Source organism: Actinomycetospora sp. CA-084318, assembly GCF_050955885.1.
Lineage (GTDB): Bacteria > Actinomycetota > Actinomycetes > Mycobacteriales > Pseudonocardiaceae > Actinomycetospora.
The window spans coordinates 1406922-1516396 of sequence record NZ_CP192098.1 but is presented as its reverse complement, the minus strand read 5'-3'; the positions used below and the strand labels follow the sequence as shown (position 1 = coordinate 1516396).

118 protein-coding genes and 3 pseudogenes (2 of these 121 cut by a window edge) are annotated in these 109475 nt (G+C 73.9%); 69 read left to right on the top strand and 52 right to left on the bottom strand.

Annotated features, from left to right (window positions below):
- From ACQPYX_RS07505 to ACQPYX_RS07420, 18 genes and pseudogenes are all read left to right on the top strand, one after another.
- A protein-coding gene (locus ACQPYX_RS07505; protein WP_433803687.1) for a xanthine dehydrogenase family protein molybdopterin-binding subunit crosses the window boundary here: on the top strand, positions 1 to 1794 show its 3' portion. Its footprint begins 627 nt before the window's first position; only the last 1794 of its 2421 coding nucleotides appear in the window; the start codon falls outside the window, past its left edge; its stop codon occupies positions 1792 to 1794.
- 1 nt (position 1795) lies between these two features.
- Entirely contained in the window at positions 1796 to 2572 is a 777-nt protein-coding gene (locus ACQPYX_RS07500) for an enoyl-CoA hydratase/isomerase family protein (protein ID WP_433802278.1), read from the top strand.
- Between the two features lie 4 nt (positions 2573 to 2576).
- On the top strand, positions 2577 to 3452 hold the full coding sequence (locus ACQPYX_RS07495) for an FAD binding domain-containing protein (RefSeq protein WP_433802277.1): 876 nt from the start codon (positions 2577 to 2579) through the stop codon (positions 3450 to 3452).
- A complete protein-coding gene (locus ACQPYX_RS07490; RefSeq protein WP_433802276.1) occupies positions 3449 to 4705 on the top strand; it encodes a 2Fe-2S iron-sulfur cluster-binding protein in 1257 nt (418 codons plus the stop codon). Before ACQPYX_RS07495 ends, ACQPYX_RS07490 begins: the two co-directional genes overlap by 4 nt.
- A 129-nt stretch (positions 4706 to 4834) precedes the next feature.
- Entirely contained in the window at positions 4835 to 5269 is a 435-nt protein-coding gene (locus ACQPYX_RS07485; protein ID WP_433802275.1) for a PPOX class F420-dependent oxidoreductase, read from the top strand.
- A 32-nt stretch (positions 5270 to 5301) separates the two neighbouring features.
- The gene (locus ACQPYX_RS07480; protein ID WP_433802274.1) at positions 5302 to 6681 is read left to right on the top strand and encodes an NAD-dependent succinate-semialdehyde dehydrogenase; all 1380 of its coding nucleotides are present in this window, start codon (positions 5302 to 5304) and stop codon (positions 6679 to 6681) included.
- A complete protein-coding gene (locus ACQPYX_RS07475) occupies positions 6678 to 7094 on the top strand; it encodes a VOC family protein (protein WP_433802273.1) in 417 nt (138 codons plus the stop codon). Before ACQPYX_RS07480 ends, ACQPYX_RS07475 begins: the two co-directional genes overlap by 4 nt.
- A gap of 104 nt (positions 7095 to 7198) precedes the next feature.
- Positions 7199 to 7519, top strand: a pseudogene (locus ACQPYX_RS07470) (SDR family NAD(P)-dependent oxidoreductase); the annotation flags it as partial.
- A 127-nt stretch (positions 7520 to 7646) separates the two neighbouring features.
- On the top strand, positions 7647 to 8054 hold the full coding sequence (locus ACQPYX_RS07465; RefSeq protein ID WP_433802272.1) for an SDR family NAD(P)-dependent oxidoreductase: 408 nt from the start codon (positions 7647 to 7649) through the stop codon (positions 8052 to 8054).
- A gap of 450 nt (positions 8055 to 8504) precedes the next feature.
- Positions 8505 to 9851, top strand: coding sequence for an NADP-specific glutamate dehydrogenase (gdhA, locus tag ACQPYX_RS07460; protein ID WP_433802271.1), 1347 nt, complete (start codon positions 8505 to 8507; stop codon positions 9849 to 9851).
- Between the two features lie 77 nt (positions 9852 to 9928).
- Positions 9929 to 10591 (top strand): GntR family transcriptional regulator, encoded by a 663-nt coding sequence (locus tag ACQPYX_RS07455; protein WP_433802270.1) that lies wholly within the window; start codon positions 9929 to 9931, stop codon positions 10589 to 10591.
- Between the two features lie 159 nt (positions 10592 to 10750).
- Entirely contained in the window at positions 10751 to 12109 is a 1359-nt protein-coding gene (locus tag ACQPYX_RS07450; RefSeq protein WP_433802269.1) for an MFS transporter, read from the top strand.
- Between the two features lie 27 nt (positions 12110 to 12136).
- The gene (locus tag ACQPYX_RS07445; RefSeq protein ID WP_433802268.1) at positions 12137 to 13009 is read left to right on the top strand and encodes a transketolase; all 873 of its coding nucleotides are present in this window, start codon (positions 12137 to 12139) and stop codon (positions 13007 to 13009) included.
- Positions 13006 to 14010 carry a transketolase family protein gene (locus ACQPYX_RS07440; protein ID WP_433802267.1) on the top strand — a complete coding sequence of 335 codons (1005 nt, stop codon included), beginning with the start codon at positions 13006 to 13008 and terminating at the stop codon, positions 14008 to 14010. The genes ACQPYX_RS07445 and ACQPYX_RS07440 overlap by 4 nt, the downstream gene beginning before the upstream one ends.
- Positions 14007 to 14768: an SDR family NAD(P)-dependent oxidoreductase gene (locus tag ACQPYX_RS07435; RefSeq protein ID WP_433802266.1), complete on the top strand. Its 762-nt coding sequence runs from the start codon at positions 14007 to 14009 to the stop codon at positions 14766 to 14768. The genes ACQPYX_RS07440 and ACQPYX_RS07435 overlap by 4 nt, the downstream gene beginning before the upstream one ends.
- 70 nt (positions 14769 to 14838) lie before the next feature.
- Positions 14839 to 15198, top strand: a complete 360-nt coding sequence (locus tag ACQPYX_RS07430) for a DMT family transporter (RefSeq protein ID WP_433802265.1) — start codon at positions 14839 to 14841, stop codon at positions 15196 to 15198.
- Positions 15195 to 15518, top strand: a complete 324-nt coding sequence (locus ACQPYX_RS07425; protein ID WP_433802264.1) for a DMT family transporter — start codon at positions 15195 to 15197, stop codon at positions 15516 to 15518. Before ACQPYX_RS07430 ends, ACQPYX_RS07425 begins: the two co-directional genes overlap by 4 nt.
- Positions 15515 to 16123, top strand: coding sequence for a TetR/AcrR family transcriptional regulator (locus tag ACQPYX_RS07420; protein WP_433802263.1), 609 nt, complete (start codon positions 15515 to 15517; stop codon positions 16121 to 16123). The genes ACQPYX_RS07425 and ACQPYX_RS07420 overlap by 4 nt, the downstream gene beginning before the upstream one ends.
- Positions 16124 to 16138: 15 nt before the next feature.
- Here the strand turns inward: ACQPYX_RS07420 and ACQPYX_RS07415 are convergent, their stop codons facing one another.
- The 6 genes from ACQPYX_RS07415 to ACQPYX_RS07390 all read right to left on the bottom strand — a co-directional run bounded on the left by ACQPYX_RS07415 (position 16139) and on the right by ACQPYX_RS07390 (position 25536).
- Entirely contained in the window at positions 16139 to 16849 is a 711-nt protein-coding gene (locus ACQPYX_RS07415) for a maleylpyruvate isomerase family mycothiol-dependent enzyme (RefSeq protein WP_433802262.1), read from the bottom strand.
- 6 nt (positions 16850 to 16855) lie between these two features.
- Positions 16856 to 19540 carry a LuxR C-terminal-related transcriptional regulator gene (locus ACQPYX_RS07410; RefSeq protein WP_433802261.1) on the bottom strand — a complete coding sequence of 895 codons (2685 nt, stop codon included), beginning with the start codon at positions 19538 to 19540 and terminating at the stop codon, positions 16856 to 16858.
- A 7-nt stretch (positions 19541 to 19547) separates the two neighbouring features.
- Complete coding sequence (gene benC / locus ACQPYX_RS07405; protein ID WP_433802260.1) at positions 19548 to 22367, bottom strand: benzoate 1,2-dioxygenase electron transfer component BenC; 2820 nt, start codon at positions 22365 to 22367, stop codon at positions 19548 to 19550.
- Positions 22368 to 22376: 9 nt separating this feature from the next.
- A complete protein-coding gene (gene benB, locus ACQPYX_RS07400) occupies positions 22377 to 22931 on the bottom strand; it encodes a benzoate 1,2-dioxygenase small subunit (RefSeq protein ID WP_433802259.1) in 555 nt (184 codons plus the stop codon).
- Between the two features lie 2 nt (positions 22932 to 22933).
- Positions 22934 to 24292 (bottom strand): benzoate 1,2-dioxygenase large subunit, encoded by a 1359-nt coding sequence (gene benA / locus ACQPYX_RS07395; RefSeq protein WP_433802258.1) that lies wholly within the window; start codon positions 24290 to 24292, stop codon positions 22934 to 22936.
- A 125-nt stretch (positions 24293 to 24417) separates the two neighbouring features.
- Positions 24418 to 25536 (bottom strand): NDMA-dependent alcohol dehydrogenase, encoded by a 1119-nt coding sequence (locus tag ACQPYX_RS07390; protein ID WP_433802257.1) that lies wholly within the window; start codon positions 25534 to 25536, stop codon positions 24418 to 24420.
- A gap of 163 nt (positions 25537 to 25699) precedes the next feature.
- Here ACQPYX_RS07390 and ACQPYX_RS07385 point away from each other — a divergent pair, with 163 nt between their 5' ends.
- Positions 25700 to 27280, top strand: coding sequence for a fatty acyl-CoA synthetase (locus ACQPYX_RS07385; protein WP_433802256.1), 1581 nt, complete (start codon positions 25700 to 25702; stop codon positions 27278 to 27280).
- Between the two features lie 24 nt (positions 27281 to 27304).
- Here the strand turns inward: ACQPYX_RS07385 and ACQPYX_RS07380 are convergent, their stop codons facing one another.
- On the bottom strand, positions 27305 to 28234 hold the full coding sequence (locus ACQPYX_RS07380; protein ID WP_433802255.1) for a LysR family transcriptional regulator: 930 nt from the start codon (positions 28232 to 28234) through the stop codon (positions 27305 to 27307).
- Between the two features lie 129 nt (positions 28235 to 28363).
- On the opposite strand from ACQPYX_RS07380, the gene solA reads away from it, so the two are divergent.
- The 10 genes from solA (at position 28364) to ACQPYX_RS07330 (ending at position 38371) form a co-directional block, all read left to right on the top strand.
- Complete coding sequence (gene solA, locus ACQPYX_RS07375) at positions 28364 to 29548, top strand: N-methyl-L-tryptophan oxidase (RefSeq protein ID WP_433802254.1); 1185 nt, start codon at positions 28364 to 28366, stop codon at positions 29546 to 29548.
- Between the two features lie 29 nt (positions 29549 to 29577).
- Positions 29578 to 30864, top strand: coding sequence for an aromatic ring-hydroxylating oxygenase subunit alpha (locus tag ACQPYX_RS07370; RefSeq protein ID WP_433802253.1), 1287 nt, complete (start codon positions 29578 to 29580; stop codon positions 30862 to 30864).
- The gene (locus ACQPYX_RS07365; RefSeq protein WP_433802252.1) at positions 30861 to 32288 is read left to right on the top strand and encodes an aldehyde dehydrogenase family protein; all 1428 of its coding nucleotides are present in this window, start codon (positions 30861 to 30863) and stop codon (positions 32286 to 32288) included. The genes ACQPYX_RS07370 and ACQPYX_RS07365 overlap by 4 nt, the downstream gene beginning before the upstream one ends.
- Positions 32279 to 33211, top strand: coding sequence for a PDR/VanB family oxidoreductase (locus tag ACQPYX_RS07360; protein WP_433802251.1), 933 nt, complete (start codon positions 32279 to 32281; stop codon positions 33209 to 33211). The genes ACQPYX_RS07365 and ACQPYX_RS07360 overlap by 10 nt, the downstream gene beginning before the upstream one ends.
- Positions 33212 to 34315: a mandelate racemase/muconate lactonizing enzyme family protein gene (locus ACQPYX_RS07355; RefSeq protein WP_433802250.1), complete on the top strand. Its 1104-nt coding sequence runs from the start codon at positions 33212 to 33214 to the stop codon at positions 34313 to 34315.
- Between the two features lie 63 nt (positions 34316 to 34378).
- Positions 34379 to 34693 (top strand): carboxymuconolactone decarboxylase family protein, encoded by a 315-nt coding sequence (locus ACQPYX_RS07350; RefSeq protein ID WP_433802249.1) that lies wholly within the window; start codon positions 34379 to 34381, stop codon positions 34691 to 34693.
- Between the two features lie 97 nt (positions 34694 to 34790).
- A complete protein-coding gene (locus ACQPYX_RS07345; protein ID WP_433802248.1) occupies positions 34791 to 35555 on the top strand; it encodes an alpha/beta fold hydrolase in 765 nt (254 codons plus the stop codon).
- 49 nt (positions 35556 to 35604) lie between these two features.
- Positions 35605 to 36594, top strand: a complete 990-nt coding sequence (gene glsA / locus ACQPYX_RS07340; RefSeq protein WP_433802247.1) for a glutaminase A — start codon at positions 35605 to 35607, stop codon at positions 36592 to 36594.
- Positions 36595 to 36674: 80 nt separating this feature from the next.
- The gene (locus tag ACQPYX_RS07335; RefSeq protein ID WP_433802246.1) at positions 36675 to 37181 is read left to right on the top strand and encodes a hypothetical protein; all 507 of its coding nucleotides are present in this window, start codon (positions 36675 to 36677) and stop codon (positions 37179 to 37181) included.
- Between the two features lie 203 nt (positions 37182 to 37384).
- Positions 37385 to 38371 carry a TIGR03617 family F420-dependent LLM class oxidoreductase gene (locus ACQPYX_RS07330; RefSeq protein ID WP_433802245.1) on the top strand — a complete coding sequence of 329 codons (987 nt, stop codon included), beginning with the start codon at positions 37385 to 37387 and terminating at the stop codon, positions 38369 to 38371.
- On the opposite strand, the gene ACQPYX_RS07325 is transcribed toward ACQPYX_RS07330, so the two are convergent.
- The 4 genes from ACQPYX_RS07325 to ACQPYX_RS07310 form a co-directional block, all read right to left on the bottom strand.
- Positions 38372 to 39118, bottom strand: coding sequence for an SDR family NAD(P)-dependent oxidoreductase (locus ACQPYX_RS07325; protein WP_433802244.1), 747 nt, complete (start codon positions 39116 to 39118; stop codon positions 38372 to 38374).
- 82 nt (positions 39119 to 39200) lie between these two features.
- Positions 39201 to 39968 carry a GAF and ANTAR domain-containing protein gene (locus tag ACQPYX_RS07320; protein ID WP_433802243.1) on the bottom strand — a complete coding sequence of 256 codons (768 nt, stop codon included), beginning with the start codon at positions 39966 to 39968 and terminating at the stop codon, positions 39201 to 39203.
- A gap of 46 nt (positions 39969 to 40014) precedes the next feature.
- Complete coding sequence (locus ACQPYX_RS07315; protein ID WP_433802242.1) at positions 40015 to 40176, bottom strand: hypothetical protein; 162 nt, start codon at positions 40174 to 40176, stop codon at positions 40015 to 40017.
- 163 nt (positions 40177 to 40339) lie between these two features.
- The gene (locus ACQPYX_RS07310; protein WP_433802241.1) at positions 40340 to 41695 is read right to left on the bottom strand and encodes an MFS transporter; all 1356 of its coding nucleotides are present in this window, start codon (positions 41693 to 41695) and stop codon (positions 40340 to 40342) included.
- A gap of 140 nt (positions 41696 to 41835) precedes the next feature.
- On the opposite strand from ACQPYX_RS07310, the gene ACQPYX_RS07305 reads away from it, so the two are divergent.
- Positions 41836 to 42315: a cupin domain-containing protein gene (locus ACQPYX_RS07305; protein ID WP_433802240.1), complete on the top strand. Its 480-nt coding sequence runs from the start codon at positions 41836 to 41838 to the stop codon at positions 42313 to 42315.
- Positions 42316 to 42369: 54 nt separating this feature from the next.
- Here the strand turns inward: ACQPYX_RS07305 and ACQPYX_RS07300 are convergent, their stop codons facing one another.
- Both ACQPYX_RS07300 and ACQPYX_RS07295 read right to left on the bottom strand, forming a co-directional pair.
- Positions 42370 to 43125 (bottom strand): SDR family NAD(P)-dependent oxidoreductase, encoded by a 756-nt coding sequence (locus ACQPYX_RS07300; protein ID WP_433802239.1) that lies wholly within the window; start codon positions 43123 to 43125, stop codon positions 42370 to 42372.
- Between the two features lie 51 nt (positions 43126 to 43176).
- Entirely contained in the window at positions 43177 to 44712 is a 1536-nt protein-coding gene (locus tag ACQPYX_RS07295) for an acyl-CoA synthetase (RefSeq protein WP_433802238.1), read from the bottom strand.
- A 143-nt stretch (positions 44713 to 44855) separates the two neighbouring features.
- Between ACQPYX_RS07295 and ACQPYX_RS07290 the strand changes: the two genes are divergently transcribed.
- Complete coding sequence (locus tag ACQPYX_RS07290) at positions 44856 to 45473, top strand: TetR/AcrR family transcriptional regulator (RefSeq protein ID WP_433802237.1); 618 nt, start codon at positions 44856 to 44858, stop codon at positions 45471 to 45473.
- A 34-nt stretch (positions 45474 to 45507) separates the two neighbouring features.
- Here ACQPYX_RS07290 and ACQPYX_RS07285 read toward each other — a convergent pair whose 3' ends face one another.
- Complete coding sequence (locus ACQPYX_RS07285) at positions 45508 to 46356, bottom strand: helix-turn-helix transcriptional regulator (protein ID WP_433802236.1); 849 nt, start codon at positions 46354 to 46356, stop codon at positions 45508 to 45510.
- Between the two features lie 182 nt (positions 46357 to 46538).
- Here ACQPYX_RS07285 and ACQPYX_RS07280 point away from each other — a divergent pair.
- A pseudogene (locus ACQPYX_RS07280) lies at positions 46539 to 47132 on the top strand (DUF3159 domain-containing protein); the annotation flags it as partial.
- On the opposite strand, the gene ACQPYX_RS07275 reads toward ACQPYX_RS07280, so the two are convergent.
- Complete coding sequence (locus ACQPYX_RS07275) at positions 47087 to 48466, bottom strand: PucR family transcriptional regulator (protein ID WP_433802235.1); 1380 nt, start codon at positions 48464 to 48466, stop codon at positions 47087 to 47089. The pseudogene ACQPYX_RS07280 and the gene ACQPYX_RS07275 sit on opposite strands and share 46 nt — an antisense overlap.
- A 131-nt stretch (positions 48467 to 48597) precedes the next feature.
- Here ACQPYX_RS07275 and ACQPYX_RS07270 point away from each other — a divergent pair, with 131 nt between their 5' ends.
- Positions 48598 to 50460, top strand: coding sequence for a DUF3556 domain-containing protein (locus tag ACQPYX_RS07270; protein ID WP_433802234.1), 1863 nt, complete (start codon positions 48598 to 48600; stop codon positions 50458 to 50460).
- The gene (locus tag ACQPYX_RS07265) at positions 50457 to 51878 is read left to right on the top strand and encodes a phytoene desaturase family protein (RefSeq protein ID WP_433802233.1); all 1422 of its coding nucleotides are present in this window, start codon (positions 50457 to 50459) and stop codon (positions 51876 to 51878) included. Before ACQPYX_RS07270 ends, ACQPYX_RS07265 begins: the two co-directional genes overlap by 4 nt.
- A gap of 79 nt (positions 51879 to 51957) precedes the next feature.
- Here ACQPYX_RS07265 and ACQPYX_RS07260 read toward each other — a convergent pair whose 3' ends face one another.
- Positions 51958 to 53133 carry a hypothetical protein gene (locus ACQPYX_RS07260; RefSeq protein WP_433802232.1) on the bottom strand — a complete coding sequence of 392 codons (1176 nt, stop codon included), beginning with the start codon at positions 53131 to 53133 and terminating at the stop codon, positions 51958 to 51960.
- Between the two features lie 157 nt (positions 53134 to 53290).
- Between ACQPYX_RS07260 and ACQPYX_RS07255 the strand changes: the two genes are divergently transcribed.
- Positions 53291 to 53560 carry a DUF2277 domain-containing protein gene (locus tag ACQPYX_RS07255; RefSeq protein WP_433802231.1) on the top strand — a complete coding sequence of 90 codons (270 nt, stop codon included), beginning with the start codon at positions 53291 to 53293 and terminating at the stop codon, positions 53558 to 53560.
- Between the two features lie 64 nt (positions 53561 to 53624).
- The gene (locus tag ACQPYX_RS07250; protein ID WP_433802230.1) at positions 53625 to 54344 is read left to right on the top strand and encodes an SGNH/GDSL hydrolase family protein; all 720 of its coding nucleotides are present in this window, start codon (positions 53625 to 53627) and stop codon (positions 54342 to 54344) included.
- 13 nt (positions 54345 to 54357) lie between these two features.
- Here the strand turns inward: ACQPYX_RS07250 and eutC are convergent, their stop codons facing one another.
- Genes eutC through eat form a run of 3 tightly spaced genes read right to left on the bottom strand, consistent with a single transcriptional unit; the run spans position 54358 to position 57883 of the window.
- Positions 54358 to 55098: an ethanolamine ammonia-lyase subunit EutC gene (eutC, locus tag ACQPYX_RS07245; protein WP_433802229.1), complete on the bottom strand. Its 741-nt coding sequence runs from the start codon at positions 55096 to 55098 to the stop codon at positions 54358 to 54360.
- A complete protein-coding gene (locus tag ACQPYX_RS07240; RefSeq protein WP_433802228.1) occupies positions 55095 to 56474 on the bottom strand; it encodes an ethanolamine ammonia-lyase subunit EutB in 1380 nt (459 codons plus the stop codon). The genes eutC and ACQPYX_RS07240 overlap by 4 nt, the downstream gene beginning before the upstream one ends.
- Positions 56471 to 57883 (bottom strand): ethanolamine permease, encoded by a 1413-nt coding sequence (gene eat / locus ACQPYX_RS07235; protein WP_433802227.1) that lies wholly within the window; start codon positions 57881 to 57883, stop codon positions 56471 to 56473. The genes ACQPYX_RS07240 and eat overlap by 4 nt, the downstream gene beginning before the upstream one ends.
- A 199-nt stretch (positions 57884 to 58082) precedes the next feature.
- Between eat and ACQPYX_RS07230 the strand changes: the two genes are divergently transcribed.
- The 4 genes from ACQPYX_RS07230 to ACQPYX_RS07215 all read left to right on the top strand — a co-directional run bounded on the left by ACQPYX_RS07230 (position 58083) and on the right by ACQPYX_RS07215 (position 62472).
- Positions 58083 to 59834, top strand: coding sequence for an ATP-binding protein (locus tag ACQPYX_RS07230; RefSeq protein WP_433802226.1), 1752 nt, complete (start codon positions 58083 to 58085; stop codon positions 59832 to 59834).
- Positions 59822 to 60460: a response regulator gene (locus ACQPYX_RS07225; RefSeq protein ID WP_433802225.1), complete on the top strand. Its 639-nt coding sequence runs from the start codon at positions 59822 to 59824 to the stop codon at positions 60458 to 60460. Before ACQPYX_RS07230 ends, ACQPYX_RS07225 begins: the two co-directional genes overlap by 13 nt.
- Positions 60461 to 60575: 115 nt before the next feature.
- Positions 60576 to 61829, top strand: a complete 1254-nt coding sequence (locus tag ACQPYX_RS07220) for a M23 family metallopeptidase (protein WP_433802224.1) — start codon at positions 60576 to 60578, stop codon at positions 61827 to 61829.
- A gap of 85 nt (positions 61830 to 61914) precedes the next feature.
- On the top strand, positions 61915 to 62472 hold the full coding sequence (locus ACQPYX_RS07215; protein ID WP_433802223.1) for a GNAT family N-acetyltransferase: 558 nt from the start codon (positions 61915 to 61917) through the stop codon (positions 62470 to 62472).
- Positions 62473 to 62707: 235 nt separating this feature from the next.
- Here the strand turns inward: ACQPYX_RS07215 and ACQPYX_RS07210 are convergent, their stop codons facing one another.
- The 6 genes from ACQPYX_RS07210 to ACQPYX_RS07185 form a co-directional block, all read right to left on the bottom strand.
- Positions 62708 to 62866 (bottom strand): DUF6131 family protein, encoded by a 159-nt coding sequence (locus ACQPYX_RS07210; RefSeq protein WP_433802222.1) that lies wholly within the window; start codon positions 62864 to 62866, stop codon positions 62708 to 62710.
- Between the two features lie 221 nt (positions 62867 to 63087).
- Positions 63088 to 63540 carry a MaoC family dehydratase gene (locus tag ACQPYX_RS07205; RefSeq protein WP_433802221.1) on the bottom strand — a complete coding sequence of 151 codons (453 nt, stop codon included), beginning with the start codon at positions 63538 to 63540 and terminating at the stop codon, positions 63088 to 63090.
- 50 nt (positions 63541 to 63590) lie between these two features.
- Positions 63591 to 65294: a class I adenylate-forming enzyme family protein gene (locus ACQPYX_RS07200; protein WP_433802220.1), complete on the bottom strand. Its 1704-nt coding sequence runs from the start codon at positions 65292 to 65294 to the stop codon at positions 63591 to 63593.
- A gap of 156 nt (positions 65295 to 65450) precedes the next feature.
- Positions 65451 to 65777 carry a hypothetical protein gene (locus ACQPYX_RS07195; protein WP_433802219.1) on the bottom strand — a complete coding sequence of 109 codons (327 nt, stop codon included), beginning with the start codon at positions 65775 to 65777 and terminating at the stop codon, positions 65451 to 65453.
- Between the two features lie 287 nt (positions 65778 to 66064).
- Positions 66065 to 66634 (bottom strand): hypothetical protein, encoded by a 570-nt coding sequence (locus ACQPYX_RS07190; RefSeq protein ID WP_433802218.1) that lies wholly within the window; start codon positions 66632 to 66634, stop codon positions 66065 to 66067.
- A 121-nt stretch (positions 66635 to 66755) separates the two neighbouring features.
- Positions 66756 to 67289, bottom strand: a complete 534-nt coding sequence (locus ACQPYX_RS07185) for an ANTAR domain-containing protein (RefSeq protein ID WP_433802217.1) — start codon at positions 67287 to 67289, stop codon at positions 66756 to 66758.
- 539 nt (positions 67290 to 67828) lie between these two features.
- On the opposite strand from ACQPYX_RS07185, the gene ACQPYX_RS07180 reads away from it, so the two are divergent.
- Positions 67829 to 68833, top strand: a complete 1005-nt coding sequence (locus ACQPYX_RS07180) for a manganese catalase family protein (protein ID WP_433802216.1) — start codon at positions 67829 to 67831, stop codon at positions 68831 to 68833.
- A 39-nt stretch (positions 68834 to 68872) separates the two neighbouring features.
- Here ACQPYX_RS07180 and ACQPYX_RS07175 read toward each other — a convergent pair whose 3' ends face one another.
- Positions 68873 to 69811 carry an NADP-dependent oxidoreductase gene (locus tag ACQPYX_RS07175; protein WP_433802215.1) on the bottom strand — a complete coding sequence of 313 codons (939 nt, stop codon included), beginning with the start codon at positions 69809 to 69811 and terminating at the stop codon, positions 68873 to 68875.
- A 91-nt stretch (positions 69812 to 69902) separates the two neighbouring features.
- Here ACQPYX_RS07175 and ACQPYX_RS07170 point away from each other — a divergent pair, with 91 nt between their 5' ends.
- From ACQPYX_RS07170 to ACQPYX_RS07155, 4 genes are all read left to right on the top strand, one after another.
- Positions 69903 to 70406, top strand: coding sequence for a MarR family winged helix-turn-helix transcriptional regulator (locus ACQPYX_RS07170; RefSeq protein ID WP_433802214.1), 504 nt, complete (start codon positions 69903 to 69905; stop codon positions 70404 to 70406).
- A gap of 63 nt (positions 70407 to 70469) precedes the next feature.
- Complete coding sequence (locus ACQPYX_RS07165; RefSeq protein WP_433802213.1) at positions 70470 to 71069, top strand: hypothetical protein; 600 nt, start codon at positions 70470 to 70472, stop codon at positions 71067 to 71069.
- Positions 71066 to 71488: a hypothetical protein gene (locus tag ACQPYX_RS07160; protein ID WP_433802212.1), complete on the top strand. Its 423-nt coding sequence runs from the start codon at positions 71066 to 71068 to the stop codon at positions 71486 to 71488. Before ACQPYX_RS07165 ends, ACQPYX_RS07160 begins: the two co-directional genes overlap by 4 nt.
- Before the next feature lie 168 nt (positions 71489 to 71656).
- Positions 71657 to 73990, top strand: coding sequence for an arylsulfatase (locus ACQPYX_RS07155; protein WP_433802211.1), 2334 nt, complete (start codon positions 71657 to 71659; stop codon positions 73988 to 73990).
- Here the strand turns inward: ACQPYX_RS07155 and ACQPYX_RS07150 are convergent.
- On the bottom strand, positions 73974 to 74870 hold the full coding sequence (locus ACQPYX_RS07150; protein WP_433802210.1) for a formylglycine-generating enzyme family protein: 897 nt from the start codon (positions 74868 to 74870) through the stop codon (positions 73974 to 73976). The genes ACQPYX_RS07155 and ACQPYX_RS07150 overlap by 17 nt on opposite strands.
- 74 nt (positions 74871 to 74944) lie before the next feature.
- Between ACQPYX_RS07150 and ACQPYX_RS07145 the strand changes: the two genes are divergently transcribed.
- From ACQPYX_RS07145 to ACQPYX_RS07130, 4 genes are all read left to right on the top strand, one after another.
- Entirely contained in the window at positions 74945 to 75862 is a 918-nt protein-coding gene (locus ACQPYX_RS07145; RefSeq protein WP_433802209.1) for a LysR family transcriptional regulator, read from the top strand.
- Positions 75863 to 75920: 58 nt separating this feature from the next.
- Positions 75921 to 76505: an NADPH-dependent FMN reductase gene (locus tag ACQPYX_RS07140; protein ID WP_433802208.1), complete on the top strand. Its 585-nt coding sequence runs from the start codon at positions 75921 to 75923 to the stop codon at positions 76503 to 76505.
- A gap of 61 nt (positions 76506 to 76566) precedes the next feature.
- A complete protein-coding gene (locus tag ACQPYX_RS07135; RefSeq protein WP_433802207.1) occupies positions 76567 to 77655 on the top strand; it encodes an NAD(P)-dependent alcohol dehydrogenase in 1089 nt (362 codons plus the stop codon).
- A gap of 37 nt (positions 77656 to 77692) precedes the next feature.
- Positions 77693 to 79066, top strand: coding sequence for a mycothione reductase (locus ACQPYX_RS07130; RefSeq protein WP_433802206.1), 1374 nt, complete (start codon positions 77693 to 77695; stop codon positions 79064 to 79066).
- A 33-nt stretch (positions 79067 to 79099) separates the two neighbouring features.
- Here ACQPYX_RS07130 and ACQPYX_RS07125 read toward each other — a convergent pair whose 3' ends face one another.
- Both ACQPYX_RS07125 and ACQPYX_RS07120 read right to left on the bottom strand, forming a co-directional pair.
- The gene (locus tag ACQPYX_RS07125; RefSeq protein WP_433802205.1) at positions 79100 to 79939 is read right to left on the bottom strand and encodes a CHASE3 domain-containing protein; all 840 of its coding nucleotides are present in this window, start codon (positions 79937 to 79939) and stop codon (positions 79100 to 79102) included.
- A gap of 73 nt (positions 79940 to 80012) precedes the next feature.
- Positions 80013 to 80366 carry a hypothetical protein gene (locus ACQPYX_RS07120; protein WP_433802204.1) on the bottom strand — a complete coding sequence of 118 codons (354 nt, stop codon included), beginning with the start codon at positions 80364 to 80366 and terminating at the stop codon, positions 80013 to 80015.
- Between the two features lie 140 nt (positions 80367 to 80506).
- On the opposite strand from ACQPYX_RS07120, the gene ACQPYX_RS07115 reads away from it, so the two are divergent.
- The gene (locus ACQPYX_RS07115; protein WP_433802203.1) at positions 80507 to 80953 is read left to right on the top strand and encodes a cupin domain-containing protein; all 447 of its coding nucleotides are present in this window, start codon (positions 80507 to 80509) and stop codon (positions 80951 to 80953) included.
- 53 nt (positions 80954 to 81006) lie between these two features.
- On the opposite strand, the gene ACQPYX_RS07110 is transcribed toward ACQPYX_RS07115, so the two are convergent.
- Together ACQPYX_RS07110 and ACQPYX_RS07105 are read right to left on the bottom strand one after the other, a co-directional pair.
- A complete protein-coding gene (locus tag ACQPYX_RS07110) occupies positions 81007 to 81213 on the bottom strand; it encodes a hypothetical protein (RefSeq protein ID WP_433802202.1) in 207 nt (68 codons plus the stop codon).
- Between the two features lie 62 nt (positions 81214 to 81275).
- Positions 81276 to 81857 (bottom strand): TetR/AcrR family transcriptional regulator, encoded by a 582-nt coding sequence (locus ACQPYX_RS07105; protein ID WP_433802201.1) that lies wholly within the window; start codon positions 81855 to 81857, stop codon positions 81276 to 81278.
- Between the two features lie 246 nt (positions 81858 to 82103).
- Here ACQPYX_RS07105 and ACQPYX_RS07100 point away from each other — a divergent pair, with 246 nt between their 5' ends.
- Entirely contained in the window at positions 82104 to 82571 is a 468-nt protein-coding gene (locus ACQPYX_RS07100) for an NADAR family protein (protein ID WP_433802200.1), read from the top strand.
- 4 nt (positions 82572 to 82575) lie between these two features.
- Here the strand turns inward: ACQPYX_RS07100 and ACQPYX_RS07095 are convergent, their stop codons facing one another.
- The 5 genes from ACQPYX_RS07095 to ACQPYX_RS07075 form a co-directional block, all read right to left on the bottom strand.
- Entirely contained in the window at positions 82576 to 83196 is a 621-nt protein-coding gene (locus ACQPYX_RS07095; RefSeq protein WP_433802199.1) for a trimeric intracellular cation channel family protein, read from the bottom strand.
- Positions 83193 to 84431 carry an amidohydrolase gene (locus ACQPYX_RS07090; RefSeq protein ID WP_433802198.1) on the bottom strand — a complete coding sequence of 413 codons (1239 nt, stop codon included), beginning with the start codon at positions 84429 to 84431 and terminating at the stop codon, positions 83193 to 83195. Before ACQPYX_RS07090 ends, ACQPYX_RS07095 begins: the two co-directional genes overlap by 4 nt.
- 128 nt (positions 84432 to 84559) lie before the next feature.
- Positions 84560 to 85378, bottom strand: coding sequence for an LLM class F420-dependent oxidoreductase (locus ACQPYX_RS07085; protein WP_433802197.1), 819 nt, complete (start codon positions 85376 to 85378; stop codon positions 84560 to 84562).
- Positions 85379 to 85442: 64 nt separating this feature from the next.
- Positions 85443 to 85619: a hypothetical protein gene (locus tag ACQPYX_RS07080; protein ID WP_433802196.1), complete on the bottom strand. Its 177-nt coding sequence runs from the start codon at positions 85617 to 85619 to the stop codon at positions 85443 to 85445.
- A 70-nt stretch (positions 85620 to 85689) separates the two neighbouring features.
- The gene (locus ACQPYX_RS07075) at positions 85690 to 86181 is read right to left on the bottom strand and encodes a VOC family protein (RefSeq protein ID WP_433802195.1); all 492 of its coding nucleotides are present in this window, start codon (positions 86179 to 86181) and stop codon (positions 85690 to 85692) included.
- A 131-nt stretch (positions 86182 to 86312) separates the two neighbouring features.
- Here ACQPYX_RS07075 and ACQPYX_RS07070 point away from each other — a divergent pair, with 131 nt between their 5' ends.
- Positions 86313 to 86540: a hypothetical protein gene (locus ACQPYX_RS07070; protein ID WP_433802194.1), complete on the top strand. Its 228-nt coding sequence runs from the start codon at positions 86313 to 86315 to the stop codon at positions 86538 to 86540.
- Here ACQPYX_RS07070 and ACQPYX_RS07065 read toward each other — a convergent pair.
- Genes ACQPYX_RS07065 through ACQPYX_RS07050 form a run of 4 tightly spaced genes read right to left on the bottom strand, consistent with a single transcriptional unit; the run spans position 86501 to position 89360 of the window.
- Complete coding sequence (locus ACQPYX_RS07065) at positions 86501 to 87262, bottom strand: hypothetical protein (RefSeq protein ID WP_433802193.1); 762 nt, start codon at positions 87260 to 87262, stop codon at positions 86501 to 86503. The genes ACQPYX_RS07070 and ACQPYX_RS07065 overlap by 40 nt on opposite strands.
- A gap of 37 nt (positions 87263 to 87299) precedes the next feature.
- Positions 87300 to 88361: a glycosyltransferase gene (locus ACQPYX_RS07060; RefSeq protein WP_433802192.1), complete on the bottom strand. Its 1062-nt coding sequence runs from the start codon at positions 88359 to 88361 to the stop codon at positions 87300 to 87302.
- Positions 88362 to 88365: 4 nt separating this feature from the next.
- Positions 88366 to 88665, bottom strand: a complete 300-nt coding sequence (locus ACQPYX_RS07055) for a YrhK family protein (RefSeq protein ID WP_433802191.1) — start codon at positions 88663 to 88665, stop codon at positions 88366 to 88368.
- 29 nt (positions 88666 to 88694) lie between these two features.
- Positions 88695 to 89360, bottom strand: coding sequence for a hypothetical protein (locus ACQPYX_RS07050; RefSeq protein ID WP_433802190.1), 666 nt, complete (start codon positions 89358 to 89360; stop codon positions 88695 to 88697).
- 85 nt (positions 89361 to 89445) lie between these two features.
- Here ACQPYX_RS07050 and ACQPYX_RS07045 point away from each other — a divergent pair, with 85 nt between their 5' ends.
- Complete coding sequence (locus ACQPYX_RS07045) at positions 89446 to 90435, top strand: alpha/beta fold hydrolase (protein WP_433802189.1); 990 nt, start codon at positions 89446 to 89448, stop codon at positions 90433 to 90435.
- A gap of 150 nt (positions 90436 to 90585) precedes the next feature.
- Positions 90586 to 91476 carry a DUF2188 domain-containing protein gene (locus tag ACQPYX_RS07040; protein WP_433802188.1) on the top strand — a complete coding sequence of 297 codons (891 nt, stop codon included), beginning with the start codon at positions 90586 to 90588 and terminating at the stop codon, positions 91474 to 91476.
- A 70-nt stretch (positions 91477 to 91546) separates the two neighbouring features.
- Here ACQPYX_RS07040 and ACQPYX_RS07035 read toward each other — a convergent pair whose 3' ends face one another.
- Entirely contained in the window at positions 91547 to 91810 is a 264-nt protein-coding gene (locus ACQPYX_RS07035) for a hypothetical protein (protein ID WP_433802187.1), read from the bottom strand.
- A 257-nt stretch (positions 91811 to 92067) separates the two neighbouring features.
- Between ACQPYX_RS07035 and ACQPYX_RS07030 the strand changes: the two genes are divergently transcribed.
- From ACQPYX_RS07030 to ACQPYX_RS06985, 10 genes are all read left to right on the top strand, one after another.
- Positions 92068 to 92706 (top strand): RNA polymerase sigma factor, encoded by a 639-nt coding sequence (locus ACQPYX_RS07030; protein ID WP_433802186.1) that lies wholly within the window; start codon positions 92068 to 92070, stop codon positions 92704 to 92706.
- On the top strand, positions 92703 to 93431 hold the full coding sequence (locus ACQPYX_RS07025) for a hypothetical protein (RefSeq protein WP_433802185.1): 729 nt from the start codon (positions 92703 to 92705) through the stop codon (positions 93429 to 93431). The genes ACQPYX_RS07030 and ACQPYX_RS07025 overlap by 4 nt, the downstream gene beginning before the upstream one ends.
- 96 nt (positions 93432 to 93527) lie before the next feature.
- Positions 93528 to 93971 carry an Asp23/Gls24 family envelope stress response protein gene (locus ACQPYX_RS07020; protein ID WP_433802184.1) on the top strand — a complete coding sequence of 148 codons (444 nt, stop codon included), beginning with the start codon at positions 93528 to 93530 and terminating at the stop codon, positions 93969 to 93971.
- Entirely contained in the window at positions 93968 to 94288 is a 321-nt protein-coding gene (locus ACQPYX_RS07015) for a hypothetical protein (RefSeq protein ID WP_433802183.1), read from the top strand. The genes ACQPYX_RS07020 and ACQPYX_RS07015 overlap by 4 nt, the downstream gene beginning before the upstream one ends.
- 36 nt (positions 94289 to 94324) lie before the next feature.
- Positions 94325 to 94537 (top strand): DUF2273 domain-containing protein, encoded by a 213-nt coding sequence (locus ACQPYX_RS07010; RefSeq protein ID WP_433802182.1) that lies wholly within the window; start codon positions 94325 to 94327, stop codon positions 94535 to 94537.
- Positions 94534 to 94932, top strand: coding sequence for an Asp23/Gls24 family envelope stress response protein (locus tag ACQPYX_RS07005; protein ID WP_433802181.1), 399 nt, complete (start codon positions 94534 to 94536; stop codon positions 94930 to 94932). Before ACQPYX_RS07010 ends, ACQPYX_RS07005 begins: the two co-directional genes overlap by 4 nt.
- Complete coding sequence (locus ACQPYX_RS07000) at positions 94929 to 95510, top strand: DUF6286 domain-containing protein (RefSeq protein WP_433802180.1); 582 nt, start codon at positions 94929 to 94931, stop codon at positions 95508 to 95510. The genes ACQPYX_RS07005 and ACQPYX_RS07000 overlap by 4 nt, the downstream gene beginning before the upstream one ends.
- Positions 95511 to 95515: 5 nt before the next feature.
- A complete protein-coding gene (locus tag ACQPYX_RS06995) occupies positions 95516 to 96103 on the top strand; it encodes a hypothetical protein (RefSeq protein WP_433802179.1) in 588 nt (195 codons plus the stop codon).
- Positions 96100 to 97248: a YncE family protein gene (locus ACQPYX_RS06990; protein ID WP_433802178.1), complete on the top strand. Its 1149-nt coding sequence runs from the start codon at positions 96100 to 96102 to the stop codon at positions 97246 to 97248. Before ACQPYX_RS06995 ends, ACQPYX_RS06990 begins: the two co-directional genes overlap by 4 nt.
- Positions 97249 to 97325: 77 nt before the next feature.
- Positions 97326 to 97499, top strand: coding sequence for a CsbD family protein (locus ACQPYX_RS06985; RefSeq protein WP_230751177.1), 174 nt, complete (start codon positions 97326 to 97328; stop codon positions 97497 to 97499).
- Positions 97500 to 97576: 77 nt separating this feature from the next.
- Here the strand turns inward: ACQPYX_RS06985 and ACQPYX_RS06980 are convergent, their stop codons facing one another.
- The 4 genes from ACQPYX_RS06980 to ACQPYX_RS06965 form a co-directional block, all read right to left on the bottom strand.
- On the bottom strand, positions 97577 to 97720 hold the full coding sequence (locus ACQPYX_RS06980; protein ID WP_433802177.1) for a hypothetical protein: 144 nt from the start codon (positions 97718 to 97720) through the stop codon (positions 97577 to 97579).
- 2 nt (positions 97721 to 97722) lie between these two features.
- Positions 97723 to 98202 carry a hypothetical protein gene (locus ACQPYX_RS06975; RefSeq protein WP_433802176.1) on the bottom strand — a complete coding sequence of 160 codons (480 nt, stop codon included), beginning with the start codon at positions 98200 to 98202 and terminating at the stop codon, positions 97723 to 97725.
- A 170-nt stretch (positions 98203 to 98372) separates the two neighbouring features.
- Positions 98373 to 99329, bottom strand: coding sequence for a manganese catalase family protein (locus ACQPYX_RS06970; protein WP_433802175.1), 957 nt, complete (start codon positions 99327 to 99329; stop codon positions 98373 to 98375).
- A gap of 127 nt (positions 99330 to 99456) precedes the next feature.
- Positions 99457 to 99603, bottom strand: a complete 147-nt coding sequence (locus ACQPYX_RS06965; protein ID WP_433802174.1) for a hypothetical protein — start codon at positions 99601 to 99603, stop codon at positions 99457 to 99459.
- Between the two features lie 227 nt (positions 99604 to 99830).
- Between ACQPYX_RS06965 and ACQPYX_RS06960 the strand changes: the two genes are divergently transcribed.
- Positions 99831 to 100820, top strand: coding sequence for a GAF and ANTAR domain-containing protein (locus tag ACQPYX_RS06960; protein WP_433802173.1), 990 nt, complete (start codon positions 99831 to 99833; stop codon positions 100818 to 100820).
- Positions 100821 to 100863: 43 nt separating this feature from the next.
- A complete protein-coding gene (locus tag ACQPYX_RS06955; RefSeq protein WP_433802172.1) occupies positions 100864 to 101658 on the top strand; it encodes an SDR family NAD(P)-dependent oxidoreductase in 795 nt (264 codons plus the stop codon).
- Positions 101659 to 101680: 22 nt separating this feature from the next.
- On the opposite strand, the gene ACQPYX_RS06950 is transcribed toward ACQPYX_RS06955, so the two are convergent.
- The 6 genes and pseudogenes from ACQPYX_RS06950 to ACQPYX_RS06925 all read right to left on the bottom strand — a co-directional run bounded on the left by ACQPYX_RS06950 (position 101681) and on the right by ACQPYX_RS06925 (position 107629).
- Positions 101681 to 102922: a helix-turn-helix transcriptional regulator gene (locus tag ACQPYX_RS06950; protein ID WP_433802171.1), complete on the bottom strand. Its 1242-nt coding sequence runs from the start codon at positions 102920 to 102922 to the stop codon at positions 101681 to 101683.
- Positions 102923 to 102973: 51 nt separating this feature from the next.
- Positions 102974 to 104842, bottom strand: a pseudogene (locus ACQPYX_RS06945) (CheR family methyltransferase).
- 20 nt (positions 104843 to 104862) lie between these two features.
- Positions 104863 to 105858 carry a chemotaxis protein CheB gene (locus ACQPYX_RS06940; RefSeq protein WP_433802170.1) on the bottom strand — a complete coding sequence of 332 codons (996 nt, stop codon included), beginning with the start codon at positions 105856 to 105858 and terminating at the stop codon, positions 104863 to 104865.
- A gap of 94 nt (positions 105859 to 105952) precedes the next feature.
- A complete protein-coding gene (locus ACQPYX_RS06935) occupies positions 105953 to 106294 on the bottom strand; it encodes a YrhK family protein (RefSeq protein ID WP_433802169.1) in 342 nt (113 codons plus the stop codon).
- Positions 106295 to 106374: 80 nt separating this feature from the next.
- A complete protein-coding gene (locus tag ACQPYX_RS06930; RefSeq protein WP_433802168.1) occupies positions 106375 to 106680 on the bottom strand; it encodes a hypothetical protein in 306 nt (101 codons plus the stop codon).
- Between the two features lie 112 nt (positions 106681 to 106792).
- Positions 106793 to 107629 carry an endonuclease/exonuclease/phosphatase family protein gene (locus ACQPYX_RS06925; RefSeq protein WP_433802167.1) on the bottom strand — a complete coding sequence of 279 codons (837 nt, stop codon included), beginning with the start codon at positions 107627 to 107629 and terminating at the stop codon, positions 106793 to 106795.
- 141 nt (positions 107630 to 107770) lie between these two features.
- On the opposite strand from ACQPYX_RS06925, the gene ACQPYX_RS06920 reads away from it, so the two are divergent.
- The 3 genes from ACQPYX_RS06920 (at position 107771) to ACQPYX_RS06910 (ending at position 109085) form a co-directional block, all read left to right on the top strand.
- Positions 107771 to 107926: a hypothetical protein gene (locus ACQPYX_RS06920; protein ID WP_433802166.1), complete on the top strand. Its 156-nt coding sequence runs from the start codon at positions 107771 to 107773 to the stop codon at positions 107924 to 107926.
- Between the two features lie 128 nt (positions 107927 to 108054).
- On the top strand, positions 108055 to 108501 hold the full coding sequence (locus ACQPYX_RS06915; RefSeq protein WP_433802165.1) for an ANTAR domain-containing protein: 447 nt from the start codon (positions 108055 to 108057) through the stop codon (positions 108499 to 108501).
- 71 nt (positions 108502 to 108572) lie between these two features.
- The gene (locus ACQPYX_RS06910; RefSeq protein WP_433802164.1) at positions 108573 to 109085 is read left to right on the top strand and encodes a hypothetical protein; all 513 of its coding nucleotides are present in this window, start codon (positions 108573 to 108575) and stop codon (positions 109083 to 109085) included.
- Here the strand turns inward: ACQPYX_RS06910 and ACQPYX_RS06905 are convergent.
- Positions 109079 to 109475, bottom strand: partial view of a 3-keto-5-aminohexanoate cleavage protein gene (locus ACQPYX_RS06905; RefSeq protein ID WP_433802163.1) — the 3' portion only. 386 nt of this gene lie beyond the right edge of the window; 397 of the gene's 783 nt are visible here — the last part of the coding sequence; its start codon lies off the right edge, out of view; it ends in the stop codon at positions 109079 to 109081. The two genes, ACQPYX_RS06910 and ACQPYX_RS06905, sit on opposite strands and share 7 nt — an antisense overlap.

The window sequence follows — 109475 nt, the reverse complement described above, 5'->3', positions numbered from 1 at the left end:
TTCGTCGAGGCCTGGGCGAACTTCCACGGGCCGTTCTCGATGGTGCCGGTGATGGCGGGCGCGCTGCGGATCCCGACCTCGCGGCTGCGCCTGCACGTCCCGGCCGACATCGGCGGCAGCTTCGGGATCAAGGCCGGCATCTACCCCTACGTGGTGCTGCTCGCGCTCGCGTCGAAGCACGCCGGGACCCCGGTGCGCTGGACCGAGGACCGCGTCGAGCACCTCACGGCGAGCTCGTCGGGCGCCGACCGGTCGATGGAGTTCTCGGCGGCGCTCGACGGCGAGGGCACGATCACCGCGCTGCGCGTCGACCTCGTCGACAACGTCGGCGCCTACCTGCGGCCCCCGGAGCCGTCGACGCTGTACCGCTGCTTCGGCAACATCACCGGGCCCTACCGGATCGACGCCGTCGGCATCCGGGCCCGGGCCGTCGTCACCAACACCATGCCGACCGGGCTGAACCGCGGCTTCGGCGGCCAGCAGCTCTACTTCGGGCTCGAACGGCTCCTCGATGACATCGCCGTCGAACTCGGCCTCGACGCCCTCGAGCTGCGTCGCCGCAACCTCATCACGGCGTTCCCGCACGAGACCGCCACCGGCGGGGTGTACGACTCCGGGGACTACCTCGCCGCACTCGACCTCGCGACGAAGAACGCCGACCTGCCCGAACTGCAGCGCCGGCGCGACGAGGCCCGGGCCGCCGGCGCCCACTACGGCATCGGGACCGCGCTCGTCGTCGACCCCTCCGGGACCAACATCGGCTACGTCGGGCTCGCCACCCCGGCCGAGCAGCGGACCCCGGGCCGGGACAAGTCGGGGTCCACCGAGCACGTGCGGATGTCGGTCGACCCCCAGGGCGTCGTCACCGTGATGCTCGGCTCCGTCCCCCAGGGCCAGGGACACGCCACGGTCGCCCGCAAGGTCGCCGCGCAGCGCCTCGGGCTGCCGCTCGAGCAGGTCCGCTGCGTCATCGACATGGACACCGCGACCACCCCCTGGACGGTGACCTCGGGCAGCTACTCCTCCCGGTTCGCCCCGCTCGTGACCAGCGCGGTCGTCGCGGCCGCCGACACCATCGCGTCGACCGTCCGGGCCGCCGCGTCGACGCTGCTCGACGGGGCCGACCCGACGACGCTCGTCCTGGCCGACGGCCAGGTCGCCGCCCCGGACGGCCGCGGGGTCCTGTTCCGGCACGCGGCCGGCGTCGTGCACTGGGACCCCGCCGCGCTCCCCCCGGGGGTCCCGGCCCGGCTCTACGCCGAGGCCGAGTTCTCCCCGCGCGAGACCCGCGCCGCCACGGCGGACGACCGCATCAACTCCTCGCTCTGCTACGGCTTCGTCGCCGAGATCGTCGCGGTCCGGATCGACCCGGACACCCTCGAGATCGAGGTCGACCGGGTGTCGTCGGTCCACGACGCCGGCACCGTCCTCGACCAGACCCTGCTCGACGGGCAGGTGTACGGCGCCCTCGTGCACGGGCTCGGCGGCGCCGCCTACGAGGAGTTCACCCACGCCCCGTCGGGCCAGCCGACCGCGGCCACGTTCCTCGACTACCTGTGCCCCACCGCGGCCGAGGCGGGCTTCGACCTGCTCACCGACCACGTCGTGTCCCCGTCGCCGCTCACCCCGCTCGGGGCCAAGGGCTGCGGCGAGGGCTCCTCGATGAGCTTCCCCGTGGCCTACGCCAACGCCGTCGCCGACGCCCTCGCGCCGCTCGGCATCGACGTCACCTCCCTGCCCCTGCACGGCGAGGTGCTCCACCAGCTGCTCGACACCGATCGGAAGGACGCCTGACATGCCACTGACCGGCGGCGACGTCACCCTCGAGCGCGACGGCCACGTCGCCTACGTGACGCTCTCCCACGGCAGGTACACCGTCGTCACGATGGCGATGCGCCGGCTCGTGGCCGAGCGGTTCGCCGAGATCGACGCCGACCCCGAGGTGCGGGTCGTGGTCGTGCGCAGCGACGGCGAGCACTTCACCTCCGGCGGCGATATCGCCGGGTTCATGGAGGTCGACCCGATCGACCTCACCGACCTCGGGCACGACGTCACCGCCGCCGCCCGCAGCCCCAAGCCGGTCATCGCGGCGATCGACGGGTACTGCTTCGGCGTCGGGCTGGAGATGGTGCTCTCCTGCGACATCCGGCTCGGCACCGGGCGCACCCAGCTGGCGCTGCCCGAGATGAACCTCGGCATGATCCCCGGCTCCGGCGGCACCCAGCGCCTCGCCCGGCTCATCGGCCTCTCCCGGGCGAAGTTCCACATCCTCTCCGCCACCCGGATCCAGGCCCAGCAGGCACTGGACTGGGGCATCCTCTCCGGCGAACTCCATGCCGACCGCGACGCCCTGAACTCCGCCGCGGACGCCCTGGCGCAGAAGATGGCGAGCCTCTCCCCCGCCGCGCTGCGCACGGCGAAGGAGGTCCTCGACCGCGGCGTCGACGGGCCCCTCTACACCGGCATCGAGCTGGAGCGCAAGGCCTACTCGATGCTGCGCGCCACCCAGGACTTCGCCGAGGGCGTGAAGGCGTTCGGCGAGAAGCGCGCCCCCGTCTTCACCGGGCGGTGACCCGGTGAAAGCAGCACCCTTCGCCTACGTCCGGCCCCCGACCCTCGACGACGTGCTCACCGAGCTCGCCGGCGGGGACGGCAAGGTCCTGGCCGGCGGCCAGTCCCTCGTCCCCGTGCTCGCGATGCGGCTGGGCCGCCCCGCCACCCTCGTCGACGTCACCGCCGTTCCCGAGCTCACCGAGTACGGGCCGGACGCGCGCTCCGGCTACCGGGTCGCCGCGGCCGTCCGGCAGCGGGTCGTGGAGCACGATCCGGCCGCGCGGGACGTGCCCCTGATCGCGATGGCCATGCCCTTCGTCGGGCACCGGGAACTGCGGAGCCGCGGCACCGTGTGCGGCAGCCTCGCCCACGCCGACCCGGCCGCGGAGCTGCCCGCCGTGGCCTGCTGCCTCGACGCGCAGGTCGAGGTGGCCGGGCCCAGTGGGGCCCGCACCGTTCCGGCGAAGGAGTTCGTCACCGGCGCCATGACGACGGCGGCCGGGCCCGAGGACGTCGTCACCGCGGTCACGTTCCCGGCCGCCCGTCCCGGGGACGGGTTCGGGTTCGCCGAGATCGCCCGCCGGCACGGCGACTTCGCCCTCGCCGGCGTGGTGTGCCGGGTGCAGGTCGCCGACTCGGGGGCGGTGCGCTCCGCCGTCCTCACGGGGTTCGGCATCTCCGACCGGGCGGTCACCCGCGACGTCACCGCGTTGCTCGCCACCGGCGAGAGCGAGGAGGACCTCCGGCCCGCCACCACCGAGCTGGCCGCCGCGCTCGTCGACACCGGCGGGGACACGCACGGCTCCACCGGCTACCGGCGGCGGCTGTTCGCCGTCCTCGCCGCCCGCGAGCTGTCCCGGGCGCTGCGCCGTGCCCGCGAGGGAAGGACCATCGCATGACCGCCGCACCTGAGCGCCATGACACCGGCTCGCGCCGCGTGCCCGCGCCCGTTGCCCGGGTCGCAGCACACGAGACCGCCGAGGTGACCTTCGTCGTCAACGGCACCGAGACCACCGTCGAGGTGCCGCCCCGGGCCCACCTCGGGGACGTCCTGCGCGAGCGCCTCGGCCTCACCGGCACGCACCTCGGCTGCGAGCACGGGGTCTGCGGCATGTGCACCGTGCTCCTCGACGGCGAGGCCGCCCGGGCCTGCCTGCTGTTCGCCGTGCAGTGCGAGGGCGCGGAGATCGTCACCGTGGAGGGCCTCGGCTCCCCCGACGACCAGCACCCGCTGCAGCAGGCGTTCTCCGCCCACCACGCCCTGCAGTGCGGGTTCTGCACCCCCGGCATGCTGATGAGCAGCTACGACCTGCTGACCAACACCCCGGAGGCCGCCGAGGAGAACCTGCCCGAGGCGATGTCGGGCGTCCTGTGCCGCTGCACCGGGTACCGCGGCATCCTCGCCGCGGTCGCCGACGTCGCCGAGTCCTACCCCGACGGCGTCCCGGAACCCCGCGCGTGCGCGCCGCGCACGCTGGTCGGTCGGACGTCGGCCGGCGCCGGCCAGGCGCCCGAGGACACCGCGGCGGCGGCTCCGCAGCTCAGTGAGGTGCGGCTGCCCTCCGGCCCGCCGTCGGCGGTCGTCGACGTGACCTCGCAGCTGACCTCCCCGGTGGACCGCGTCTGGGCCGTGCTCACCGATTTCGACCTGCTGGCGCGCTGCCTGCCCGGGGCCCAGCTCGTCGAGTCCTACGACGAGGACCGCCACCGCGGGCGGGCCACCGTCGCGCTCGGCCCCGTGAAGCTGTCGTTCGAGGGACTCGCCCAGGTCGTCGAGCGGGACCCGGACGCCCACCGGCTCCGCTTCCACGGCCAGGGGAAGGACACCGGCGGCAGCGCGACCTCCGCCGACGTCGTCCTGGCCGCGACGCCGACCGCCGACGGCGGCACCGAGCTCACCGCGCACGCCGACGTGCACCTGTCCGGACGGGTCGCCCAGTTCGGCCGGGCCCTGGCCGGGGACGTGTCCCGCCGGCTGTTCGAGCAGTTCGCTGCGGGTGTGGACGAGGCCGCCCAGACCGGTTCGGTCTCCGAGGTCTCCCTCGCGCGCAGGCTACGACTCGCGGCCGGGGCGGCCCGGGACGCCGCTGTCGGCGCCCTGCGCCGAACTGCACACCGCGTCCGTGACCGCATCCGGCACGGGAACGCTTGACCATCGGCGCACGTCGGCGCTGGTCGCGTTCCGGGTCCACGACGACGCCAGCTGGAGCACCGGGGCGACGCCGATTTCATGCGCATGCCGCATCGGTCATCCGGCCGCCCCACGACGAGAGGACCGCTGATGGCGGACACGAAGAACGGCCCGGAACTGCACCCGGTCACCGAGGAACTCGCGAGCGGGAAGAACTTCGCGGCGGTGACCACCGTGCTGCCCAGCGGGCGGTTGCAGACTCAGATCCTCTGGGTGGCGGTCAAGGACGGGCAGGTGGTGCTCAACACCGAGACCCACCGCAAGCGCTACCGCAACCTGCAGTCCGATCCGCGGATCACCGTCCTGATCCGCGACGAGCAGGACCCCTACCGCTACGCCGAGGTGCGGGGCCGGGTCGAGCGGACCACCACCGGCGACGAGGCCCGCGCCCACATCGACGAGGTCGCCCACCAGTACCTGGGCACCGACTATCCGCCCGAGGGCATCAAGTCCGAGCGCGTGATCCTCTGGGTCACCCCCGAGCGCCAGACGATCATCGACCAGAACAAGGACACCAGCGACTGACCTCGCTCCGTCCTGTCGAAGGGATCACCACTATGGCCATCGCGACCATCAACCCCGCCACCGGGGAGACCGTCCGCGAGTTCGACGCGCTGACCGACGCGCAGCTGGAGGAGAAGCTCCAGCGCTCGTGGGAGACCTTCCTGACCTACCGGGACACGACCTTCTCCGAGCGCGCCGCCTGGCTGCGACGCGCGGCGGACATCTTCGACGAGGACAACGAGCGGCTCGCGCAGCTCGCCACCCTCGAGATGGGCAAGACCCTCGTCGCCGCCCGCTCCGAGGTCAGCAAGTGCGCCTACGGCTGCCGCTGGTACGCCGACCACGCCGCCGAGGCCCTGGCCGACGTCGAGTGGCCGCACCCGTCGAACGCCCCCGAGCACGCGAAGATCCTGACGCGCTACCAGCCGCTGGGTCCGGTCCTCGCGGTCATGCCGTGGAACTTCCCCTACTGGCAGGTGCTGCGCTTCGCCGCGCCGGCGCTGATGACGGGCAACACCGGCCTGCTCAAGCACGCCTCGAACGTCCCCCAGGTGGCGATGGCCATCGAGGACGTGCTGACCCGGGCCGGCTTCCCCGCGGGCGCCTTTCAGACCCTGCTGGTGTCGAGCTCGCAGATCGAGGGAATCATCGACGACGACCGCGTCCGTGCCGTCACCCTCACCGGCAGCGAGCCCGCCGGGCGCGAGGTCGGCGCCCGCGCCGGGCAGAACGTGAAGACCAGCGTGCTCGAGCTCGGCGGCAGTGACCCGTTCATCGTCATGCCCTCGGTCGACCTCGACGCCACCGCAGCCGCGGCGGTCTCGAGCCGGACTCTCAACAACGGGCAGTCCTGCATCAACGCCAAGCGCTTCATCGTCCACGAGCAGATCGCCGACGAGTTCCAGCGGCTGCTGGTCGAGAAGATGGACGCGCTGGTCGTCGGCGACCCGATGGACGAGAACACCGAGCTCGGCCCGATGTCCGGCCCGCAGGGACTCGAGGAGCTCGACCAGCAGGTCCAGGACTCCGTGGCCAGGGGCGCCACGCTCCTCACCGGCGGCAAGCCCCTGGGCGGGCCCGGCAACTACTACCCCGCGACGGTGCTGGCCGACATCCCGAAGGACGCCCCCGCGTACTACGAGGAGCTCTTCGGACCGGTCGCACTCGTCTTCCGCGCCCGGGACATCGACGATGCCATCGCCATCGCGAACGACTCGTCGTTCGGCCTCGGCGGCAGTGCCTGGACCGAGGACGAGGACGAGAAGATGCGCTTCGCCAACGAGGTCGAGAGCGGCATGGTCTACATCAACAAGATCACCGAATCGACGCCCGAAGTGCCGTTCGGCGGGGCGAAGAACTCCGGCTACGGCCGCGAGCTCGCCACCTTCGGGCCGCAGTCCTTCGTCAACGCCAAGACGATCTGGATCCAGTGAGCACCGCGACCTTCTCCGGCATCGCCCACGTCGCGCTGGTCGTGCGGGACATGACGACCAGCGTGCACTTCTACGAGGACGTACTCGGTTTCGAGCGCGTCGGCGAGGTCACCGAGGGGCCGCCTTCCGAGGGTCACCCCCGGCGGTTGATGCGTCATCCCGGAAGCGGGATGACGCTGGGCATCCACGAGCCCCACCGGCGCAGCGGGGACCGGTTCGACCCGCAGCGGACGGGGCTCGACCACCTCGCGGTGACCGTCCCGGACCGGGCCACGCTGGACGCCTGGTCGAGGCGATTGGACGAGCACGACGTCGAGCACTCCCCGACCCGCGACGCGGGCTACGCCGAGTTCGTGTCGTTCTGCGACCCGGACGGCATCGCCTGGGAGATCTGGCTGCCAACAGGGGACTGACGGCGGCGACAGCATCCGGGCACGCGCGGGACGACCGCTCCCGCGTCGCTCACCCGAGGTGGCGCCACCCGTCGGAGGCGAGGTGGCGCCGCCAGACCGCTGCGATGTGCGAGTCCCCGCATTGTCACCCGGCATACGCGATGACCAGCAGTGGGACGAGTCAGCCGAGCGCGATGCCCGTCTCGGACGAGGATCGATGGCCAGGAGTGCAGTTGAGCGAGCGGGTGTGTCTGATCACCGGAGCCAGCCGGGGCATCGGGGCGGCGACGGCGCGCGAACTCGCGGCGCGCGGTCACGCCGTGGTGGTCAACCACCGCGACAGCGAGACCGTGGCCGACGCCGTCGCCCACGACGTGCGGGCGGCCGGTGGGGACGCCCTGGTGGTGCAGGGCGACGTGACCGACCCGGCCGATGTGACACGCCTGGTCGACACGGTCGTCGAACGCTGGGGACGGCTCGACGTGCTGGTGCACAACGCCATGACCCCGTTCCCGGTCACCTCGTTCGCCGACCTCCGACTGGGAGCAGCTCTCGGCGAAACTCGACCAGGAGATGCACGCGGCGTACCTGCTCACCAAGGCCGTACTGCCCGGGATGATCGACCGCCGCCGGGGACGGCTGATCTACCTGTCGACCGGCCTGTCCCGACGTCCCCGGGACGGGATGATCGCCCTGGGCGTCGCCAAGGCCGCCCTGGACTCCTTCGTGCGCTACGTCGCCGCTGAGGTGGCACCGCACGACATCACGGCCAACGTCGTCGCCCCGTCCACGGTGGAGGACACCGCCGTGAGCGACCGACTCCCCGAGGAGCTCAGGTCACAGCTTGCTGATGCGACCCCGATGCGCCGGCTCGCCCGACCCGAGGACGTCGCCCGCACGGTGGCCTACTTCGCCGGCGACGACGCCGCGTTCACCACCGGCAGCTGGGCGCCGGTCAACGGCGGCCAGCTCATGCTCTGAAGCCGCAGGCAGTCCGGACAGCCGCTCCTCACGCCGTGAGGTGGGTGCCGTCGTGCCCGCCCGCCATCGGCTGGCCGGAGAGGACCGCTTTCGGGACCGCTTACGTCACACCACGGCGGCCGACGAGCACCCACAGCACAAGATCGATAATACTCGATCATGTCGCTGAGCAGCACAGATGCCGAAGGTGACCCACCACAGCGGACGTGAACCTTGTCCACTGGGTTCGGGGTTCGAGTCCCTGACGGCGCACCCCACATGAAGGCCCTGACCGCATCGGTCGGGGCCTTCGTCGTGTCTGGACCTCGAGGGCACGCGGACCCTCGACGTCAGAGCGGTGTCGCGGCCAGGCCGTGCTCGGCAGACCCGGCGACGCCGTGTACCGGTTCGACCGAATGGGCATCGCCCGTGGCGGATGCCCTCGGAGTTCAGCGCTGAACGGAGGCCGGTGTGGCGACGTCGGACGGCAGGTTGACGGCGGTCTACGACGAGGTCGTGGCACGCAATCCCGGCGAGGACGAGTTCCATCAGGCGGTCCGCGAGGTCCTCGAGGACCTCGGACCCGTCGTCGGCCGGCACGCCGCCGCCGACGTCGAGGTCATCCGGCGGCTGTGCGAACCCGAGCGGCAGGTGCTCTTCCGGGTGCCGTGGGCCGACGACGAGGGACGTCCTCAGCTCAACCGCGGGTTCCGCGTGGAGTTCAACTCGGCGCTGGGCCCCTACAAGGGCGGCCTGCGCTTCCACCCGAGCGTGTACCTCGGGATCGTCAAGTTCCTCGGCTTCGAGCAGATCTTCAAGAACTCGCTGACCGGGCTGCCGATCGGCGGAGCCAAGGGCGGGAGCGACTTCGACCCGAAGGGCCGCTCCGACGCCGAGGTCATGCGGTTCTGCCAGTCGTTCATGACCGAGCTGTACCGGCACCTGGGCGAACACACCGACGTGCCGGCCGGTGACACGGGCGTCGGACAGCGCGAGATCGGCTACCTGTTCGGGCAGTACAAGCGCATCACCAACCGCTACGAGGCCGGCGTCCTGACCGGGAAGGGTCTGGACTGGGGCGGGTCCCGCGTGCGGACGGAGGCGACGGGCTACGGGCTCGTGTTCTTCGTCGAGGAGGTCCTCCGGGCCTCGAGCGGATCGCTCGACGGCACGAAGGTCGTGGTGTCCGGATCGGGCAACGTCGCGGTGCACGCCATCGAGAAGGTCCATCAGCTGGGTGGCCGGGTGATCGCCTGCTCCGACTCGGCCGGCTACGTCGTCGACGAGGACGGCATCGATCTCGACCTGCTCCGCGAGATCAAGGAGCAGCGCCGGGGCCGGATGTCGGACTACGCCGAGGCGCGGGGGCGCAGCGCGCAGCACGTCGGGGACGGCTCGATCTGGTCGGTGCCGTGCGACGTGGCACTGCCCTGCGCGACGCAGAACGAGCTCGACGAGGCCGGCGCCAAGCAGCTCGTCGAGAACGGGTGCCGCGTCGTCGCCGAGGGCGCCAACATGCCCACGACGCCCGACGCGATCCGCCTCCTGCGCGACGCCGGGGTCTCCTTCGCGCCGGGCAAGGCGGCCAACGCCGGCGGGGTGGCCACCAGCGCCCTCGAGATGCAGCAGAACGCCACGCGCGACACCTGGACCTTCGAGCACACCGAGCAGCGGTTGGCCGAGATCATGCACTCGGTCCACGACCGCTGCCTCGAGACCGCCGAGGAGTACGGCAGGCCGGGCGACTACGTCGCCGGAGCCAACATCGCGGGCTTCCTCCGCGTGGCCGAGGCGATGCTCGCGCTCGGCCTCGTCTGACGGGGCGCCGTGTTGACAGTCCGACACCGAGAGGGCGAGATCACCGGGTAGCCTCGTGCGCGACGAGGAGGACCGAGGTGTCTGTGGAGCCGTTGGCGAGCCTGGACCGGACGACGCTGCGCGAGCGGGCGCTCGACGCCCTGCGGACGGCGATCACGACGGGCGGGTACAGCCCCGGCGACCACCTCGGTGAGGTCGAACTCGCGAACCGCCTCGGCGTCAGCCGCGGCACCGTCCGCGAAGCGCTCCGACACCTGCAGCAGGAGGGGCTCGTCACCGCCGGCGCCCGCGGGATGCTGCGGGTCAACCAGCTCACCGCCGCCGAGGTGCGGGACCTGTTCCGCGTCCGGGCGGCCCTCGAGGGGCTCGCCGTCACCGAGATCCTCGCCTCCGACCACCGCGACCGGACGGCGGCCGCCCTCCGGCGTTCGGTGGCGGCCCTGCAGGGCACCGAGAGCGACTTCGCCGCCCGCGTCGAGGCCGACCTCGCCTTCCACCTGCTGCTGTGCCGCGAGTCCGGCAACTCGATGCTGGTCGACTCGTGGCGCCACCTCGAGGGCCGCATCCGGGTCACGATCATGAACGGCGATCCCGACGACTCCCCGGTGATGATGGCGGGCGACCGGCACGCCCCGATCGTCGACGCCATCGAGGCCGGCGACGCCGCCACGGCGATCGCGATCGTCGAGGCGCACATGGCCTCGGCCGCCGATCACTTCGTGGGTCAGCTCAGCGCCTGACTCCGCTCGGCCGCTCCGGTGACGGCCGATGCTGACTGTTGACAGAGACACGGGCCACCCGCACTCTTGTGGCACGGCCGACTGTTAACAGTCGACTGTTGAGGAGTTAGGACGCGCGGCCGCTCCTCCCCCGAGTCCTCACGATCAGCGGAGATCACCATGACCGAACGGCACGCGCCTCCTCCGAGCCCGACCCGCCACCCCGTGGAGGGCACCGAGGCCCGCAAGCGGGTCGCGATCGGCTCGTCCATCGGGGCGACGATCGAGACCTACGACTTCATCGGCTTCGGCGTCGCCGCCGCGCTGTACTTCAACACCGTCTTCTTCCCCGCCGACGACCCGCTCTCGGGCACCCTGCTCTCGTTCGCCACGCTGGGCATCGGGTTCGCGGTCCGCCCGCTCGGCGGCATCATCGGCGGCTACCTGGGCGACCGCATCGGCCGCAAGCCCGTCCTCGTCGGCTCGCTGCTGCTCATGGGCATCGCGACCGTGCTCATCGGGCTGCTGCCGACCTACGCCCAGGTCGGCGTGTGGGCCGGCATCCTGCTCGTCGTCGTCCGCGTCATCCAGGGTCTCGCCTTCGGGGCCGAGTGGGGCGGCGCGATCCTCATGACCTTCGAACACGCCCCCTGGCGCAAACGGGGGCTCTACACCGGGATCACCCAAGCCGGCTTCCCGGTCGGCCTGCTGCTCGCCAACATCGCCTTCCTCATCAGCGTCCCGCTCGGCGACCAGTGGGCGTGGCGCGTGCCGTTCCTGCTCTCCGCGGTCCTGATCGCCGTCGGCATCGTCATCCGGCTCAAGGTCGAGGAGTCCCCCGAGTTCGAGGACCTCAAGGCCGAGGGCGAGGTCTCGAAGAACCCGCTGCTCGAGGTCGTCCGCGACGACTGGCGCAACATCGTCCGCGCCTTCTTCCTGCGCATGACCGAGACCGCCGGCTACGCCGTCACCATCACCTTCGTCGTCTCCTACCTGACCTCGGAGAAGCTCTCCGACCGCACGACGACGCTCACGGCCACGATGATCGCCGCCGCGATCGGCGTCGCCGCGACCGTGTTCTGGGGAGCCCTCACCGACCGCTTCGGCCGCCGACCGGTCTACCTCGCGGGCACCATCATCACCGCGCTCTGGGGCGTCCCGCTGTTCCTGCTGGTCAACACCGGCACCGCGCTCGCGATCGTCGCCGCCTTCGTCGTCAGCTATGCCATCTGTCAGAACATGCTGGCCGGCGTCCAGGGCGCCTGGTTCTCCGAGCTGTTCGCCGCCCGCACCCGCACCACCGGCGCCTCCCTGGCCTACCAGCTCTCCGCCGTCGTCTCCGGCTTCACACCGCTCGTCGCCACGGCCCTGTTCGCGGGCTTCGGCTGGATCGGCCCGGCCCTGCTCATCACCTTCTACGGCGTCTGCGGCGTGATCGCGACGCTGCTCACCCGCGAGACCTGGGGTCCCGCCGAGAAGGCCGCCGTCGACGAACTCGCCGCCACGACCCCGAGGCCCGTCCCGGCCGCCGCCTCCTGAACCCGTCCGAGAGACCGGAGTCCACACATGACCTCCACGATCCCCGCCCCGGGGACCATCGAGACCCGCGCGCAGCGCGTGCGCGACGCCGCGTACCGCATCCGCCGCCACGCGCTCGACATGGGCGAGGTGCAGGGCCAGGGCTACATCGGCCAGGCCCTCGGCGTCGCCGACGTCCTCGCCGCCCTGTTCACCGACCACCTGCGTTTCCGGCCCGACGACCCCGAATGGGCCGACCGCGACCGGTTCCTGCTCTCCATCGGGCACTACGCGATCGCCGCGTACGCCGCGTTCGCCGAGGCCGGCATCCTCGACGTCGCCGAGCTGGAGACCTACGGCTCCGACGAGTCGCGCCTGCCGATGTCGGCCATGGCCTCCTACACGCCCGGCATGGAGATCTCGGGCGGGTCGCTCGGCCACGGCCTCGGCGTGGCCACCGGCCTCGGGCTCGGTCTGCGCCTGCGTGGCGTCGGCGCCCGCGTCGTCAATCTGCTCTCCGACGGCGAGCTCGACGAGGGCTCGACGTGGGAGGCCGCCATGGCCTGCGCCCACCACGGCCTCGACAACGTCCTCGCCGTCGTCGACGTCAACGCCCTGCAGGCCGACGGCCCCACCGTCGGCGTGCTGAAGACCGAGCCCCTCGTCGAGAAGTGGCAGGCCTTCGGCTGGAACGTGCGCCGCGTCGACGGCAACGACGTCGACGCCCTGCTCGGCGCCCTCGACGACCTGCCCGCCGGCACCGGACGCCCCTCGGTGCTGATCTGCGACACCCGGATCGGACGCGGCGTCCCACTGCTCGAGACGCGCGAGAAGGCGCACTTCATGCGGGTCGAGGCCCACGAGTGGCAGATCGCCCGCGACCAGCTCGACGAGACCTACCGCACCGGAGCCCACGCATGAGCACCACGACCACGGCGACCACGAAGCCGCGCCTGACCACCTCGGCGATGATCGCCTCGTTCGCCGACCCGGACCAGCGCACGAGCCCGGCCCCGTTCGGCCACGCGCTCGCCGCGCTCGCCGCCGAGCGACCGGAGATCGTCGGGCTCTCCGCCGACCTCGCCAAGTACACCGACATGCACGTCTTCCGTGAGGCCCACCCCGAGCGCTTCTTCCAGATGGGCATGGCCGAGCAGGTCATGCTCGGGGCCGCCGCCGGGATGGCCGAGGCCGGTCTCGTGCCGTTCGCCTCCACCTACTCGGTCTTCGCGACGAGGCGCGCCTACGACTTCCTCTGCCTCGACATCGCCGAGCCCGGCCTGAACGTCAACGTCGTCGGCGCCCTCCCCGGCCTGACGACCGGGTACGGCCCGAGCCACCAGGCCACCGAGGACCTCGCGATCCTGCGCGGCTGCCCGAACCTCACGATCGTCGACCCCTGCGACTCCGTCGACATCGCCGCCGCCGTCCCGGCTCTCGCCGACCACGACGGAGCGACCTACCTGCGGCTGCTGCGCGGCCAGGTGCCCACCGTGCTCGACGAGTACGACTACCGCTTCGAGCTCGGCCGCGCGGCGGAGCTGCGCACCGGCCGCGACGTCGTCCTCATCTCCACCGGGCTCATGACGATGCGCGCGTTGCAGGCCGCGCAGCGCCTCGAAGCCGACCACGTCGACGTCGCCGTGCTGCACGTCCCCACGATCAAGCCGCTCGACCGCGCGGCGGTCGTGCGCGCCGCGAGCAGTGACCGGCTCGTCCTGACCTGCGAGAACCACACCGTCGTCGGTGGCCTCGGCGAGGCCGTGGCGACCGAGATCGCCCTCGCCGGCATCGGCACCCGCTTCGGGCGCATCGGCCTGCCCGACGAGTTCCTCGCCGCCGGCGCCCTGCCGACCCTGCACGACCGCTACGGCCTGTCCACCGACGCCATCGTCACCCGCATCAAGGAGCAGCTCGCATGAGCACCGACCCCCGCACCGCCGTCGTCACCGGGGCCGGCTCGCGGCGCGGCATCGGCCGCGCCACCGCGCACGCCCTCGCCGCCGCCGGCTGGCACGTCGCCGTCCTGGACCTCGACGAGGCCGGCGCCAAGGAGACCGCCGACGACGTCGCCGGCGCCCACGGCGTCCGCACCGCCGGGATCGCCTGCGACGTCACCGACGAGCTCTCCGTCGAGACCGCCCTCGCGACCCTCGACGCCGCCCTGCCCCCGGTCGGCGCGCTGGTGAACAACGCCGGGATCACCTCGCCGGTCCCGTTCCTCGAGGTCACCGACGCCGAGTGGGACACGGTCTTCGCGGTGAACGTCCGCGGCGCCTACAACATCACCCGCCGCGTCGCGCCCGGGATGGCCGAGCGCGGCTTCGGCCGGATCGTGTTCCTGTCGTCGGTGTCGGCCGAGCGCGGCGGCGGCGTGTTCGGCGGGGTCGCCTACTCCGCGGCCAAGGCCGGCCAGCTCGGGTTCGCCCGCGCCCTGGCCCGCGAGCTCGGCCCGTCCGGGATCACCGTCAACTCCGTCGCCCCCGGCCTGATCGACACCGACATCACGGGCGGGGCGCTCGAGGGCGAGCGCAAGGAGGCCCTCCTGGCCGGCATCCCGGTCGGGCGCAACGGACGGGTCGACGACGTCGCCGACCTCATCACCTTCCTGTGCCGCCCGGAGTCGGGCTACATCACCGGCGCCACCTACGACGTCAACGGCGGCTCGCACATCCACTAGGGGCACGACGGAGCCGGGCGCGCGAGGGGAGCGCCCGGCTCCCGGGCACCCACTGTGCTACTAGTGGGACATGCGTCCCGGAACTCTCGTCGGCACGGTCCTGTTGGGGGCCTCGATCGTCTGCGAGGTCGCGGGGACGATGCTCCTGCATGCCTCGCAGGGGTTCTCGAGTCCGGTGGCCTCGCTCGGGGTCCTCGCGGGCTACGGGATCTCGATCCTGTTGTTCTCCCGGGCCCTGCAGTACGGGCTGACCCTCGGCATCGCCTACGGGACGCTGACCGGCTGCGGGCTGGTGGCGGCGACCGTCGCGAGCACGGTGGTCTTCGGCGACCCGATCGCGCCGCTGCAGATCGCGGGCCTCGCGCTGATCCTGCTCGGGGCCCTCACCCTGCAGACGACGCCGCGTGCCGCGGGCGGGACGGCGGAGTGATCGAGACACTGCTGCTCTCGGCGTCGGTCGCGGCCCAGGGGGTCGGGATCGCCGCGACCCGCGCCTCGGACGGGCTGCGCCGCCGCCGGTGGGTGGTCGCGGCGTTCGTCGGGATGGCCGTGTCGGTCGCGCTGATGTCGCAGGCGCTCGCGCGGGGCCTGTCCCTCGCGGTCGGCTACGGCATCTGGAGCGGGTCCGGCATCGTGCTCGCCGCGGCCGCGGGGGTCGTCCTGTTCGGCGACCGGCTGCCCGCCCGGCACACGCTCGGGCTGGCGCTGGTGATCGCCGGCGTCGTCGTGGTCTACGGCGGCGCCCGATGACCGGGCCGGACGTCGACGGCATCCACGGCATGCACGGCATCGATGACGAGGCCGACGGCCGCCGACGCCGTGGGCGGCGCCGACGGGCGACCCTCATCGAGGCCGTCCTCGTCGTCGTCGCGAGGGACGGCGTCGCCGGGGTGTCGCACGGCTCGGTCGCCGCCGCGGCCGGCCTGCCCCGCAGCGCCGTCTCGCACCACTTCGCCTCCCTCGACGACCTGCTCGACGCCGCCCTCCGCTCGGGCACCGAACAGCTGATCGCCGCGGTCCCCCAGGTGCCTCCCGGGAGCGACCTGTCCTGGTTCGCCCACCAGTTGGTGTCCCTGTTCGAGGAGAACCGCGACCGCGTCGCCGCCGGCTACGAGCTCTACACCCTCGCCGCCCGCCGGCCCGCCCTGCGCAGCGCCGTCGGGCTGTGGCTCGACCTCCTCCACGACCTCGCCCGCCACCACACCGACGACCCCGCTCGGGTGCGCGGCTTCGCCGTCGCCGTCGACGGCTACTTCCTCCAGGCCCTCGCCGCCGGGACCAGCCCTCGGGCTGACGAACTCGTGTCGCTGCTCGCGGCAGCGCTCACGGACCACGCCCATGCCCCCGGCCCGTGATCGCCGGGTCACGGATCACCACCGCGGCAGCGCCGGCAGGTCCCCGTCGTGGCGCAGGCCGGACTCCACCTCCTCGCGCGCGAGGAACGGCAGCAGCTCCTCGTAGTACCCCTCGATCCGGGTCGCACCGTCGCCGACGGTCCACTCCTCGCCCTCGCGGGCGACGACGTGCAGCCCGGGGCTGTCCGGGTTCGCCCGGAGCCGGAGCACGCAGATGTCGATGGCGTCCACGATCGCGTCGGTCCCGGCCTCGTGCCACTGCCAGGTCGTGTCCAGGTCGTGGTGGTGGACGATCAGCTCGGTGGTGCGCAGCGCCGGCAGCGCGAAGACGTCGATCTCCCCGGCGAACGGGGTCGGCACCGTCTCCACCGCCACGCCGGAGCGCAGCCGCGCCAACGCCTCCGCCAGCTGCCGGTCGGCCCGGTCCAGCGCGGCGGCCAGCTGCCGGGCGGAGAGTTCCGCGGCCGTCCGCTCGATGTCGGCCGCCCGCTCCTCCGCGGACGCGTACGCGGGGGTCTCCTCGCCGGTCACGGCCCAGGTGGCGAGGTGGGTGAGGGCCTCCGCGTCCCGGACGAGGTGCGCGACGACGTGCGCCCGGGTCCACCCCTCGCACCGGGTCGGCTTCCCGAGCTCGTCGTCGACGAGGCTCGCGATCGTGGCCATGGCCATCCCCGCCTCGCGCTCCAGCACTCCGAGGTCGCTCGCGACGGACCGGACGCTCTTCATGTCGGGCTACTCCTCCTCGTGGTGCAGGCGGGCCAGCTCGGTGCGCGACCGCACGCCGACCTTCGTGTAGATGCGGGTGAGGTGGTACTGGACGGTCTTGGGCGAGACCTGCAGTTCGGCGGCCACGTCCTTGTTCGACATGCCGGTGACGACGAGGTCCACCACGGCCGTCTCCTGCGCGGTGAGACCCTGCCCGCCGTCCGACCGGCCGTGCCGCACCCCGCCGGCGCGCAGTTCGCGGTCGCACCGCGCGACGTAGCTGCTCGCGCCGAGCGCGAGGAACAGCTCGCGGGCGCTCGAGAGCACCGTGTCCGCGTCGCGGCGCCGGGAGAGCCGGCGCAGCGACTGGCCGAAGGCGAAGTGGGCCCGGGCCGCGTCCCAGCGCAACGACCGGGCCTCCAGCGTGGCGATGGCGCTCTCGAAGGCCCGACGGGTCGCCGCGAGGTCGCCGCGCGCGGCCTCCAGCCGCCCGCGGGCCCACGCCAGGCGCGCGAGCTCCGCCTCGTCCTGCTGGTCCTCGGCCCGCGCACGGTGCTCGGTGAGGAACGCGTCGGCGTCCTCGACGCGGCCCTCCAGGACCAGGGCGTTCGCGTAGACGTCCCGCCACGGCCACCAGCCCGGTTGGACGACCGTGGTGTCGTCGCCGAGCGCGGTCAGCGGGCCGAGCGCCCGCAGCACGGCGCCGTAGTCCGAGCGGGCCTCGGCCAGCGCGGCGCGGGCGAGGCGCCGCGGGACGGCCATGATCTCGTAGTCGTCGGCGCCCGCGTGGGTGTCGCGCAGGACCCGCTCCGCGCGGCCCGGTTCGCCCCGCAGGCTGTGGACCTGCGCGGCGGTCCAGCCGAGCAGCGGGGTCACGATCGCGATCCCGGAGCTCTGCGCCCGCCGCAGACCGTCGGCCACGGCGCGGAGCGCGAGGTCCCAGTCGCCGGCGAGGAAGTGCGCCCGAGCGAGCCAGCCGGACGCCCAGAGGGAGATCCGCGACGACCCGCCGAGCGTCGTCGTCGGGATCGCGCTCTCGAGGTCCGCGCGGGCCTCGTCGAGGTTCCCGACGACGAGGTGCAGCCACCCGTGCCCCATCGTGATCCGCTGCACCTGCGGGCCGCGCCGGACCCGGGTGGCCATCGCGCGGTACTCCCCCAGCGCCTCGTCGGGAGCCCCGGACGCGGCCGTGCCGAGGCCGCGCATCGCGAGCGCCTCGACCGCAGCGGGGTGGTCGTCGCCGACCAGTGCCGTCGCCCGGTCCGCCCACTCGACGAGGGCGGTCCCGTCGCCGCAGCACAGCGCGTGCAGCACCCGCCGCTGGCAGATCCAGGCCGCGGTGTCGGGGTCGACGGCGGGGTCGCAGAGGTCCCAGGCGCGGGTCAGCGCCCGTTCCGCCTGCGCGGTCCGCCCGAGCAGGATCGCGAGGTAGCCGAGCACCGAGTTCCGGATGGCGGTGTCGAGCAGGTTCTCGATCGCGGGGATGAGCGCCTCGGCCTCGAACACCGCGCCGGCGCCGATGAGCGCGTCGACCGCGCGGATGAGCAGCAGCTCGCGGTCCTCGGGCCTCTCGGACAGCCGGCTCGCCTCGAGCAGCGCGTGTGCGGCGTCCGACCAGGCGCCGTCGCCCGCCTTCAGCCCCGCCAGCTCGGTCAGCCGGGCGGCCAGCGCGGCGTCCCGACCCGGGGTCGCCGCGGCGAGCAGGGCCATCCGACGGTGGGGCTCGGCGACGACCTCGGCCGCCCGCCGCCGGACGTGCGCCGCCCGGTGCGGCCCGACGACGTCGAGGACCGCGGCCCGCACCATCGGGTCGACCGGCCCCACGACCGGGAGGGAGCGCCCGCCGAAGCGGGTGACCAGCCCGGCCCGGGCGGCCTCGCTCAGGGGTTCGAGGACCTCGTCCAACTCCGCCGTGCGGGCGATCTCGTCGAGGCTCGCCGGCTCGGCGAAGCAGGCGACCACCTCGACCAGGGTCCGGGCGTGCCGGCCGAGGACGGCGACCCGCTCCTGCACGCGGACCGCGACCTCCCGGGGGGCGGGCAGCCGCACGTCGGGCACGTCCCACCCGTCGACCTCGTCGAGCAGCGCGAGCACGTGGCGCGGGACGCCCAGCGTGTGCCGCCGCACCCGCTGGACGAGCCAGGGCGGCAGCGGGCGTCCGCGGTCGTCGCAGAGCTCCTCGATCTCGCGGGCGGTCAGCGGCCCCAGCGTCACCGATACGTCCGCCGCCCGACGGAGCAGGTCCGCGAGCTCGAACCGACCCTCGCCGGGCGTGACGGCGAGCAGCGCCACCACGGGTGCATCGCGGTGATGACGGACGAGGGTCGACAACGCCCGGAACGACGGCAGGTCGCTCCAGTGGGCGTCGTCGACGACGAGCAGGGCCGGGTGGTCACCGATCCGCTCGGCCAGCCGCCGGGCCGCCGCGAACGCGTCGTCGCCGCCGAGCTCCTCGACGCCCGCGCCGAGGAGCTGGGCGAGCACGGCGTACGGACAGTCCTGCTCCCAGTCGACCGCGGTCGCCCGGAGCAGGGTCCGGTCCGACGCGCCGGCCGCCACGTCCCGGAGCAGTCGGCTCTTCCCCGCCCCGGACCCGCCGTCGAGCAGGACGGTGCCGCGGCCGTCGTCGAGCACCTCGAGGACGGCCCGCCGCACCTCGGTCCGCTCGCGGGGCCCGGCCGCGGCGGCTCCGACGTCCTCGGGTCCGGTCACGGCCGGCTCAGCCGAGGTCCCCGCCGGCGACGGGCAGCACCGAGCCGGTGATGTACGAGGCCTCCGGCGAGGCGAGGAAGCAGATCGCCGCCGCCTGCTCGTCCCGGGTGCCGTAGCGCTTCATCAGCGACGACTCCACCGTCTGGTCGACGATCCCCTGGTACCACTCCTTCTCCTGGTCGGAGGCCGGCCCGGGCCCGCGCGGGGTCCTCCGCTCGGGCGCGTCCGTCCCGCCGGGCGCGGTCGCGGTGACGCGGACGCCGTGCGGCGCGAGCTCCAGCGCGAGCGCCGAGGTGATCGCGTTGACCCCACCCTTCGCCGCGGCGTAGGGCACCCGGTGAATGCCGCGCGTGGCCACCGAGGACACGTTGACGATCGTCCCGGCGCCCCGCTCGATCATGTGCGGGGCAACGGCCCGGCAGCCCCACAGGGTCGGCCACAACGACCGCTGGATCTCCGCCTGGATCTCCTCGGGCGGGTACCGGTCGAACGGCTTCGCCCAGATCGTGCCGCCGACGGTGTGGATCGCGACGTCGACCCGGCCGAACTGCTCGATCGCCGCGTCGACGACGGCCTGCGCCCCCTCCCACGTCTCGAGATCCGCGAGGACCGCGACCGCGTCGCCGACCCCGTCGGACCGGTCCTCGACGAGTTCGGCGGCGAGTTCCTTGACGGTGTCCGCGCGGTCGGCGAGGACGACGAGCCCGCCCTCGGCGTGGATCCGCCGCGCGGTGGTCTCCCCGATGCCCTGGCCCGCCCCGGTGACGATCACGACCTGGTCGGCGAAGCGACCGGGCGTCACGAACCTCGGTCGGCGGGACGCGCGCCGCTCGTTCATCGCCCGCCGCGTGGTCGCCTTGGACCGCTCGGCGTGCTCGGAGAACAGTCGTCGGGCCTCGTCCCGGTCGCCCGACTCCATCGCGTCGACGATGTCGAGGTGGTCCTGCGCGCAGCGCGGGTCGCACCAGGTCGCCGAGCGCAGCGACTCCTCCATGTGGCCCTTGACCCCGAGGTCCTGGTAGGCGCTCAGCAGGTGGCTGTTGCCGGTCAGGGTGAACAGGTAGTCGTGGAACGCGGCGTTGGACTCGGTGTAGGCGTGCGCGTCGGTGAAGCACTCGTGCTCGACGTCGACGTAGGGCACCGTCGCCTGGGCGAGCACCCGGTACCCGGCGATCTGCCGCGAGGTGATCCGCCCGATCGTCAGTTCCAGGGCGCCGAGTTCCAGGGCGCGCCGGGCGTCGAAGATCGCGTCGGAGACCTGGATCGACGGGTGCTGCTGGCCGATCTCGTAGCCGTCGGTGGTGACGGTGCCCGGGACCGACTCCGGCTCTGGATCGGGCTCCGGCGGCCGGGGAGCCACCAGCGGCTCCAGCTCCCCCATCGTGAACACGTCCTGCCCGAGGATCCCGCGGGCGTCCTCGGCGACCAGCAGCTCGTCGTCCTCGGTCACCCGCGCGTCCGTGTCCCGCGCGTCGTCGCTCCCCGGCAGCACGACCCGCCCCAGCAGTCGCCGCGGCAGGTCCTCCACCGGGCTGCCGTCGGGCAGGTCGGACGCCGCCGCGACGCGCGCGTCGGCGCCCAGTTCCGCCAGCTCCACGCGCGGCAGCACCGTCTGCCCGTCGAGCTCGCGGCCCTCCAGGCTCTGCAGGAGCTCCGACGCGGGCGCCGGGTCGAGCGGGGTCGGCGCGGGGGCCGGCGTCCGCTCCTCGGTGCGCGGCTCGGCGTCCACCGTCCCGACGTCGGGTGTGGTCGCGTCGGTCTCCGGCTCGGCACCCTCGAGGTCCTCGGCGCCCTCCTGCTCGGAGTCGGGTTTCGCGGCCAGGGCGAACTTCTCGTAGTAGAAGCCCGCCGGGTCGAAGCCGCGCTCGGAGTGGTCCCGCCGGACCGCGTCGACCATCGGCGGGGGGCCGCACAGGTAGACCGACGCCGCGCCGTCGTGCAGGTGCTCGGGCTCGGTGTGCGCGGTGACGTAGCCCTGCCGTTCGGCGGTCGTGTGCTCGTCGGCCACCGTGTGGACCCAGGTGAAGTTCTCCAGGGCCTCCTCGAGACCGCGCAGCGTCTCCAGCTCGACGACGTCGTCGTCGGTGGTCGCCCCGTAGATCAGGTGCGCCTGGCGGCTGCTCCCGGTGGACTGCAGCCGGCGCAGGATCGACAGGATCGGCGCGAGGCCCGTGCCGCCCGCGAGCAGCAGCAGCGGCGAGTCGGACTCGCGCAGGAAGAAGCTGCCGTGCGGGCCGGTGAACTGCACCGAGTCGCCGACGGCGGCCTGGTTCGCCAGCCACTCGCTCATCACGCCGCCGGGCGAGAGCTTGATCAGGAAGCCGAGCTGTTCGTCGTCGGGACCGGAGGAGAAGGAGTACGACCGCGTCTGGTCGGTGCCCGGCACCGCGATGTTGACGTACTGCCCGGGCAGGAAGACCAGCTTCTCCCGGTCCTCGCAGTCCAACGTGAGCGACATCGTCGTCTCCGAGAGCCGCTCCACCGCCGCGATCGTCGCCGTGAAGGTGCCCGCGCTGGTCTTCGCGACGGCGGACGTGGTCGGGATCTGCACGACGAGGTCCGACTTCGGGCTCATGCTGCAGGTCAGGACGTAGCCGGCGGCCTCCTCGTCGGGAGCCAGGGCGTCGGAGACGTAGTCGTCCATCTCGAACTCGCCGGACTCGAGGAACGACTTGCACGTGCCGCACGCGCCGTCGCTGCAGTCGACCGGGATGTTGATCTTCGAGCGGTAGGCGGCGTCCATCACCGTCTGCCCCTCGCGGCACTTCACGAACCGGGTGACGCCGTCCTCGAAGGAGAGCGCGACGTCGTGCGTCGGTGCGCTCATCGCGCCTCCTCAGAAGTGGTAGATGTCGACGACGTGGTGGATGAAGTCGTTCTTCAGCACCACGGTCTTGCGCCGGATCAGCGGCGACGGACCGGAGAAGTCGATCGTGTAGAACGACGTGCCGTAGTACGGGTCGACGGTTTTGTACCGGAAGTACATCGTGTGCCAGTTGAACCGCACGTCGACGAGGTCGCCGCGCCGTTCGATCACCTCGACGTTCGAGATGTTGTGGCTGGTGCGCGGTTCCGGGATCGAGGTCGCGCTCGAGCGTTCCGTGCGGATGCGGAACACGCGGTCCTCGAGGCCGCCCTTGTTCGGATAGTAGATCAGCGAGATCTCGCGCTGCGGGTCCTGGGTGAGCGTGTCGTGGTCGTCCCAGCACGGCAGCCAGTAGACGACGTCGTCGGCGTAGCACTCCAACCAGCGCTCGAACTCGCGGTCGTCGAGATAGCGCGCCTCGCGGTAGAGGAACTGCTCGATCAGGTTCTGGGTGATGAGCGCGTTCCCGCTGCCGGGGGTGTCGGCGTCGCGGCCGTGGCTCACGGCCTTCTCGGTGGTCGTCATGATCAGGCCTCCTCCTTCTCGGCCTCGAGCGCGGCCCGCATCGTCTCGAGCCAGTAGCCGTGCTGGACCGGGTAGAGGCCCTCGTCCTCGTTCTTTGCGCCCGAGGAGATGACGCCGTCCATGCCGAGGGACGTCGCGACCTCGTCGGGACCGTCGATCCAGTGCTCCACGCCGCGCGTCATGTCGTTCCACGGCGCGGTGGTGGCCTGGAACGTCAACTGGCAGGCGCGGAACTCCTCGAGGTCGTCGGGGGTGGCCATGCCCGAGGCGTTGAAGAAGTCCTCGTACTGGCGGATCCGGTTCGCGCGGGCCTCGTCGCTCTCGCCCTTCGGGGCGATGCAGTAGATGGTGACCTCGGTCTGGTTCGGCGCGATCGGGCGGAAGTGCCGGATCTGCGTCGAGAACTGGTCCATCAGGTAGACGTTCGGGTAGAGGCACAGGTTCCGGGAACCGCGGACCATGAAGTCGCCCGTCGCGTCGCCGAACTGCTCCTTCAGCGAGTCGATCTCGCTGTAGAGCGGCTGGTCCTCCGGGTTGGCCTTCCACGTCCACAGGCACAGGTGGCCGTGCGGGAACGACCAGTACCCGCCGCCGGACTTGCCCCAGCCGCCCGCGTCGAGGGCCTTCGTCTCGTTCTTCGACTCGCCGCTCTGGCGCCGCGACGTGGTCGCGGCGTAGTTCCAGTGCAGCGCGGTGACGTGGTAGCCGTCGGCGCCGTTCTCGGCCTGGACCTTCCAGTTCCCGTCGAAGGTGTAGGTCGACGAGCCGCGCAGCACCTCCAGGCCCTCGGGCGACTGGTCGACCAGCATGTCGATGATCTCGGTCGTGTCACCGAGGTGCTCGTCCAGCGTCAGGACGTCCGCGTTGAGGCTGCCGAACAGGAATCCGCGGTAGCTCTCGAAGCGCGGCACCTTCACGAGGTTGTGCGAGCCGTTGGTGTTGAAGTTCTCCGGGTAGCCCGCGCCCTCGGGGTCCTTGACCTTGAGCAGCGTGCCGTCGTTGCGGTAGGTCCAGCCGTGGAACGGGCAGGTGAGCGTCTTGCGGTTGTCCCGCTTCTTGCGGCACAGCATCGCCCCGCGGTGTGCGCACGCGTTGATCAGGCAGTGCAGCTCGCCGTCCTTGTCGCGGGTGATGACGACCGGCTGCCGGCCGATGGAGGTGGTGAAGTAGTCCCCGGGCTCGGGGAGCTGGCTCTCGTGGGCGAGGTAGACCCAGTTCCCCTCGAAGATGTGCTTCATCTCGAGTTCGAAGATCTCTTCGTCGGTGAAGATCCGACGGTTCGCCTTCACCACCCCGGCCTCGCGGTCGTCGACGACGGCGTCGGCGAGGACGTGTCCGGCTCGGTCGAGGCTCTGCGTCATCGCAAGCTCCAGGTGGTGGACGGCAGGTGGTGTCCACCTACCGTCCCCTGTCGTGGCGCCCGACACACCGGACAACTACCTAGTCCTGACCTAGGGCTTTCGACGCTCAGCCGGCCGACCGTGGGTCAGGAGCCGTGCACCACCACCCCACGGATGATCTTGCCGTCGCGCAGGTCCTGGTAGCCCTCGTTGACCTGGTCGAGGGTGTACTGCTTGGTGACGAGCTCGTCGAGCTTGAGGCTGCCCTTGTTCCACAGCCGCAGCAGGCGCGGGATGTCGTAGTGGGGGTTGCACGACCCGAACTGGGCGCCCCGGAGGACCTTCTCGCTGCGGACCATGAGGGCGCTCGGGAGCTGGATGGTGTTGTTCGCGGCGTTGGCCTGGCTGACCAGCACGACGGTGGAGCCCTTCCCGACGATGTCGAACGCCTGCCGGATGACCTTCTCGTCCATCACGCCCACGGTCAGGACGGCCTGGTCCGCCCCGTTGCCCCAGGTCAGTTCCTTGACCTTGGCGTCGGCCTCCTCCGCGTCGGCGAAGACGTGGGTCGCGCCGAAGGTCAGCGCGGTCTGGCGCTTGAACTCCACCGGGTCGACCACCACGACGTACTGGGCGCCGGCCTGCGCGGCGCCCTGCACCGCGTTCATCCCGACGCCGCCCGCCCCGAAGATCACCGCGGTGTCCCCGGCCTTCACGCCGCCGGCGTTGACCGCGGAGCCCCAGCCGGTCGGCACGCCGCAGCCCGTCAGGACGGCCACCTCGAGGGGCAGCCACGGGTCGACCTTCACCGCGGACCGGGCGTGGATGGTGGCCCGCTCGGAGAAGGTGCCGAGCATGCAGAAGCCGCCGAGGTCGGTGCCGCCGCGGTGGTAGCGGAACGTCCCGTCCGGCATGCAGCCCTGCAGGATGTTGGCGCCGATGTTGCAGAGGTTGGTGTGCCCGGTCTCGCAGTAGCGGCAGTACCCGCAGCTGGGCATGAAGCTGCACACGACGTGGTCGCCGGGCTCGACGTGCGTCACCCCCGGGCCGACCGACTCGATGATCCCGGCGCCCTCGTGCCCGGCGACGATCGGGTAGCGGGGCGAGTCGCCGTAGATGCCCTCGACCAGGTGCAGGTCCGAGTGGCACAGACCGGAGGCGACGAACTTGACGTGCACCTCGCCCGGACCCGGCTCGTCGACGTCGAGTTCGACGATCTCGAACTCGGTCTGGCCCTTGTCCATCACTGCGGCACGCGTCTTCATCGATCAGCCTCCGGGCTCGTCACGACGGGATGACGTCGGTCGTAGCCTCCTCGACGAACCGGCGTCAAGGTCCTGACGACGGGTCCCGTCGGGCGCTTCCCAACTCCGGCCCGCAGCCGCGAGGATCAGCCCGACGACGACCGCCGGACCCGACGGAGCGAGCGTGGACGATCTCGACCGGTACCTCCCGCCGTACACCGCCGATCTGGCGCGGGCGCGGCGCCAGACGCTGGGCACGATCCTGTCCCGCACGGCCGGGAAGGTCCCCGCGAAGACCGCGATCGTCCACCGGGACACCCGGCGCACGTTCGCCGAGCTCGACGCCGACGCCAACCGCGTCGCCAACGCCCTGATCGCGCGCGGCGTCGCCCGCGACGACCGCGTCGCGATCTTCTCCCACAACTCCTACGCGTTCGTCGTCGCCTACTTCGCCCTGGCGCGGATCGGGGCCATCTCGGTGCCGGTGAACTTCAACTTCACCGCCCACGAGGTGCGCTACGTCCTGGAGGACAGCGGGGCCCGGGCCGTGATCGTCGAGGACGCGCTGGTCGACACGCTCGGGGCGGCGCAGGTGGCGATCGCCATCGGGATCGTCATCGGCCGGCGCGCGGGCTGGACGTCGTTCGACCGGCTGCTCGAGCACGACGACGCGTCCGAGCCCGACGTCGAGGTCGGCGACGACGACCCGGTGCAGCTGCTCTACACGAGCGGCACGACCTCGGCCCCCAAGGGCGCGATCATGACCAACCGGAACCTGATCGCCCAGTACCTCAGCGACATCGTCGACGGCGAGTACCACCGCGACGACGTCGAGCTGCACGCGTTGCCGCTCTACCACTGCGCGGCGCTGCACGACTTCCTCACGCCCGACGTCTACCTGGGTGCCACCAGCATCGTCGTCGACTCGCCCGACCCCGACACGATCCTGAGCACGGTCGCCGCCGAGGGCATCACGAAGATGTTCTGCCCGCCGACCGTCTGGATCCGGCTGCTGCGCTCCCCCGCGTTCGACCGCCACGACCTGTCGTCGCTGCGCAAGGGCTACTACGGCGCGGCGATCATGCCGGTCCCGGTGTTGCAGGAACTGAGCGAGCGCCTCCCGGGCATCCGGCTGTTCAACTACTACGGGCAGACCGAACTCGCCCCGAACGCGACCGTGCTGTTCCCCGAGGAGCAGATCACCAAGGCGGGCACGGCCGGCCGGGCGAGCCTCAACGTCGAGACCCGGCTGCACGACGACGACGATCGGCCGGTGCCCGTCGGGCAGGTCGGCGAGATCGTGCACCGGACCCCGCACGCCATGCGCGGCTACTGGGGCAAGCCGGAGGCCACCGCCGAGGTGTTCCGCAACGGCTGGTTCCACAGCGGCGACCTCGGCGTGATGGACGCCGAGGGCTACCTGACGATCGTCGACCGCAAGAAGGACCTGATCATCACCGGCGGCGAGAACGTCGCCAGCCGCGAGGTCGAGGACGCGATCTACTCCCACCCCGCCGTCAGCGAGGTCGCCGTGTTCGGGGTGAGCCATCCCGAGTGGATCGAGGCGGTGGCCGCGGCCGTGGTGCTCCGCGAGGGAGCCGAGGCGGACCCCGCGGCGATCGTCGCCCACGCCCGGGAACGGCTCGCCGGGTTCAAGGCGCCCAAGTACGTGGTGCTCGTCGACGAACTGCCGAAGAACCCCAGCGGGAAGATCCTCAAGCGCGAGCTCCGGGACACCTACGCCGGGCTGGCGTCGACGACCTGAGGCGGCATCGTGTACGAGGCCTCATCAATTCCCGGACAACTCCGGTAGCTCGTAGCGGCGGACCTCGCGCAGCGCGGCGAGACCGGCCGCGACGGCGGGCTGGTCGGCGGAGCCGCGACGAACCGCGGTGATCACGTGCCGGGTCGGTACGGAGGCGCCGGCGATCGGGATGCGGCGCGTGTCCTCGTGCGCGGGCAGGTCGACCAGGCGCGGGATGAGCGCGACCCCGAAGCCCCGCGCCACGAGGGCGGCGCCGGTGTCCCAGGCGTCGGCGTGGTGCGCGACGGCCGGGTCGAACCCGGCGCCGGTGCAGGCCAGCGTGACGAGCTGGTGGTAGGCCCGCCCCGGGCTGCCCAGCACCCAGGGGTCGCCCGCGAGCTCGTCGAGCGAGACCGCGGTGCGGTCGGCCACCGGGTGGTCCGGCCCGACGAGGACGTCGAGCGGCTCCTGGTAGAGCGGGGCCTGTTCGAAGGCGGGATCGGTCCGCGGCGGGATGCTCGGCGTGGCGACGACGACGGCGATGTCGGTGTCCCCGGCCGCGAGCAGGTCGAAGGCCCGGGCCGGCTCGATCTCCCGCAGACCGACCCGGAGCGCCGGGTGCCGGTCGCGCAACAGGGTCAGCGCGCGCGGCGCGACGACGGCGGCCGCCGTGGAGAACCCGCACAGCCGCAGCGTGCCGGTGAGCTCGGTCCGGTCCTGGTGCGCGGCGAGGTCGGCCTGCGCCCGCTCCCACTGGGCGGTGAGCGCCGCCGCGTGCTCGAGCAGCGTGTGCGCCCCGGCGGTGAGCCGGACCGTGCGCCCCGTCGGTTCGAGGAGGACGACGTCGAGCTCGCGCGCCAGCGCCTGCATCTGGTGCGACACGGCGGACGGGGTGATCCGACAGACCTCCGCGGCCGCGGTGACGGTCCCGTGCCGGGCGATCGCCTGGAGCACCTTGAGCCGACGATCGATCATGTACGTACCGTACAAGGTCACGTGTACGAAGCTTCGCTGGACGCGAACAGTTGATCACCGCAGACTGGGCGAGCACCCCGGGGGCCCGGCGCCGCACCCCACCCTCGCACCACGTCTCTGGAGTCCGTCATGGACACGTATCGCGCCGTCGTCATCGGCTGCGGCGGTCTCGGTTCCGCCGCGCTGTACCGCCTCGCCACCGAGCTCGGATCCGGCGTCCTGGGCCTCGAGCAGTTCGAGCTCGGGCACTCCCGCGGGGCCTCGCAGGACCACTCGCGGATCATCCGGCTCGCCCAGCACCAGCCGCAGTACGCCGCGCTCGCCTCGGCCGCCTACAAGGCCTGGGACGAGGTCGAGGGCGAGTCGCTGCAGCAGATCGTCACCCGCACCGGCGGCCTCGTCATCGAGGACCGGGCCGCACGGCGGGGCGCGGCGACCGGCAGCCGCAACATCGAGGGCTACACCGCGATGTTCGACCGCTTCGGCTACGCCTACGAGCTCCTCGACGCCGACGAGCTGGTCGCCCGCTGGCCGCAGTTCTCCGTCTCCGGCGACGTGCAGGCGCTCTACCAGCCCGAATCGGGCATCGTCGACGCCGCCCGCGCCAACGCCACGCACCTCGCCCTGGCCCGCGCGCACGGCGCCGAGGTCCGGGCGCACACCCCGGTCCGCTCGATCCGGCCCGACGGCGACGGCGTCGTGGTGGTCACCGACACCGACACGATCCGCGCCGACCGCGTCGTCGTCGCCGCCGACGCCTGGACCAACCAGGTGCTCGCCGACACCGGGCTGCAGCTGCCGCTGACGGTGCTGCGCGAGCAGGTGACCTACTACTCCACCCCGCACCTCGCCGAGTTCGCGCCGTCACGGTTCCCGGTGTTCATGTGGCACGGGGCGCACAACTTCTACGGCTTCCCGGTGTACGGCGAAGTGGCGACGAAGCTCGGCCAGCACATGGGCGGCGAGGAGACCACCGCCGACACCCGCTCCTTCGTCCCCGACGACGTGCGCCGCGAGCGCTACGCCGACTTCCTGACGACGCACGTCCCCCGGTTCCTCGGGCCGGAGCTCTACTCGAAGACCTGCCTCTACACCGTGCCGCCGGACCAGAACTTCATCCTCGACCGGCTGCCCGAGCACCCGCAGATCGTCGTCGCGAACGGCGCCGGCCACGCCTACAAGTTCGCCGCCCTGATCGGGTCGCTGCTCGCCGACCTCGCGCTCGACCGCGCCCCGGCCCACCCGATCGACGCCTTCACGCTCGACCGGCCGGCGCTGACCGACCCGACCTTTCCCCGCAGCTTCCACGTCTGAATCCCGATCGGCCCGAGAGGAGACCCGAGATGTCCACCGACCCGAACGCCGCGCTCCCGGCCCGTCCGATCGACCCGGCGCGGTTCACCGAGGAGGACACCTACCGGCACACCCGGCTGCCGGTGGACCTGGCCTCGACCCTGATCCCCGACGCCTACTGCTCCCCGGAGTTCTTCGCCCAGGAGCAGGAGCGCGTCTTCACCTCGAGCTGGGTCGCGGTCGGTCTCCTCGCCGACGTCGACAAGCCCGGGCGGTGCGTCGTCGTCGAGGTCGCCGGGCGCTCGATCCTGATCACCCGCAACCGCCACGGCGAGCTGCGCGGCTTCCACAACGTCTGCCGCCACCGCGCGACGAAGCTGCTCGACGCCGACGCCCGCGAGGTCGGCCACCGCAACCGCATCCGCTGCCCGTACCACAACTGGACCTACGACACCGACGGCGCGTGCCTGGGCACCCCCCTGTTCGAGGGCTCCGACGTCCCCGCCGGCGAGGAGACCGTCTTCGACCAGATGGCCAAGGGCTTCGACAAGGCCGACTACGGCCTGCTCCCCGTCTCGGTCGACAGCTGGGGCTTCTTCCTGTTCGTCAACCTCTCGACGGATCCCGAGCCCCTGACCCGGGCACTGGGCGACCTGCCGCAGCGGTTCGCCGACTACCGCCTCGACGAGTGGACCGCGCAGCGCCGGCTCACCTACGACGTCGCCGCGAACTACAAGCTCGTCGGCGAGAACTTCATGGAGTACTACCACCTGCCCTGGGTCCACCCCGAGCTCAACCAGGTCTCCAGGTTCTCCGACCACTACCGCTGGCAGGGCCCGGGGCGCTACACCGGCATGTGCACCACCCCGGTCTCGGGCAACACCGACGCCGGCGGCTGGGACGGCCTGGCGCCCCTGAGCTCCCTCGGTGAGCAGGACGCCGACGCCGGCCGCTTCGTGTGGCTGTTCCCCTCCACCGCGCTCGTGGTGCTGCCCAATCACGCGTTCGTGCTGTTCAACCGGCCCGTCGCGGCGGACCGCACCGTCGAGACCGCCGTCCTGCTCACCCACCCCGAGTCCGCCGACGACGCCGACGCCGAGGCCGGCGTCGAGCAGCTCGCCAAGTTCTGGGACCTGGTCAACCGCCAGGACCTCGAGATCGTGGAGCGGGTCCAGGAGGGGCTGGCGAACCCCGCCTACCGCGGCGGGCGGATGTGCTTCCGCTTCGAGGAGCCGATCCACCGGTTCCAGAACATGGTCATCGACAAGATGGTCGGCCTCGATCGCGTCCCCGCGGGCGACGAGGACACCATGACGCGGATGTTCCCCGACCCATGACCGCCACCGTTCCCGCTCCCCCGGCCCCGGCCGCCCTCGACGGACGCACCCTGCCCGTCGAGGACCCGGCCACCCGGGAGACCATCGCCCACGTCGCCCGGGGCGGTGCCGCCGAGATCGACCGGGCGGTCGCCGCCGCACGGGCCGCCACCCGCACGCTGCGCGACACCGCCCCGCTCGAACGCGGCCGCGCCCTGCGCCGACTCGCCGCCGAGGTCGACGCCGCCGCCGAGGAACTCGCCCGCCTGGAGTCGCTCGACACCGGCAAGCCGCTCTCCCTGGCACGCGGCGAGATCGCCGGCTGCGTCGGCTACCTCGACTACTACGCCGGCGCCGCGACCGCCCTGCAGGGCGACACCATCCCGCTCGGGCCCGGCACGCTCGCCTACACCACGCCCGAACCGGTCGGGGTCACCGCGCACATCGTGCCCTGGAACGCGCCCCTGTCAATGCTGTGTCGCAGCGTCGCGCCCGCCCTCGCCGCCGGGAACGCCGCCGTCGTCAAGCCGGCGGAGCAGACCCCGCTGACCGCGCTGCGGTTCGCCGGGCTCGTCGAGGCCGCGAGCTTCCCCGCCGGCACCTACGAGGTCGTGACCGGACTCGGCGCCGAGGCCGGCGCCGCGCTCGCCGCCCACCGGGGCATCGGGTCGCTGACCTTCACCGGCTCGGTCGCCACCGGCCGCACGGTGCTGCGCGCCGCCGCCGAGCACGTCACACCCGTCGTCACCGAGCTCGGCGGCAAGAGCCCGCAGATCGTCTTCCGCGACGCCGACCTCGACGACGTCGCCCGCCAGGTCGTCGTCGGGTTCACCGCCAACTCCGGGCAGTACTGCGACGCCGGGTCGCGGCTGCTGGTCGACCGGGCCGTCGCCGCCGAGCTCGTCGAGCGGATCCGCGCTCGCGCCGGCGCCCTGACCCTCGGGCCCGGCGCCGACGACCCCGACCTCGGACCGATGGTCTCCGCCGCCCACCGGCGGCGGGTCGACGAGTACGTCGCCCTCGGCCGCGCCGAGGGGGCCCACGCCCCGATCCCGCCGCAGGCTCTGCCCGGCCGCGGCCACTTCGTGGCGCCCACCGTGTTCACCGGCGTCACGTCGACCATGCGGATCGCCCGCGAGGAGATCTTCGGCCCGGTCCTCGCGGTGCTCGAGTTCGACACCGAGGAGCAGGCGCTCGAACTGGCCGACGCGACCGACTACGGCCTCGGGGTCGGCATCCACACCGCCGACGTCGACCGCGCCCTGCGCATCGCCGACCGCGTCGACGCCGGCTACGTCATGGTCAACGACTACTTCGCCGGCGGGCCCGCCGTCCCGTTCGGCGGCACCAAGCTCTCCGGCACCGGGCGTGAACGCGGCCTGGTCGCGCTCGAGAGCTACCTGACCCGCAAGACCGTCGTCGTCCGGAGGTCCCCGTGGAACTGATCGTCCGTGACCGCCGCGACGAGGCCGACGGCGTCGTCTGCCTGACCCTGGCCCACCCCGACGGCCGCGACCTGCCGGCCTGGACCGCGGGCGCCCACGTCGACCTCACGCTCGACGAGGGCGTCGTCCGCCAGTACTCGCTGTCCTCCGACCCCGCCGAGCGCGCCACGTGGCGGCTCGGGATCCTGCGCGAGCCCGCCGGCCGCGGCGGCTCGGAGTACGTGTGCACCAAGCTCGACGTCGGCGACCTCGTCGAGGTCTCCGAGCCGCGCAACCACTTCGAGCTCGAACCCGCCGCCCGCTACCTGTTCGTCGCCGGCGGGATCGGCATCACCCCGATCCTTACGATGATCGCCCGGGCACGGGCCACCGGCGCGGACTGGTCCCTGCTCTACGGCGGACGCACCCGCTCCTCGATGGCCTTCCTCGACGACCTGGCCGTCCACGGCGACCGGGTCACCGTCGTCCCGCAGGACGAGCAGGGGCTGCTCCCCCTCGCGGATGTCCTCGGGGCGATCGGGCCGGACACCGCGGTGTACGCCTGTGGACCGGAGCCGATGCTCGCCGCGGTCGAGACCCACGTCGTCGACCGGTCCGCGCTGCACCTCGAGCGGTTCACGCCGAAGCTCGTCGAGACCGAGGGTCCCGACGAGGCCTTCGAGGTCGAGTTCGCGACCTCCGGGTTGACCGCGACCGTCCCCGCCGAGGCCTCGATCCTCGACGTCGCCGAGGAACTCGGGCTGCCCGTCGACTTCTCCTGCCGCGAGGGCACCTGCGGCAGCTGCGAGACCCCGATCCTCGGCGGGCGCGCCGAGCACCGGGACTCCGTGCTCGACGACGCCGAGCAGGCGGAGAACACCTGCCTGATGATCTGCGTGTCCCGCGCCGAGCGGGGCTGCGCCCGACTGCGGCTGGAGCTGTAGGTGAAGATCGAACGCGTCCACGTCAACCAGGCCCTGCTGCCGGTCGTCGGCGGGACGTACCGGTTGTCGCAGACGGAGGTCGAGGCGCTCGACAGCACGCTCGTCGAGGTCGTCACCGACGACGGCCGCAGCGGGTGGGGCGAGACGTGCCCGCTCGGCCCCGTCTACCAGCCCCACCACGCGCTCGGCGCCCGCGCGGCGCTCGCCCAGATCGCACCCGGCCTCGTCGGGACCGCGATCGACTCCCCTCGGGCGCTGGCCCGGCGGATGGACGGCCTGCTCGCCGGACACGGCTACGCGAAGGCGGCGCTGGACACGGCCGTGCTCGACCTCCTCGGGCAGCAGCTCGGCGTGCCCGTGTCGACGCTGCTCGGGGGCGCCCTCGTCGACCGCGTGCCCTCGTACTACTCGGTGACCGTGGGCGATCCCGACACGGGCGCCCGCGCCGCCGCGGAGAAGGTCGCCGACGGGTACCGGCGGATCCAGCTCAAGGTCGGCGGGCGCGACCTCCAGCGCGACGTCGAGACCGTGCGCGCCGTGTGGGACGCGGTCCGCGGCCGGGCCCGGCTCGCCGTCGACGCGAACCGCGCGATGACCGCGGTGCACGCCCTGCAGTTCGACCGGCTGTGCGCGGACATCCCGTTCACCCTCGAGCAGCCCTGCGCCACCCTCGAGGAGATGGAGTCGCTGCGGGGCCGACTCGTCCACCCGGTCTTCCTCGACGAGAACACCGAGGACGTCGCGGCCGTCCTGCGCGCGATCGCGGGCGGGACCGCCGACGGCTTCTCCTTCAAGGTGACCCGCCTCGGCGGCCCGACCCGGGCGGCCCAGGCGCGCGACCTCTGCGCCCTGCGGTCCCTCCCCCACACCGTCGACGACGCCTGGGGCGGCGACGTCATCGCCGCCGCCTGCGTCCACCTCGCCGCCACCGTCGACCCGCGGCTGCTCGAGGGCACGTGGATCGCCCACGACTGGATCGAGGGGCACGTCGACGACGAGCACCCCGTCGTCGTCCGGGACGGTCACATCGCCGTGCCCACCGCGCCGGGGCTCGGTGTCCGGCCCGATCCGACGCGGATGACCAGGATCGCGACCTACGACTGACCGGGCGCCCTCGCCGCGGGGTACCGGTCCCGGGACCGCACCGTCTCCCGGGAGGACCCCGTCATGGCCGACGACCCCTTCGCCCTGGCCCCCAAGCTCGGCGAACTCACCCGTGACGTCGTGTTCGGCGACGTGTGGGAACGCCCGGAGCTCTCCAAGCGCGACCGCAGTTTGATCACCGTCGCAGCGCTGGTGTCGCTCTACCGCCCCGAGCAGCTCGTCGGGCACCTCCACCGCGCGCTGGACAACGGCCTCACTCGCGAGGAGCTCGTCGAGGCCATCACCCACCTCGCCTTCTACGCCGGCTGGCCCAGCGCCGTCACCGCGCTCAACCGCCTCGAGGGCGTCCTCGACGAGGCCGGGGAGCACACCCCCTGACCCAGCGGCGCTCCCGCCGACCCCCCACCCCTCTCGACGGGGGCGCCCTCGTCCGCTAACTTGCGTGCCACCCAACAAGTAACGCAGAGGTGGCTCCATGGCGCGCACTCCCCTCGTCCTCGTCCACGGCAACCCCGAGTCCGCGGCCGTCTGGGGACCGTTGATCGGCGAGCTCGGCCGGGCGGACGCGGTCGTCCTGTCCCCGCCCGGCTTCGGCGTCCCCGCACCGCAGGGCGTCGACCGGTCGCCCGCCGGCTACCGCGACTGGCTCGCGTCCCAGCTCGAGCTGTTCCGCGATCCGGTCGACCTCGTGGGTCACGACTGGGGCGGCATCCACGTCGCAGCGCTCGCCATGAGCCGTCCGGACCTGATCCGCAGCTGGGCCTCCGACGCCCTCGGCGTGTACGCACCGGACTACACCTGGCACCCGCGGGCCCAGGTGTGGCAGCAGGAGGGTCCCGGCGAGGAGTCGGTCCGGCAGCTGTGGGGCGGCGACCTGCAGCAGCGGCTCGCGGTGGCCTCGGCCCTCGGGATGACCGGGCGCATGGCGGAGCGGGTCGCGGCCGGGATGGACCCGGAGATGGGCCGTGCCGTCCTCGCCCTGCTGCGCGCGGCCCGGCAGCCGACCATGGCCGAGGCCGGGAAGCTCCTCCCGGATGCTGCACGCCGACCGGGGCTCGCGCTCATCGCGCTGGACGACGTCGAGCAGGCCAGCGGGACGGTGGAGCAGCACGAGTGGGCCGCTCGTGAGGCGGGAGCACGCATCGCCCGCCTCGAGGGCGTCGGGCACTGGTGGCCGGAGCAGACCTCGGCCCCGGTCGCGGCGGCCCTCACGACCTTCTGGGCCGAGCTCGACCGGTGATCCCGGCGTGCGAGGGCGCCGATCCGGACATCCGGCACACTTCCGGACCATGGTGGACCCGAGCGAGCGCCAGATCGTCCAGGACCAGCTCGAGGAGCTGCACACCCGGCACGGGAGCAGCCCGTTCGACGAGGTCGTGAGCTACTACCCGCCGGAGGCGGAGGCCGACCGCGACCTCTTCGGGGTGGCGGGCGTGAACGTCGACGGCACCTGCTGGTCGATCGGGGACTGCGGGGTCCGGTTCCCCTTGCACTCGGTGTCGAAGGTCTTCACCTACGCCCTGGCCCTCGAGGACCACGGCCGGGCCGAGGTGATGCGCCACGTCGGGGTCGAGCCCTCCGGCGACCCCTTCAACTCGATCACCTTCGACGAGGCCAACAACCGGCCCTACAACCCGATGATCAATGCCGGGGCGCTCGTCGCGGCGAGCCTCGTCGACGGGTTCGACGCCCAGGACCAGGTCGCGCGCATCGTCGAGCGCTACCGCCGCTACACCGGCAACCCGCACCTCGACGTCGACCGCGCGATCCTCGACGAGCAGCTGCGCAGCAACGACCGCAACATCGGGCTCTGCTACCTGATGCGGTCCCTGGGCATGCTGCACGGCGACATCGACCGCACCGTCGAGGTGTACCTCTCGGCCTGCTCGATCACGGTGACGGCGGCCGAGCTCGCCGTCATGGGCGCGACCCTGGCCAACGGCGGGCTGAACCCGCTGACCGGCGAGCGGGCGGTCGAGCGGGCGCACGTCCGCGACGTGGTCAGCGTGATGATGTCGTGCGGCATGTACGACGCCGCCGGTACCTGGGCCACTGAGGTCGGCATCCCCGCCAAGAGCGGGGTTTCCGGCGGGATCGTGTGTGTGCTCCCCGAGTACTTCGGCCTCGGCACCTACTCCCCCGGCCTCGACGTGCATGGCAACTCGGTCCGCGGCGTCGCGCTCTGCCGCGAGCTCTCCGAGACCTTCGGACTGCACGTCTTCGCCGACCCGGCCGAGTCGGTGTTCGGTCGCGTCGCCCAGCCCGACCGGCAGCGGTAGAGAGGTCGGACCGCGGGTTGCTTCTCCCCCGTCGACCTCGTGGTACTCCCTACGATCGGCTGCGGGGGGGGGGTAGCGCCATGGTGCACATCGAGGAGATCGCCGCCGAGGACACGGTCCTCTGGTTCGTCAACGAGGAACGACGTCGCGCGGGCGTGCCGCCGTTGCAGGCCTCGCGGGCGGTCCGCGCGGCGTATTCCGACCAACTGCGGGATTGGCTGCGTGCGGATGATCCCGACGACCTCTGGGACGCGCCCGCCGCGGCGTCGGCCCGGGCGAGGGGCGTGGCGGACCTCGGCGTCGAGGTGGTGCACGACCGTCTGGCCTGCTTCGACCTCGAGCTCGGCGACATGAACGATCCGGACGTCCGGGTCGGCGACGAGCATTGCGAGGGCATGGTGACAGCCCTCGTCGAGGGGCCGTCGTTCTCGGGCCCGCTGCTCGATCCCACGCCCACGGACGTCGGCCTCGTTCTCGTGCACCAGAGCATCGCCACCGACCCGATCAGCTGGCGCACCTGGGTGGGCACCCTCCTCGTCCGACGCACCGTCGCGGGCTCGACCGGGCGCGGCGAGCAGCGGGAGTGATCGACGTCGGAGGTCCGCCGCACTCCGACAGCCCGGGCGGCGACGGGGAGCTCGACCCGAGGCGTGACGGCCTGCAGACGGCCTAGGCAGTTGATCATGTCGAGCGCGACGGTCCGTCCCGTCGCGCTCGACATGATCAACTGCCTAGCGGTCGGACCGCCGGGGCGTTCCCGAGGACGGGTCCGGCCCGGTAGGAACGGGGTATGAAGATCGACGCCCGTCTCGACACGTCCCTCACCGCCGTCGCCGGGGACGTGCGCGCCATCGAGGAGATCGGCTTCGACGGGGCGTGGAACACCGAGAACCGCGCCGACCCGTTCCTGTCGCTGACCCTGGCGTGCGAGCACTCGACGCGGATCGCGGTGGGGCCGTCGGTCGCGATCGCCTTCGCCCGCACGCCGATGACCGTCGCCTACCCCTCCTGGGACCTGCAGCGCTTCTCCGAGGGCCGGCTGATCCTCGGGCTCGGCAGCCAGATCCGGCCGCACGTCGCGAAGCGCTTCTCGATGCCCTGGTCGGAGCCGGCCGACCGGATGCGCGAGTTCGTGCTCGCCCTGCGGGCGATCTGGCACACCTGGTCGACCGGCGATCGCCTCGAGCACCGCGGCCGCTTCTACGAGCACTCCCTGATGGCGCCGGCGTTCACTCCGGCGACGAACCCCTACGGTCCGCCGCCGGTCTTCCTCGCCGCGGTCGGCCCCCGGATGCTGCAGGTCGCCGCCGAGGAGGCCGACGGGCTGTTCGTCCACCCGTTCTGCACCGAGACCTATCTGCGCGACGTGATCGTCCCCGAGGTCACCGCGCACCGACCGGCGGACGCCGCTCCGCTGCAGATCGCGCTCTCCCCGTTCGTCGCGCTCGACGAGAGCGACGTCGAGGCGGTCCGCCGCCAGATCTCCTTCTACGGCTCGACTCCCGCCTATCGCCGGGTGCTCGAGCTCCACGGGCAGGGCGACCTGCAGACGGAGCTCCACCGGATGTCCAAGGAGGGTCGCTGGGACGAGATGCCCGCCCTCGTGGACGACGAGCTCCTGCACGCCATGTGCGCCGTCGGCTCGCCCGACGAGGCCGCCCGGAGCCTGCGGCAGCGGTACGGCGGCGTCGCCGACCGGCTGCGGCTCAACCGTCCCGGCGACGCCCCGCCCCCGCCGCAGCACTTCGCCGAGCTGGTGGACGCTCTGCGGCGCTGATCAGCGCCACCCCCCGTCGAGCCGCAGGACCGACCCGGAGGCGTACGACGAGGCCGAGGTGGCGAAGAACAGCACCGCGCCGACGATCTCGTGCGGCTCGCCGCAGCGCTCCAGGGCCACCTGCGCCTCGACCTCCTCGCGCATCCCGTCGGCCCAGTGCTCGGAGATGTCGGTGAGGAACGGGCCGGCCTGGACGGTGTTGATCCGTACGGTGGGGCCGAAGGCCTGCGCGAATCCCTCGGTGAGCACGTGCAGACCGGCCTTGGCCGCGGCGTAGGGCAGCGCCTGCGGGCTCGGCCGGATCGCCTCGATCGAGCCGATGTTGATGATCGAGCCGCCGCCGCCGTCGGCGGCCATCCGCGAGCCGATCAGCGCGGTGAGCCGGAACGGTCCGCGCAGGTTGACGGCGACGACCTTGTCGAACAGGGCCTCGCTGACCTCGGGCAGGCTCGGGTAGTGCGGGGACAGGCCGGCGTTGTTGACCAGCACGTCCACCCGTCCCCAGTGGTCGCGCACGGTGTCGGCCAGGTGATCGCACTGCGCCCAGTCGCTGACGTTGACCGCGACGGGCAGGGCCTCCCCGCCGCGGTCGCGCACCTCGGCCGCCACCTGTTCGCACGCCTCGAGCTTGCGGCTCGCGATCACCACCTTGGCGCCGCGGTCGGCGCAGGCGAGCACGACCTCGCGGCCCAGGCCCCGGCTGCCACCGGTGACGACGACGACCCGGCCGTCCAGTTCGCTGTCCACGACGACGCTCCTCTCGCGGGTTGCTCCGCAGAGGGTGGACCATCATCGCGAGGACCGCCGACGGGAGTTCGCCGACAACGGGTCAGCCCGACCCGCCGGACGCCTTCTCCTCGGCCTCGGTCACCAGCCACTCCGCCACGGCGGCCAGCTTGAGGTTCGTGTTCTGCGATAACTCCACGAGCATCGAGAAGGCGCGCTGCTGCCCGACCCCGAAGCGCTCCATGAGGATGCCCTTCGCCTGCCCGATGGTGTCCCGGCTGGCGACGGCGACGTTGAGGCCCTGGATGCGCTTGGCCCCGTGCAGCACGAGCGCCGCCTGCGCCGCGAAGAGCCGGCCGGTGTCGGCGGTGCTCTCGTCGAACACGTGTGCGCGGGACGAGTAGAGGTTGAGCGCGCCGGCGCTGCCGCGCTGGGCGAAGAGCTGGAACGACATGATCGACCCGATACCCCGCGCGACGGCGGCCGGGGCGTAGCGCGGCCAGCGGTCGTGGGCGCCGCTCATGTCGTCGATCAGGGTGCGCTGCTCGGCACGGATGGAGTCGACGCACGGGCCCTCGCCGAGCTCGTTCTGCAGCTCGTCGAGCTCCCGCACGACCGTATTGCTCGGCGCGTGGGACTCGACGACGCCGTCCCGGCTGACCAGGGAGATGCCGGCCTGCTCGACGTGGGGGACGGTCTGGATCGCGCCGCGCACGACCAGTCCGAGGGTGTGGTCGACACCCTCCTCGTCGCCGCGTTCGAGCAGGCTGCGGGCCGCCGCCTCGAGGGTCCGGGCGAGATCGGCGCCGATCCGCTCGCCGGAGCCCTCGTGCGCGTGCTCCCGTTGTTCGCCATCTCTGGTGGACGCCATGGGTACGCACCTACCCGGGAAACGAACGGGCCTACACCGCTCCTGCTCAGCGGTCGGGGAGGCCCCACGTCCGGCGCAGCTCGCGGTCGTCGTGCCGCTCCACGTCGGCCCGATCCCGGGCGCGCCAGGCCTGCTGCACGGCCAGGTCGGCCTCCGCCCCGTCGAGCTGCGCCGCACGGGCCTCCCGTGTCTGGGCGACGCGGTCCATGGTCGCCGCGATGTCGCGCGCGGTGTCGGCCAGCCGTTCCGCCAGCTCCCGGGCCCGCTGCTGGGCGGTCAGCGCGCGATCGGTCGCGGCCGCGACGCGGTCGTCGTGGCCCTACCCGTCGCGCTGCGGTCCCATCCGTCCACCCTGGCACGTCCGCGTCCGGTCAGAGCGACGCGGACCGCCGGTCGATGTGCGCCGCGGCCTCCGCCCCGCCCGCGCGCAGCGACTCCTTGTACGGGTCGGGCGACAGGAACGCCGTCACGATCGTGATCAGCACCATCGCCGACATGTACACCGCGATCCAGTCGTAGCCCCCGGTCGCGTCGAGCAGGGCGGTCGCGATGACCGGCGCCAGGCCGCCGGCGAACACGCTGGCCCCCTGGGCGCCGATCGAGGCGCCGCTGTAGCGGACCTCGGGCTCGAACAGCTCCGAGAAGTAGGCGGGCTGCGGGGCGTAGACCGCCGAGTTGCCGACGTTCACCGCGATCACCGTCGCGAGGACGATCAGCGGCAGCGACCGGGTGTCCAGCGCCCAGAAGTACGGCCAGCTCATCGCCAGCAGCACGAACGAGCCCCACAGCACCACCGCACGGCGTCCGAAGCGGTCGCACGCCCAGCCGTAGAACGGGATCGTCGCGAGCCCGATCGCCGAGGACACGATCACCGCGATCAGGAGGTCGCCACGGGCCATCCCGAGCACGACCGTGCCGTAGGTCAGGACGAACGTGGTGTGGATGTAGAAGGTGCTGTTCTCGGCGAAGCGCAGGCCCGCCGCGCGCAGCACGTTCAGCGGCTGCCGGCGCAGCACCGCGAGCACCGGCTGGCGCTCGATCCGCCCCTCCGCGCGGGCCGCCTCGAACACCGGCGACTCGGCGACCTTGAGCCGGATCGCGATCCCGACGACGACCAGGACGATCGAGGCGAGGAACGGCACCCGCCAGCCCCAGGCGATGAAGGCCGCGTCGGACATCGCGGCCGACATGGCGAGCAGGGAGACGTTCGCGATCAGCATGCCCGCCGGCACCCCGATCTGCGGGAAGCTGCCGAAGAACCCGCGGCGGTGCGGGGGCGCGTACTCCACGGCCATGACGGCGGCCGCGCCCCACTCCCCGCCGAGGCCGATGCCCTGGATGATGCGCAGCAGCACGAGCAGGACCGGCGCGGCGACGCCGATCGCCTCGTAGGTGGGCAGCAGGCCGACGACGAACGTGCCGCCGCCCATCATCAGCACCGACAGCACGAGCATCGACTTGCGGCCGATGCGGTCCCCGAAGTGCGCGAACACCACCCCGCCGAAGGGCCGGGCGACGAACCCGACCCCGAACGTGGAGAGCGCCAGCAGCGTCCCGGTGAGCGGGTTCGCCGTCGGGAAGAAGACCTTGTTGAAGACGAGGGCGGCGGCCGCGCCGTAGACGAAGAAGTCGAACCACTCGATGGACGTGCCGATCAGCGTCGCCGAGGCGACGCGGCGCGTCTCCTGCGCGGTCGGGGCGGGACGGGCGCTCGGGGCAGGGTCCATCGACGGCCTCCGACCTCGGGTGACGCGGTGTGGTGTGACGCGCACCATAGGTGTCGGCCGCCCGAGAACACCAGGTTCGTCCCGTTCAGTGAGAGGAACGGACGGTCCGGCGGAGCCCGTCCGCGCAGTACGGTCCGGACATGTTCGACGGTGACGAGATCGTGCTGGGTCCCCTGCCCACGGGCATCGTGCGGGCCGGCGAGGGCCAGTACCGCCGCGTGTGGAACGTGCTGGGCCACACCTACTGGGCGCGCGCCGTCAGCGAGTCCAGCTTCGCGTTCGAGACCCTCGACCCGCCGGGCACCGGCGTGCCGCCGCACGTGCACCCCAAGCAGGACGAGCACATCCACGTCCTCGCGGGCGTCTTCACGCTCTATCTCGACGGGCAGTGGGAGACCGCGGGTCCCGGCGACACCGTGCTCATGCCGCGCGGCCTGCCGCACGCCTACTACAACCGCTCCGAGGCCGATGCCCGCGCGTTGTTCTGGGTGAGCCCGACGGGCCGGCTCGCCCACCTCTTCGACCAGCTGCACGACCTCACCGATCCCGACGAGGTCGTGCGGCAGTCCGCGCTGCACGACGTCGACTTCCTGCCACCGGGATCGGTCCCGGGCGCCTGAGCGGGACGCCCGCGGCTCGGGCCCCGCGCCGACGCGCGGGGCCCGGAGCGGTGCTCAGACCAGGGACGCGGTGAGACCGCCGTCGAGCACGTAGTGGCTGCCGGTCACCCAGGAGGCACGGTCGGAGGCGAGGAAGGACGCCACCTCGGCGATGTCCTGCGGCGTCCCGAGGCGGCCCTGCTTCATCGCGACGAGGTCACCGAACGGCACCTGCGTGGCGGCCTCGAAGTCCGGCACGAGCCGCTCCACCATCGCGGTGTCGGCGAAGCCCGGGCACACCGCGTTGACGCGGACGCCGGCCGGGCGCATCTCCACCGCGGTGACCCGCGTCATCTGGATCACCGCCGCCTTCGTCGCGCAGTAGGAGCCGAGCAGCGGGCTGCCGCCGACGCCCGCGATCGAGGCGATGTTGACGACGTTGCCCTTGGACTCCATCAGGTGCGGGATCGCGGCCTTCATCGCCACGAACGGTCCGCGCACGTTGACCGCCCAGATCTTGTCGAAGCTCTCGGTCGACTGCTGCAGCAGCGGCGAGGAGATCTCGATGCCCGCGTTGTTCACGAGGACGTCGAGCCCGCCGAGGATCTCCACCGCCCTACCGATGGCCGACTGGACCTGGGCCTCGTCGGTGACGTCGCAGTCGGCGACGCCGGCCGCACCGATCTCGTCGGCCGCGGCCTTGCTGGTGGCCGGGTCGAGGTCGCTGACCACGACGCGGGCGCCGTTCTGGGTGAACAGGGTGGCGATGGCCTTCCCGATGCCGGCGCCGGAGCCGGTGACGAAGACGCGCTTGCCCGCCAGTTCGGTCATGTTCGTTCGTTCCTCACGTCGATGTGATCGGTCGGGAATCGGTGCTGGGACTCAGTGCTGCTGGGTGAGCGACGAGCGGATGTCGGCCTTGAGGACCTTGCCGACCGTCGAGCGGGGCAGGTCGTCCCAGAACTCGACCTGCTTGGGGGTCTTCACGCTGCCGACGCGGGCCTTGACGAAGCCGAGGAGCTCGTCGGCGTCGACGGTGGTGTTCGGCTGCGGCTGGACGACGGCGACGACGCGCTCGCCCCACTTCTCGTCGGGCAGCCCGATCACCGCGCAGTCGCGGACGCTCTCGTGGGCCATGACGGCCTGCTCCACCTCGGCGGAGTAGACGTTGAACCCGCCGGTGATGACCATGTCCTTGGCGCGGTCGACGATGAACAGGAACCCGTCGTCGTCCAGGAAACCGATGTCGCCGGTGTGGTGCCAGCCGTGGGCCGAGACCTCGGCGGTGGCCTCCGGGTTGCGGTAGTAGCCGGCCATGACGAGCGCGCTGCGCACCACGATCTCGCCACGCTCGCCCCGCGCCACGGGCCGTCCGTCGGACCCGAGGATCGCCACGGTGACCAGCGGCGAGGGCTTCCCGGCCGACGCGAGCCGCTCGGTGTGGATCGACCCGTCCGGGCGCCGGTGGTCGGCCGGCGCCATCGTCGAGATCATCATCGGCGCCTCGGACTGCCCGAAGAGCTGGGCCATCGGCCCGATGCGCTCGAGGGCCTCCGCGAGCCGGGTCGGTGACATGGGGGCCGCGCCGTACCAGAAGCACCGCAGCGAGGAGAGGTCCGTGGTCGGCAGGGCCTCGTGGCCGAGCACCATGTAGATGAGGGTCGGCGGCAGGAACGTGTGCGTGACCCGGTGCGCCGCGATCAGCTCGAGGAACCGCCCGACGTCGGGCTTCGCCATGATCACCACCTCGCCGCCCCGGGCGAGGACGGGGAAGCACAGCACCCCCGCCGCGTGGGTCAGCGGCGCGAGGGCGAGGTAGACCGGACGCTCGTCGAACGGATAGCTCATCAGCGTGATCGCCGACATGACCTCGATGTTGCGGTCGGTCAGCATCACGCCCTTCGGCCGTCCCGTCGTCCCCCCGGTGCCCACCAGGGCGACGACGTCGTCGGCCGGGGAGGTCTCCTCGGAGGCGTCGTCGCGGGCGGCGTCGATCCAGGCGTCGAAGGCCTGCGCCCCGCCGTCGGCCTCGCCGAAGCGCACCAGCGTCCGCAGCTTCGGCAGGTCGGGGGCGATCGTGCCCACCAGGTCGTCGAAGGCCGGTTGGTAGATCAGCACCGAGCAGTCGAAGAGGTCGAGCAGCTCCGCGGTCTCCCCCGCCGCGTTGCGCGGGTTGATCGGGCACCACACGGCCCCCGCCCGGGCGATGCCGAACACACAGGAGAAGGCGACCGGGTCGTTCGCCGAGAGGATGCCGACCTTCTCGCCGGGCGCGACCCCCGAGCGGCGCAGCGCGCGGGCCACGGCGTGGGACAGCTCGACGACCTCGCCGTAGCTGCGGGACTCGCCGTCCAGGGTGAGACACGGCGCGTCCGGATCGAGCGAGGCGCCCTTGTCCAGGTAGAAGCAGAGCGACATCGTCGAACCCGTACCTCCGTTCGGCGGCGCCACTGTGCGCCGGATCACGACCCTGGCCCGAGTCTGGACACCTGTCAAGAATCTTCTGGACGACTGGTCAGAACCGGCGACGGGGCCCGCCCGCCCGACGTATCGTGAGCCGCGTGACCAGCTCCGCCGTCCGACCGCGACGGTCCCCGGCCGACAAGTTCGAGGACCGTCGGCGGGAACTCGCGGACGCCGCCCTGGTCACGCTCGCCGAGCTCGGCTACGCGCGGACGAGCCTGCGCACGATCGCGGAGAACACGTCGTTCTCGCACGGCGTCCTGCACTACTACTTCCGCGACAAGGTCGAGCTGATCACCTACTGCGTGCAGCGCTACAAGATCGGCTGCGTGCAGCGCTACGACGCCGTCATGTCCGGGGCCGACACCGCCGAGGGGCTCGCCGCGGCCTGCGGCGAGGGGCTCGCGACGACGCTGCGCGAGGACGCGCTGCTGCACCGGCTCTGGTACGACCTGCGGACCCAGTCGCTCTTCGAACCCGCGTTCCGCGCGGACGTCGCCGAGATCGACGGCAGCCTGCAGGCCATGATCTGGCGCGTGGTCACCGGCTATGCCGAGCTGACCGGTCGCGTCCCCTCGGTGACGCCCGCGGTCGCCTACGCGGTGTTCGACGGGCTGTTCGGGCAGGCGCTCGGGCGCCACCTCGACGGGACCCCGGGAGCGGTCGACGACCTGCGGGCCGGCGCCGCGGACCTGCTCCCGCGTCTGTTCACCTGACGCCGCCCGGCCCGGCGCTCGCCGTCCCGGTCCGCTACTGCTCCCGGGCGAGGGACCGGGGGCCCAGGACCGACAGCAGCTCGAGCTTCTCGTGGCTCTCGCTGCCGGGGACCGCGGTGTAGACCAGCAGCAGGTGGGACTGGACGGGGTCGACCAGCGTCTGACAGTTCAGCTCGAGCAGGCCCACCTCGGGGTGGACGAGCCGCTTCAGGTCGAACGGGCGCACCGCCACCTCGTGGGACTCCCACAGCTGCCGGAACTCCTCGCTGTGCGGCAGCAGGAGCTCGGCGAGGGACGCGGCCCGGGACTCGGGGCCGCGCAGGGTGGCGAGCCCGCGCAGCCCGGACACGTACCGCCGGGACATCAGGTCGTGGTCCTCGGGGGCGTAGAGCGCCCGGGTGGCGGGGTCGGTGAACCACCGGTAGCCGATGCTGCGCGCCGGCCCCGTGTAGCGGGTGGTGTCGCCGGTCAGGGCGACGCCCATCGGGGTCTGGCGCAACGTCTCGCCGAGCTCGGTGACGATCTCGGCCGGGGTGTCGGTGAGTCGGTCGAGGATCCGCAGCAGGCCCGGCGCGACGTGCTCGCTCGTGGTGCCGCGCACGGGCGGCCGGTGCCCGGCGAGCCGGAACAGGTGGTCGCGCTCGTCCAGCGCGAGGTGCAGTCCCTGCGCGATCGACGCGATCATCTGCTCGGAGGGCTGCGGGCCCCGCTCGCGCTCGAGGCGGGAGTAGTAGTCGGTCGACATGTGGCACAGCGCGGCCACCTCCTCGCGCCGCAGCCCGCTCGTGCGCCGCCGCGGACCGCGGGCCAGGCCCACGTCCTCGGGTTGCAACGCCTCGCGGCGACGCCGGAGGAAGTCCGCCAGCCCGGCCCGGTCGATCATCCGCGCGTCCTCTCGTCAGCCGCTGCCCGCGTTCCTACCGGCCCCGCCGAACGAGATCCACGGATCGTCGATCCCCCCGTGGCGGGACGAAGTGGACGGGCGAGCCACGGATCGGCAGGCCGTGGTTGTGCCGGGGCCGAGGGGCCACCGTCGGGAGCACCCACCCCGACCGCGGAGGACCCATGACGACCGACCCCGCACCGCCCGCCCAGGAGCAGGAGCAGGAGCAGAGCCAGGAGCACGGCCCGGAGACCCTCGGCGGCGCGCTGCGGCGCAGCCTCGCCCGCTCCGGCGGGACGGCCGGCATCCTCGTCGCCGCCACGCCCGCCGTCGCCTTCGTCGTCGCCGACGCCGTCGCGGGGCTCACCTGGGCCCTCGTCGCCCTCGCCGTGGCCGCTCCCGCCGCGGCCGGGCTCCGGCTCGCCCGCCGGGAGTCGCTGCGGGGCGTGCTGATCGGGCTCGCCGTCGCCGGGGTCTGTGCCTCCGTCGCGGCCGTCTCCGGGGAGGCCCGCGCGTTCTTCCTGCTGCCGACGCTCCTGCCCGCCGCCCTCCTCGTCGTCTTCCTCGGCTCGGTGCTGGTCCGCCGACCCGTGGCGGGCACACTGTTCAACCGCCTCGTCGGCGGCCCCGACGACTGGCGCTCGCACGGCGCGCTGCTGCGCGTCTACACCCTCGCCACGCTCGCCGGCGCCGCGTTCCACGCCGTGAACCTCGTGCTGCGGGTGGTGGCCTACCTCGACGACCAGCCGGCGGTCCTGGCCGCGCTCGGCGTCGCCGCCGCCCCCGTCTTCGCGCTGCTCGCCGCCGTCACGCTCGTCGCCGCCCGGCGCGCGATCACCACCGCCGCGTCCCCCGCCTGACCCGCCGACGCCGCGGTGGACGCCTGCGCCACGGGGTCGACCGGCGGCCACCCCAGGTGGCGGCACACCAGCAGCGCCACCTCGACGTCGAGCCGGCCCTCGGTCACCGGGTGTCCGAGGACCTCCTCGGCGCGGCGCAGCCGGTAGTGGACGGTGTTCTTGTGCAGGTGCAGGCGACCCGCCGCCTCGGAGGAGCTGCGGTCGGCGGCGAGGTAGGCGTGCAGGGTCTCGCGGAGCCGGCCCGTGGCCTCGTCGCCCGCGGCGAGCCCGCCCAGGGTGCGGCGGAGCCAGGCCTGCAGGTCCTCGTGGTGTTCGGCGAGCAGAGCCGGGAGGGCGACCTCGTCGTAGTCGACCACCGCGGGCCCGTCGGGCCGCAGCTCGGCGAGCGCGCGGGCCCGCCAGGCCTCCCGGTGGCTCGTCCGGAACCCGGCGAGGCCCGCACCGGAGCCGCCGAGCGCGACGCGCAGGCCCGGGTGGGCGGCCGTGAGCCGCGCGAGCGCCGCCGGACGCACCGCGGGGCGGGTCGTCGCGCTCCACCACACCCACAGGCAGTCGTGCTCGGCGAGGACCGACAGCGGGACCCGCCCGGCCACGCCGACGAGGTCGGCCTCGACGGCGCGCATCTCCGGTCCGGGCTCGGGCGCCCAGAGCACCGCGCCGCGGTGCCACCCGCGCAGCGGGGCGCCGAGGGTCTCCTCGGCCGCGCCGACGTCGAGGTCGGAGGCGGCGAGCACGGCGCGGATCGTCGCGGCCCGCGCGGCGTCCGACCGGGCGTCCCAGGTGCGGCGCTCCTCCTCGTAGATGTCGATGAGCCCCTCGATGACCTGGTCGATGTAGCGGTTGGTCCGCGCCCCGAGCTCGGCGGCCGCGGCGAGGACCGTCCGCGCGTCGAGGTCGAGCTCGCCCAGCCCGCGCAGCGCCCACTGCACGAACCGGTGCTCTCCGAGACGGTAGGCCCGCAGCAGGGCCTCCAGGGACAGGTCGCGCTGGGCGAAGCGACGGGCGTACTCCGCCGCGGCCGCCGGCACCGTCAGGCCGTCGACGGCGATGCCGTGCTCGAGCAGGTCGACGATCGCGGACAGGTTCGCCGCGGTGCTCGAGACCATCAGCTCGCGCACGGCGTCGTCGTGCCGGAACTCCGGGATGACCTCCACGAAGTGCTCGGTCATCTCGCGGGTCAGCACCGGCAAGCCGGTGGCGATCCGGCGGGCCACCGCGGCGACGACGGCGTCGACGTCGACGTGCTCCATGCCGGCGGAGCCTAGCCAGAACCGGTTGTGCTGCCGGCACAACGGTCCGCCGGAGCTTCGTGACCGGAGAATATGGTCCCGATCACAGCCTCTCCCTACCGTTTCGCCGCAGTCGGGAGGAGAGAGCGCACATGGGATTCACGACAGGGACCTTCCCGCCGGTCGAGCCGGCGGAATTCCTGCAGAGACCGCTGATGGAACGGATGAAGGTCCTGGCCCTGCACTGGGTCGACCACGGATTCGGCACGCCGAAGATGATTCCGACGACCTACGTCGTGAAACTCGTGGTGCTCTATCTCGGCATCGGGTCGTTCCTCATCACGTGGACGAGCGGGCTCGGGCCCGTGTGGGACGTCGGCTCCTGGTGGGCCGAGCCGATCGTCTACCAGAAGGCCATCGCGTGGACGATGTTCCTGGAGACGCTCGGCCTCGCCGGCTCCTGGGGACCGATCGCGGGCAAGTTCAAGCCGATGACGGGCAGCGTCCTGTTCTGGGCCCGCGTCGGCACCATCCGGATGCCCCCGTGGCCGGGGAAGGTCCCGCTGACCCGCGGTGACACCCGCACCCCGCTCGACGTCGCGCTCTACCTCGCGCTGCTGGTCACGCTGTTCCTGCCGGTCGTGCTGCCCGGCGTCCCGAGCGCGTCGCTCTCGTCGGTCTTCCCGGACAACACCTCGGGCCTGGTCTCCCCGGCGCTGTTCATCGCGCCGCTGGTGCTGCTCGCCCTGACCTCGCTGCGCGACAAGACGATCGCGATCGCCTCGCGGATCGAGCAGTACGCGCCCGCGCTGGTGATCTTCTCGCTGGTCGGCGTCGTCGGCGCGAACGGTTTCGTCGACATGGTCGTGGCGCTCAAGGTGCTCATCGTGTCGGTGTGGATCGGCGCCGGCTGCTCGAAGTTCGGTCGGCACTTCTCCAACGTCGTCCCGCCGATGGTGTCGAACAGCCCGTGCGTGCCCACCCGGTGGCTGCGCCGGCTGAACTACCGGGACTTCCCGCGCGACATCCGCCCCTCGAAGGCCGGCGCCGCGCTCGCGCACATCGGCGGCACCACCGTCGAGATCGTCGCGCCCCTGGTCCTGCTGTTCTCGACGAACACCACGCTCACCCTCGCGGCCGTGACGCTCATGGTGGTCTTCCACCTGTTCATCACCTCCACGTTCCCGCTCGCCGTGCCGCTGGAGTGGAACCTGCTCTTCGCCTTCGGCACCGTCACGCTCTTCGCGGGCCACCCGAACCAGGCGGGCTTCGCAGTGTGGGACATGGACCCGGCCTGGCTGCTCGTCCCGCTGATCGCCGGCCTCGTGTTCTTCCCGGTCCTGGGCAACCTGCGCCCCGACCTCGTCGCCTTCACCCCGTCCATGCGGCAGTACGCCGGCAACTGGGCCTCCGCCCTCTGGGCCTTCGCGCCGGGCTGCGAGGACAAGCTCGACGCGGTCGTCCGGCCGTGCCGCAACCAGGTCCACCAGCTGCAGGCGCTGGGCTACGAGCCCCTCGTCGCGGAGGTGACCATGCAGCAGACCGCCGCCTGGCGCTCCATGCACTCGCAGGGCCGCGGGCTGTTCTCGCTGCTGCTCACCCACGTCCCGGACGTCGACCGCTACACCGTCCGCGAGGCGGAGTTCGCCGCGAACTCGGTGATCGGCTTCAACTTCGGGGACGGTCACCTGCACAACGCCGACCTCATCGCCGCCCTGCAGCGCCGCTGCCACTTCGCGCCCGGTGAGCTCGTGGTGGCCTGGGTCGAGTCCCAGCCCATCCACAAGGGCATCCAGGAGTACCAGGTGATCGACGCGGCGCTCGGCGTCGTCGAGCGCGGCTGGTGGAGCGTCAAGGACGCCGTCGACGCGCAGCCGTGGCTGCCGGACGGGCCCATTCCGCTGCACCCGACCTGGCGTCGGGCGGACTCGGAGGCGCCGGCCCCGGCCCCCACCCACCCGGCGGCCGCCTCCGCCGCGCCGGTCCCCGAGGGATCGCGGACACTGCCCGCGTGAGCACGGCTCTGGTGGTCGGCGGCGGGCCCAACGGGCTCGCCGCCGCCGTCGTGCTCGCCGCCGCCGGCTGCTCGGTCACGGTCCTCGAGGCCGAGCCCGAGGTCGGCGGCGGCACCCGCACGCACGCCCCGCTCGGCCCCGGACTGCTCGTCGACCACTGCTCGGGCTTCCACCCGATGGCCGTCGACTCCCCCGCGCTCGCGGGTCTCGAGGCCCACGGACTGCGCTGGGCGTGGCCCGAGATCGACTGCGCCCACCCGCTCGACGACGGATCCGCCGCGCTGCTCCACCGCTCCGTCACGACGACGGCGGCGGGGCTCGGTCCCGACGGCGGGCGCTACCGGGCCCTCGTCGCCGGGCCGTCGCGGCGCTACCCCGACCTGGCGCCCGACCTGCTGGGGCCGGTCGTCCACGTGCCGCGTCGGCCCGTGCTGTTCGCCCGCTTCGGCGCCCCCACCGTGCTCCCGGCCGCCGTGCTCGGGCGGGTCTTCCGCACCGAGCGCACCCGGGCGCTGTGGGCCGGCGTCGCCGCGCACGCGATGCGCCCGCACACCGAACCGCTCTCCTCCGCGATCGGGCTCGGCATCCTGACGGCCGGTCACCACGCCGGCTGGCCGGTCGCGGTCGGCGGCTCCCGGGCGATCGCCGACGCGCTCGTCGCCCGGCTCGCCGAACTCGGCGGGACGGTCGAGACCGGTGTCCGGGTCACGTCGGCCGACCAGCTGGCCGGCGCCGACGTGGTCGTCCACGACCTCGACCCGGCCTCGGTCCTGCGCATCCTCGGCGACCGCCTGCCGCCCGCGACCCGCCGCGCCTACCGGCGGTTCCGCCGTGGGATCGGCTCGGTGAAGGTCGACTACGCCGTCGAGGGCGGCGTGCCGTGGACCGCTCCGGAGGTCGGACGGGCCGGCACGGTCCACCTCGGCGGGACCGCGGCCGAGATCGCCGCCGCCGAGGCCGCCGCGAACCGCGGGGAGCTGCCCCGGCGGCCGTTCGTGCTCGTCGGGCAGCAGTCCGTCGCCGACCCGTCCCGCGCCCGCGGCCCGGTCCACCCGGTCTACGCCTACGCGCACGTCCCGCTCGGCTGGCCCGGCTCCGAGGCCGAGGTCGAGGCCCTGGTCACCGCCCAGATCGAGCGCTTCGCGCCCGGGTTCCGGGCACGCGTCACGGGGTTCTCGGTCACGACGACGGCGGGCTTCGCCGCGACCAACGCGACCATGGTCGGCGGCGACATCCTGGCCGGCGCCAAGGACCCGGTGCAGCTCGCCCTCGGCCCGCGGCCGCTGCGCGACCCCTACGCCACCGGGCTCCCCGGGCACTGGCTGGCCTCGGCCGCCGCTCCCCCGGGGCCGGGCGCCCACGGGATGGCGGGCTGGCACGCGGCGCACCGGGCGCTCGCGGAGCTGCGGTCCCGGTAGGTCGGCAGGGTCGGGGACCCGGTGCCGTGCGCCGGAACCGGTGCCGACGGCACCGGTTCCGGCGGGACGTCGTGCGGGCTCAGACCCGTCCGGCCGGAATCCGCTCCACGACCGTGGTGTCGGCGAACGCGTCGACGTCGTCGCCGGCCGACGACGACCTCGGGTCGAACTGCGCGACCACGGTGGTGTCGGCCTGCTCGAACGCCGGGACCTCCGGGACGTAGGCGGTCGGCCCGAGGTCGGGCGCCCACGGGGCCGGCTCGAAGCTCGCGCGGACGGGGGCCGCGTCGGCCCAGCGCTCGTCGGCCCAGTGCTGGTCGGCCCACTGCTGGTCGGCCCACTGCTGGTCGGCCCACGGCTGGTCGGCCCACGGCTCGGCGACGGGGGCCTCGACGACGGCGGGGGCCTCGACCGGCGCCAGCTGCGTGACCTGCTCGTCGTCCGCGGCGGAGACGGCGGGGGCGGCGTGGCGGCCGCCCTCGGCGACGGGCGCGGGCTCGGGCGTGGCGGGCTGGTCCGCGGTCATCCGGCGGTGCAGCATCCGGTAGCGGATCGCGCCGGCGGCCGCCGCGCCGACGGCGAGGGCGCCGAGCACCAGCGGCACGTCCGAGGGGCCCTCGCCGGTGTCCGGGCGCCCCTCGGCGGTGCGGTCGACCGCGGTCGACGGGTCGGTCACGGCCGGGCCGGAGGCCACCGGGGGCAGGGCGGCGGACCCGTACCCGGGCGCGAGGCCCGGGGCCGCCACACCGGCCGGGGCGCCGGCGAAGGACGGGCTGAGCAGCGCGGACGGCGCCGTGGCACGCGGCGCGGTGGCCAGCGGGGCGGGCGCGACCGGAGCGACCGGCGGGAGCGCGCCGGCGGCGGGCGTGGTACCCGCGGCCGGGGCGACGGGGGCGACCGGCGCGACCGGCGCGACCGGCGCGACCGGCGCCACCGGGGTCACGGCGGCCGGAGCGACCGCGCGCTGCACGGCGTTGACCCGCACCTGGCAGAGCGGGCCCGCCGACCACACCTGCGTCGACGGCGACTGCGTGGTGACGTTGACGTTGTAGGGCTTGCCGGTCCGCGAGGTGATGCGGACCTGGTCGCCGGGGCTCGCGGTGACCGTGCTGCCGCACGAGGCCGGGATCGTCTGGCCGCCCGCGGCAGGCGCGGCGGGCGCGGCGAGAGCCGCCGCCCCTCCGCCGATCAGCCCCGCGGTGACGGAGCCGGCGATGACGAGGTGGCGGGCGAGCCCGCGTGCCGGGACGGACATGGCCGGACCTCCCACTCCTGCGGCGCCGGTGCCGCGTGATGCGTCGATACGGAGGCAACGACGCTGCACCCTCCGGGTGACGGCCCGCTCGGTCATCGGACGTACGGCGGTGCGCGGCCCTCCCGCCGTTCACCCTCCGTGGGGCACCATCGCGGACATGTGCCGCAACATCCGGGTCCTGCACAACTTCGAGCCCCCGGCGTCCGAGGACGAGGTGCACGAGGCCGCGCTGCAGTTCGTCCGCAAGATCAGCGGAACCGCGCGCCCGTCGAAGGCGAACGAGGCGGCCTTCGCCCGCGCGGTCGCCGACATCACGGCGAGCACCCGCACCCTGCTCGACGAGCTCGTCACCACCGCTCCGCCGAAGGACCGCGAGGTCGAGGCGGCCAAGGCCCGCGAACGATCCCGCGAGCGCTACGGACGCTGAGTAACGCAAACGGCGTAACGCGCGACGTCCACTCGTACCAACGAAAGGTTCGTCCGGGGGAGCCATGGCCCGTCGCCGTCGCACGATCGTCCTGTCCGTCGCGGTGTTCGCCCTGCTCGCCGCCCTGCTCGTGGCGATCAGCGCGAAGAGCGCGGCCGAGCAGCGGCGCGCCGACGAGGCCCGGGTGGCCACGGCGACCCTCGCCGGGAGCTCCCGGCCGAGCACACCGGTCGCGGTGATCGGCGACAGCTTCACCACCGGGACCGCCCAGGGCGGGACGGGGGCCGCGAACTGGGTCTCGCTCCTCGCCGCGTCCCGGGACTGGGCGGTCACCTCCACCGCGATCGGCGGCACCGGCTACGTCGCCGCCCCGCCCGGCACGGCGCCCTACGAACCCGCCCAGCTCGACGCGGCCCTCGCCGCCGGGCCACGACTCGTCGTCGTGGAGGGCTCGCGCAACGACGCGTCCTCACCGCCGGACCGGGTCGGCGCGGCCGCGACCGCCCTCTACCGCGACCTCCGCGCCCGGGCCCCGCAGGCGCGGCTCGTCGTCATCGGCCCGATCTGGTCCGACGGCACCCAGCCGGCGCCGGTGCGCGCGATCCGGGACGCGGTGCGCGACGCCGCGACGGCCGCGGGCGCGACCTGGATCGACCCCGTCGCCGACGGGTGGTTCGCCCGGCCGGCCGGACTCATCGGCGCCGACGGCATCCACCCGACCGACGCCGGGCACCGGCTCATGGCCGAGCGGGTCGACGCCGCCCTGACGGCGGCCGGGCTCTGAGCCCGACCCGTCCTCAGGACGGCTCCGGCTCCGCGGCCGCCAGGGCCGGGTCGGCCTTGAGCGCCGTCCCCGAGAGCTCGAGCCGGCGCGCCTCGGCCATGAGCATGGCGAGCGTGTCGGCCGCCGGGGCGTAGTCGACGCCGTACGGCGGGCGGACGTTGGACAGGCAGTTGCGCTCGGAGTCGCGACGCCCGCGGCGCGCGTCGTAGGTGAAGTAGGCGCCGAGGCTGTCGGTCGAGCTCATCCCCGGCCGCTCCCCGATGAGGACGAGGACGCTGCGGGCCCCGACGGCCGTCGCGATCTCGTCGCCGAGCGCCACCCGGGCCTGGGTCGCGACGACGACCGGGGCCAGCCGCCAGCCGTCGAGCCGGGCGAGGATCTCGCGCAGCATCGGCACGGCGTGCCGGCGGATCGCGAGCGGCGAGAGCCCGTCGCCGACGACGATCACGAGGTCGTGCTCGCCGTGCGGCAGCTCGGTGTCCGCGGCGAGACGGCGGCCCTGGTCGGGGCGCTGCAGGTACCGCGACCGGTCCTCCGCGGCGCTGCGCACGCGACACACCCCGACGCCGAGCTCGGCGGAGATCTCCGCGGCCACGGCCTCGGCGTCGAGCGGGTCGTGCACCGCGTCGCGGGCGGCGGCGTGCGCCTGACGCAGGGTCAGCAGGTGGCCCGTCGGCATGGCGTCGCCGGCCCGGCCGAGCGCGACGCGGGCGCGGGTGGCGTGGCGCAGGGCGTCGAGGGGGTCGGTGCTCATCGCAGACCCGCCGTCAGGACCCGCAGGCCGGCGTCGGCGGCGGTGAGTTCCCGGACGCGGCCGTCGTCGGTCATCATGTCCATCCGCGCCAGCCACTCGGCGAACTCCGGCGCGGGCCGCAGGCCGAGGGTCTGCCGGGCGTAGAGCGCGTCGTGGAACGACAGCGACTGGTAGTGCAGCATCACGTCGTCGCCGCCCGGGACGCAGATCACGAACGGACAGCCGGCGGCGCCGAGCAGGGTGAGTAGGACGTCGGTGTCGTCCGCGTCGGCCTCCGCGTGGTTGGTGTAGCAGACGTCCACGCCCATCGGCAGGCCGAGCAGCGTGCCGCAGAAGTGGTCCTCCAGCCCGGCGCGGATGATCTGCTTGCCGTCGAACAGGTACTCCGGGCCGATGAACCCGACGACGGTGTTGACCAGCAGCGGGTCGAACGCGCGCGCCACGGCGTAGGCGCGGGCCTCCAGGGTCTGCTGGTCGACGCCGTGGTGGGCGTCGGCGGACAGGGCCGAGCCCTGCCCCGTCTCGAAGTACATGCACTGCGTGCCGACGGTGCCGCGGCCCAGCGCGAGCGCGCCCTCGTGGGCCTGGCGCAGCAGGTCCAGCGTCACGCCGAACCCGTCGTTGGCCGCCTCGGTGCCGGCGATCGACTGGAACACGAGGTCGACCGGGGCGCCGCGCTCGAGGATCTGCAGCGTGGTGGTGACGTGCGCGAGCACGCAGCTCTGGGTGGGGATGGCGTAGCGCTCGCGGATGTCGTCGATCAGGTGCAGCAGGTCGGTGGTGCGCCGCGGCGAGTCGGTGGCCGGGTTGATCCCGATGACGGCGTCGCCGCAGCCGTGCAGGAGCCCGTCGACGATGGCGGCGCTGACGCCGAGCGGGTCGTCGGTCGGGTCGTTGGGCTGCAGCCGGGTCGCGAGGGTGCCGGGCAGACCGATCGTCGAGCGGAACGCGGTGACGACGGGGGTGCGCCGGGCGACCGAGACGAGGTCCTGGACGCGGCACAGCTTGCTGGTCGCGGCCACCATCTCCGGGGTGAGCCCGGCGCGCAGGGCCACCGTGTCGGTCTCCGGGCGCAGCAGGTGCTCGCGGAACTCCCCCACCGTCATCGCGGCCACCGGCGCGAACGCGGCGGCGTCGTGGGTGTCGACGATCAGCCGGGTCACCTCGTCGTCCTCGTAGGGCACGACGTGCTCGTCGAGGAAGGTGGCGAGCGGCAGGTCGGCGAGCACCCACTGCGCCGCGACCCGCTCCTGCTCGGAGGCGGCCGCGACCCCGGCGAGGGCGTCCCCGGAGCGCTCCGGGGTGGCCGCCGCGAGCAGGGCCTTGAGGTCGGCGAACTCGTAGGTGTGCCCGGACAGCGTGATCCGTCGGGTCACTTGAGGGCCTCCTCGGCGGCCGCGAGCGCGGCGAACTCCTCGTCGGGCGCGGACGCGACCAGGTGGTGGCGCGAGTAGAAGCCGAACCAGGCCATGAACAGCGCGAACGCCCCGAGCGCGCACAGCGCGGCCACGGTGTCGACGAGGAACGTGGCGACCACCGCGATGCAGGCGACGACGAGCGCGAAGCCGGTGGTCGCCGTGCCGCCGGGCGTGCGGTACGGGCGCGGCATGTCGGGCTCGCGGCGGCGCAGCACGATGTGGCTGACCATCATCAGCACGTAGCTCAGGGCCGCGCCGAACACGGCCATGTTGAGCAGCGTCGCCCCCTCGCCGGTGAAGGTGAGCAGGAAGCCGATCACGCCGGGCACGACCAGCGCCAGCGTCGGGGCCTTCCGGGAGTTCGTCACCGACAGCACCCGCGGCAGATAGCCGGCGCGGGAGAGCGCGAACGTCTGGCGCGAGTAGGCGTAGATGATCGAGAAGAAGCTGGCGATCAGGCCTGCGAGCCCGATGTAGTTGACGACGGTGGCCGCGACCCCCGTGCCGAGCGCCTCGACGAGCGGGTTCCCCGAGGCGGACAGCGCCTGCGCGCCCAGCGCGCCGGTCGAGAGCACCAGCACCGCGGCGCCGGTCACCACGAGGACGAGCATGCTCACGACGATGCCGCGGGGCACGTCCCGGCGCGGGTCGCGCGCCTCCTCCGCCGCGAGCGGCACCCCCTCGACGGCGAGGAAGAACCAGATCGCGAACGGCACCGCCGACCAGACCCCGAGCAGCCCGAACGGGAGGGCCGCGCTCGCGCCGACGGCGTCGGTGGCCGGGATGTCGACGAGGTTCGCCGGGTCGAACAGGGGGACGGCGGCGATCGCGAAGACGAGCAGGCCGACCACGGCGATGGCGGTGATGACGAACATGACCTTGAGCGCCTCGCCGGCGCCCGAGAGGTGGATGCCGACGAAGATCACGTAGGCGGCGAGGTAGACCCACCAGCCGTCGGTGATCCCGAACAGCTGCAGCGACTCGACGTAGGCCCCGATGAACGTGGCGATCGCGGCCGGGGCGATGGAGTACTCGATGAGGATCGCGGTGCCGGTCGCGTACCCGCCCCACGGGCCCAGCGCGCGCCGCGCGAAGGTGTAGCCGCCACCCGCCGTCGGGAGGGCGCTGGAGAGCTCGGCCATGCCCAGCACCATCGCGAAGTACATCGCGGCGATGACGACGCCCGCGATCGCGAGGCCGCCGAAGCCGCCCTCGGCGAGCCCGAAGTTCCAGCCCGAGTAGTCCCCGGAGATCACGTAGCTGACGCCGAGCCCCGCCAGCAGGACCCAGCCGGCCGCGCCGCTGCGCAGCTGCCGTCTCGCCAGGTACTCGTCGTCCGCGTCCGGACCCGCTCCCGTCGTCGTCATCGCCGGCTCCGTCCTGCTCGGGCCGGTCCCGGTGCCGGCGGTGGGTGAACCGTAGGAACCGCGTGAGGTCGCGAGAAGCACCGTCGGGTAAATCCGGCGAAAACGACCGCGCGGTGCCGACACCCGGCGCAACGGCCGCGTCCGGACGCCGGGCTCGCGCCCGCTCGACGCCGATCGGGCGACGTGCCACCGTGACCGTGTGCACCCGCTTCGCGGTCGGTCGAGCGCGACGCGCACGCTCCGGCTCGCCCTGACCGCCCTCGGGGCGGCGGTCGTGCTCCTCGCCGCGATCGAGATGGTGCTGCTGATCGGCAGCCGCGAGGCGCCCTACGCGCTGCTCGTGCTGCTGCCGCTGACCGGTGTCGTCTTCGCCGGCGTCGGGGCGGTGGCGTGGGCGCGGCGCCCGAGCAACCGGACCGGGCCGCTGCTCGTCGCGGGCGGCCTGGCCTGGCTCGCCGCCGGCCTGGTGAACACGCTGGTGCCGCCGCTGATCGCGGTGGGTCAGGTCGCCGCCTGGCTGCCGATCGCGGTGGTGCTCCACGCCCTGCTCGCGTTCCCGTCCGGGGTCCTCGGCGGGTCGGGGGTGCGGGTCCTGGCCGGCGCCGGCTACGTCGTCGCGATCGCACCGCAGCCCGTGCGGTACGCCGCGACGCCCCTCGATCCGCCCTACGGCCCGCTGTTCGTCGCCGACCGCCCGGCCGTGGCCGAGGCGGCCACCCTGGCCCAGTCGGTGGCGGCGACCGTGCTGCTCGCCGCGGTGGCGACGGTGCTGGTGCGGCGGCTCGTCGCGGCCGACCGGGAGCGGCGTCGGGCGCTGCTGCCGGTCTACGCCTACGGGGCGGTCGCGGTGCTCGGCATCTCCGTGCTCAGTGCCCTCACCCGGTACGCCGGGGTGCACCCCGTCGTCGTGCCGTTGGCCCAGCTGCTCGTGCAGTCCGGCGTGCCCGTCGCGTTCGGGGTGGCCATGCTGCGCGGCGGGTTCGCGCGCACCGGGGAGCTGGAGGAGCTCGCCGCGTGGGTGGCGCGGCCCGTCCGCGACGGCGACCTGCGCGACGGGCTCGCCCGGGCCCTCGGCGACGACTCGCTGGCGCTGGCCTTCCGGATCGACCTGCCGGAGGAACCGGACCCGTTCTGGGTCGACGAGTCCGGCGTCGCCGTCGCGCTCCCCGCCCCGGGGACGGACCGGCTCGCGGTACCGGTCGATCTCGGCAACCGGGAGATCGCGGTCGTGATCGTCGAACGGTCGCTGCACCCGGACCCCGGCCCCGTCCGGTCCGCCGGGCGGATCGTCGTGCTGGCCGCCGAGCGGGAACGGCTCGCGGCGGAGACCACCGCGACCCGCGACGAGCTGCGCGCCTCGCGCGCCCGCCTGCTCGTCGCCGGCGACGAGGAGCGCCGCCGACTGGCCCGGGACCTGCACGACCGGCTGCAGAGCCGCCTCGTCCTGCTCGCCATCACCGCGTCGGCGGCGTCGGTGGACGAGGCCGGGTCGCTCGCGGCGGTGCGCCGGGGCATCGAGGAGGCCGTGACCGAGCTCCGCCACCTCGTGCAGGGGGTGCTGCCGACCCTGCTGATCGAGCGCGGCCTCGTCGCCGCGATCGAGGAGCTCGCCGACCGCAGCCCGCTGCCGCTGCTGCTCTCCGCCGAGGAGGGGGCCGACGACGGACTCCCCCCGACGGTGGAGAGCTCGGTCTACCACGTGGTGGTGGAGGCCGTGACGAACGCGGTCAAGCACGCCCGGGCCACGAAGGTCGCGGTCGGCGTGGGGCGCGTCGGCGACCGGCTGCGCGTGGAGATCGACGACGACGGCGTCGGCGGCGCCCGGGTCGGGGGCGGCGCGGGTCTGCGCGGGGCCGGCGACCGGGTCGGCGCGCTCGGCGGCAGCATGCTCGTCGAGAGCCCGGAGGGCCGCGGGACGCGGCTCGTGGTGGAGGTGCCGTGCGGGTCGTGATCGGGGAGGACGAGGCGCTCCTGCGCGAGGGCCTGGTCCTCGTCCTCGAACGGGCCGGGATCGAGGTCGCCGGCAGCGCCGCCGACGCCGACGAGGTCGTCGAGCTGGTCGGTGCCCTGCGGCCCGACCTCCTGCTCACCGACATCCGCATGCGGCCGCGCCACGCCGACGACGGCCTGCGGGCCGCACTGCGGGTCCGCGCGACGATGCCGGGCACGGGCGTCGTCGTGCTGTCGCAGTACGTGCAGCACCGGTACGCCCGCGAGCTGCTGGGGACCGACGCCGCGCGCGTCGGGTACCTGCTCAAGTACCGCATCGCGGACAGCGCCGGGTTCTGCGCCGACCTGCACCGCGTCGCGGCGGGCGGGACCGCGCTCGATCCCGAGGTCGCGGCCGCGATGCTCTCGCGGTCCGCCCCGGCGATCGAGGCGCTGGGCTCGCGGCGGAGCCAGGTCCTCGCCCTGATCGCCGAGGGCCGGACGAACAGCGGCATCGCCCGTCGGCTGGGGATCTCCGAGAAGGCCGTCGTGGCGCACACGTCGGGCATCTACGACGCCCTCGGGCTCGCCGTGACCGACGACGACCACCGCCGGGTGCTGGCCGTCGTCCGCTACCTCACGGGGTGAGCCCCGACCCGGGTCCCTCCCCCACCCCTGGACCCAGGTCCATGGGCTCCCGGGCCGACGCTGCCTAGCGTCGACGGGCAGCCGATCCTGCCCGTCGACCCGCCCGGAGCCGACCATGCGTGGTGCCCGTCTCGCGACCGTTCTCGCCGCGCTCGCGCTCCTCGCCGCCTGCGCCCCCGCCGCCGGGGACGCGGCGGCACCGGTGCAGCCCGGGCCGCCGGACCCACCGGTGTTCCAACCGCTGGTGATCACGCCCGTGCCGCAGTCGCCGTCCCCGGTCCGCGGGACCGACGGCCGCTTCCACGTCGTCTACGAACTGCAGGTGCTCAACGCCGGCCCGCGCGCCGCGACGATCACCTCGGTCGAGTCCCTCGCCGACGGGCCCACGGGCCGCGTGGTCGGCGCGATCGCCGGTCCGGAGGTCGTCGCGCGCACTCTCGTCCTCGGGGACTACACCCTGCCCCCGGCGCCCGCGGTCGACGTGCCGGCCGGGCGGACCGCCCTGCTGATCCTCGAGGACGTCCACGACACCCGCGAGGCGGTACCCGCCTCCGTCGTGCACCGCGTGCGCGCCACCTACGGTCCGCTGCCGCCGAACCAGGCCGAGTTCGCCTCCGGCTTCCCCGCGCAGAGCGAGCAGATCACCGGACCGGTGCGGATCGACGGGCCCGCACCGAGGGTCGTCGGGCCCCCGCTGACCGGGCCCGACTGGGTCGCGGTGAACGCCTGCTGCGAGCTCTCGCCGCACCGCGGTGCGATGGTGCCGCTCGGCGGACGCATCAACGGCGGCGAGCGCTACGCCGTCGACTGGTCCCGCTTCGACCTGACCGCCCGGCCGATCGTCGACCTGGCCGCCGGGACCCAGGCCACCTTCCGGGGGGACCGGGCCCGCAACGAGGACTACTTCACCTTCGACCAGCCCGTGCTCGCCGTCGCCGACGGCACGGTCGTGGCGGTGGAGGGCGCCCTGCCGGAGGCCCAGCCGGGGCAGTTCCTGCCGCTCGCGGTGTCCGACCTCGGCGGCAACCGCGTCATCCTGGACATCGGCGGTGGCGCGTACGCGTTCTACGCCCACCTGAAGACCGGCTCGCCGCAGGTGAAGGTGGGTGACCGGGTGCGGCGCGGCCAGGAGCTCGCCCGCACCGGGAACTCCGGCAACACCAGCGAGTCGCACCTGCACTTCCAGCTCATGGACTCCTCGCAGCCGCTCTCCGCGACGAACCTGCCGTTCGAGATCGACACGTTCACGTGGCAGGGCACGGTCACCCCGGAGGCGCTCGTCGCGGAGCCGCCCGCGGGCCCGCGCTCGGGGGAGCTGCCCCTGATCTACAGCGCCGTGTCCTTCCCCGCGCCGCCGGCGGCGAACTGAATGACCGGACCTTTCACGCCCACCTGACCGGACCTTTCGTCCTCCCGCGAGTAGGCTCGGGCCCCGGACGAGCGGGAGGAGCCGGGTGACGGGGACGCCGAGCACGCAGTGGCAGCTCGCGTGGGAGACCCACCTCGGCCCGGAGGACCACGAGGTCGTCGGCGGGCTGCTGGCGTGCAGCTACGCGCCCACCACCACCGTGTTCGCCCCGGGACACAGCTGGGCGGGGGCCCGCCCGGAGCTCCGGGTACTCGGGTGGCAGCGCAGAGAACTGGTGGCGCACGCCGGGGTGATCCGGCGGTTCCTGCGCTCCCCCGCCGGGCCGCTGCTCGTCGGCGACGTCGGGCTCGTCGCGGTGCACCCCGGACATCAGGGCGGAGGGCTCGGCGGGGCTCTGATGGCCGAGGTGCGGCGGGCGCTCACCGAGCTCGCGGTGCCGCACGGCTTCCTCACGTGCGGTCCGGAACTGCGGCCCTTCTACGAGCGCTCGGGCTGGGTCGCCCTGACCGGGACCGACCTGTGCTCGATCGGGATCGACCACCGGGTCGAGCACGACCGCCGCAACGGGATGGTGCTGCCGGTCCTCGCGACGATGGACTCGTGGCCGGCGGGCCCGCTGGAGCGCAACGGCCAGGAAATCTGACGCGCGGGGATGAGATGGCGCGCCATGGAATGGCGTCGAGGCGGGTATTCCGGGACCGGAGCACGGGCCGGTTGAGCAGACAGCCGGTCCGTGCCTTCCGGCCGGGCCGCCTGCGCTGATGATCGAGTGCGGCGGAATGCGTCACCGCTGACACAGATCGCCGCACTCGCGCTCTCGGAGCGGCGGGCCGCCGATCGGCCGCGGACCCACCCGGAGGTGGGCCCGCGACGCGCGATCAGAAGTACGTCTTGCGCCCACCGACCCCGCGCCCGACGGCGCCGAGGATGGTGAGGATCAGGCCGACCACCAGCAGGATCCAGCCGATGGTGGCGACGAAGGCCGGCACGGGTGCCACGTAGCCGACGACGATGAGAATGATGCCCAGGATGATCATGAATTCCTCCGCGGTGAGGAGCGACTGACGCCGGACAGGACGGTGGCTCCATCCTGATGGCCCGACAACGAATTCCCTCGCTCAGCGGTACTGATCGGTTACGGATCCGCACCGAATTGCGCCGGTCGCGTGGCGCGCCAGCGCGCACGGGTCAACGCGATCATTCCCGTCCTCGGCGAACGGCCCCCTCCTGAGGATCAGGACGAGGCCCCGATCCCCGCTCAGGCGTAGAAGCGCCCGACGCTCTCGACGACGCACGCGGGCTTGGACCCGCCCTCGATCTCGATCACGGTGGCGACCACGATCTGCGCGGCGCCCTCGAGCGGTGTCGCCTCGGCGATCGTCGCGGTGGCCCGCACCCGGGCGCCGACGGCCACGGGCGCCGGGAACCGGACCTTGTTGAAGCCGTAGTTCACGCCCATCCGCACGCCGTCGATGCGGTAGAGCCCGGCGAGCAGCACCGGCAGCAGGGAGAGCGTGAGCAGGCCGTGGGCGATGGTGCCGCCGAACGGCCCCTGCGCGGCGCGGTCCGGGTCGACGTGGATCCACTGGTGGTCCCCGGTCGCGTCGGCGAACGTGTCGACGGTCTTCTGGTCGACCGTCACCCACTCCCCCGGACCGAGGGTCTCTCCCACGGCCGCCGCCACCTCGTCGATCCCGGCGAACGTCCTCATCGGCCCTCCTCGTCGTGCGATGTTCTAACCTCGGTTAAAATCTGCTCCCATCATGGCACCGTCGCCCGCTCCGCCACCATCCGCGCGAGGCGGAACTTCTGGATCTTGCCGGTGGGGGTGCTGGGGAGCTCCTCGGCGGCGAGGAACACGACCCGGCGCGGGACCTTGAACCGCGCCAGCTGCTCCTTGCAGAGCGCGAGCAGTTCCTCGGCCTCGATCTCGGCGCCCGGCTTCCGGACGATGCACGCGACGCCGATCTCGCCCCAGCGGTCGTCGGCCACGCCGACCGCGAAGGCCTGGCTGACGCCCGGGTGCCGGGAGAGCACCTCCTCGACCTCCTTGGGCATCACGAGCTCGCCGCCGGACTTGTAGAGCTCCTTGCTGCGCCCGGTCAGCACGAGGTACCGGTCCTCGCGGACGATGCCGAGGTCCCCGGACCGCACCCACCCGTCGTCCGAGAGGGCCAGGGCGGTCTCCTCCGGCTTGCCCCAGAAGCCGAGCATGTTCGTCGGCCCTCGCGCGGCGAGCTCGCCCTCCTCGCCGGCGGGCAGCGGGTCGCCGTCGAGCACGTCGATCGTGCGGAACTCGGTGAGGTCGCCGTCGCGCTCCGGGATGCCCGCGACGCCGGCCATCTTGACCCGGCCCACCGTCGTCGCCATGACCTCCAGCGGGTCCTCGGGCAGGGACAGGGTCATCGCGCCGCCCTGCTCGGTCATGCCGTATCCGGTGACGATCTCGTCGACGCCGAGCCCGTCGCGGACCTTCTCCCACAGCCACACCGGCGCCGGTGCGGCCCCGGAGAGGATCGCGCGCAGGCTGGAGAGGTCGCGGGTGGCGAGGTCGGGGTGCTCGAGCAGCGCGACGGTCATCGTCGGGACGCAGAGGATGTCGGTGGCGCGGTGCCGCTCGATGCCCTCGAGGTAGCGACCCGGGTCGAAGGCGGTCTGCGGGACGATCGCGCCGCCGACCATCATCGCGGCCATCAGACCCTCGACGTAGCCGAACATGTGGTAGCAGGGCAGCGAGAACAGGATGCGCCGGCCGTCCTCGAACGCCCGGGTCAGGGCGGAGGCGTAGCCGGTGCGCTGGCTCGCGTCGTGGGTGATCAGCACGCCCTTCGGCGAGCCCGTGGTGCCCGAGGTGTAGAGGATGTCGGCGACGTCGCCGGGCTCCGCGCCCCGCCCGTCGGAGGCGCCGGTGTGGGCGGCGCCGAGGCTCTCCAGGTCGGCCACGGAGCGGACACCCTCGCGGGTGCGGCCGTCGGTGGAGAGCACGACCACGTCGCGCAGCTCCGGCAGCGCCGTCTGCTCGCCGCGGTCCCAGCCGGGGGCGATCTCGTCGAGCATCGCGAGCTGGTCGAGGCCCATGAAGCCGGTCATGGTCACGAGGACCTGGCACGCCGACTGCTCGAGGACGTAGCGCAGCTCGTCGGTGCGGTAGAGGTAGTTGAACGGCACGGCCACCGCACCGGCGCGGGCGACGGCGAACTTGAGCGGGACGAACTCGAGGTAGTTGGCCATGACGATGCCGACGCGGTCGCCCGGTCGGACCCCGAGCGCGGCGAGCCCGTCGGCGAGCCGACGGGACCAGGCGTCGGTCTCGGCGTAGGTGACCGTGCGGTCGTCGGTGATGACGAAGGGGCGCTCGCCGAACTCCGCCGCGACCTGCGCGAGACGCTCGTGCAGGGTCATCGGGTCCCACACGGGGAACCGGCGGCGCAGCGCATCCCGGCGGTCGTCGAGGCTCTCGGTCATGCGGCACCCACTCCTGAACGTCGCCCCGTATCTTTTAATCAAGACTAGAGAAGACGAGTGAGCCGGGCCACGATCAGTTCCGTCACCGGATCGGCACACCCGGTGACGACGAACGGGGGCGGCCGGACGACCGGCCGCCCCCGTCCGGCGCGTGGATCAGCCGGCCTCGCGGCGGGCGGTGTCCTCCCGGGCGGCGAGCGGTGCGCCGGCCAGGTCCTCCTCGTTGCACAGGACCTTGACCTTGAAGTAGGGCGAGCCCTGGGCGTCGTCGTAGTCGAGATGGATGGCGATCACGTCGACGGCCTCGCCCAGCCAGGTCTCCGTCTCGCGCAGCCAGCCGGCGCACCGCTCCAGGGCGGCCGGGAGTTCGTCGTCGCAGAACTCGACGGCGCGGTAGGGCACGTCCTCCACGCGGTCCTGGGCCCCGGACGGCCGGGGAAGTCCCTCGGCGAGGCCGAGGTCGTCGAGCTCCAACTTGGTCACGTGCTGAGTCACCCTGCCAAGGCTCTTCACGGTGGCCGCCGAACGCAAGCCCCGACGGGTGTGCGGTCGACGAGGCGATGTCAGTGGCACGGAGCGCCCGCGCGGTCGCCCCGTGCCACTGACATCGGACGGGCAGGGCGGCGGCCCGTCAGGCCGGGACCGCGCGGACGCTGGGACGCCGCGCTGCGCCGGCTCGCGGCGGGCACGGACGAGTCCTGGTCCGACCGCCGCTGATCCCGCTCGGAGATCTCGTCAAAGCCTTGACGAGTGATCGACTCGGGGCCTCGTCACCGATGGTCCCGCGGCCGGCCGCGGCGGTCGACCGACCCCGCGACGAGCTCGCCGGTGCCGTGCAGCAGCGAGGTGGCGCGCCGCGCGAACATGTCGACGAGCACGGTGGTGTCCAGCCCCAGGACGTCGGCCTCGACGGCGTAGAGGTCCAGCGCCGTCCGCGACCCGTCCTCGCTGCGCAGGGTGGTCGAGTGCAGGGCCCGGAAGGGTGGCGTCACCCGCACCCGCACGACGCCGTCGTCGATCTCGAAGGCCAGGTCCTCGACGACGAGCACCGCGAGGTCGGGCGGGCCGATCTCCGCCTCCGCGAGCAGCGGTCCCCGTCCGAGGTGGTTGTGCCAGGCGTCGACGTCCCGGACCGCCGGGTCGGTCGCGTGCGTGGAGTGCACCCGGCCGTGGCCGGCCGTGGAGATCGCGGCGGCGCTCGCCCCCAGGACCGTGCCGGTACACACGCTGAGCAGGGCGTCGAGCCCGTCGTAGGAGGTGGGCGCCGGGTGGCGCAGGTGCAGCGCCGCCAGCCGGAGGGCGTCGTCGAGGTCGACCGGGACGCCGCGCACGCGCACCACCCGCTCCCTCCTCGCCCGACGCCGGGACGGCGCGCCGTCGGAGGCGCTCCGGGAGTCGGGATGTCACCGAGCAGGGGTCGACCCGGCGGCCGGCCGTTCGATCGACCGTGGAACGAAGACGTTACCCCGGGAACGAACGGTCCGCGGACGGGGGCTCCGGCCCGTCCTCGGCCGGGGCATGACCCCGGGACCGCCGGGTGACCTCGTCGGTGAGCCAGCGGGACACGTCGAGCAGCTTGATGTTGGTGTCCTGGCTCGACCGCACGAGCAGGTCGAAGGCCTGGTGCTCGTCGAGCGCGAAGCGCTCCATGAGGATGCCCTTGGCCTGGCCGATCACGTCGCGGGTGGCGATCGCGTGGGTCAGTTGCTCCACGCGGCGCGCGCCGTACATCGCCACGGATGCCTGCGTCGCGAAGGCCGCGGCCACGGTGCGCGCGGTGGCGTCGAAGACGGTGCCGGTCCGGGCGTAGAGGTTGAGGGCGCCGGGCTCGGCGTCCTGCGGGGCCAGGGCGAACGAGATCAGGCCACCGATCCCGGCGTCCTCGGCCAGGCGGCCACCGCGTCTCGGTCGCGAAGTCCTCGACGACGGTGACCGACCCCGCCCCGGCCCCCAGCGCGTCGACGCACGGTCCCTCGCCCAGTTCCGCCTGAGCACGGTCCAGCGCGACGATCGCCCGGTCGCTGGGGGCCCGGGAGCTCAGCCCGCCCTCCGGCGTGCGCACGGTGAGTCCGGCGTACGAGGCGCCGGGCACGTGCTGGGCCGCGGCGTCGGTCAGGCGGTGCAGGGTCTGCTCCGCCTCCGACCCGTCGGCGGTCGTGCCGCTCCGGCGGCGCACCAGGTCCTCGGCGGTGGCCGCCAGCACGTCCTGCAGCCACGACAGGTCACCGGTTCCGGACACGGGAGGCCCCCTACCCCGATCGCGATCGCCCGGCGGCCGTGAGCCGCCGCCACCCGACGTCGGGGCCTGGGGGGTCAAGCGCCGTCGTCCGCACCGCCCGGTGGACCGACCACCAGACGTCATCGAACGAAGAAGTTACGCAGGAAGCGAATACCTGTACAGCGAACGAGGTCGTGTCGGCGTGGCGCGGCGGCGCGCGTTTGCCGCGCCGGGGGCACCGCCGACCCGGCGGGTGATCGACGTCGTTCGAGCCCCCGGGCGCGTCGCCGAACCTTCACCTCGAAGAGGGGCTCACGTGTTTCTTCACGTCCAGCGCATGTTGAACGAGATCGCCGCCGACGAGCCGGACCCGGGGGCGGCGAACGCCCTGCAGGAGGGGTTGGGTGGTCAGTTCGGTGAGATGCGCACGATGATGCAGTACCTGTTCCAGAGCTTCAATTTCCGCGGCCCGACGGGCAAGCCGTTCCGGGACCTGCTCTACGGGATCGGTACCGAGGAGATCGGGCACGTGGAGCTGATTGCCTCCACCATCGCCCAGCTGGTCGACGGGTCGCCGCGCTACCAGGGCAACCCCACCAGCCTCGACGAGCCCGGTGCCGGTGGGGCGACCCCGTTGGACATCGCCCTGTCCGGGGGGAACATCCACCACTGGCTGGTCGGCGCGCAGGGCGCGCTGCCGGTGGACGCCCAGGGTGACCCGTGGACCGGGAAGTACGTCTACGACTCGGGGAACCTGCCGCTGAACCTGCTCTACAACCTGATGCTCGAGTCCACCGGGCGGCTGCAGAAGTGCCGGCTGTATGAGATGACGGCGAACAAGACCGCCCGCTCCACGATCGCGTATCTGATCGTGCGCGACCAGGCGCACGAGAACTCCTACGCCAAGGCGTTGGAGGCGTTGGGGGTGGAGTGGAACAAGCTGTTGCCGATCCCGAAGACCAACGCCGAGCAGTTCCCCGAGGTCAAGACGTTGACCGAGCAGGGCCTGCAGTCCAAGCAGTACACCTTCAGTCTCGATCAGCTCTCCGAGGCCGGGCGGATCATCCAGGGCACCTCCCCGTCCAAGGACGGCACCAGCATGTCCATGGAACAGGCCCCCGAGGGGGTCCCGTTCCCCGGGATCGCCGTCGAGCGCCCCGAGGAGTTCGGGCCCGGCCTGGACCCGGACCTGATGGAACTCGTCCAGGCCACCGCCGAGATGGAGATGCAGGCCGAGACCGCACCACCCCAGTGGGGCCCCAGCGGCAGCTCGTCGGGTGACGGTCTGCTGAAGAAGGTCAAGGACACACTGACCCCGTAGGTCCCGCCCGGCGCCGCTCCCGCGCGCACGGGAGCGGCGTCACGCCGGGACGACGACGACCTTGCCCCGCAGCGTGCCCGCGTCGGCCTCGGCGTGGACCGTCGCGAGCTCGGGCAACGACACCCGACGGTCGACGTCGACGGTCAGCTCGCCCCGGTCGACCAGCGCCACCAGCTCGGCGAGCGCCCTCGCGTCGTTGCGCACGAAGAGCTCGACGGCCCGAACGCCGCGGGCCTCGTCGGCCGGGGCCGGGGACGCGGGCACCGTGTTGACGACGACGCCCCCGTCGCGCACCACGCCCACGAGAGCGGCGAACCGGTCCGGCGCGAGCCGGGCCAGGTTGACGAGGACGTCGACCGGCTCGGTCACGGCGTCCGCCACGTCACCGGCCGTGTGGTCCACGACCTCGTCGGCCCCCAGCGCCCGGAGGCGGTCGGCGCTGCGCGCGCTGCCGGTGGCGACGACGACCGCCCCGGCCCGCTTCGCGAGCTGCACCGCGTAGCCGCCGACGGCGCCACCCGCGCCGTTGACCAGCACCCGCTGGCCCGCGCGCACCGCCGCGTCCTCGACGACGGCCTGCCGCGCGGTGAGGCCGACCTCCGGCAGGGCCGCGGCGTCCGCGAGCGGGATGGCCCGTGGCGCCGTCGTCAGGACCTCGGCCGGGGCGAGCACGTACTCCGCGGAGGCGCCGTCGTCGACCATCGGCAGGAAGCCGACGACCTCGTCGCCGACCCGCCACCCGTCGACCCCGGCCCCGAGCGCGTCCACGGTGCCGGCGACGTCGATGCCCGGCACGTGCGGCAGCGCGACCGGGAACGGGCCCTGCAGGTAGCCGCCGCGGATGCCGTCGTCGACCGGGTTGAACGACGTCGCGGCGACCCGCACCCGCACCTGGCCGGCACCGGGCTCGGGCTGCTCCACGTCCTCGTAGCGGAGCACCTCGGGGCCGCCGTACTCGTGGAACCGCACTGCCTTCATCACGCACTCCCGTCGTCCCCGGTACTTCGAACTCGAAGCACGCCGCGACACTAGGTTTGCTTCGAACTCGAAGCAAGGGGAGACTCGGTGGGTGTCCGACCACACCCACGCGGTCGATCCGGTGCAGCTCGGCGCGTACTTCGCCCTCGTCGAGGTGTCGGGCCTGCTGCGCCACGCCATCGAGCAGCAGCTGCAGGCCGACGGCGATCTGACGTTCGTGCGCTTCCAGATCCTCCGCCGGCTCCAGCTCACCCCCGGCGGCAGCCTGCGCATGACCGACCTGGCCGACGCGATCGTCGTCAGCCGCAGCGGCCTGACCTACCAGGCGGGCCTGCTGGAGAAGGCCGGGCTCGTCGTCCGGGCCCCCTCGCCCGACGACGAGCGGGGCGTCACCATCGCCGTCACCGACGCGGGGCGCACGCTCGTCGACGCGGTCATGCCGGGGCACGAGGCGGTGGTCGGGCGGATGCTCTTCGACCGGCTCTCCCAGGAGGACGCCCGGACCCTCACCGAGCTGCTGACGCCGGTGCGCGACCACATGCGCGCGGCACCCCCGCGGTCGGCGACCCCTCGACGGGCGCGCCGGTCGCCATGATCGCCCGGCACGGGGCGGCGGTGAGGCCGTACCGTCGTCCAAAACGCGGTGGGGGGTGAGCCGATGGTGACACCGCACCCCGTGCCGCTGTTCGACCAGGTGACGGGCTTCCCGCCGGACGACGCCGTCGACCTGACGATGTCGATGCCGCTCTCGCTCGCGGTCTACATGACGATGCTGGAGTCCACCGGGCACGCCGCGGACGTGGCCGTCCTGCGGGCGATCTACGTGGACGAGGCGCGCGAGACCGCCCGCGGGCTGCAGGCCCGGATCGCCGCCGTCACCGCCGCCGACGTGCCCGACTCGGCGCGGCTGCGGGTCACGCACATCGTCGAGGAGCGCATCCCACGCACCAACGGCCTCCGACCGCACGTGCACTTCTTCGTCGGCACCACGGCCCGCGACGGCACGCGGACGCTGCCGGTCGACGTCGACGCCCTGACGACGACCGCGGAGGCCGACGTCCTCCCCGCCTCCCGCGACCGGCTGGTCGCCACCACCGCCGCGCGGTGCGGGCTCGTCTGGGGCGCGACGCCGTGGTCGTCGTGCGAGGTCCTCGAACCCCGGTGGCTGGTCACCCGGGCGGCGGAGATCCGGGACGAGGAGCCGCCGTGCCCGGGGCCGTGGCCGCGTCGCCAGGTCCTCGTGGGGCGGACCCCGTGACCGGACCGGTCGAGTTCTTCGTGCCCGGCGCCGGACCCGACGACGCCGAGGCGCGGTACGCCGAGCTGGCGGCCCTGGTCGGCGCGAGCCCGGCCGCGCCGGCCGACCGCGTCCGGTCGCTGCGCTTCACCCGCGGCGCCGAGGAGTGGACGGCGACGGTCGGGCGGCCGCTGACCGGGCGGCTCGCCGCGCGCACCGACCGCCGCCCTCCCCGGCGGTCGGCGACGTCCCGGTCGGCGCCCACCCGAGACGTCGCCGACCCCGCGACGGTCCGGGCCGTCCTCGCCACCGGGGACGGGTGGGCGGTGGTGACCGACGCGGCGCCGGTCGGGCCGGTCGACGACTCCACCTGGGACAACCCGTTCCACGTCCCTGCCCACGACGTCCGGGGGTTCGAGCGCTTCGGCTCCCGGCCCTGACCGTGCGGTCCAGCTGAACGACATCGTGCACGATCGTCCGCTGGACGCGAACGGTCGTCGCCAGCAGGCTGGAGATCGCCGCGCCGCGGAGCAACGTCGCTCCCCCACCTCGCGCGGCGTCCCAGACGCACGTGGAGCACACGCGTGCCCGGAACGAGGAGACGTGTCGTGAGTGGTCGTCGGGAGCTGCCGCAGCCGGAGCCCGCGAAGCCGGTGGTCACCGCCCTCGGGATCGACGAGCACGACGGCGGGTTCGACCCCGTCCGCCCGACGACGCCGCCCCGGGGCGCCCCCAACGTGGTGCTCGTGGTGCTCGACGACCTCGGGTTCGGCAGCTCCAGCGCGTTCGGCGGGCCGTGCCGGATGCCGACGGCGGAGCGCCTGGCCGACGGCGGCCTGCGCTACACGCGCTTCCACGTCACCGCGCTGTGCTCCCCCACGCGGCAGGCGCTGATGACCGGCCGCAACCACCACGCCGTCGGGATGGGCGCGACGACCGAGATGGCCACGTCCGCTCCCGGCTACACCGGTGTCCGTCCCCGCAGCGCGGCCACGCTCGCCCGCACCCTGCAGGGCCACGGCTACAGCACCGCGGCCTTCGGCAAGTGGCACCAGACCCCGCCGTCGGAGATCAGCCCGGTCGGGCCGTTCGAGCGGTGGCCCACCGGCGAGGGGTTCGACCACTTCTACGGGTTCATGGCCTGCGAGATGAACCACTGGTACCCGCTGCTCTTCGAGGGGACGACGCCGGTGGAGCCGACCCGCCGTCCCGAGGACGGCTACCACCTCTCCGAGGACCTGGTCGACCACGCCGTCGACTGGGTGCGCACGCAGCGGTCCCTGACGCCCGACCGTCCGTTCCTCACCTACCTCGCCTTCGGCGCCTCGCACGCGCCGCTGCACGTGGCCCCCGAGTGGCGCGACCGGTACCGCGGCGAGTTCGACGACGGGTGGGACCGGCTCCGCGACCGCACGCTCGCCCGGCAGAAGGAGCTCGGGGTCGTCCCGGAGCACACCGAGCTCGCGCCCTGGCCGGACTCGGTGCCGCACTGGGACTCCCTCGACGGCACCCGCCGCACGCTCGGCGCCCGGTTCATGGAGACCTTCGCCGGGTTCACCGAGCACGCGGACGCCCAGCTCGGTCGCTTCGTCGACGAGCTCGAGGCGCTCGGCGAGCTGGAGAACACGCTGTTCCTCTACCTGCTCGGCGACAACGGGGCCTCCGGCGAGGGCGGGATCGAGGGGACCCACGTCGAGCACCGGCTCGGCCACGGCCTCGTCGACGACCCGGCGGAGATGATCTCTCATCTCGACGAGATCGGGGGGCCGCAGAGCTACCCGATCGCCCCCGTCGGCTGGGCGCTCGCGATGAACACCCCGTACCAGTGGACCAAGCAGGTGGCCTCGCACTTCGGGGGCACCCGCGACGGCCTCGTCGTGCACTGGCCGCGCGGCATCGCCGACCCCGGCGGCCTGCGCCACCAGTTCCACCACGTGATCGACGTGCTCCCGACGATCCTCGAGTGCGCGGGCATCACACCCCCGACCAGCGTCGACGGCGTGGTCCAGCAGCCGATCGACGGCACGAGCATGCGGTACACCTTCGCCGCCCCCGACGCCCCCGACCGACGCCGGACGCAGTACTTCGAGATGTGCGGCAACCGCGGGCTCTACCACGAGGGCTGGACCGCGGTGACCCGCCACGGCACGCCGTGGGAGATGGTCCCGACGGGGACCCGCAGCTTCCACGACGACGTCTGGGAGCTCTACGACACCACCACCGACCCGAGCCAGGCCCACGACGTGGCCGCCGAGCACCCCGCGACCCTGGCCCGCCTGCAGGAGATGTTCTTCGCCGAGGCGGTGGCCCACCACGTGCTCCCGCTCGACGACCGCGTCACCGAACGGGAGAACCCGCAGCTCGCGGGCCGCTTCGACCTCGTCGGCGACCGGACCTCGGTGACCTACCGCGGGCCGGTCCGGCGCCTCATCGAGGAGACCGTGCCCAACGTGAAGAACCGGTCCCACGCGATCGTCGTCGACGTCGAGGGCACCGGCGACGGGGTCCTCGTGGCCCAGGGCGGCCGGTTCGGGGGCTGGTCGCTCTACGTCTCCGGCGGGCGCCCCTGCTACGTCTACAACTGGTTCGGGTGGCGCCGGCACACCGTGCGGAGCGCCGTGCCGCTGACGCCGGGGCGCCACGAGGTGCGGGTGGACTTCGCCTACGACGGCGGCGGGGTCGGCCGGGGCGGGACGGTCACGCTGCGCGTGGACGGCCACGACGTCGGGACGGTGCGGGTGCCGGCCACGGTCCCGTACTACTTCTCCTTCGACGAGACGTTCGACGTGGGCGTCGACCTCGGCACCCCGGTGACCGAGGACTACGCGGCCGGGGACAACGCCTTCCCCGGGACCGTGCACACGGTCCGCGTGGACCTCGCGCCGACGGTGGCCGCTCCGGAGCCCGAGGCGCTGCACCGGAGGGTCATGGCATCGCACTGATCCCGTCGGGCACGTCGCCCGCGCACCGGAAGCCCAGGTTCCCCGAGCTCGACTCGGGGGTGTTCGAGGTGCGCGCGGCGACGCGGTACCGGTTGCAGTAGGAGTCATGACAGAGGTACGAGCCGCCGCGCATCACCCGCGCCTCGCCCTCCTCGGGGCCCACCGGGTCCTGCTCGGGCGAGCGGGCGTACCAGTCGGCGGCGAACCGGTCCGCGCACCACTCCCACACGTTCCCGACGGTCTGCCAGAGGCCATAGGGGTTGGGGCGGAAGGTCTTGACCGGGGCCGTCGTCAGGAACCCGTCCTCCCGGGTGTTCGCCGTGGGGAACCGGCCCTGCCAGATGTTGAGGTTCCAGCGGTGGCCGGAGCCGTCACCCCGGTCGTCGCCCCACGGGAAGCGGGCCCCGTCGAGGCCGCCGCGGGCGGCGTACTCCCACTCGGCCTCGGTCGGCAGACGACGGCCCGCCCAGGCGGCGTAGGCCTCGGCGTCGCGCCAGGAGACGTGGACGACGGGGTGGTTCGCCCGGTCGCCGACCCCGGATCCGGGACCCTCGGGGTGCCGCCAGCAGGCGCCGCGGACCGCGAGCCACCACGGCGCGCCCTCGACGCTCGACAGGACGTCCGCGCGGTCCCCGGCGAAGGCCAGGTGGAAGACCCCCGACGAGCCCCAGTGCTCGGCGTCGGTGACGTACCCGGTCTCCTTGACGAAGCGGGCGAACGCGGCGTTGGTGACGGTCGTGGCGTCGATCAGGAACGGCGACACGGTCACGCGGTGCACGGGCCGCTCCCCGTCGGCCGGATCGCCGTCGCCGTGGTGGTCACCCATGGCGAAGCTCCCGCCGGGGACGAGGACCTGACCTCGGGGCACGCGCGCCGTCATGATCACCAGCTCTACCCCCGCGGATCGTCCGGCACCAGCGGACAATGCTGCACGGAACCATCGGGAGGACGTGCATGGAGCTGTCGCTGCGCCGGCTGCGGACGTTGCGCGAGGTCGCCCGCCGCGGCGGGGTGAACGCGGCGGCGGCCGCCCTGCACTACTCCCCGTCGGCGGTGTCGCAGCAGGTCGAGGCGCTCGGGACCGACGTCGGCGCCCCGGTGATCGAGCGGGTGGGGCGCGGCGTGCGGCTCACCGAGGTCGGCCGGGTCCTCGTCGAGCAGGCGGAGGTCCTGCTGGCCGCCGAGCACCGGGCGGTCGCGGCGGTGGAGGCGGCGCGCCAGCACCTCTCGGCCCGGCTGTCGGTCGGGATGTTCCCGGCCGCGGCGGCGGCGCTCCTGCCCGCCGTGATCGCCGACCTCGCCGCCGAGCACCCCGGCATCACGCTGGAGAGCCTCGAGGCCGACCCCGACCAGGCGGTGCTCGACGTCCGGCAGGGGCACCTCGACCTCGCGCTGATCCTGGACTACCCCGACGCCCCCGAGCCGTGGGCGCCCGGCCTGACGATGGTCCCGCTCGGGCAGGACCGGATCCACCTCGCGGCCCCGGCGGGCACCCGGTACCGGCCGGGGGTCGACCTCGCGGAGCTCGCGGAGGAGACCTGGATCATCTCCGGCGCCGAGAGCTACTACGGCCGGGCCGTGCGCACCGCCTGCCGTCGGGCCGGCTTCGAGCCGCAGGTCCGGCACCGGGTCGACGGCCTCGCCACCGCGCTGGCCATGGTGGCCGCCGGGCTCGGGGTCACCCTCGCCAGCGACCTGGGCCGGGCGTTCCTGCCGCCGTCGGGGATCGACGTCGTGCCCCTGCGACGGCCGCTGCCCCGGACGATCGTGCTCGCGCACCTCCCGCACGCCACCGACCGCCCCAGCGTCCGCGCGACCGTCGACGCCTTCGCGCGCGCCGCGCAGGACCGGGGCCTCGCGGCCGTCGGGTGAGTGCGGGCGCGCCCGAGCGGGGAGTCCTGTGATCGCCGTCGTCCGGAAGGAGCACGTCGTGGAGCTGCTGGCGGTCTCGGGGAGCCCGTCCTCGCCGTCGAAGACGGTGCTCGCCCTGTCGGTCGCGCTCGCCCGGGGCGGCGAGCACGACGACGTGCGCACCGATCTGCTCGACCTGCGCGAGCAGGAGCTGGTGTTCGGTGACGGGCGCGACCCGGCGGACTACACGGGCGCGACCCGGGACGCGATCGACCGGGTCGTCGCCGCCGACGCGCTGCTGGTCGGCACGCCGATGTACCGCGGCGGCTACACCGGGCGGCTGAAGAACCTCTTCGACGTGCTGCCCAACGACGCGCTCGCGGGCAAGCCGGTGGGCCTCGTGGCGACCGGCGGCACCGACCACCACTTCCTGGCGATCGAGCACGAGCTCAAGCCGCTCGTCGGCTTCTTCCGCGCGTGGGCCGTCCCCGGCGCCGTGTACGCGAACAACACGCACTTCTCCGGCGGCGAGCTGACCGACGACGGGGTGCGCGAGCGGCTGCACGACCTCGCGGACGCCGTGGTCACCTTCGCCCGGCACATGCCGGCCGTCGCCGGCGCCGCCGCCCCCGACATCCCACGGCGGTCGGCCGCCGAGTCCTGACCCTTCCGGGGCGCTCCCCGGCGTGATCGACTGTCGCTCCCTCGACCCCCCGGGAGACCCCATGCAGATCACCGCCGCCGTGCTGCGCGACCGCGCCGGCGCCTTCGCCCTCGAGACCGTCGACCAGCGCGAGCCGGGCCACGGCGAGGTCCGCGTGCGCATCGCGGGCGCCGGGATCTGCCACACCGACGAGCTCCCCCGCACCGACGCGCTGCCGATCCCGCTGCCGGTGATCGCCGGCCACGAGGGCTCGGGGGTCGTCGAGGCGGTCGGGCCGGGCACCTCGCTCGCGGTGGGCGACCACGTCGTGCTGTCGTTCGACTCCTGCCGGACCTGCGACAACTGCGTCGACGGACACCCCTCGTACTGCGCCACGTTCTTCGAGCGCAACCTGTTCGGCACCGGTCTCGTGGAGCCCGGGCACGACGTCCGCGACGCCGACGGCGGGCCGGTCGCCGCCCGCTGGTTCGGCCAGTCGTCGTTCGCCAGCCACGCGCTCGTGGCCGAGCGGAACACCGTCAAGGTCGCCCCCGACCTGCCGATCGAGCTGCTCGGCCCGCTCGGCTGCGGCGTCCAGACCGGGGCCGCGTCGATCCTCGAGGCCCTGCGCGTGCGGTCCGGCAGCGCGGTGATCGTCTCCGGGGTCGGCGCGGTCGGCCTGTCCGCGGTCATGGCCGCCCGGGTCGCCGGGGCGGCCACGATCGTCGCGGTCGACGTCAACCCCGCCCGCCTCGAGCTCGCCACCGAGCTCGGCGCCACCGCCACCGTCGACGGCCGCGCCGAGGACCTCACCGCCGCGCTGCTCGCGGCCACCGGCGGCGCGCAGTACGCCCTGGACACCACGGGGCTGCCGCCGGTCGCCACCGCGGTGCTGCGTGCGCTGCGCCCCACCGGCACGCTCGGCCTCGTCGGCGTCCAGCAGGGGCCGCTCTCGCTCGAGCCGATGGACCTCTCGGTGGGGCGCAACGTCATGGGCATCCTCGAGGGCGACGCCGTGCCGCAGACCTTCCTGCCCCGCCTCATCGCCCTCTGGCGCGGCGGCCGCTTCCCGTTCGACCGGCTCGTCCGCACCTACCCGCTGAGCGAGATCAACGAGGCCGAGCGGGCCGCGCTGGCCGGCGAGGTGGTCAAGCCGGTGCTCGTTCCCTGACGCGCGCGGGGACCCGAAGCGCACTTACGGTGGGCCGGTGCGTCGACACGACCTCGTGGTCATCGGTTCCGGTTCGGGCAACATGGTGGTCTCCGACGAGTTCGCGGACCTCGACGTCGCGATCGTCGAGGCGACCGAGTTCGGCGGTACCTGCCTGAACCGGGGCTGCATCCCGACGAAGATGTTCGCCTACAGCGCCGAGGTCGCCGACACGGTGCGCGACTCCGCGGTGTACGACGTCGGCGCCCAGCTCGACGGCATCGCCTGGCCGGGGCTGCGCGACCGGGTGTTCGGCCGGCTCGACCCCCTCGCCGCCGAGGGGCGCAAGGGACGCGAGGACGACGACGGGGTCACCGTCTACGCGGGCGCGGCCCGCTTCACCGGGCCGCGCACCCTCGTCGTCGACCTGCACGCCGGCGGGTCCACGGAGATCGGGGCCGAGCGGGTCGTCATCGCCGCGGGCGCCCGCCCGGTGGTCCCGCCGCCGGTCCAGCGGTCCGGCCTGCCGTTCCACACCTCCGACACGATCATGCGGGTCGACGCCCTGCCCCGGCGCCTCGCCGTGCTCGGCGGCGGCTACATCGCCGCGGAGCTCGCGCACGTCTTCCATTCCGCCGGCGCCGAGATCGTCATGATCGACCTGGCCGACGAGCTGCTCGGGCCGCAGGACGAGTCGATCTCCGCGGCGTTCACCGAGATCGCCCGCGAGCGCTACGAGCTGTACCTCGGCCGCGAGATCACGGCCGTGGACGGCGAGCCCGGTGCCCTGCGGCTCCGGCTCGACGACGACACAGGCGTCGAGGTCGACACCCTGCTCGTCGCCGTCGGCCGCACCCCGAACGGCGACTCGCTCGACCTCGACGCCGCCGGGATCGAGACCCACGACGACGGGCGGGTGGCCGTCGACGCGTTCGGGCGCACGTCGGCGGACGGCGTCTGGGCGCTCGGCGACGTCTGCTCCCCGGTGCAGCTCAAGCACGTCGCGAACCGGGAGGCCGAGGTGGTCGCGCACAACCTCCTGCACCCCGACGACCTGCGGGAGAACGACCACGCCGTCGTCCCCGCCGCCGTGTTCACCAGCCCGCAGATCGGCACCGTCGGCCGGACCGAGGCGCAGTGCCGCGACGAGGGTCTGGACTACGAGGTCGGTCGCGTCGCGTTCGCCGACGTCGCCTACGGCTGGGCCATGGAGGACGAGACCGGCTTCTGCAAGGTGCTCACCGAGCGCGGCACCGGCCGGATCCTCGGCGCCCACATCCTCGGCCCCGAGGCGCCGACGTTGATCCAACCGCTCGCGCTCGCCATGACCTTCGACATCGACGCCGCCGCCCTCTCCGGCCGGCCGTACTGGATCCACCCGGCGCTCACCGAGGTCGTCGACAACGCCCTGCGGCAGGTGCTGCGCAGGTGAGCAGGAGGGTCGCTGGGTAGCGACCCTGTCTGCTCACCTGCGAAGCACCTGGTGGACCTCCCGCTCGAGCTGCCCCATCTGGTCGCGCTTCGTCGGTTCCGGCAGCTCCGCCGGCGTGCCCTCGCGCCGCCCGCGCAGGCATGTCGTCAGGCGTTCGACGCGCCGCAGGATGCCGCGCCGGAAGAGGAACCAGGCGAGGAACCGGGTCGCGAGGGCGGCCACCAGGGCCAGGGCGACCGAGATGTAGTCGCGCACCCGGATGTCGTTGATGTCGGTGATCCGCTCGTCGAGCAGCGCCCGTTCCTGGCCCTGGAAGTCGGCGACCTGGGCGCGGATGCGGTCCATCAACCCCTTGCCGTACTCGAGGTGCCGCCGGATCTCCGGGTCCTCCGGACTGCCGCCGCCCGTCACGAACTGCTGCTGGAACGACAGGTCGGCCATCTGCTGCCCGGTCAGGGTCTCCAGGTCCCGCAGACGCCCGAGCATCTCCTCGCGCGGCTTCTCGCCGGGTTCGTCGGTGGTGAGCGCGGTGAGCTGTCCGAACGCGCCCGGCAGTTGCCGGGTGGCCTGGCCGAACGGCTCGAGGAATTCCTGCTGCCCGGTCAGCAGGAAGCCCCGCATCCCGGTCTCGGCGTTGACCATCAGCGAGGACAGGTCGCCGAGCGCCGCGGTGATCTCGAATTTCCGCTGGATGTCGGTCTCGATCGCGACCCGGGTCAGGTTGCCGTTCAGCGCGAGGCACGCCGAGATGACGACCGCCACCAGCGGCAGCGCGATCGTGATCCGGCCCTGCACCCGCATCGGGACGGCGTCCCACCAGCGCATCGCCGGCCCGGCCACGGCGCTCCACAGGTCGGCGAGTCGTCGGGCCACCCGGCGACAGTACGGAAGCTGCGCGCGACGGTCGCGTCGAGAAACCCTGTTCCCGACGACGGGTCGGGGCCGGTCAGGCGCGGCCGTCCAGCCGGTCGGTGACGGCCGCGGCGAACGCGGTCGCGGCGCCGGCCACGTCGGCGGACGCCCGTCCGGCCTCCACCGCGTCCGCGGTCGCGCGCAGCCAGGTCACGAGGGGCGCCGCGAGCGACGGGGCGAGCCCGGCGATCCAGGCCGACGTCCGGGCGCGGGTCTCGGCGACGTGCTCGCTGCTGCCGTCCGCGTGTCGCGCGACGATCTCCGGACGGGTCGCGAGGAGCCCGCCGACCTCCCACTCCCCTCCGGGGGTGCGCGCCCGCAGTTCCTCCAGCAGACGCGCGGCGGTCCGCAGCGTCCCGGCGTCCTCCCCGTTCCCGGCGGCCACCACGCGCCCTCCCGTCGTCGTCGACACCCCCAGGGTGCCCGCCGGGTGGTCATCGCACCGTGGGCCGCCGGGTGATCCACATCCGTCCCCGCCGCGGGGTAGCTTCACGCCGTCCCGCCCGTCACCGCGCAGGGAGCCGCCCCGTGTCCGAGCCGTTCCACCCCGACCTGCCCGACCGTCCCGCCCACACCCGGGTCCACCTCGTGCGGTCGGCCGACCTGACCGGCGACACCGCGCAGTCCGGCGGGATGCGCCGGCTGGAGGCGGTCAGCGGGAAGTCGGTCGGGTCGTCGGCCCTGTGGACCGGCGAGACGCACGTCGCGCCGGACACGGCCTCGTCGGACCACCACCACGGCGAGTCCGAGACCTCGATCTACGTCGTGTCGGGGCGCCCGCGCTTCGTCTTCCACGACGGCGAGGGCGAGGTCGTGCTGCAGACCGAGCCGGGCGACTACGTCTACGTCCCGCCGTGGGTGCCGCACCGCGAGGAGAACCCCGACCCGGAGCACCCGGCGGTCGTCGTGATCTCCCGGACCACGCAGGAGGCGATCGTGGTCAACCTGCCGGCGCTCACCCCGCTCGAGAGCTGAGGGTCCCGACGGCGGGTCGCGCGACCCGCCGTCGGGAGGGGCTCACGCTCGGCTCACTCCGCGAGCTTGGCGATCCCCTGGGCCCAGAGGAAGTACTTGTTGGTGCCCAGGTCCCGCACCGTCTTGATGTTGAACGCGTCCTTGAGGTGCTTCGCGTCGGCCTCCGAGACGCCCTGCAGCGCCTCGACCGGCGCGTCGGCGATCTCGTTGATGTCCTTGCCCTCCCAGGCCTTGTCCACCTTGTCCGCGATGCCAGCCATGGTTCTCCCTCGGATGTCGGCACGGCCGGTCCGTGCCCCGACGCGGCAGTACCCGACCGGGCTCAGGGGAATGTCTGTCGCGCGGCCGAGTCCAGGAGCGGCTCCAGTTCGGCGACGACCGCGTCGAGCGGCGCCGCGCTGCCCTCGACCCGGCACAGGACCACCGCCCCCTCGACCGACGACAGGACGAGCGCCGCGAGCGTCGCCGCTCGCCCGGGCGGGACGCCCTGCGCGACGAGACCGGAGCGCAGCTCGGCCGTCCACCGCTCGACGATCGACCGGACCAGGTCGACGAGCTCCGGCTCGTCGGCGGGGTGGTCGACGGCGACCGCCACCAGCGGGCAGCCCGCGCGGTGGTCGGTCGCGACGAGGCGGCTCCGCCAGAGCGAGGCGAACCGGCGCAGGATCGCCGACGGGGAGTCCGCGTCGGCCGTGTAGCCACCGAGCAGGTCGGAGACGCCGTCGCCGGCCCGGGTCACGGCCGCGGCCAGCAGTTCCCGCCGACCGCCCGGGAAGTGGTGGTAGACCGATCCACGCGGCGCACTGCTGTGGGCCAGGACGGCGTCGATGGTGGTGGCCGCCGTTCCGTACTCGCGCAGCAGCGTCGCGGCGCTGTCGACCATCCGGTCGCGGGTCCTCGGCATGGCGCCTCCAGGTGGCTTCGCCCCGATCGAGGTTATGCCCTGGTGTCCCTTCCCACGGCGGTCCACGCGGGCACCGGGGAGGGAGTTGGGCCATCTGGCCTGCACCATGTCGCTCCTGCGGCGGCCGGGCCCGCGCCGAGGTGCACGGCAGGCAGGGCTGCGCGGCCCGCCGGACCGCCTCATGGAGCCCTCGCGGCGACCGCACAGCGACCGCACGGTGACCGCACGGCGTGGCAGGCTCGCGCCGTGACCGACGACGACGCTCCGATCGTGCTCAGCGACACGGTGGCCGAGTTCCGCGGCCCGACCTGGACGTTGTCGAACTTCGCGGAGCACCCGATGGAGGTCGACGGCCAGCGGTACCCGACCGTCGAGCACTACTTCCAGGCCATGAAGGCCGTCTCGCCGGAGGACCACGCCCGGATCCGCGACGCCGCCACCCCGGCGGAGGCCAAGGAGCTCGGGCGGGCGGTCACGATGGTCCCCGACTGGCGGGACCGGCGGGTCGCGGTGATGCGCCGCGCGCTCGCCGCGAAGTTCACGCCCGACTCCGAGGCCGGGCGGTTCCTGCTCGCGACCGGCGAGGCCACGCTGATCGAGGGCAACGACTGGGGCGACCAGCTCTGGGGCGTCAGCGACGGGCGCGGCCGCAACCTGCTGGGCGTGCTGCTGATGGAGCGGCGGGGAGTGCTCCGTCACCAGCTGGGGGCGTAGGGCCTCACGCCGCGGAGCCACCCGGCGGTCGCGGTGCGTCGAGTCGGAAACCGATGCCGAGCAGCCGGATCGTCAGGCAGGCGCCGGCGCCCACGAACACCCAGACCAGCCCGCCCGCGCCGAACCGCTCCGGGATCACCACGATCGCCGCGCCGACGAGGGCGGGGATGGCGTAGAGCTCGTTGGAGAGCACGCTCGGGACGCGGCGCACGAGGACGTCGCGCAGCGTCCCGCCGCCGACGGCGGTGATCGTGCCGAGCAGCATCGCCTGGCCGACCCCGGCGCCGAGGTCGAGCGCCCGCCCCGCGCCGGTGACGGCGAACAGGCTCAGTCCGAGGGCGTCGAACACCGTGATGGGCAGCGCGGCCCGTTCGAGCTGCCGGGAGAGCCCGAACGCGACCAGGCCGCCCGCCGCGGCGACCACGAGGTAGCGCCAGTCGCTGAACGTCGCAGGCGGCAACGCCCCGAGCAGGACGTCGCGGATGATGCCGCCGCCCAGCGCGGTGATCATGCCGAGGACGACGACGCCGACGAGGTCGAGCCGTGCCGCGCGGACCGCGGTGAGCGCCCCGTTGAGGGCGAAGGCGAACGTCCCGACGAGGTCGAGCACCAGCGCCGTCGTCATGGCGCGAGCCAGGCCCCCGCCGCGGTCAGGAGGGCCTCCACGCCGGTGCGGACGGTCGGGTCGAGCACCGGCGCGAAGGCCGGGCTGTGGTTGGTGGGCAGCTCGGTGAGGCGGCCGTCGCGCTCGGCCGCGGCGTGGGCCTCGGGGTCGGTGCCCCCGACGAACCAGAACACCGACGGCGCACCCCAGGCCCGGCCGAGCACGCCGAAGTCCTCGCTGGCCGACGTCGGTCCCATCGGCACCACGTGGTCGCCGAAGCGGGACCGGAACGCGTCGAGCACCCGCCCGGTCGCGGCCTCGTCGTTGTCGGTGAGCTGGTAGGTCTCCACCGGCGTGATCTCCGGTGGCCGCGGCGCCCCCGACGCCTCCGCCTCGGCGGCCACGATCCGCCGGATCGCCGCCTGCGCGCGGGCGCGGACGCCCTCGTCGTAGCAGCGCAGGTTCAGGCCGATCACGGCCTCGTCGGGAATGACGTTCTCCTTCGACCCGGCCTGCAGCATGCCGACGGTCAGGACGGCGGGTTCGTTCATCCCGAGCTCGCGGGAGACCACGGTCTGCAGCCGCAGCACCGTCGAGGCGGCGAGCACCACCGGGTCGATCGAGGCCTCCGGCATCGAGCCGTGCGCGCCGCGGCCGAACAGCCGGATGCGCCAGACGTCGGACGCGGAGGTGACGGTGCCCGGCCGGGTGCTGACGACGCCGGCGGGCGCGGGCATCACGTGCTGGCCGAGCACGACGTCGGGGGTGGGGACCCGGTCGACGAGCCCGTCGTCGACCATCGCCTGCGCGCCCGCGCCGATCTCCTCCCCCGGCTGGAACACCGCGACGACGGTGCCCGACCAGGCGTCGCGGCGGGCCGCGAGCTGCGCGGCGCCCGCGGCGAGCCACGCGACGTGCATGTCGTGCCCGCACGCGTGCGCGACCGGCGTCGCACGGCCCTCGTCGTCGGTGGCGGTCGCCGTGCTGGCGTAGGGGACCCCGGAGGCCTCCCGCACGGGCAGCGCGTCCATGTCCGCGCGCAGGGCGACGGTCGGGCCGTCGCCGTTGCGCAGGACCCCGACGACTCCCGTCGGCCCGACCCCCGTGACCACCTCGAACCCGGCCGCCGCGAGCCGATCCGCCGCGAGACCCGCCGTGCGGTGCTCCTGCATCGACAGCTCGGGGTGGGCGTGCAGGTCGGTGTAGAACTCCCGGGTCCCCGGGAGCAGGTCGTCGAGCCCGTCGAACAGCGTCATGGCGTGACCTCCTGCGGTGCGTCGGCGGGGACGCTACGTCGTCGCGGTCGCGCCCCTCCGGATGACAGCGAAGCGTCGTTGCTGCCACTGGCTGACAGCAACGACGCTTCGCTGCCACCGGGAAGGGATCAGCGGAGCCAGCGGGCGGCGATCTCGTCGAGTCTCGTCAGGACGTCGCGCTCCGGGCCTGGGTCGACCCAGAAGGTGATCCGGTCGACGCCGACCTCGGGGTAGCCGTCCGGGTCGAGGGTGTCGGGGTCGGCGCCGAAGACGGTGAACGGGACGTCGGGACGGCCCTCGTCGTCGAGCCAGGTGCGTACCCGGCGGTACGACCCGGCGTCGCCGCTGTCGGGCAGCCAGCCCTGGCCGTGGTCGCGCAGCCGGCGCAGCGCGGCGTCGCTGTCGCCGCCGACGTAGATCGGGGGCGGCGACTGCACCGGCTTGGGCCAGCACCAGACGGGGTCGAAGTCGACGTACTCGCCGTGGAACTCGGCCTCGTCGTCGGCCCAGATCCGGGCCATCGCGGCGAGCTTCTCGTCGAGGATGCGCCCGCGTCGGCGGGGGTCGATCCCGTGGTCGGCGGCCTCCTCGCGGTTCCAGCCGGCGCCGACGCCGAACAGGGCCCGGCCGCCGGAGACGAGGTCGAGGCTCGCGACCTGCTTGGCGGTGTGGAAGACGTCGCGCTCGGCGGGCAGCGCCACGCCGGTGGCCAGGGTGAGCCGCGTCGTCGTGGCCGCGACGACGGCGAGGGTGACGAAGACGTCGACGGTGCGCGAGAAGTGGCGCGGCAGGTCCCCGCCACCGGGGGCCGGGCTCTCCCGCCGCACGGGGATGTGCGAGTGCTCCGGCACGAACAGCGACTCGAAGCCCCGCTCCTCGAGCGCGGGCCCGAGGGCCGCGGGAGCGATGGTCTCGTCGGTGGCGAACAGCACGACCCCGTACTTCACCCGCTCATGATCGCCTCGCGGGTGTCCCGCCCGCCAGTGCGGGACCGGTCCGGGGACGGACCGTTCAGGCGGTCGCCGCTCCCGGGGCGGCACCGGGCGCCGGACTCAGCCGGGCCCACCGCGCCGCGCTGACCGACGCCCGCCAGTCGGCCAGCAGTTCGGCCTCCGCGGTGTCGGCGCCGATCCCCGCGGGGCTCTGCGCGAGCCACTCGGTCAGGGCGCGGAACTCCTCGTCACGCACGCCCGGAACGGTAGCCGTTCCGGGGGTCGCGGAAACCTCGTGCGCCGGATGGACGGCGTCGACGTCCGACTCAGAGGACGACCTCGCCGTACATCTCGCCGAGCGGGTCGGCGATCAGCTCGATCCGGGCCCCGTCGGGATCGCGGAAGTAGATCGAGACACCGCTGTGCACGACGTGCTCGACGCCGGCCTCGGTCAGCCGCGCCCGGAGGTGCTCCCAGCGCTCCGGCTCGACCGAGATCGCGACGTGGTGCAGACCGCCGAGGACCTCGGCGTACGGGCCGAGGTCGAGGCCGGGGAAGTCGAAGAAGGCCAGCAGGTTCCCGTTCCCGATGTCGAAGAAGAAGTGCGACGACCCCGGGTAGTCCCGGTTCTCGATCAGCTCGGTCAGCGGGAAGCCGAGCACCCCCTGGTAGAACTCGACTGTCCGGCGGACGTCGGAGGAGACCAGCGCGGTGTGGTGCAGACCCCGCGCGGTCGAGGCGGGTCGCTCCGCGGCCGGGGCGAGGAACTCCGCCCGGAGTGCGGCACGGTCGGCGGAGACGTCGTGGGTGGTGCTCATGCGGACCTCCTGGGATCGACGTCGTCGACGGTAGGCCCATGTAGTTCAATCGTCAACTACATGCTCCGGGTCGACGCCGGGCCTCGCGCGGGGTCATGCTGGAAGGCGTCCGAGAGCGACGGAGGTGGGCCGTGACCCACGAACCCGACCCGACGGACCCGGATGAGCATCACCCCGGGCCCGAGCTGTCCGACGCCGTCGAGGACGCCCTGCGCCCGGCGACGCACGACGCCGTGATGGCCGTGTGGCAACAGGTGGTCCTCGGCCGCCTGGACCGCGAGCGGCCGGTGCGCGAGGACGACGAACTCCTGCGCCGGCTCTACGAGGGCGAGCGGCCGGAGGACCCGCCGGACCCGTAGCGCGGAGCGGATCGGTCGTCGGGGCCGGACGCCCCACCGGTGATGGGCGCCGGGGAGTCCCCGGCCAGCAGCAGCTGCGGGACCTGGGCGAACGACCACCCGGCACCCTGCGCGCGCAGGACCCACACGACGTCGAACCGGTCCCCCGGCCAGGCCGCGGGCGGGGTCGGCGTGACCGCCCCGAGCGCGGCGACGATGCCCGGGATGTCCTCGTGCTGCCAGGCGACCAGGGGCGCCCCGCCCGCCGCGACGAGCGCGGCGGCGATGCCGGCGTGATCGGCCTTGCGGATCGTCGTGTCGATCGGCAGCCGCAGCGCCGCGGCGACCTCGGTGAGCGTCTGTCCCGGGCGTCGGCTGCCGTGGTCGCCGGGGTCGGAGGCGAACAGCGCCGTCGGGCGGACGAGGCCCGACCGCACCGGTCCGACCAGCGGTGCGACGAGCGTGCCGAGGGCACCGGCGCGGGACCAGCCGCGCGGTGTCAGGCCCTCGTCGTCGGTCGAGCCGTCGGCGTCGACGCCGTGGGTGGAGCCGTCCGGCTTCTCGGCGTGCCGGACGATCATGATCGTCGTGCCGGGCCGGGGCGTCCCCACGGGGACGGACGCCGCGGCACGCGCGTGGTCGTGCCCGGAGGAGCACGCCGCGAGAGCGGGCACGGCGAGGCCCGCCGCGAGGAGACCGAGCGCGGCACGGCGGGACCGGGGCGGGGCGGCGTCGTCAGGCACGGGGCCAGCATGCTCGGCGCCGGCACGGCCCCGGAGGTCAGCGCCCCACGGCGTCGAGCCACCAGGCGACGACCTCCGCCTTCGTGTACCCCCTGTACCGCGATGTCCCGGTCGACGGCGCGTCCAGGGCGCGCCGGAGGCCCGCGGCGAGGTCCTCGACGTCGCCCGGGGCGGTGAGGACGACCCGCGGGTGGTCGTCGAGGTCGCCGGCGAGACCGGTCTCGGTGGTGGTCAGCACCCGGCAGCCGTGGGCGAGCCCCTCGACCAGCGGCAGGCCGATCTGCTCCCGCCACCCCGGACGACGCACGGAGGGCATCGCGACGACGGCCGCGGTGCGCAGGAGGTCGTGGATCTCCGCCCGGGGCGGTGCGACCCGCACCGTGACCCCGACCGGGAGGTCGGGGTGCGCGCGGTCGCCCTCCGGGTCGCAGACGACGAGCCGCCGGCCCCGCCCGGCCGCCCCGCTGCGCGCCCAGGCCGCCATCAGCCCGTCGAAGCCCTTCCGGGCGCTCGGGGCGCCGAGGAAGAGCACGATCGGCTCGCGGGGACCGTCCGTGTCGACCGGTCCGCAGACGCTGCAGGGCCCGATCCGCGGCGGCAGCACGGCGTGCCGGGTGCGGCGCAGCGCCGGCCCGAAGACGCGGCGGTGGTTCTCGGCCGCGCCCGTCGTCCCGAAGACGACGGCGTCGAGCAGCAGCATCGAGACACCGGTGGCGAGGACCGCCAGCCGGGAGGCGAGCGGCCCGAGCACCGGCCGGTGCCCCAGGCGGCGCAGCCGCTCCCGGGCGTCCAGGTTCTCGATGGCGTAGGTCGCGACCGCGACCCGCCGGCGGGGCCGGACGAGGCGTGCCAGGACGACGTAGCGCAGCGCGCGGACCCACTCCGCGGTCCAGAGCGGTTCGGCCACCTCGAGGAGCTCGAGGTCCGGGTGGCGCAGCGCCCGGAGCAACGCGCGCCACGAGAACGGTGCCACCTCGCGCCCGGCGTAGAGCGAGACGTCGGCGTCCCCGCGCTCGGAGGTGAACAGCAGCGCCTGGTCGACGGGCATCTCCTCGACCACCGAGCTGCGCAGGTGCGGGACGATCCGCAGGGTCCGCACCGACTCAGAAGTCGTGCTCGGACTCGGGGGTCGGCCGGCCCTCGTACCCGGGCAGACGCTGCAGGTGGACCTGGCGTGCCAGCCGGATCACGGGGCGGATCAGCAGCTCGACGCTGCCGATGACGAAGAACCACGTCCCCGTGTAGGTCCACGCCTCGGAGAAGAACATGATGCTGCCGACCAGGAACCAGAGTGCGACGAGGATGTCGTTGACGATCGACAGCGCCTGGTAGCGCCGGCGGATGACGAGCTCCCGGTCCCCGAGGGTGAACACGAGTGGCTGCGGGGCATCGGTCGACGGCATGGCGGCCGAGTTCCCGGCGCGGGCGCGGTTCAGCCGTCTCGCCGGTCACTGCCGCGCAGCGCGCCGCGCAGCAGGTACCCGGCGGTGACGAGGGCGGCGACCGAGAACAGGTCGGCCACCGTGAGCCCGTGCCGGCCGGTGATCACCAGCAGGGTCGGCCCCTCGACGGCCTTGTTGACCACCACCCACACGCCCGCCGCCACGACGAGCACCGCCGCGAGGCCCAGGCGCGCGGGCGCCCGGAGCCCGGCGAGCGGCCCGGGCGGCACCTCCCGGGCGGCGTCGTCGGGCGGGACCGGCATCGCCCACCAGAACACCGCCACCGCTGCCGCGATCACCACGACGTGCTGGGCCGCGGAGGCGAGGCCCACGAGCAGGCGTCCGTCGACGCCCGCGACGAGGTCGGCGCCGAGCGTCACGGCCACGACGGCCGCCACCGACCACCCGAGGACGGTGCGCGGTCGGCGTGCCCGCTGGCGGACGAGTCGCCAGGCGACCGCCCCGAGCAGGGTGCCGACGACCGCGTACGACGCCGTGACCAGCGGCGAGAGGCCCGGGTAGCGCCACGGCCGCAGCCCGACGGAGGCCGCGACCACGAACAGGCCGGTCCCCACCGCGGCACCGACGAGGGCGACCGCGACGATCGCCACCACCCGCGCCGGGACGGGTGGGCGCGGTGCGGCGACGTCGGTCATCCCCCGATGATCCCTCCCCCGTCACACCCCCCGTCGTCACGGGCGTCACGGTGCTCCGGGACCTCCCGTCGGGAAACCCGCCGACATGGACACCACGATCGCCCGACGCACGCGCCGACGGACGGTCGTCGTGCACGGCGAGTCGGTGGGGTTCTGGGAGTCGATCCCGGCCCACCACGTCGACGACGGCCACGAGGGCCCGTGGACCCACCCCGAGGGCGAGGTGGTCGTCCTCGTGCACGGCATCGCCGGCAGCGCCGAGACCTGGCAGCCGGTCCTCGCCGAGCTGGCCCGGCGCCGCGACCACCGCCACGTCATCGTGCCCGACCTCGTCGGTCACGGGTCGTCGTCCGCCCCGTGGGCCGACTACTCGCTGGGCGGCTACGCGACCGGCGTCCGCGACCTGCTCGCGGTCCTGGGCTACGACCACGCCGCGATCGTGGGGCACTCGCTGGGCGGCGGGGTGGTGCAGCAGTTCGCGCTGCAGTTCCCCGAGCACTGCGACCGGCTGGTCCTCGTCGCCTCCGGTGGTCTCGGCCGCGAGGTGAGCCCGGTGCTGCGCGCCGCGACGCTCCCGTTCGCGGAGTGGGTCCTCGCGGTGCTGTCCAACCGGCACGTGGTCGCCGGGATCGACCGGCTCGTGCACACGGTGCCGGGCCTCGGCCTGCTGCGCGGCTCGGTGGGCGAGTCGGCGCGCTCCTTCGCCTCGCTCGCCGACCCCGACCACCGCCAGGCCTTCCTGCACACCGCGCGCAGCGTCCTCGACCCGGGCGGGCAGCGGGTGCGCGCCACCGAGCGGCTCTACCTCACCGAGGGCCTGCCGACGCTGATCGTCTGGGGCACGGCCGACTCCATGATCCCGGTGGCGCACGGCCACCGCGCGCACGCCCTGATTCCCGGCAGCCGGCTCGAGCTCTTCGAGGGCGCCGGGCACTTCCCGCACGCCGACGACCCGGTGCGCTTCACCGGGCTGCTGGTCGACTTCCTCGACCACACCGAGCCCGGCCACCGCAGCGTCCGCGAGCAGGCCGCCCGCATCGCGGCGCACGCCGAGCTCGAGCCGGCCGGCGGATAGCGGACGGCGCGGCATGTGTCGGGACTAACACGCCCCGTCCATGACGGTGGCTACCCCCGGCGTGTCGTACCGGGCAATCGCCTCGTGTGCGTCCGTCCTCGGGCGCCCGAGGTGCACGGGAAGAGCCACTCGAACACACGGGAGGACACCATGTCGGATCGACACGTACGCGCGGTGGACGACGGCTGGGCCGTCGAGAAGACCGACGCGAGCCGGGCGAGCGCGGTGCTGGCCGTGCAGGCCGAGGCCATCACGCGCGCCGTGGAGATCGTCGCCAACGACGGCGGCGGCGACGTGATCGTGCACGACCGCGACGGCAAGGAGGTCGAGCGCCGCGCCGTGGCGCGCGACGCCGACGACGCCGCCGCGGTCGCCACGGAGCTCGCCGCGGCCGTCACCGGCAAGAAGGGCAAGGAGACCGCGAAGGCCGCCGGCAAGGCCGTCAAGGAGGACGCGCAGGAGATCGGCGCGGACGCGAGGACGGTCGCGAGGAAGACGGCCGGTCAGGCCGAGGACGGGGCCGAGAAGGCCCGCGCGACCGCCGCGGCCGCCGCCGACGGCGTCAAGGCGCAGGTCGACGAGGTGCGCTCCGGCGACAAGTCGCTGCGCTCGGCCGCCCAGGACGTCTCCTCCATCGCGCGGACGACCGGCGGGCAGATCGCCGACCAGGCCGACCGCACCGGACGGCAGATCGCCGGCGAGGCGCGCGGCCTCGGCCGTCGTGCGGCCGCCGTGGTCGGCGAGACCGCGGGCGAGGCGGGCGAGGAGCTCGTCGACGTCACCGACCGCGCGGCCCGCGAGGGCGCCCGCGCGCAGCGCGAGCTGGACTCGGTGGCCGACCGCACCGGCAACGCCATCCACGCGGCCACCGAGGCCGCCGCCACCCCGTTCGACCGGCTCGCGGCCCTGCTCAATCCGGTGCGCGTCACCGGGCGGGTCGTCGGCGCCGTCGCCACGGGCGGGCTGCGTCTCGTCGGCCTCGGCGCCGCCAAGGGCGGCGAGCAGGCCAACCGCGGTGCGCGACGCCTCGCGAACCGCTGACCGGTCGCGGCACGACGACGGGCCGGGTCCCCCGAGGAGGGTGGGCCCGGCCCGTTCGTCGTTCCTGCCTTCAGGGCGTGGGGTCGACGTCGACGACGGTGAGGTGCAGCTCCCGCCCGCCGACCTCGTCGGCGAGGACGCGGCGCAGCGCGGCGGTCGTGGCCGTCAGGGAGGCCCCGGCCAGCAGGACGAGGTCGATCTCGACGTGGGCGTCGAAGACCCGGAGCGCGGCGCGCGACGTGCACTCCCCGGACGACCCGTGGTGGTCGGCGAGTCGGGCAACCCCGGGCACGGCGAGGGCCCGGAGCCGGAGCGCGTGGATGTCGGGCGTCATGGCGGCTCACCTCCGTCGAGGCGGCGGCCGGGAGCACGCGGAGCACGGGTCGGGGGTCGTGCCCGCGAGCGGGCTCGGCCGGTTCAGATGCTGTGTCGGTGGGACACCGCGACCGGCCGCGTCGTCATCCGCCGTCCGTGTGATTGGTGCCACGCAATGGGACAGCGTTCAACCAATGGGGAACGGAGCGTGGGAGCCGGTCACTCGAGCAGCGGGTGGGGCACGTCCCGGCGCCATGGAAGGTCACGGTGGACCGGGTGCCGGCATCGACGCTCGACCCCGACCCGCCCCCCGGGGCGGTCGTCGAGAGACCCGATCCCGCTCGTGCCGGGCACGGTGGCGGCCGTCCGCAGCCGCCGGGTGACGACCCGGACGTCGACCGGTGGCTCGTCGGCCGGGTGGTCGACGGCGACGTCGACGCCTACGAGGAGCTGCTGCGCCGCCACCGCGACCGCATCTACCGGATCGCCCTGCGGGTGCTCGCCGACCCGGCCGACGCCGACGACGTCACCCAGGACATCGCCATCCAGCTGTGGACCGGCCTGTCGAGCTTCACCGGCAGCGCCGCCTTCACCACCTGGCTCTACCGCGTGGTGGTCAACCGGTGCCTCAACCTGCGGCGCCGGCGTCGCCCCACCGAGGAGCTCACCGAGACGACGCACCCCACGGCACCGGGTCCCGAGGCACGGGTGGTGGCCGGGCAGGAACTCGAGGCGGGCATCGCCGCCCTGGCGGAGATGCCCGAGGAACTGCGGGTGACCCTGGTCCTGATCCAGTTCGAGGGCCTGAGCTACGCGCAGGCGGCCACCGTGCTCAAGGTGCCGGAGGCCACGGTGCGCGGCAGGCTCGCCCGGGCGCGCGCCCACCTGGTCAAGCAGATGAGGAGCTGGGCATGACCGACCGGCCCGCCGACTCCGCGACCGACTCTGCGGTCGACCTCCTGGGGACCGAGGCCGCGCTGCCCTGCGGACGCGACCCGCAGGAGCTGCTCGAGCAGGTCACCGAGCACGGTCCCGACGCCCGCGACGAGCACCAGCGCGGCTGCCTGCACTGCCAGGCCGCGCTCGCCGAGTTCGACCGCCTCTGGGCGCCGATGCGCAGCGTCGCCGCCGACCGCCCGCAGGCCCCGCCCGGGGTGCTGGACGAGGTGCTGTCGAGCATCCGGGGCGTCACCGAGGACGCCGAGTTCGCCCGGCTCGAGGAGGGCTTCGGCCACACCCGCATCTCCGGGCGGGTCGTGGCGGCCATCGCGCGCCACCACGCCGCCCGCGTGGTCGGGGTCCGCGGCGCGCTCGGCAAGCTCGACCGCGCCGGACACCGCCGGGGCGACCGCGATCCCGAGTTCCCCGAGACCTCGATCCACACCGCCCAACCGCGCGACATGAGCCGCGAACCGCAGGCCAGCGCCGGGGTCGCCGGCGCCTCGACGGCCATCGAGATCGTGCTGGCCGCCGAGTACGGGCGGGACCTGCGGGCGCTGGCGGACGAGGTGCGCGCCGCCGTGGTCGCGGGGGTCCGCGCCAACACCGGCCTGGAGCCGGTCGCGGTCACGGTCGTCATCGACGAGGTCCTCCTCCCCCGTTCAGGTACGGGAGAGCCAGCTCACTCGAAAGGTCCGTGACGATCGGGCGCCATCCGGTGTCACACCACTGAGTTCGACGGGCACGGCCGCCCACCCGGGGCGGTACGGCCCGTCGTCGCGAAGGAGGACACCACGATGACCACCCCCGCCACCACCCCGAAGGCCACCGGCTCCGCGCTGGAGAGCACCCAGGGCAAGACGACGATCGCCGACGCGGTCGTCGCGAAGGTCGCGGGCCTCGCCGCCCGTGAGGTCAGCGGCGTGCACGGCTTCGGCGGCTCGGCCGCCCGCGCCTTCGGCGCCATCACCGAGCGCATCCCCGGCAGCCGCTCCTCGGTCACCCAGGGCGTCTCGGTCGAGGTCGGCGAGCGCCAGGCCGCCGTCGACCTGACGATCGTCGTCGAGTACGGCGTCGCCATCGCCGAGGTCGCGCGCTCGGTGCGCCGCAACGTGATCAGCGCCGTGGAGCGCATGACCGGCCTCGAGGTCACCGAGGTCAACGTCGACGTCGTCGACCTGCACCTGCCCAGCGACGACGACGCCGACGACGCCCCGGCCGAGCCCGCCCGCGTCCGATGAGCACGCCCGGGCCCCACCCCACCCCCGCGGTGGTCGGCGGGCTCGACGTCGACCGGATCGCCGCCGCGGTGCAGGCCTGTCCCCTCGTGGCCGGTCTGCACCCCGGCCTCCACGGCGCCGTCGCCACGCTGCTGCCCGGCCGCCGCGTGCCGGGCGTCCGGGTCGTCGAGGACGGCGACCGACCGGTCCGGCTCGAGATCGCGGTGACCGCCCGCTACGGCGCCGTCCTGGCGCAGGTGGGCGAGCAGGTCCGCGCCGCCGTCGCGCCCCTCGCCCCCGGCCTCCCGGCCGAGGTCACCGTCGCCGACATCGCCTGATCCCTGATTCCCGACCCTGCAGACGAGGAGTTCGCAGTGTTCACCACCAACACCGTCCTGGGGCTCGCCATCGGCATCGCCCTCGGCTTCGCCGGCGCGTTCGGCGGGTTCGGCGCCTTCCTGCTCGTGCTCGTGCTGGGTGCGATCGGCCTGGCCGTCGGGCGTTGGCTCGACGGCCAGCTCGACCTCTCCGAGCTCGGCGAGCAGCTCCGCGGCGCCGGTTCGGACCGGGGGAGGAATCGGCTGTGAGCACCACGACCGTCTCCCCCGACCCCGTCACCGCCCCGGTCGCCCTGACGACCGAGGCCGGTGACCGCGGGGAGCTGACCATCGCCGACAAGGTCGTCGAGAAGCTGGTCCTGGCCGCCGCGGCCGAGGTCGACGGCATCGACACCACGTCGAGGTCGGGCACGCTCGCTCGCTCCGCCCGCGCGTCCGTGCAGCGCTCCGGCGAGCAGGTCGAGGCGACGCTGCAGACCGCCGTGCGCTACCCGCACGGCCTGGCCGCGACCACCGACGCCGCCCGCGACCGCATCCGCACCCGGCTCGACGAATACACCGGGCTGACCGTGTCGCGGATCGACGTCACCGTCACCGTGCTGACCGGCGCCGCGCCGCGGCCGACGGGGCGGGTGGTCGCATGACCCGCCGACCCCGCCGCACCGCGCCCGCGCTGCTCGTGTCCCTCGTGCTCCTGGCGCTCGGCGCGCTCGCGGCGACCAGCGCCATCCAGACCCTGCTCGGGCGCACCCCCGTGGTCTCCCTCGACGCGGTGCCGTCGGCCCTGTCCGGCGTCGCCTGGGAGTCCCCGGCCGTCCTGATCGTCGCGGGGGTCGCCGCCCTCGTCGGGCTCGTGCTGCTGCTCGCGGCGATCCTGCCCGGGTCCTCGCACGTCCTGCCCGTCGGCACCGCCCCCGCCACCGCCGGTGGCACCGGGGAGTGGGGCCCCTGGTCCGGCGGCGGCGTCGAGACCGCCGGGTGGCACCGGAACGACCTCGCCCTGCGCCTGCGTCGTCGGGCCGCGACCGTCGAGGGCATCACGGGTGCCACCGCCAAGGTCCGCCGCCGCAGCGTCAAGGTCGTCGCGCGGACCCACCGTGCGACCACCGACGACCTGCGCCAGGCCGTCGAGACCGCCCTGTCCTCCGACCTCGACACGCTCGGGCTCACCGCCCGCCCGCGGCTGCGCGTGAGCGTGTCCTCCACCCGCAAGGAGCGGTGATCGTCATGGCTCGTGGCCGTGCCACCAATCCGCCCGCCCGGCTGAACCGGAGCCTGCTCGCGGTGATCGGCATCCTGCTGATCGCCGCGGCGCTCCTGGCCGCCGGCATCTCGACCGGGCAGCTCCCGCTCGTCCCGACCACCTCCGCCGTCGTGCCCTCCGCCTCGCTGCCCTCGTGGGCCGCGTGGGTCGTCGCCGTCGTCGGGATCGTCGTCGGGCTGCTCGCGCTGCGCTGGCTGATCGCCCAGGCCCGCCGTCGTCCCATCGGCTCGGCCTGGTCGGCCGAGGCCGCCGGCCCCGTCGGGGGCCGCACGGCCGCCTCGTCGTCGGTGATCGCCGACGCGCTGTGCGACGACCTCGTGGCCCACCCGGCGATCGCCGACGCCACCGCCCGGCTCACCGCCCCGGCCCCGCGCCCGGCGCTCTACGTCGAGCTCGCCGTCGACGCGCAGGCCGACGCCACGGCGGCCCGCGCCCACCTGGAACAGCACGCGCTGCCGCGCCTGCGTACCGCGCTCGGCACGGACACGCTGCCCGTGGAGTTGCTGCTGCGGACCGGGCGCGCGAGCCAGGACGAGCGGCGGGTCGCGTGAGCGCCCGCCGGGCCGCGGCGCTGACGGCGAGCTCCCTGGCGCTCGCGGCCCTGCTGGGGGCCTGCGCCGACACCCCGCTGGTCGTGGCGCCCGGCGCGGGCGCCCCGACCTCGTCGGCCGCTCCGAGCGCCGCGCCGTCGACGCCCGCCCCGGCGCCCGCTCCCCCACCGCCCCCGGCCACCGCCGGCCCCGCCACGTCCCCCGAGGCGAGCACCACCCCGGACGGTCGCGTCGTCGACCTCTCCGACGGCGCCGCCACCACCCTGACCGTCTCGCCCGTCGACCAGCGCGCCGTCGTCACCGTCGTCGGGGGCGGAGCCGCGGCCGCCGTGCAGGTGAACCCGGACACCGCCGCCGTCGCGACCCGCTCCGCGGTCACCGGGAGCCCGCGCGCCGCGGTGCCCGCCACCGACCGCTCCGGGCTCGTGCTCGCCGACCCCTCGGCCGGCCTCAGCGCGATCGCCCTGCCCTCCGGCTCCTCCACCGACGCCCCCCAGGGCGCGCCCGCCGGGGTGCAGGCCCTCGGCGTCGACCCGTCCGGGAACCTCCTCGTCGCCGCCACCGGCGTCGTGGGCGACGCCCGCCGCGAGGCCGCGGGCGTCGTCGCGAACGGGACGCTCTCGCTGCTGCGCGACAACCGCGTCGCCGCGCAGGTGGGCGGTCTCGGCCGTCCGGTCGCCCTCGCGGTCGCCGGCGAGCGGGCCGCGGTGCTCGACTCCGAGCGCAACGTGGTCCACCTCATCGACCTGTCGACGATGCGGGAGCAGTCGACGCTGCCCGCCGGCGACGGGCCCACGGGGTTGACGATCGACCGCCACGGGCGGCTGCTCGTCACCGACACGCGCGCCGGTGTCCTCCGGCGCTACGACCTGGCGCAGGGCGGGGCCCCGACCCCCCTCGCACCCATCCAGCTCGGGGCGTCCAGCGCCCCGTACGGCACCGCCTACGACGCGACGACCGACCAGCTGTGGGTCACGCTCACCGGCACGAACCGGCTGGTGGCGATCGACCTGAGCTCGGCCGACGCCCCGCGGACGGTGCTCGACCTCGCGACGATCACCCAGCCCGACCTGGTCGCCCTCGGGCAGGGCCGGGTCTACGTGGCCAGCCCCCGCACGGGACAGCTGCAGATCACTCTCGCGTAGGTGCAGTACGTGCCCCCGGACGGGGTACTCCGCCACCAGGAGGCGGCGAGCAGAGCCGCCGAGGAAAGGAGCTCACGATGAGCGCTGACGACAAGGCCGGCAACAAGATCGACGAGATCAAGGGCAAGGTCAAGGAGACCGTCGGCAAGGCCGTGGGTAACGAGTCGCTGGAGGCCGAGGGCAAGGCCGACCAGGGCAAGGCCAACCTCAAGCAGGCCGGCGAGAAGGTCAAGGACGCCTTCAAGTCCTGATCCCCGCACGATCCACGAACGGGCCGTCCCCATCCGGGGGCGGCCCGTTCGTCGTCCCGGACCCGGTCGCGGCGGACTCAGCGCTGCGGGTCGGTGGTGGCCGACGAGTCGGCGTCCTCGCTCACGTCGTCCGAGGTCGTGTCCTCGTCGAGGGTGCCGTCCGCCGTCGCCGAGGAGTCGGCGTCCTCGGACACCTCGGTGCGGTCCTGCTGCGGATCCATGATCACCTCCAGCCGGCGAGCGGGTCGCCGGCGAGCACGTCGTAGACCGTGCCGGCCGTCGTCGCATACACGACGTGGTGGCCGAGATCGGTGAGGGTGGCGGTGGCCCCGTAGGCGGGGGTCGGCCGCCCCAGCCCGAGAGCGGGGGTCAGGGCCTGCTCGGCGCCCACCACGCCGAGCAGGTGCAGCACCGTCGCGGCCGGACCGCGGGACCCGGCGAGGTCGAGGGCCGAGCGGGTCAGCCCCCAGGCCGTGCCGTAGGCCCAGTGCGCGACGACGTTGAGCCGGTTCTGCGCAGTCTCGTCCGCGGGTGTGATGCCGGTGGCGGTCGCGACCCCGTCGGCCGGGGTGGTGCTGCCGGACCGGCCGGACGCGCGTTGCTCGACGGCCTGCGAGAGCGTCATCGCGGCGGTGCCGGCCGCTCCGGCGACGACCCCGCGGGCGAGGGGCAGGAGGACCCGGTCGACCGGGCGCGCCCTCACGTCAGCCCCTCGAGCGCGATCTTCGTCCAGCCTGGACCCCGCCACACCACGGCACGCATGGGCGCCTCCTGCTCGTCACGCGACTCGGAGGCTGGGAGGTCAACCGCAGGCCGTGGCTACCCGCGCCGCCGCGCGCCCCACACGGGAGACGCACGACGGCGGGTCGGGCCTCAGGCGTTCGCCGGACCCCACTGCGGCGGGGCGGTCTCGGCCTGCATCTCCATCTCGGCGGTGGCCTGGACGAGTTCCATCAGGTCCGGGTCCAGGCCGGGCCCGAACTCCTCGGGGCGCTCGACGGCGATCCCGGGGAACGGGACCCCCTCGGGGGCCTGTTCCATGGACATGCTGGTGCCGTCCTTGGACGGGGAGGTGCCCTGGATGATCCGCCCGGCCTCGGAGAGCTGATCGAGACTGAAGGTGTACTGCTTGGACTGCAGGCCCTGCTCGGTCAACGTCTTGACCTCGGGGAACTGCTCGGCGTTGGTCTTCGGGATCGGCAACAGCTTGTTCCACTCCACCCCCAACGCCTCCAACGCCTTGGCGTAGGAGTTCTCGTGCGCCTGGTCGCGCACGATCAGATACGCGATCGTGGAGCGGGCGGTCTTGTTCGCCGTCATCTCATACAGCCGGCACTTCTGCAGCCGCCCGGTGGACTCGAGCATCAGGTTGTAGAGCAGGTTCAGCGGCAGGTTCCCCGAGTCGTAGACGTACTTCCCGGTCCACGGGTCACCCTGGGCGTCCACCGGCAGCGCGCCCTGCGCGCCGACCAGCCAGTGGTGGATGTTCCCCCCGGACAGGGCGATGTCCAACGGGGTCGCCCCACCGGCACCGGGCTCGTCGAGGCTGGTGGGGTTGCCCTGGTAGCGCGGCGACCCGTCGACCAGCTGGGCGATGGTGGAGGCAATCAGCTCCACGTGCCCGATCTCCTCGGTACCGATCCCGTAGAGCAGGTCCCGGAACGGCTTGCCCGTCGGGCCGCGGAAATTGAAGCTCTGGAACAGGTACTGCATCATCGTGCGCATCTCACCGAACTGACCACCCAACCCCTCCTGCAGGGCGTTCGCCGCCCCCGGGTCCGGCTCGTCGGCGGCGATCTCGTTCAACATGCGCTGGACGTGAAGGAACACGTGAGCCCCTCTTCGAGGTGAAGGCTTTCCACGACGAGCCCGCGGGTTGGAACACCGTCGACGTTCGGGCGCCGGGTGGGCGGCGGCGGTGACGGGGCAAACGCCCGGTTCTCCGCCGCCGTGCGGCTCAGCGGTCGCCGGGCGGTCCGGGGTCGGCGGCCTGGCGGTCGTCGGCCGGGTCCTGATCGGCCGGCACGGTGTCGAGCGAGCGGTCCTCGGCGTCGTCGTCCGGGGGCCGTTCGTCGTCGGGACGGCGGTCGGGGGGCGGGGTCATCGGGCCTCCTCGGGTCGGGTCACGCGGATGTCCGACCGGCAGGGCCGTCCAATCCCCCGCCTGCGGCGGGCCGCGCTTGCCCGGGGATCTGGCGCACGGTCTACTGATCGGCAGCTGTCAGCGGCGCCCGTTCCAACCCGGGGGTGGCGCGCCGAGGTGTTCGTGTGACCGGTGCTGTGTCCCCTTCCGGCGCCGGTCCGACGGCGTGCGCGCCGTGTCGGCGGGAGATGAGGACGACGGTGCCCGAGGAGCCGCATGTCACGCTCGCGGAGGTGATCGACCTGCTCGACCAGGTCGGCGCCCGGCTCGGAGCGTTGGGCCTGGCACCGCCCGACCTCGACGGTGACGGCCCGGTGGCCGCGGAGACCGGCGCGATGCACCGGGCCCGGGCGTGCCACAGCCGCGAGCGGGCGGAGGAGATGCGCGTGGGTCTCGAGGACGTCCGACGGCGGGCCGCGGAGGTCGCGTCGCAGATGCGCGACCGGCGGGCCGAGCGCGTGGGTGACGCCGCCGACACCGCCACACCGTGGTGGGACGACGTGGCGGCCGCCGCCGACCGCCTGCTCGACGCGCGGCTCGACGACCGCGCCGACGTGCACGGGCACCTGCTGGAGGCCGCGCGGACCGCCCTGCCCGCCGCGGCCGGCGTCGGGCTGGTGTGGTGCGACGACGACGGGACGTACGTGGCGTACCACCGCGACGACGACGTCCTCGACGTCCTGGCCGAGCACACCCGCCGGACCCGGTCAGGTCCGGGCCTCGCCGCGCTCGCCGGCGAGGAGGTCCGGGTGTCCGACCTCCGGCTCGACCAGCGGTGGCCCGAGCTCGCCGCGCAGGCGGAGGCCCTGGACGTCGGGAGCCTGCTCGCCGTCCGGCTCACCGTGGACGGGCAGGACCGCGGCCGGGACCGCGGGCCGCACCTCGCCGCGGTGTTCCACGCCCCGCGACCGCGGACGTTCGGCGTGACCGCCCTGACCGCGGCCCGGCTGTTCGCGCGGCAGGCCGCGATCCTCGTCGCCGGGTCGCGCCGCGCGGCCGGGCTGGCGCAGGCGCTGGAGGGCCGGGACGTCATCGGGCAGGCCAAGGGCGTCCTCGTGGCCCGCGACGGGGTCTCGCCGGAGGAGGCGTTCGAGCGGCTGGCCGAGGCCTCCCAGTCCACCAACGTCAAGCTCCGCGACGTCGCCGCGTGGTTGGTGGAGCAGACCCGGCAGGGCTGAAGCCGCCGTTCGGTCCCCGGCGACGGTCGGGTAGCCGCCCGCCATGACGCAGACCGATCCGACCCGTCCGCTCGCCCTCGTCACCGGCGCCTCCCGCGGGATCGGCGCGGAACTCGCGGGGGTGCTCGCACAACGGGGGTACGACCTGCTCGTGGTGGCCGAGGACGCCGCGCTCGGCGACGCCGCCGAGCGGCTGCGCCGGCACGGCACCGACGTGCGCGCCGTGACGGCCGACCTCGCGGAGCCGCACGGCGTGCAGGTGGTCGACCGCGCCGTGGCGGACACCGGTCGGCCGCTCGCCGTCGCGGCGCTCAACGCCGGCGTCGGCAGCGGGGGCGCGTTCGTCTCCTCGGACCTCGCCGACGAGCTGCGCCTCATCGACCTGAACGTCCGTTCGACGGTGCACCTCGCCCACTCCGTGCTGACCGGCATGCTCGCGCAGGGCGAGGGGCGGGTCCTGCTCACCTCGTCGATCGCGGCCACCATGCCCGGCTCCCACCAGGCCGTCTACAACGCGTCGAAGTCCTTCGTGCAGTCGTTCGCCGAGGCCGTCGCCGACGAGCTGCGCGGCACCGGCGTCACGGTGACCTCGCTGATGCCGGGGCCGACGGCCACCGACTTCTTCCGCCGCGCGGGGCTGCCCGACAGCCTCATGGGCCGGGCCCCGAAGGACGACCCGGGCACGGTCGCCCGGCAGGGCTACGACGCGTTGATGGCCGGGCGCACGGCCGTCGTCGCCGGCTCGCCGGCGGTGCAGGCGCAGGCGGCCCTGGCCGGGGTGGTGCCCGACCAGGTCAAGGCGGCCCTGCACCGGGTCCTGGCCCGCACCTCGCGCTGAGCACCGATCGGCCGGGGAGCGGTCAGGCGCGCAGCGTGCGGCTCGGCGAGATCCCGTAGCTCTCGCGGTACATCGTCGCGAACCGGCCCGGGTTGGCGAAGCCCCACTGCGCGGCGATGGCCGCGACGGTGTCGCCCTGCGTGGGGTCGGCCGCCTCGAGGTCCCGGTGGGCGCGCAGCAGCCGGACCTGGCGCAGGTAGGCCATCGGCGACCCGCCGCGGTGCCGGTTGAAGGCGAGCTGGAGCGCGCGGGGTCCGATCCGGGCGGCGCGCGCGATCTCGTCGAGGGTCACGTCCTCTCCCGCGTGGGCCTCGATGTACTCCACCGCACGACGCAGCGCGGCGGGCTCGGCGGGCTCGGCGGCCGGCCGCGCGTCGTGGTGCGGCGCGACCAGGGCGGCGACGAGCTGCCGGGCGACGACGTCCACCGGCTCGTCGAGCGCGGCCGCGGACTCCAGCAGCACCTCGAAGGCCTCGTCGTGACCGAGGTCGAGGTGACGGGCGAGGACCGCCGCGGCCCCCGCGAGGTCCACCGTCGGAGGCGTGACGGCGAGGACGCGATCGAGCTGGCCGGCCACGTCGCGGACGACCGCGCGAGCGGTCTCCTCGGACACCCCGGCCCCGCCCCCGACCAGCAGGGCGCCGCGCGCAGGCCCCACCGCGTGCAGCGCGAGCGCGGGCAGCCCGGCGGCGCGCGCCGCCGCGGCGAGCGTGCGGTGCTCCCCCGGGACGTGGGCCTCGACGGTGCCGCCGGCCACGACGCCGCGAGCCGCGACGTCGAGGGTGTCGAGCGCCTCGGGCGCCACGGTGGCTCCCGCGACGTGCCCGGCCCCGCCGTCGAGGGGGACGTACCGGCTCCAGGTCGCTCCCGGCACCACGCGGGCCACCAGGTCGACGAGCCGAGCCGCCCGGTCGCCACCGGCCGGACCGTCGAGGCGCCCCTCGGTGACGGCGTGCGCGGCCGCGAGCTCGGCCGAGTCCCCGTTCGCCCCTCGCATCGGCGCGGTCGTCGCCGCGGCCGTCCGGCGGATCAGCTCGGAGTGGCGCGCGAGCTCCCGGGCGTGCCGACGGACCTCCCCGACCTCCTCGCGCACCCGGCGGGCCTCGGTGCGGGCGAGATGCGCCCGACTCTGCCGGATCGCCCGGTTCTCCTGCGCCGATCCGTCGTCGCCCGCGAGCCGCTCGACCACCTCGAGCCGCTCCGTCACCGCCTCCAGCAACGAGACGATGCCGGCGAGGCCCTCGTCGATCCCTTCCTGACCCACGATGTCAGCCTCCCCCTCCGGCGCGTCCTCGTCGCGTTCCGTGCGTCGACATCACGACGATGCCGCCTCGAGTTGGTCCATCAGGATGATGGCGCCCTCCGGCCGCCCCTGGCGTCCGACCAGCGGGGAGACGCCGATCGCGAGCTGCACGGTGCGCCCGCGGCGGTTGATCGCCTCGATCCGCAGGGGGTCGTCGCGCAGCGCGTCGCCGTGCAGCACCTCCCGCACGAGCGGCCGGAGCCGGTCGGTGGCGAGCCCGATGTCGAGGTTGAGCAGGTGCTGGCCCACGGCCTCGTCGGGACGCAGCCCCCACAGGTCGTCGGCCCGCCCGTTCCACGCCTGCACGATCAGCTCGGTGTCCACGACGACGACGGCGGTCCGCAGGCTCCCCAGCACCGACTCCAGGAAGTCGTTGGCCCGGTCGAGCTGCGAGGTGCGCCGGCGCATCTCGTCGTTCATCGACTGCAGCTCGTCGTTGGTGGACTGGAGCTCCTCGTTGGTGGTCTCCAGCTCCTCGACCGTCGACTGCAGCTCCTCGTTGGTCGTCTCCAGCTCCTCGACCGTCGACTGCAGCTCCTCGTAGGCCGTCTCCACCTGCCGGTGGGCGGCCTGGAGCTCGGCGGTCATCCGCCGGTAGCGCGTGACGTCGGTGAAGAACAGGGCGACGGCGGGGCCCTCCTCGGGCTGGCCGGTGAGCGGGACGACCTGGATGTCGAAGTAGAGCGTCTCCGACGACGACCGCGCGTACTCCGCCTCGTGCTGCCAGAGCGACGTGCGGTTGCGCCGCACGTCCTCGTAGGACGACCGCAGCCCGGCGATGCGGTGGCAGAGCTCGAGCTCGGTGAAGCGCCGACCGATCTCGCGGGTGGTGATCCCGAGCTGCGCCTCCGCCCGCCGGTTGGCCGTGGCGACGACCCCGTCGGCGGTCACGACCACCGTCGCGAGCGGGCTGAACAGCAACGCCTCGTCGTCGAGCTGGGTCTCCCCGCGCAACGCCGTGGTCTGGAGCCGCCCGACCGGGCCGACCCCGCGGCCGGACGGGTCGATCTGGTCGGCCTTGCGGAAGAAGCGGCGCTTGAGGTCGACCGGGAGGAACAACCGGCCGTGGCTCAGCAGCATCTCGGCCTTGCCGAGGAACAGCACGCCCGCGGAGTTGAGCGCGAAGTGGAACCGGCGCAGCACGCGGGCCTGCGTCTCGGCGTTGAGGTACATCAGCGTGTTGCGGCAGACCAGCAGGTCGAGGCGGCCGATCGGGGCGTCCTGGACGAGGTCGTTGCGCCCGAAGATGACGCACCGGCGCAGGTCGCTGCGGAAGGTTCAGCGCGACCCGCTGCGCTCGAAGTACCGCTCGCGCCACCCGACCGGCAGCGACTGCAGCTCCTTCTCCGAGTAGGTCGCCTGGCGGGCCGAGGCGAGCGCGTCCTCGTCGACGTCGGTGGCGTAGACCTTCACCCGCGCGCGGAACTCCTCGATCCCGAGGGCCTCCGCGAAGACCATGGCGAGCCCGTAGGCCTCCTCGCCGCTGGCGCAGCCCGCCGACCACACGCGCACGGACTCGCCGCGCGGCTTCGGCGCCAGGATCTGCGGGACGATCTGCTCGGCGAGCTCGTCCCACGCCTCCGGGTCGCGCAGGAACCCGGTGACGTTGATCAGCACCGTGTTGAACAGCTGGGTGAACTCCTCGGTGTCGACCTGCAGCACGTCGAGGTACTCGGCGAACGACGAGACGCCGACCTGCTGCATCCGCCGCGCGACCCGCCGGCGGATGCTCGACCTCTTGTAGCCGGTGAAGTCGAAGCCGCGGCTCTCCTTGAGGAAGGTCAGCAGGCCCTCGAACTCCGTCTCCTCCGCCGGTCCGAGGGACGCCAGGCCCGGGTCGTCGACGCGGGGGCCGTCGGCCGCGTACTCCTCGTCCTCCACGTCGCCCACGTCGTCGTCGGTCACCACGCCTCTCCGTCCCCGGGGCTCGACAGCAGGTCACGCACCACGGCCGCGGAGGCGAGCGCGTCGTGGGCAGTCTGCCGCGCCCGGACGGCCAGCCGCGAGGACCCCCGCTCGTCGGCGGTGCGGGCGATGCGGTGGTGCAGCGCGGCCTTCTCCTCGAGGGCTCGCAGCGCCGTCTCGAGCGCCGTCTCGGCCGCCGCCGCCTGCCCGGCGCGCAGGCTCTCCTGGGACCACGCGTGCCCGATGCGGCACCGGTAGCGCAGCATCGACGACTCGTCCGACTGGTACAGCGGGCCCCCGCAGTCGGGACAGGACAGGCCCGCCGGCGGATGCGGGGGTTCGGCCGCCGCCGTCCGTCGGCCGAGCGCCACCCCGACCTCGTCGGCGAGGCGCTCGCTGCGGCGGACGACGCCGAGCGCCGGGCGGGCCAGCACCGCCACCAGCGCCTCGGCCAGTCCGGCCACCGGGCGCACCACCGCCCCCGGCACCTGGCGCAGGCTCGCCGTCGGCATCGAGGGGAAGGCGGCCTCGTCGGGATCCTGGACCGCGGCCGTCCCGCCGTGCCGGACGATCTCGAGCAGGCCCGCCGCCCCGTCGTCGAGCATGCCGCTGAGCACCACGCCGATCGCCCCCGGTCCCGCCTCGAGTGCCAGGGACCGGAAGAGCGGGTCGATCGCCGGACGGTGTCCGTTCTCCCGCGGGCCCCGGGTGACCCGCAGCGTGTCCTTCTCGAGCACCAGGTGGTGGCCCGGGACGGCGACCTGCACGAGGCCGGCGGCGATGACGTCGCCGTCGGCGGCCGCCCGCACGGGCAGGGCGCTGCGCCGGTCGAGCAGCTCGGCGACCCGGCCCGGGCCGGAGTCGGCCTGGTGGATCACGACGAGGACGGCGGCGGGCAGCGAGGCCGGGAGCCCGGCCAGCAGCGTCCCCACCGCCTCCAGGCCCCCGGCGGACGCGCCGATCCCGATCACCCGGGCCGGGTCGGTCTCCATGCCACACAGCTCCTTCCAGCAGCGACGACGAGGCGTCGGGCCGGGCTGGAGCTGGTCAACCCGTCACAGTGGTACCACGGCACGCCGTGGCGGGTCAGAAGTCGCGGGCGATCTCGTGGGGCATCCCCCGGGTGAGCTTGCGCAGCTGCACGCGTCGCGCGAACCGGATCGCGGGGCGGATGCCGAGCTGGACGCTGCCGATCACGAAGAGCGTGACGCCCAGGTTGAACAGCTCGTGCCAGTAGAACGCCACGCTGCCGACCGTGAAGAAGAGGGCGATGCCGATCTCGTTGACGATGCTGAGCAGCTCGTAGCGTTGCCGGAGGACGATCTCCTGGTCGCCGAGGGTCAGGGTGATCGCACCCCCGCCGCCCTCGTCGGGACCCCGGTCGTCGCCGGCGTCGTCGTGCTGGTCGGAGGTCTGCGTCTGGCTCATCGGACGCTCCGCGTGGTGTCGCGGCGGACGGAGGAGGTCGGCATGGCCGGAGCTACCCGCCTCACGCGGGCGTCACACGGCTAGAGCAGCTCGGTGATCTCCCGGGACGGAGCGTCGTCCCGTCCCGTGGTGACCACCCGCAGCCCGCCGCCGCCCGCCCGCACGCGGTCCCGCGCCGTCGCGAGCACCTCGCGCAGCTCGGGGGTGGAGACGGCCCGGTCGAGCTCGACCACGAGCAGGACCGGGGCCCGGTCGAGCTGGTGGTCCAGGGTGTGGCGCAGGACCGTCGCGTCCGACCGGCCGGGGACGCCGGACACCCGGACGATCACCCGGCCCGCGCCGAGGTCGTCCACCACCAGGTCGATCGTCGGACTCGCGACCCGCATCGGTGGCCTCCTCGCCGTCGACGGCGGCTGGGAGGTCAACCACCTCCGATGGTGGCACGGCGGCGGGCCGGGGGTGGCCGGGTCGGGAGGTGGACCGGTCCAGCGCGGGCGGTCAGACCACGGTGGCCTCGAGGGCCCGGTGGTCGGAGACGTCGAGGCGGCGCACCCGGGCGTCCCGGGCGGCGACGCCGCGGCCGAGCAGGTGGTCGAGCTGGCGGCGGGGCGCGGTGACCGGGAACGTCGCGCCGGCGGCCAGGGGGTCCAGCCCGCTCGCCGCGGCGGCCCGGCGGGGCCCCGTGTTGAGGTCGCCCGCGACGACGAGCCGCCCGGGGCCGAGCGCCCGGACCAGGCGCCGGAGCTGGACGAGGTTCCAGCCCGGCACGAAGGACAGGTGGGTGCACGCGACGGTGAGCGGCGGCGACCCGGTCGGTGTCAGCGTCGCCGCCACGGCGACCCGCGGCTCGTCGTGCACGACGACGGGGCGCGGCGGCCGTCCGAGCAGCAGCGGGAGCGGCCGCCGCAGCGGCGGGACCCGGACCACCCGCCAGGCCGACACCGGCACCCGGGACACGAGCGCGACCCCGTAGGCCGGCGTCACGGGCCCCGGGTCGGCGGCGACCACGTCGACGGGGTCGGCGGCCCCGGCGCGCAGTGCGCCGGTCGCGTCGTCGTCGGCGTCCCCCGGGCCGGTGTCCCGGTCGGACGGGGCCGACCAGGCTCCGGGCGCGCCGACGAGGGCGGGCACGAAGCGGTGGTCGACGGCTCCCAGGGCCTCGGCGGCCACGGCCGCGAGGTCCGCCCGGTCCGAGCGGAGCTGCCCGCGGTCCACCTCCTGCAGGGCGAGGACGTCGACGTCGAGCGCGCGGACGGCCGCCGCGAACCGGTCGAGGTCCACCCGCCCGTCCGCGGGCGAGCAGGCGTGCAGCACGTTCCAGGTGGCGAGTCGCACGGGCCGGGGTGCCCGACGGGTGGCCCCCGGCATTCGTCACGCAACGGGTGGTGCGCACATGCGCTCCGCGTATAGCCTCTTCGCCCACGACTCTGTTTCACCAGTCAGGCGGGTATCGGTGCCGACCCCCGGGGGGCCACCATGCAGCCGCGACAGATCCTCTCCGTCCCCGACCGACCCGACGACCCCACGACCGTTCTGGCCCATGCCGCGAGCGAGCTCAACGCCGGTCTCAGCGACCGCGACGACGCGCTGCGCGCCACGCTCACCTGCATCACGTCGCTCACCGACGTCTGATCGGCGACGGCGCGGGCCGGGCCGGGCTGCTGCTGTGCCGCCGCGGTCGGCCGGAGGTCACCGGGCCGCCCGGCGACCCGACCGCGGAGCTCGACGCGCTGCAGGCGGACCTGGGCCAGGGACCCGCCGTGGACGTGCTCGCGGGCGGACCCGCGGTCGTCGAGGTGGCCGACCTCGCCGGGGTCGGCGACCGCTGGCCGGCGTTCGCCCCGGCCGCCCGCGCCCGCGGCGTGGTCGCCCTGCTCGCCGTCGCCCTCGTGCCCCGCGACCGTCCCGTCGGCGCGGTGACGCTCTACGTCCGCGACGGGGGTGCCCTGCCGCCCGACGCCACCGTGCTCGCCACCGCGCTCGCCCTGCCCGCGGCGATGGCCTTGCACGCGGCCCGGCGCGTCGCCGGGCTCGACCAGGCGGTGACCTCGCGCGACCTCATCGGCCAGGCGAAGGGGGTGCTGATGCAGCGGGACCACATCGGGCCGGACGAGGCGTTCGGGCGGCTCGTGGCCGCCTCGCAGCACACCAACCTGAAGCTCGTCGACGTCGCCCGGTGGCTGGTCGACGACGCGGCGCGGCGCTGATCCCACCCGATCGGCCCGGGCGTCGGTCGGGGGACGCGTGCGATGCTGCGGACCTGCGAGGAGAGGACCGGATGGCCGTCGTACGTCTCGTCGCGGTCGGACGGCGGTCGCTGTTCGACGAGCCGTGTGCCGTGCTCTCCGACGACGGGGACGTCCCGCGTCTGATGGCGGTGCCGCTGGCGGCGGACGAGCTGCCGGCGCTCGTGCGGCTGCTCGACCCGTGGCTCGGGTCGCCGCCGCCGGGGCTCGAGGTGACGGTGCGGATCGTCGTGTGCGACGGGATGCTGCGCCCCGTGGTGGAGGTCGTCCGCGCCGTCGGCGCGCTGGTGCCGGCACCGGAGGCGGGGCGGACGACGTCCTGGGTGGCGGCGTTGAGCCTCGCCCACCGGTCGCGCGTGCCGGTCCGGGTGGACGATGCGCTGCTCGAGTCCTGCCGGGTCGAGCCGTGCGACGTCGACCGGATGGTCGCGCTGACCGACCGGCCGCCGGTCGTGCCGACCGCGGAGCAGCGTCGGCGGCTCGCGCGGGCGTTCTCCGAGATCACCGACCGGGCGGACGACGCGGCGGTCCCGCCGGGTCAGTGACGGTGTGCGGCGCGGGACCGACCGAAGCGCAAGCGGTCACGGAGCAGGCCGCGGCGGGGGCTGCGACGCGGCCCCGTCCGCGGCACGACCTGCTGGCCCAGGGCGAACCGGATGAGCTCCTCGTTGCCCGTGGCCATCCAGACGCCGTCCGGCCCGTAGAGGGTGTCCTCGAACCCCATGCGGGTGTCGAAGCCCTCGCGGCGGGCGTACTCCAGCACCGGCCAGGCGCCGTCCTCCTCGCCGTGCAGCAGCACCGGCACCGGCGCCGACAACGGCTGGAGGGCCCGCAGCAGGCGCACGGCCTCGGCGACGGCGTGGTCGGGATCGGTCACGGTGACCTCGACCGCGATCCGCACGGTGTTCACCGGGACGCCCGCGAAGCGCAGCTGC

Excerpts from the sequence above, each read along its gene's own strand:
- ACQPYX_RS07440 (WP_433802267.1), top strand. The coding sequence starts at position 13,006 with ATGAGCACCACGACCACGGCGACCACGAAGCCGCGCCTGACCACCTCG.
- ACQPYX_RS07205 (WP_433802221.1), bottom strand. The coding sequence starts at position 63,540 with ATGAGGACGTTCGCCGGGATCGACGAGGTGGCGGCGGCCGTGGGAGAG.
- ACQPYX_RS07430 (WP_433802265.1), top strand. The coding sequence starts at position 14,839 with ATGCGTCCCGGAACTCTCGTCGGCACGGTCCTGTTGGGGGCCTCGATC.
- ACQPYX_RS07015 (WP_433802183.1), top strand. The coding sequence starts at position 93,968 with ATGAGCACGCCCGGGCCCCACCCCACCCCCGCGGTGGTCGGCGGGCTC.
- ACQPYX_RS07310 (WP_433802241.1), bottom strand. The coding sequence starts at position 41,695 with ATGGACCCTGCCCCGAGCGCCCGTCCCGCCCCGACCGCGCAGGAGACG.
- ACQPYX_RS07055 (WP_433802191.1), bottom strand. The coding sequence starts at position 88,665 with ATGCCGTCGACCGATGCCCCGCAGCCACTCGTGTTCACCCTCGGGGAC.
- ACQPYX_RS07090 (WP_433802198.1), bottom strand. The coding sequence starts at position 84,431 with ATGACGCTGTTCGACGGGCTCGACGACCTGCTCCCGGGGACCCGGGAG.
- ACQPYX_RS07295 (WP_433802238.1), bottom strand. The coding sequence starts at position 44,712 with ATGTCGCTCTGCTTCTACCTGGACAAGGGCGCCTCGCTCGATCCGGAC.
- ACQPYX_RS06955 (WP_433802172.1), top strand. The coding sequence starts at position 100,864 with ATGACGCAGACCGATCCGACCCGTCCGCTCGCCCTCGTCACCGGCGCC.
- ACQPYX_RS07200 (WP_433802220.1), bottom strand. The coding sequence starts at position 65,294 with ATGACCGAGAGCCTCGACGACCGCCGGGATGCGCTGCGCCGCCGGTTC.
- ACQPYX_RS07040 (WP_433802188.1), top strand. The coding sequence starts at position 90,586 with ATGTCGGATCGACACGTACGCGCGGTGGACGACGGCTGGGCCGTCGAG.
- ACQPYX_RS07165 (WP_433802213.1), top strand. The coding sequence starts at position 70,470 with ATGGTGACACCGCACCCCGTGCCGCTGTTCGACCAGGTGACGGGCTTC.
- ACQPYX_RS07330 (WP_433802245.1), top strand. The coding sequence starts at position 37,385 with ATGAAGATCGACGCCCGTCTCGACACGTCCCTCACCGCCGTCGCCGGG.
- ACQPYX_RS07435 (WP_433802266.1), top strand. The coding sequence starts at position 14,007 with ATGAGCACCGACCCCCGCACCGCCGTCGTCACCGGGGCCGGCTCGCGG.
- ACQPYX_RS07465 (WP_433802272.1), top strand. The coding sequence starts at position 7,647 with ATGCACGCGGCGTACCTGCTCACCAAGGCCGTACTGCCCGGGATGATC.
- ACQPYX_RS06920 (WP_433802166.1), top strand. The coding sequence starts at position 107,771 with ATGCAGCCGCGACAGATCCTCTCCGTCCCCGACCGACCCGACGACCCC.
- ACQPYX_RS06960 (WP_433802173.1), top strand. The coding sequence starts at position 99,831 with ATGAGGACGACGGTGCCCGAGGAGCCGCATGTCACGCTCGCGGAGGTG.
- ACQPYX_RS07095 (WP_433802199.1), bottom strand. The coding sequence starts at position 83,196 with ATGACGACGGCGCTGGTGCTCGACCTCGTCGGGACGTTCGCCTTCGCC.
- ACQPYX_RS06995 (WP_433802179.1), top strand. The coding sequence starts at position 95,516 with ATGGCTCGTGGCCGTGCCACCAATCCGCCCGCCCGGCTGAACCGGAGC.
- ACQPYX_RS06980 (WP_433802177.1), bottom strand. The coding sequence starts at position 97,720 with ATGGATCCGCAGCAGGACCGCACCGAGGTGTCCGAGGACGCCGACTCC.
- ACQPYX_RS07415 (WP_433802262.1), bottom strand. The coding sequence starts at position 16,849 with ATGAAGAGCGTCCGGTCCGTCGCGAGCGACCTCGGAGTGCTGGAGCGC.
- eutC (WP_433802229.1), bottom strand. The coding sequence starts at position 55,098 with ATGAGCACCGACCCCCTCGACGCCCTGCGCCACGCCACCCGCGCCCGC.
- ACQPYX_RS07390 (WP_433802257.1), bottom strand. The coding sequence starts at position 25,536 with ATGAAGACGCGTGCCGCAGTGATGGACAAGGGCCAGACCGAGTTCGAG.
- ACQPYX_RS07035 (WP_433802187.1), bottom strand. The coding sequence starts at position 91,810 with ATGACGCCCGACATCCACGCGCTCCGGCTCCGGGCCCTCGCCGTGCCC.
- ACQPYX_RS07345 (WP_433802248.1), top strand. The coding sequence starts at position 34,791 with ATGGCGCGCACTCCCCTCGTCCTCGTCCACGGCAACCCCGAGTCCGCG.
- ACQPYX_RS07025 (WP_433802185.1), top strand. The coding sequence starts at position 92,703 with ATGACCGACCGGCCCGCCGACTCCGCGACCGACTCTGCGGTCGACCTC.
- ACQPYX_RS07220 (WP_433802224.1), top strand. The coding sequence starts at position 60,576 with ATGCGTGGTGCCCGTCTCGCGACCGTTCTCGCCGCGCTCGCGCTCCTC.
- ACQPYX_RS06985 (WP_230751177.1), top strand. The coding sequence starts at position 97,326 with ATGAGCGCTGACGACAAGGCCGGCAACAAGATCGACGAGATCAAGGGC.
- ACQPYX_RS07320 (WP_433802243.1), bottom strand. The coding sequence starts at position 39,968 with ATGGCGTCCACCAGAGATGGCGAACAACGGGAGCACGCGCACGAGGGC.
- benC (WP_433802260.1), bottom strand. The coding sequence starts at position 22,367 with ATGAGCGCACCGACGCACGACGTCGCGCTCTCCTTCGAGGACGGCGTC.
- ACQPYX_RS07050 (WP_433802190.1), bottom strand. The coding sequence starts at position 89,360 with ATGACCGACGTCGCCGCACCGCGCCCACCCGTCCCGGCGCGGGTGGTG.
- ACQPYX_RS07485 (WP_433802275.1), top strand. The coding sequence starts at position 4,835 with ATGGCGGACACGAAGAACGGCCCGGAACTGCACCCGGTCACCGAGGAA.
- ACQPYX_RS07490 (WP_433802276.1), top strand. The coding sequence starts at position 3,449 with ATGACCGCCGCACCTGAGCGCCATGACACCGGCTCGCGCCGCGTGCCC.
- ACQPYX_RS07305 (WP_433802240.1), top strand. The coding sequence starts at position 41,836 with ATGTTCGACGGTGACGAGATCGTGCTGGGTCCCCTGCCCACGGGCATC.
- ACQPYX_RS07420 (WP_433802263.1), top strand. The coding sequence starts at position 15,515 with ATGACCGGGCCGGACGTCGACGGCATCCACGGCATGCACGGCATCGAT.
- ACQPYX_RS07315 (WP_433802242.1), bottom strand. The coding sequence starts at position 40,176 with ATGGACCGCGTCGCCCAGACACGGGAGGCCCGTGCGGCGCAGCTCGAC.
- ACQPYX_RS07150 (WP_433802210.1), bottom strand. The coding sequence starts at position 74,870 with ATGACGGCGCGCGTGCCCCGAGGTCAGGTCCTCGTCCCCGGCGGGAGC.
- ACQPYX_RS07210 (WP_433802222.1), bottom strand. The coding sequence starts at position 62,866 with ATGATCATCCTGGGCATCATTCTCATCGTCGTCGGCTACGTGGCACCC.
- glsA (WP_433802247.1), top strand. The coding sequence starts at position 35,605 with ATGGTGGACCCGAGCGAGCGCCAGATCGTCCAGGACCAGCTCGAGGAG.
- ACQPYX_RS07445 (WP_433802268.1), top strand. The coding sequence starts at position 12,137 with ATGACCTCCACGATCCCCGCCCCGGGGACCATCGAGACCCGCGCGCAG.
- ACQPYX_RS07500 (WP_433802278.1), top strand. The coding sequence starts at position 1,796 with ATGCCACTGACCGGCGGCGACGTCACCCTCGAGCGCGACGGCCACGTC.
- ACQPYX_RS07370 (WP_433802253.1), top strand. The coding sequence starts at position 29,578 with ATGTCCACCGACCCGAACGCCGCGCTCCCGGCCCGTCCGATCGACCCG.
- ACQPYX_RS07335 (WP_433802246.1), top strand. The coding sequence starts at position 36,675 with ATGGTGCACATCGAGGAGATCGCCGCCGAGGACACGGTCCTCTGGTTC.
- ACQPYX_RS07260 (WP_433802232.1), bottom strand. The coding sequence starts at position 53,133 with ATGTCCGTCCCGGCACGCGGGCTCGCCCGCCACCTCGTCATCGCCGGC.
- benB (WP_433802259.1), bottom strand. The coding sequence starts at position 22,931 with ATGACGACCACCGAGAAGGCCGTGAGCCACGGCCGCGACGCCGACACC.
- ACQPYX_RS06940 (WP_433802170.1), bottom strand. The coding sequence starts at position 105,858 with ATGGAGACCGACCCGGCCCGGGTGATCGGGATCGGCGCGTCCGCCGGG.
- ACQPYX_RS07020 (WP_433802184.1), top strand. The coding sequence starts at position 93,528 with ATGACCACCCCCGCCACCACCCCGAAGGCCACCGGCTCCGCGCTGGAG.
- ACQPYX_RS07255 (WP_433802231.1), top strand. The coding sequence starts at position 53,291 with ATGTGCCGCAACATCCGGGTCCTGCACAACTTCGAGCCCCCGGCGTCC.
- ACQPYX_RS07145 (WP_433802209.1), top strand. The coding sequence starts at position 74,945 with ATGGAGCTGTCGCTGCGCCGGCTGCGGACGTTGCGCGAGGTCGCCCGC.
- solA (WP_433802254.1), top strand. The coding sequence starts at position 28,364 with ATGGACACGTATCGCGCCGTCGTCATCGGCTGCGGCGGTCTCGGTTCC.
- ACQPYX_RS07275 (WP_433802235.1), bottom strand. The coding sequence starts at position 48,466 with ATGGAGCACGTCGACGTCGACGCCGTCGTCGCCGCGGTGGCCCGCCGG.
- ACQPYX_RS07300 (WP_433802239.1), bottom strand. The coding sequence starts at position 43,125 with ATGACCGAACTGGCGGGCAAGCGCGTCTTCGTCACCGGCTCCGGCGCC.
- ACQPYX_RS07380 (WP_433802255.1), bottom strand. The coding sequence starts at position 28,234 with ATGATCGATCGTCGGCTCAAGGTGCTCCAGGCGATCGCCCGGCACGGG.
- ACQPYX_RS07365 (WP_433802252.1), top strand. The coding sequence starts at position 30,861 with ATGACCGCCACCGTTCCCGCTCCCCCGGCCCCGGCCGCCCTCGACGGA.
- ACQPYX_RS07135 (WP_433802207.1), top strand. The coding sequence starts at position 76,567 with ATGCAGATCACCGCCGCCGTGCTGCGCGACCGCGCCGGCGCCTTCGCC.
- ACQPYX_RS07110 (WP_433802202.1), bottom strand. The coding sequence starts at position 81,213 with ATGGCTGGCATCGCGGACAAGGTGGACAAGGCCTGGGAGGGCAAGGAC.
- ACQPYX_RS07045 (WP_433802189.1), top strand. The coding sequence starts at position 89,446 with ATGGACACCACGATCGCCCGACGCACGCGCCGACGGACGGTCGTCGTG.
- ACQPYX_RS07105 (WP_433802201.1), bottom strand. The coding sequence starts at position 81,857 with ATGCCGAGGACCCGCGACCGGATGGTCGACAGCGCCGCGACGCTGCTG.
- ACQPYX_RS07075 (WP_433802195.1), bottom strand. The coding sequence starts at position 86,181 with ATGAGCACCACCCACGACGTCTCCGCCGACCGTGCCGCACTCCGGGCG.
- ACQPYX_RS07250 (WP_433802230.1), top strand. The coding sequence starts at position 53,625 with ATGGCCCGTCGCCGTCGCACGATCGTCCTGTCCGTCGCGGTGTTCGCC.
- ACQPYX_RS07285 (WP_433802236.1), bottom strand. The coding sequence starts at position 46,356 with ATGATCGACCGGGCCGGGCTGGCGGACTTCCTCCGGCGTCGCCGCGAG.
- benA (WP_433802258.1), bottom strand. The coding sequence starts at position 24,292 with ATGACGCAGAGCCTCGACCGAGCCGGACACGTCCTCGCCGACGCCGTC.
- ACQPYX_RS07350 (WP_433802249.1), top strand. The coding sequence starts at position 34,379 with ATGGCCGACGACCCCTTCGCCCTGGCCCCCAAGCTCGGCGAACTCACC.
- ACQPYX_RS06930 (WP_433802168.1), bottom strand. The coding sequence starts at position 106,680 with ATGCGGGTCGCGAGTCCGACGATCGACCTGGTGGTGGACGACCTCGGC.
- ACQPYX_RS06935 (WP_433802169.1), bottom strand. The coding sequence starts at position 106,294 with ATGAGCCAGACGCAGACCTCCGACCAGCACGACGACGCCGGCGACGAC.
- ACQPYX_RS07480 (WP_433802274.1), top strand. The coding sequence starts at position 5,302 with ATGGCCATCGCGACCATCAACCCCGCCACCGGGGAGACCGTCCGCGAG.
- ACQPYX_RS07450 (WP_433802269.1), top strand. The coding sequence starts at position 10,751 with ATGACCGAACGGCACGCGCCTCCTCCGAGCCCGACCCGCCACCCCGTG.
- ACQPYX_RS06910 (WP_433802164.1), top strand. The coding sequence starts at position 108,573 with ATGGCCGTCGTACGTCTCGTCGCGGTCGGACGGCGGTCGCTGTTCGAC.
- ACQPYX_RS07175 (WP_433802215.1), bottom strand. The coding sequence starts at position 69,811 with ATGAAGGCAGTGCGGTTCCACGAGTACGGCGGCCCCGAGGTGCTCCGC.
- ACQPYX_RS06965 (WP_433802174.1), bottom strand. The coding sequence starts at position 99,603 with ATGACCCCGCCCCCCGACCGCCGTCCCGACGACGAACGGCCCCCGGAC.
- ACQPYX_RS07270 (WP_433802234.1), top strand. The coding sequence starts at position 48,598 with ATGGGATTCACGACAGGGACCTTCCCGCCGGTCGAGCCGGCGGAATTC.
- eat (WP_433802227.1), bottom strand. The coding sequence starts at position 57,883 with ATGACGACGACGGGAGCGGGTCCGGACGCGGACGACGAGTACCTGGCG.
- ACQPYX_RS07000 (WP_433802180.1), top strand. The coding sequence starts at position 94,929 with ATGACCCGCCGACCCCGCCGCACCGCGCCCGCGCTGCTCGTGTCCCTC.